The 115,343-nt window shown below is 40.3% G+C and carries 111 protein-coding genes, 1 tRNA gene and 6 pseudogenes (1 of these 118 only partly in view); 70 read left to right on the top strand and 48 right to left on the bottom strand.

The window, feature by feature from the left end; genetic code table 11:
• Positions 1-2,054, bottom strand: the 5' portion of a protein-coding gene (locus NSP_RS10380) for a GumC family protein (protein WP_017804050.1). It extends 175 nt beyond the left edge of the window; the window shows 2,054 of its 2,229 coding nt (coding positions 1-2,054); its start codon is at positions 2,052-2,054; its stop codon lies off the left edge, out of view.
• A gap of 417 nt (positions 2,055-2,471) precedes the next feature.
• On the opposite strand from NSP_RS10380, the gene NSP_RS26880 reads away from it, so the two are divergent.
• From NSP_RS26880 to NSP_RS10255, 24 genes and pseudogenes are all read left to right on the top strand, one after another.
• On the top strand, positions 2,472-2,867 hold the full coding sequence (locus tag NSP_RS26880) for a helix-turn-helix domain-containing protein (protein ID WP_006194894.1): 396 nt from the start codon (positions 2,472-2,474) through the stop codon (positions 2,865-2,867).
• Entirely contained in the window at positions 2,774-3,364 is a 591-nt protein-coding gene (locus tag NSP_RS25310; protein ID WP_173403274.1) for an HARBI1 family protein, read from the top strand. The genes NSP_RS26880 and NSP_RS25310 overlap by 94 nt, the downstream gene beginning before the upstream one ends.
• Before the next feature lie 169 nt (positions 3,365-3,533).
• Positions 3,534-4,772, top strand: a pseudogene (locus NSP_RS10365) (glycosyltransferase family 4 protein); the annotation flags it as partial.
• Positions 4,773-5,075: 303 nt separating this feature from the next.
• Complete coding sequence (locus NSP_RS10360) at positions 5,076-5,501, top strand: hypothetical protein (protein ID WP_173403278.1); 426 nt, start codon at positions 5,076-5,078, stop codon at positions 5,499-5,501.
• Positions 5,502-5,624: 123 nt separating this feature from the next.
• Positions 5,625-6,098, top strand: coding sequence for a DUF29 domain-containing protein (locus NSP_RS10355; protein ID WP_006198738.1), 474 nt, complete (start codon positions 5,625-5,627; stop codon positions 6,096-6,098).
• A 772-nt stretch (positions 6,099-6,870) separates the two neighbouring features.
• Positions 6,871-7,734, top strand: a complete 864-nt coding sequence (locus tag NSP_RS10350) for an ABC transporter permease (RefSeq protein ID WP_017804049.1) — start codon at positions 6,871-6,873, stop codon at positions 7,732-7,734.
• A 216-nt stretch (positions 7,735-7,950) separates the two neighbouring features.
• Complete coding sequence (locus tag NSP_RS10345; protein WP_006198740.1) at positions 7,951-9,240, top strand: ABC transporter ATP-binding protein; 1,290 nt, start codon at positions 7,951-7,953, stop codon at positions 9,238-9,240.
• Positions 9,241-9,670: 430 nt separating this feature from the next.
• A complete protein-coding gene (locus NSP_RS10335; protein ID WP_042202989.1) occupies positions 9,671-10,348 on the top strand; it encodes an acylneuraminate cytidylyltransferase family protein in 678 nt (225 codons plus the stop codon).
• Positions 10,349-10,494: 146 nt separating this feature from the next.
• The gene (locus NSP_RS10330) at positions 10,495-12,747 is read left to right on the top strand and encodes an N-acetylneuraminate synthase family protein (protein ID WP_006198742.1); all 2,253 of its coding nucleotides are present in this window, start codon (positions 10,495-10,497) and stop codon (positions 12,745-12,747) included.
• A gap of 88 nt (positions 12,748-12,835) precedes the next feature.
• Positions 12,836-13,696, top strand: coding sequence for a hypothetical protein (locus tag NSP_RS10325; RefSeq protein WP_231859574.1), 861 nt, complete (start codon positions 12,836-12,838; stop codon positions 13,694-13,696).
• Between the two features lie 38 nt (positions 13,697-13,734).
• Positions 13,735-14,796, top strand: coding sequence for an NAD-dependent epimerase/dehydratase family protein (locus tag NSP_RS10320; protein ID WP_006198744.1), 1,062 nt, complete (start codon positions 13,735-13,737; stop codon positions 14,794-14,796).
• Between the two features lie 83 nt (positions 14,797-14,879).
• A complete protein-coding gene (locus tag NSP_RS10315; protein ID WP_017804047.1) occupies positions 14,880-15,950 on the top strand; it encodes an NAD-dependent epimerase/dehydratase family protein in 1,071 nt (356 codons plus the stop codon).
• Complete coding sequence (locus tag NSP_RS10310) at positions 15,947-17,158, top strand: glycosyltransferase (protein ID WP_017804046.1); 1,212 nt, start codon at positions 15,947-15,949, stop codon at positions 17,156-17,158. Before NSP_RS10315 ends, NSP_RS10310 begins: the two co-directional genes overlap by 4 nt.
• On the top strand, positions 17,103-18,350 hold the full coding sequence (locus NSP_RS10305) for a glycosyltransferase (RefSeq protein ID WP_006199236.1): 1,248 nt from the start codon (positions 17,103-17,105) through the stop codon (positions 18,348-18,350). The genes NSP_RS10310 and NSP_RS10305 overlap by 56 nt, the downstream gene beginning before the upstream one ends.
• Positions 18,351-18,441: 91 nt before the next feature.
• Positions 18,442-18,801, top strand: a pseudogene (locus tag NSP_RS27210) (glycosyltransferase family 61 protein); the annotation flags it as partial.
• Between the two features lie 222 nt (positions 18,802-19,023).
• Positions 19,024-19,554 carry an FkbM family methyltransferase gene (locus tag NSP_RS10295; protein ID WP_231859573.1) on the top strand — a complete coding sequence of 177 codons (531 nt, stop codon included), beginning with the start codon at positions 19,024-19,026 and terminating at the stop codon, positions 19,552-19,554.
• An 8-nt stretch (positions 19,555-19,562) separates the two neighbouring features.
• Entirely contained in the window at positions 19,563-20,858 is a 1,296-nt protein-coding gene (locus tag NSP_RS10290; RefSeq protein ID WP_017804044.1) for a glycosyltransferase, read from the top strand.
• Entirely contained in the window at positions 20,855-21,952 is a 1,098-nt protein-coding gene (locus NSP_RS10285; RefSeq protein ID WP_006197670.1) for a glycosyltransferase family 10 domain-containing protein, read from the top strand. Before NSP_RS10290 ends, NSP_RS10285 begins: the two co-directional genes overlap by 4 nt.
• The gene (locus tag NSP_RS27205; protein WP_006197671.1) at positions 21,945-22,574 is read left to right on the top strand and encodes an acyltransferase; all 630 of its coding nucleotides are present in this window, start codon (positions 21,945-21,947) and stop codon (positions 22,572-22,574) included. The genes NSP_RS10285 and NSP_RS27205 overlap by 8 nt, the downstream gene beginning before the upstream one ends.
• Positions 22,575-22,853: 279 nt before the next feature.
• Positions 22,854-23,441: a hypothetical protein gene (locus NSP_RS10275; RefSeq protein ID WP_231859572.1), complete on the top strand. Its 588-nt coding sequence runs from the start codon at positions 22,854-22,856 to the stop codon at positions 23,439-23,441.
• Complete coding sequence (locus NSP_RS10270) at positions 23,410-24,258, top strand: glycosyltransferase family 2 protein (protein WP_006197673.1); 849 nt, start codon at positions 23,410-23,412, stop codon at positions 24,256-24,258. Before NSP_RS10275 ends, NSP_RS10270 begins: the two co-directional genes overlap by 32 nt.
• Positions 24,259-24,323: 65 nt before the next feature.
• Complete coding sequence (locus NSP_RS10265) at positions 24,324-25,556, top strand: glycosyltransferase family 4 protein (protein WP_006197674.1); 1,233 nt, start codon at positions 24,324-24,326, stop codon at positions 25,554-25,556.
• A 2-nt stretch (positions 25,557-25,558) separates the two neighbouring features.
• Positions 25,559-26,905: a hypothetical protein gene (locus NSP_RS10260; RefSeq protein ID WP_006197675.1), complete on the top strand. Its 1,347-nt coding sequence runs from the start codon at positions 25,559-25,561 to the stop codon at positions 26,903-26,905.
• Entirely contained in the window at positions 26,889-28,037 is a 1,149-nt protein-coding gene (locus tag NSP_RS10255; protein WP_006197676.1) for a glycosyltransferase, read from the top strand. Before NSP_RS10260 ends, NSP_RS10255 begins: the two co-directional genes overlap by 17 nt.
• A gap of 19 nt (positions 28,038-28,056) precedes the next feature.
• On the opposite strand, the gene NSP_RS10250 is transcribed toward NSP_RS10255, so the two are convergent.
• Entirely contained in the window at positions 28,057-28,815 is a 759-nt protein-coding gene (locus NSP_RS10250) for a class I SAM-dependent methyltransferase (protein WP_006197677.1), read from the bottom strand.
• Positions 28,816-28,879: 64 nt separating this feature from the next.
• Between NSP_RS10250 and NSP_RS10245 the strand changes: the two genes are divergently transcribed.
• From NSP_RS10245 to NSP_RS10210, 9 genes are all read left to right on the top strand, one after another.
• Positions 28,880-30,046, top strand: a complete 1,167-nt coding sequence (locus NSP_RS10245; RefSeq protein WP_006197678.1) for a glycosyltransferase — start codon at positions 28,880-28,882, stop codon at positions 30,044-30,046.
• Between the two features lie 58 nt (positions 30,047-30,104).
• Positions 30,105-30,758, top strand: coding sequence for a class I SAM-dependent methyltransferase (locus NSP_RS10240; protein ID WP_006197679.1), 654 nt, complete (start codon positions 30,105-30,107; stop codon positions 30,756-30,758).
• Positions 30,759-30,787: 29 nt separating this feature from the next.
• Complete coding sequence (locus NSP_RS10235) at positions 30,788-31,552, top strand: glycosyltransferase family 2 protein (RefSeq protein WP_006197680.1); 765 nt, start codon at positions 30,788-30,790, stop codon at positions 31,550-31,552.
• Positions 31,553-31,634: 82 nt separating this feature from the next.
• A complete protein-coding gene (locus NSP_RS10230; RefSeq protein ID WP_006197681.1) occupies positions 31,635-32,198 on the top strand; it encodes a YdcF family protein in 564 nt (187 codons plus the stop codon).
• Complete coding sequence (locus tag NSP_RS10225; protein ID WP_006197682.1) at positions 32,185-32,727, top strand: WcaF family extracellular polysaccharide biosynthesis acetyltransferase; 543 nt, start codon at positions 32,185-32,187, stop codon at positions 32,725-32,727. Before NSP_RS10230 ends, NSP_RS10225 begins: the two co-directional genes overlap by 14 nt.
• A gap of 37 nt (positions 32,728-32,764) precedes the next feature.
• Complete coding sequence (locus NSP_RS10220) at positions 32,765-33,016, top strand: TIGR03643 family protein (RefSeq protein ID WP_006197683.1); 252 nt, start codon at positions 32,765-32,767, stop codon at positions 33,014-33,016.
• A 92-nt stretch (positions 33,017-33,108) separates the two neighbouring features.
• Positions 33,109-33,600, top strand: coding sequence for a DUF1499 domain-containing protein (locus tag NSP_RS10215; RefSeq protein ID WP_006197684.1), 492 nt, complete (start codon positions 33,109-33,111; stop codon positions 33,598-33,600).
• Positions 33,601-33,737: 137 nt separating this feature from the next.
• The gene (locus NSP_RS24070) at positions 33,738-33,947 is read left to right on the top strand and encodes an MAPEG family protein (protein WP_006197685.1); all 210 of its coding nucleotides are present in this window, start codon (positions 33,738-33,740) and stop codon (positions 33,945-33,947) included.
• A gap of 407 nt (positions 33,948-34,354) precedes the next feature.
• On the top strand, positions 34,355-34,810 hold the full coding sequence (locus NSP_RS10210) for a DUF3122 domain-containing protein (protein ID WP_006197686.1): 456 nt from the start codon (positions 34,355-34,357) through the stop codon (positions 34,808-34,810).
• 87 nt (positions 34,811-34,897) lie between these two features.
• Here the strand turns inward: NSP_RS10210 and NSP_RS10205 are convergent, their stop codons facing one another.
• The 6 genes from NSP_RS10205 to NSP_RS10185 form a co-directional block, all read right to left on the bottom strand.
• Entirely contained in the window at positions 34,898-35,950 is a 1,053-nt protein-coding gene (locus NSP_RS10205) for a D-alanine--D-alanine ligase family protein (RefSeq protein WP_006197687.1), read from the bottom strand.
• Positions 35,951-36,077: 127 nt separating this feature from the next.
• Positions 36,078-37,475: an ATP-grasp domain-containing protein gene (locus tag NSP_RS10200; protein ID WP_006197688.1), complete on the bottom strand. Its 1,398-nt coding sequence runs from the start codon at positions 37,473-37,475 to the stop codon at positions 36,078-36,080.
• Between the two features lie 111 nt (positions 37,476-37,586).
• Positions 37,587-38,420 (bottom strand): O-methyltransferase, encoded by an 834-nt coding sequence (locus NSP_RS10195; protein ID WP_006197690.1) that lies wholly within the window; start codon positions 38,418-38,420, stop codon positions 37,587-37,589.
• Between the two features lie 4 nt (positions 38,421-38,424).
• Positions 38,425-39,654 carry a sedoheptulose 7-phosphate cyclase gene (locus NSP_RS10190; RefSeq protein ID WP_006197691.1) on the bottom strand — a complete coding sequence of 410 codons (1,230 nt, stop codon included), beginning with the start codon at positions 39,652-39,654 and terminating at the stop codon, positions 38,425-38,427.
• A gap of 1,232 nt (positions 39,655-40,886) precedes the next feature.
• The gene (locus NSP_RS27200) at positions 40,887-41,018 is read right to left on the bottom strand and encodes a hypothetical protein (RefSeq protein ID WP_269454124.1); all 132 of its coding nucleotides are present in this window, start codon (positions 41,016-41,018) and stop codon (positions 40,887-40,889) included.
• 348 nt (positions 41,019-41,366) lie between these two features.
• A tRNA-Pro gene (locus NSP_RS10185) sits at positions 41,367-41,440 on the bottom strand.
• A 115-nt stretch (positions 41,441-41,555) separates the two neighbouring features.
• On the opposite strand from NSP_RS10185, the gene lipA reads away from it, so the two are divergent.
• The 3 genes from lipA (at position 41,556) to sigC (ending at position 45,116) form a co-directional block, all read left to right on the top strand.
• Positions 41,556-42,458 carry a lipoyl synthase gene (gene lipA / locus NSP_RS10180; RefSeq protein ID WP_006197693.1) on the top strand — a complete coding sequence of 301 codons (903 nt, stop codon included), beginning with the start codon at positions 41,556-41,558 and terminating at the stop codon, positions 42,456-42,458.
• 25 nt (positions 42,459-42,483) lie between these two features.
• Entirely contained in the window at positions 42,484-43,407 is a 924-nt protein-coding gene (locus NSP_RS10175) for an NAD(P)H-dependent glycerol-3-phosphate dehydrogenase (protein WP_173403277.1), read from the top strand.
• A gap of 458 nt (positions 43,408-43,865) precedes the next feature.
• Entirely contained in the window at positions 43,866-45,116 is a 1,251-nt protein-coding gene (gene sigC / locus NSP_RS10170) for an RNA polymerase sigma factor SigC (protein WP_017804039.1), read from the top strand.
• Positions 45,117-45,301: 185 nt separating this feature from the next.
• Here sigC and NSP_RS10165 read toward each other — a convergent pair whose 3' ends face one another.
• On the bottom strand, positions 45,302-46,534 hold the full coding sequence (locus tag NSP_RS10165; protein ID WP_006197696.1) for an RNA-guided endonuclease InsQ/TnpB family protein: 1,233 nt from the start codon (positions 46,532-46,534) through the stop codon (positions 45,302-45,304).
• Positions 46,535-46,814: 280 nt separating this feature from the next.
• Here NSP_RS10165 and NSP_RS10160 point away from each other — a divergent pair, with 280 nt between their 5' ends.
• The gene (locus tag NSP_RS10160) at positions 46,815-47,270 is read left to right on the top strand and encodes a ferric uptake regulation protein (RefSeq protein ID WP_006197697.1); all 456 of its coding nucleotides are present in this window, start codon (positions 46,815-46,817) and stop codon (positions 47,268-47,270) included.
• A 34-nt stretch (positions 47,271-47,304) separates the two neighbouring features.
• Here NSP_RS10160 and NSP_RS10155 read toward each other — a convergent pair whose 3' ends face one another.
• Together NSP_RS10155 and cobN are read right to left on the bottom strand one after the other, a co-directional pair.
• On the bottom strand, positions 47,305-48,528 hold the full coding sequence (locus tag NSP_RS10155; protein WP_006197698.1) for a peptidoglycan-binding domain-containing protein: 1,224 nt from the start codon (positions 48,526-48,528) through the stop codon (positions 47,305-47,307).
• A gap of 18 nt (positions 48,529-48,546) precedes the next feature.
• A complete protein-coding gene (gene cobN / locus NSP_RS10150) occupies positions 48,547-52,617 on the bottom strand; it encodes a cobaltochelatase subunit CobN (protein WP_006197699.1) in 4,071 nt (1,356 codons plus the stop codon).
• Between the two features lie 74 nt (positions 52,618-52,691).
• Here cobN and NSP_RS10145 point away from each other — a divergent pair, with 74 nt between their 5' ends.
• Both NSP_RS10145 and NSP_RS10140 read left to right on the top strand, forming a co-directional pair.
• Positions 52,692-54,548: a GAF domain-containing sensor histidine kinase gene (locus tag NSP_RS10145; RefSeq protein WP_017804038.1), complete on the top strand. Its 1,857-nt coding sequence runs from the start codon at positions 52,692-52,694 to the stop codon at positions 54,546-54,548.
• Between the two features lie 78 nt (positions 54,549-54,626).
• Complete coding sequence (locus NSP_RS10140; RefSeq protein WP_017804037.1) at positions 54,627-56,138, top strand: hydroxysqualene dehydroxylase; 1,512 nt, start codon at positions 54,627-54,629, stop codon at positions 56,136-56,138.
• Between the two features lie 30 nt (positions 56,139-56,168).
• On the opposite strand, the gene NSP_RS10135 is transcribed toward NSP_RS10140, so the two are convergent.
• Positions 56,169-56,609: a hypothetical protein gene (locus NSP_RS10135; RefSeq protein ID WP_044482815.1), complete on the bottom strand. Its 441-nt coding sequence runs from the start codon at positions 56,607-56,609 to the stop codon at positions 56,169-56,171.
• Between the two features lie 126 nt (positions 56,610-56,735).
• Between NSP_RS10135 and NSP_RS10130 the strand changes: the two genes are divergently transcribed.
• The gene (locus NSP_RS10130; protein ID WP_017804035.1) at positions 56,736-57,206 is read left to right on the top strand and encodes a rhodanese-like domain-containing protein; all 471 of its coding nucleotides are present in this window, start codon (positions 56,736-56,738) and stop codon (positions 57,204-57,206) included.
• 208 nt (positions 57,207-57,414) lie between these two features.
• Complete coding sequence (locus tag NSP_RS10120; protein ID WP_017804034.1) at positions 57,415-57,726, top strand: hypothetical protein; 312 nt, start codon at positions 57,415-57,417, stop codon at positions 57,724-57,726.
• Positions 57,727-57,907: 181 nt separating this feature from the next.
• Here NSP_RS10120 and NSP_RS24730 read toward each other — a convergent pair whose 3' ends face one another.
• The 6 genes from NSP_RS24730 to NSP_RS10100 form a co-directional block, all read right to left on the bottom strand.
• Complete coding sequence (locus NSP_RS24730) at positions 57,908-59,146, bottom strand: hypothetical protein (protein WP_144360525.1); 1,239 nt, start codon at positions 59,144-59,146, stop codon at positions 57,908-57,910.
• Between the two features lie 134 nt (positions 59,147-59,280).
• Positions 59,281-59,445 (bottom strand): hypothetical protein, encoded by a 165-nt coding sequence (locus NSP_RS25965; RefSeq protein WP_158442624.1) that lies wholly within the window; start codon positions 59,443-59,445, stop codon positions 59,281-59,283.
• A gap of 9 nt (positions 59,446-59,454) precedes the next feature.
• Positions 59,455-59,658 (bottom strand): hypothetical protein, encoded by a 204-nt coding sequence (locus tag NSP_RS25305; protein ID WP_044482753.1) that lies wholly within the window; start codon positions 59,656-59,658, stop codon positions 59,455-59,457.
• The gene (locus NSP_RS24055) at positions 59,633-62,788 is read right to left on the bottom strand and encodes a DUF3854 domain-containing protein (RefSeq protein WP_144360523.1); all 3,156 of its coding nucleotides are present in this window, start codon (positions 62,786-62,788) and stop codon (positions 59,633-59,635) included. Before NSP_RS24055 ends, NSP_RS25305 begins: the two co-directional genes overlap by 26 nt.
• Entirely contained in the window at positions 62,785-62,961 is a 177-nt protein-coding gene (locus NSP_RS26280) for a hypothetical protein (protein ID WP_006198858.1), read from the bottom strand. Before NSP_RS26280 ends, NSP_RS24055 begins: the two co-directional genes overlap by 4 nt.
• A 658-nt stretch (positions 62,962-63,619) precedes the next feature.
• Positions 63,620-65,044, bottom strand: a complete 1,425-nt coding sequence (locus NSP_RS10100) for a helix-turn-helix domain-containing protein (protein ID WP_006198857.1) — start codon at positions 65,042-65,044, stop codon at positions 63,620-63,622.
• Between the two features lie 181 nt (positions 65,045-65,225).
• Between NSP_RS10100 and NSP_RS27375 the strand changes: the two are divergent.
• The 3 genes and pseudogenes from NSP_RS27375 to NSP_RS10090 form a co-directional block, all read left to right on the top strand.
• Positions 65,226-65,297: pseudogene (locus NSP_RS27375) on the top strand (4-Cys prefix domain-containing protein); the annotation flags it as partial.
• A 141-nt stretch (positions 65,298-65,438) separates the two neighbouring features.
• Positions 65,439-67,064, top strand: a complete 1,626-nt coding sequence (locus tag NSP_RS10095; RefSeq protein WP_071839372.1) for a serine/threonine-protein kinase — start codon at positions 65,439-65,441, stop codon at positions 67,062-67,064.
• Positions 67,065-67,574: 510 nt separating this feature from the next.
• Positions 67,575-68,588 (top strand): hypothetical protein, encoded by a 1,014-nt coding sequence (locus NSP_RS10090; RefSeq protein ID WP_006198855.1) that lies wholly within the window; start codon positions 67,575-67,577, stop codon positions 68,586-68,588.
• On the opposite strand, the gene NSP_RS10085 is transcribed toward NSP_RS10090, so the two are convergent.
• The 4 genes from NSP_RS10085 to NSP_RS10070 are packed head-to-tail and all read right to left on the bottom strand — an operon-like array spanning position 68,549 to position 75,953.
• Entirely contained in the window at positions 68,549-70,981 is a 2,433-nt protein-coding gene (locus tag NSP_RS10085; protein WP_017804031.1) for a CHAT domain-containing protein, read from the bottom strand. The genes NSP_RS10090 and NSP_RS10085 overlap by 40 nt on opposite strands.
• Positions 70,936-72,636 carry a ShlB/FhaC/HecB family hemolysin secretion/activation protein gene (locus NSP_RS10080; RefSeq protein WP_006198853.1) on the bottom strand — a complete coding sequence of 567 codons (1,701 nt, stop codon included), beginning with the start codon at positions 72,634-72,636 and terminating at the stop codon, positions 70,936-70,938. Before NSP_RS10080 ends, NSP_RS10085 begins: the two co-directional genes overlap by 46 nt.
• A 60-nt stretch (positions 72,637-72,696) precedes the next feature.
• Positions 72,697-75,240 carry a two-partner secretion domain-containing protein gene (locus NSP_RS10075; RefSeq protein ID WP_044482752.1) on the bottom strand — a complete coding sequence of 848 codons (2,544 nt, stop codon included), beginning with the start codon at positions 75,238-75,240 and terminating at the stop codon, positions 72,697-72,699.
• Positions 75,241-75,272: 32 nt separating this feature from the next.
• Positions 75,273-75,953 carry a ferritin family protein gene (locus NSP_RS10070; RefSeq protein ID WP_231859571.1) on the bottom strand — a complete coding sequence of 227 codons (681 nt, stop codon included), beginning with the start codon at positions 75,951-75,953 and terminating at the stop codon, positions 75,273-75,275.
• 650 nt (positions 75,954-76,603) lie between these two features.
• Between NSP_RS10070 and NSP_RS10065 the strand changes: the two genes are divergently transcribed.
• The gene (locus NSP_RS10065; RefSeq protein ID WP_006198507.1) at positions 76,604-79,276 is read left to right on the top strand and encodes a zinc-dependent metalloprotease; all 2,673 of its coding nucleotides are present in this window, start codon (positions 76,604-76,606) and stop codon (positions 79,274-79,276) included.
• 62 nt (positions 79,277-79,338) lie between these two features.
• Here the strand turns inward: NSP_RS10065 and NSP_RS10060 are convergent, their stop codons facing one another.
• Positions 79,339-79,827 carry a DEAD/DEAH box helicase family protein gene (locus NSP_RS10060; protein ID WP_006198506.1) on the bottom strand — a complete coding sequence of 163 codons (489 nt, stop codon included), beginning with the start codon at positions 79,825-79,827 and terminating at the stop codon, positions 79,339-79,341.
• Here NSP_RS10060 and NSP_RS10055 point away from each other — a divergent pair.
• Positions 79,798-80,220: pseudogene (locus NSP_RS10055) on the top strand (RNA-guided endonuclease InsQ/TnpB family protein); the annotation flags it as partial. The gene NSP_RS10060 and the pseudogene NSP_RS10055 overlap by 30 nt on opposite strands.
• Before the next feature lie 30 nt (positions 80,221-80,250).
• Here NSP_RS10055 and NSP_RS10050 read toward each other — a convergent pair.
• A complete protein-coding gene (locus NSP_RS10050) occupies positions 80,251-84,465 on the bottom strand; it encodes a DEAD/DEAH box helicase (protein WP_006198504.1) in 4,215 nt (1,404 codons plus the stop codon).
• A gap of 373 nt (positions 84,466-84,838) precedes the next feature.
• Here NSP_RS10050 and NSP_RS10045 point away from each other — a divergent pair, with 373 nt between their 5' ends.
• Positions 84,839-85,522 (top strand): SDR family oxidoreductase, encoded by a 684-nt coding sequence (locus tag NSP_RS10045; protein ID WP_006198503.1) that lies wholly within the window; start codon positions 84,839-84,841, stop codon positions 85,520-85,522.
• Between the two features lie 92 nt (positions 85,523-85,614).
• Here the strand turns inward: NSP_RS10045 and NSP_RS10040 are convergent, their stop codons facing one another.
• Positions 85,615-86,244 (bottom strand): type I restriction enzyme HsdR N-terminal domain-containing protein, encoded by a 630-nt coding sequence (locus tag NSP_RS10040; protein WP_006198501.1) that lies wholly within the window; start codon positions 86,242-86,244, stop codon positions 85,615-85,617.
• A gap of 166 nt (positions 86,245-86,410) precedes the next feature.
• Entirely contained in the window at positions 86,411-87,769 is a 1,359-nt protein-coding gene (locus NSP_RS10035) for a DNA cytosine methyltransferase (RefSeq protein ID WP_017804028.1), read from the bottom strand.
• A 424-nt stretch (positions 87,770-88,193) separates the two neighbouring features.
• Between NSP_RS10035 and NSP_RS10030 the strand changes: the two genes are divergently transcribed.
• The 4 genes from NSP_RS10030 to NSP_RS10020 all read left to right on the top strand — a co-directional run bounded on the left by NSP_RS10030 (position 88,194) and on the right by NSP_RS10020 (position 89,802).
• Positions 88,194-88,415: a hypothetical protein gene (locus tag NSP_RS10030; RefSeq protein WP_006198499.1), complete on the top strand. Its 222-nt coding sequence runs from the start codon at positions 88,194-88,196 to the stop codon at positions 88,413-88,415.
• A 47-nt stretch (positions 88,416-88,462) separates the two neighbouring features.
• On the top strand, positions 88,463-88,741 hold the full coding sequence (locus tag NSP_RS26865; protein WP_006198498.1) for a hypothetical protein: 279 nt from the start codon (positions 88,463-88,465) through the stop codon (positions 88,739-88,741).
• Positions 88,742-88,823: 82 nt separating this feature from the next.
• Entirely contained in the window at positions 88,824-89,174 is a 351-nt protein-coding gene (locus NSP_RS26860) for a hypothetical protein (RefSeq protein ID WP_006198497.1), read from the top strand.
• Positions 89,161-89,802, top strand: coding sequence for a hypothetical protein (locus tag NSP_RS10020; protein WP_006198496.1), 642 nt, complete (start codon positions 89,161-89,163; stop codon positions 89,800-89,802). The genes NSP_RS26860 and NSP_RS10020 overlap by 14 nt, the downstream gene beginning before the upstream one ends.
• 80 nt (positions 89,803-89,882) lie before the next feature.
• On the opposite strand, the gene NSP_RS10015 is transcribed toward NSP_RS10020, so the two are convergent.
• Positions 89,883-90,086, bottom strand: coding sequence for a hypothetical protein (locus NSP_RS10015; protein WP_017804027.1), 204 nt, complete (start codon positions 90,084-90,086; stop codon positions 89,883-89,885).
• Positions 90,087-90,356: 270 nt separating this feature from the next.
• Between NSP_RS10015 and NSP_RS10010 the strand changes: the two genes are divergently transcribed.
• The 7 genes and pseudogenes from NSP_RS10010 to NSP_RS09980 all read left to right on the top strand — a co-directional run.
• Positions 90,357-90,632 carry a hypothetical protein gene (locus tag NSP_RS10010; RefSeq protein WP_006198494.1) on the top strand — a complete coding sequence of 92 codons (276 nt, stop codon included), beginning with the start codon at positions 90,357-90,359 and terminating at the stop codon, positions 90,630-90,632.
• Positions 90,633-90,641: 9 nt separating this feature from the next.
• On the top strand, positions 90,642-91,010 hold the full coding sequence (locus NSP_RS10005; protein WP_006198493.1) for a hypothetical protein: 369 nt from the start codon (positions 90,642-90,644) through the stop codon (positions 91,008-91,010).
• A gap of 48 nt (positions 91,011-91,058) precedes the next feature.
• Positions 91,059-91,247 carry a hypothetical protein gene (locus tag NSP_RS10000; RefSeq protein ID WP_006198492.1) on the top strand — a complete coding sequence of 63 codons (189 nt, stop codon included), beginning with the start codon at positions 91,059-91,061 and terminating at the stop codon, positions 91,245-91,247.
• Between the two features lie 128 nt (positions 91,248-91,375).
• Entirely contained in the window at positions 91,376-92,362 is a 987-nt protein-coding gene (locus NSP_RS09995; RefSeq protein WP_231859570.1) for a hypothetical protein, read from the top strand.
• Between the two features lie 152 nt (positions 92,363-92,514).
• The gene (locus NSP_RS26525; RefSeq protein WP_006197214.1) at positions 92,515-92,949 is read left to right on the top strand and encodes a hypothetical protein; all 435 of its coding nucleotides are present in this window, start codon (positions 92,515-92,517) and stop codon (positions 92,947-92,949) included.
• 15 nt (positions 92,950-92,964) lie between these two features.
• On the top strand, positions 92,965-93,447 hold the full coding sequence (locus NSP_RS26520) for a transposase (RefSeq protein ID WP_006198490.1): 483 nt from the start codon (positions 92,965-92,967) through the stop codon (positions 93,445-93,447).
• A 220-nt stretch (positions 93,448-93,667) separates the two neighbouring features.
• Positions 93,668-94,234: pseudogene (locus tag NSP_RS09980) on the top strand (sigma-70 family RNA polymerase sigma factor); the annotation flags it as partial.
• A gap of 94 nt (positions 94,235-94,328) precedes the next feature.
• Here NSP_RS09980 and NSP_RS09975 read toward each other — a convergent pair.
• The 8 genes from NSP_RS09975 to NSP_RS09935 form a co-directional block, all read right to left on the bottom strand.
• Complete coding sequence (locus NSP_RS09975; RefSeq protein ID WP_006197211.1) at positions 94,329-94,709, bottom strand: hypothetical protein; 381 nt, start codon at positions 94,707-94,709, stop codon at positions 94,329-94,331.
• Between the two features lie 471 nt (positions 94,710-95,180).
• Complete coding sequence (locus tag NSP_RS09965) at positions 95,181-96,710, bottom strand: hypothetical protein (protein ID WP_231859569.1); 1,530 nt, start codon at positions 96,708-96,710, stop codon at positions 95,181-95,183.
• Between the two features lies 1 nt (position 96,711).
• The gene (locus NSP_RS09960) at positions 96,712-97,113 is read right to left on the bottom strand and encodes a hypothetical protein (protein ID WP_231859568.1); all 402 of its coding nucleotides are present in this window, start codon (positions 97,111-97,113) and stop codon (positions 96,712-96,714) included.
• A gap of 12 nt (positions 97,114-97,125) precedes the next feature.
• On the bottom strand, positions 97,126-97,806 hold the full coding sequence (locus tag NSP_RS09955; RefSeq protein WP_231859567.1) for a hypothetical protein: 681 nt from the start codon (positions 97,804-97,806) through the stop codon (positions 97,126-97,128).
• Between the two features lie 2 nt (positions 97,807-97,808).
• Complete coding sequence (locus NSP_RS09950) at positions 97,809-98,021, bottom strand: hypothetical protein (protein ID WP_006197206.1); 213 nt, start codon at positions 98,019-98,021, stop codon at positions 97,809-97,811.
• A complete protein-coding gene (locus NSP_RS09945) occupies positions 98,018-98,494 on the bottom strand; it encodes a hypothetical protein (protein WP_006197205.1) in 477 nt (158 codons plus the stop codon). Before NSP_RS09945 ends, NSP_RS09950 begins: the two co-directional genes overlap by 4 nt.
• Positions 98,491-99,375 (bottom strand): hypothetical protein, encoded by an 885-nt coding sequence (locus NSP_RS09940; protein WP_006197204.1) that lies wholly within the window; start codon positions 99,373-99,375, stop codon positions 98,491-98,493. Before NSP_RS09940 ends, NSP_RS09945 begins: the two co-directional genes overlap by 4 nt.
• Positions 99,350-99,577: a hypothetical protein gene (locus NSP_RS09935; protein ID WP_006197203.1), complete on the bottom strand. Its 228-nt coding sequence runs from the start codon at positions 99,575-99,577 to the stop codon at positions 99,350-99,352. Before NSP_RS09935 ends, NSP_RS09940 begins: the two co-directional genes overlap by 26 nt.
• Between NSP_RS09935 and NSP_RS09930 the strand changes: the two genes are divergently transcribed.
• The 3 genes from NSP_RS09930 to NSP_RS09920 are packed head-to-tail and all read left to right on the top strand — an operon-like array spanning position 99,564 to position 100,937.
• On the top strand, positions 99,564-100,010 hold the full coding sequence (locus NSP_RS09930; protein ID WP_231859592.1) for a hypothetical protein: 447 nt from the start codon (positions 99,564-99,566) through the stop codon (positions 100,008-100,010). The two genes, NSP_RS09935 and NSP_RS09930, sit on opposite strands and share 14 nt — an antisense overlap.
• Before the next feature lie 12 nt (positions 100,011-100,022).
• Positions 100,023-100,559 (top strand): hypothetical protein, encoded by a 537-nt coding sequence (locus NSP_RS09925; protein WP_006197201.1) that lies wholly within the window; start codon positions 100,023-100,025, stop codon positions 100,557-100,559.
• Positions 100,560-100,562: 3 nt separating this feature from the next.
• On the top strand, positions 100,563-100,937 hold the full coding sequence (locus NSP_RS09920) for a hypothetical protein (RefSeq protein WP_006197200.1): 375 nt from the start codon (positions 100,563-100,565) through the stop codon (positions 100,935-100,937).
• Positions 100,938-101,091: 154 nt separating this feature from the next.
• On the opposite strand, the gene NSP_RS09915 is transcribed toward NSP_RS09920, so the two are convergent.
• The 12 genes from NSP_RS09915 to NSP_RS27195 all read right to left on the bottom strand — a co-directional run bounded on the left by NSP_RS09915 (position 101,092) and on the right by NSP_RS27195 (position 108,498).
• Positions 101,092-101,439, bottom strand: a complete 348-nt coding sequence (locus NSP_RS09915; RefSeq protein WP_006197198.1) for a hypothetical protein — start codon at positions 101,437-101,439, stop codon at positions 101,092-101,094.
• Between the two features lie 57 nt (positions 101,440-101,496).
• The gene (locus NSP_RS09910) at positions 101,497-102,189 is read right to left on the bottom strand and encodes a 3'-5' exonuclease (protein WP_006197197.1); all 693 of its coding nucleotides are present in this window, start codon (positions 102,187-102,189) and stop codon (positions 101,497-101,499) included.
• Positions 102,190-102,486: 297 nt separating this feature from the next.
• Positions 102,487-103,950: an ISLre2-like element ISNspu1 family transposase gene (locus NSP_RS09905; RefSeq protein ID WP_006197196.1), complete on the bottom strand. Its 1,464-nt coding sequence runs from the start codon at positions 103,948-103,950 to the stop codon at positions 102,487-102,489.
• A gap of 320 nt (positions 103,951-104,270) precedes the next feature.
• Positions 104,271-105,119 (bottom strand): hypothetical protein, encoded by an 849-nt coding sequence (locus NSP_RS09900; RefSeq protein ID WP_006197195.1) that lies wholly within the window; start codon positions 105,117-105,119, stop codon positions 104,271-104,273.
• 2 nt (positions 105,120-105,121) lie between these two features.
• Positions 105,122-105,382: a hypothetical protein gene (locus NSP_RS09895; RefSeq protein WP_006197194.1), complete on the bottom strand. Its 261-nt coding sequence runs from the start codon at positions 105,380-105,382 to the stop codon at positions 105,122-105,124.
• A 45-nt stretch (positions 105,383-105,427) separates the two neighbouring features.
• The gene (locus NSP_RS26855; RefSeq protein WP_006197193.1) at positions 105,428-105,622 is read right to left on the bottom strand and encodes a hypothetical protein; all 195 of its coding nucleotides are present in this window, start codon (positions 105,620-105,622) and stop codon (positions 105,428-105,430) included.
• A 157-nt stretch (positions 105,623-105,779) separates the two neighbouring features.
• Complete coding sequence (locus tag NSP_RS09885; protein WP_006197192.1) at positions 105,780-105,968, bottom strand: hypothetical protein; 189 nt, start codon at positions 105,966-105,968, stop codon at positions 105,780-105,782.
• Positions 105,955-106,347 (bottom strand): hypothetical protein, encoded by a 393-nt coding sequence (locus NSP_RS09880; protein WP_006197191.1) that lies wholly within the window; start codon positions 106,345-106,347, stop codon positions 105,955-105,957. The genes NSP_RS09885 and NSP_RS09880 overlap by 14 nt, the downstream gene beginning before the upstream one ends.
• 68 nt (positions 106,348-106,415) lie before the next feature.
• A complete protein-coding gene (locus NSP_RS09875) occupies positions 106,416-107,309 on the bottom strand; it encodes an RpnC/YadD family protein (RefSeq protein WP_006197190.1) in 894 nt (297 codons plus the stop codon).
• 118 nt (positions 107,310-107,427) lie between these two features.
• Positions 107,428-108,108, bottom strand: coding sequence for a hypothetical protein (locus tag NSP_RS09870; protein ID WP_231859566.1), 681 nt, complete (start codon positions 108,106-108,108; stop codon positions 107,428-107,430).
• Positions 108,105-108,311 (bottom strand): hypothetical protein, encoded by a 207-nt coding sequence (locus NSP_RS25295; protein ID WP_144360520.1) that lies wholly within the window; start codon positions 108,309-108,311, stop codon positions 108,105-108,107. The genes NSP_RS09870 and NSP_RS25295 overlap by 4 nt, the downstream gene beginning before the upstream one ends.
• Before the next feature lie 61 nt (positions 108,312-108,372).
• Entirely contained in the window at positions 108,373-108,498 is a 126-nt protein-coding gene (locus NSP_RS27195) for a hypothetical protein (protein WP_267897139.1), read from the bottom strand.
• Between the two features lie 294 nt (positions 108,499-108,792).
• Here NSP_RS27195 and NSP_RS09865 point away from each other — a divergent pair, with 294 nt between their 5' ends.
• The 8 genes from NSP_RS09865 (at position 108,793) to NSP_RS09835 (ending at position 114,171) form a co-directional block, all read left to right on the top strand.
• Positions 108,793-109,134 (top strand): helix-turn-helix domain-containing protein, encoded by a 342-nt coding sequence (locus NSP_RS09865; protein WP_006197188.1) that lies wholly within the window; start codon positions 108,793-108,795, stop codon positions 109,132-109,134.
• Between the two features lie 187 nt (positions 109,135-109,321).
• Positions 109,322-109,618 carry a hypothetical protein gene (locus NSP_RS09860; RefSeq protein WP_006197187.1) on the top strand — a complete coding sequence of 99 codons (297 nt, stop codon included), beginning with the start codon at positions 109,322-109,324 and terminating at the stop codon, positions 109,616-109,618.
• 176 nt (positions 109,619-109,794) lie between these two features.
• The gene (locus NSP_RS09855; RefSeq protein ID WP_006197186.1) at positions 109,795-111,411 is read left to right on the top strand and encodes an AAA family ATPase; all 1,617 of its coding nucleotides are present in this window, start codon (positions 109,795-109,797) and stop codon (positions 111,409-111,411) included.
• Positions 111,412-111,533: 122 nt separating this feature from the next.
• Positions 111,534-112,049 (top strand): hypothetical protein, encoded by a 516-nt coding sequence (locus NSP_RS09850; protein ID WP_231859565.1) that lies wholly within the window; start codon positions 111,534-111,536, stop codon positions 112,047-112,049.
• Between the two features lie 177 nt (positions 112,050-112,226).
• Positions 112,227-113,177, top strand: coding sequence for a DUF4351 domain-containing protein (locus NSP_RS09845; RefSeq protein WP_006197184.1), 951 nt, complete (start codon positions 112,227-112,229; stop codon positions 113,175-113,177).
• The gene (locus tag NSP_RS09840) at positions 113,177-113,386 is read left to right on the top strand and encodes a hypothetical protein (RefSeq protein WP_006197183.1); all 210 of its coding nucleotides are present in this window, start codon (positions 113,177-113,179) and stop codon (positions 113,384-113,386) included. The genes NSP_RS09845 and NSP_RS09840 overlap by 1 nt, the downstream gene beginning before the upstream one ends.
• Before the next feature lie 306 nt (positions 113,387-113,692).
• Entirely contained in the window at positions 113,693-113,869 is a 177-nt protein-coding gene (locus tag NSP_RS25960) for a hypothetical protein (protein WP_157133666.1), read from the top strand.
• An 8-nt stretch (positions 113,870-113,877) separates the two neighbouring features.
• The gene (locus NSP_RS09835) at positions 113,878-114,171 is read left to right on the top strand and encodes a transposase (RefSeq protein WP_006197182.1); all 294 of its coding nucleotides are present in this window, start codon (positions 113,878-113,880) and stop codon (positions 114,169-114,171) included.
• Here NSP_RS09835 and NSP_RS26850 read toward each other — a convergent pair.
• A pseudogene (locus tag NSP_RS26850) lies at positions 114,161-114,571 on the bottom strand (sensor histidine kinase); the annotation flags it as partial. The gene NSP_RS09835 and the pseudogene NSP_RS26850 sit on opposite strands and share 11 nt — an antisense overlap.
• A 235-nt stretch (positions 114,572-114,806) precedes the next feature.
• Here NSP_RS26850 and NSP_RS09830 point away from each other — a divergent pair.
• Complete coding sequence (locus NSP_RS09830) at positions 114,807-115,295, top strand: hypothetical protein (protein WP_006197181.1); 489 nt, start codon at positions 114,807-114,809, stop codon at positions 115,293-115,295.
• Positions 115,296-115,343: the final 48 nt, after the last annotated feature.

Here is a 115,343-nt window from a genome sequence, read left to right as displayed (position 1 = left end):
ACTATCAAAAGTCCATCTGTTTGGGAGCCTATTAAAGTAGCGTCAGCTAGTCCAGATGCGGGAGGTGTATCATAAATAACTAAATCAAATTCGTTATAAAATTCTCTCATCAGTTGCTTCATTTTTTCCGATGAGAGCAACTTTGTACAATCAGGTGGCAAAGGACCAGAAGTAATGATTGATAATTTGTCCATTTCAGGTAGTTGTTTCACTACTTTTTCAAATGGCAAATTTGAAGTAATTAAACTACTCAATCCCCATAAGTTCTTTAAATTTGATAAGGTATGAATAGTGGGACGACGCATATCTCCATCTACAAGTAATACTCGTTTCCCTATAGAGGCAGCTATTTGAGCTAGATTAAAAGCAATGGTAGATTTGCCTTCACCTGCCATAACTGAACTCACAGTAATAGATCGTATTTGAGAATCAGAATTTAACAACTGAATATTTGTATAAAGCACTCGGATAGCTTCTGCAAAGTTTGTGGAATAGTTGTTATGGCCTGGTCGTGCAACACTAGTTACATCGTTAATAGTTTCAGGAAGTGAATCTGAAAATGCCATGATGGTATCTTGCGGTTTAATAGTTTGGGATTGACCCGTTTCTAATTGTTTATATAAAGGAATATTGCCTAATAAAGGAAGTTGCACCCTCTCTTTTAGTATCCAGGCATCGTGATAGGTATAATCAAGCTTTTCCATTATTAAGGCTGCACCCATAGCTAAAAATATACTCGCAGCTAATCCTGCAATTATATCGCGTATGATATTTGAGGACACCACAGGATTTGTGGGTTCATTGGGACGCTGAATCAATTGCCACCCTAATTGTGTCTGAGAATTTTGAATTTGCAAATTTTCGCGGCTAGACAAAAAACTATTCAGACTTACATTTGCAAATTCTAAGTTGCGTTTTATTTCCGCATATTGTCGGAAGAGGTTTGGTAATTGCCTAGTTTGCTGCTCCAATATTTGTTGGTTTTTTTCTAGTTCTTGCTTGTTAATCTCTAAAGACTGAAGTAAAGAGGCTGCTTCTGTACGCTTGGTTCGTATATATCGCTCCGATTCTTGCTGTATTAATGGTATCAGACTGTCTCGTGTCTCTTTTAATGTAATTATCTTGGGGTTTTCGTCTTGCAAAACAGTTGATGCAGAGGCAATTTCAATATCTAATTGACGCAATTCAGTATTTAACTCCTGATACACAGGATAGCTATCCAGCAACGCTTTCATACCTTCTTCACTTTGTAATGAAGCATAATTGGCACGAGCTTGTGCTACCTTTATTTCAAGTTCTTGCTGTTGTTGAATTACATTAACCTTCTGACCCGCAATTTGACTGGCAAAGGATGCTGGGTCAATAAAATTATACTTTGTTTGAAAAATTTGCAATTCTTTCTGCACTTTATCTACTCGTTTTTCTACAATTGGTATTTCTTTGTTAATATATTGCAAACCTTTGCCTAGCCTAGTTTGCTCTTTCTCCTTGCTGTATTCTACATAATCGTTAGAAATTTTGTCTAATACTGCTTTCGATTCCACAGGATCTAGACTACGATACCTGACTTCTATAACCTTGGTAGTACCTAAACGAGCAATTTTGAGAGATTTGATCAGATTGTTATAGTTAATGTATGGATAAGTAACTTGTAACCCCTTAATGCTATTTTCAATCAGTTCAGGACTCTTGAGAACTAGAATTTGACTTTCATAATCTAAACTAGATTGATTAAATGATTGCAATGGTCTAAATTCTTGGAGGACATCAATTACTTTATTATCATTAGCTACAGGTTCAATCAGCATCTGAAAACTGCTTTCATATTCTGCTGGTTTGGGATTTAATATGAAGTTGATGGCAACACCTGCCATCACAGTTGTTGCCACCCCAACAATGACTACAACTCGGCGCTGCAACAAACCCAAAAATTCTTGATAATTCCATCCCTCATCCTGCTGCTCATTTGCCAGAATATTTTGATGTTGAAAAAATGGAGTTATAGAGTTGCTAAAGTTTTCGCTATTTGAAGAGTTATGCGCTTGATTTTTCATATATTTATTATTGATGTGATAGTCAAGTTTGAGATTATTGGCATTAGTCTAGATCAGGACTTACGCAAAATCATGAAAAAACGAACCACATTCGCGTAGCGTCTCCCCTTGGGAGAAGAACGCGTTGGCGCTAGCCTCTCCCCTTCTCCCAAAGGGAGAGGCTACGCGGTAAGCGAAGCTATGCCGAAAGCTTTACGTGGTTCGTTTTTCCATAATTTTGCGTAAGTCCTGTCCATAACACGATGGTCAATGAAACTAAACAAATGGATTAATAAAAAGGTAATATCTCCATCCACTTCTATTGGATCAGCAGATGAATATGAGGATTATCCGAAAGTTCAGCAATCAATTAGACATCTCCGAAAAAGAATAAAATTATGGTATAAGAGTATAAAATGCTATTTTTAGTAAAGCATTATGAGCAGTATATTCGATTATATCCAAAATAATCCCCAGGAAGCACAGCGTTTAGTAGGGCTGAAATATGAACAGTTGCAGGAACTTTTAGACAAAGCCATTAAACGGCACAATCATAAACGAGAATTGCTTGAAGATAGAAAAGTGAGAATTATTCTGGGTGGAGGTGGTCGCAGACCAAAATTATCACCATCGGAGCAAATAATTCTCACCCTAACATATTTACGACATTTAACCACATTTCAACTATTGGGTATTCAATTTGGCGTGAGTGAAACAACTGCAAATGATACGTTTAACTATTGGTTGCCATTATTGGGAGAATTATTACCACCAAGTTTAGTAGAACAGGTAAAAAAAACTCCAGTGACTATGAAATTGTTAAAGAAGTTTTAACAGACTTTGAACTAATCGTAGATAGCTATGAACAGCCCATAGAAAGACCTTCAGAGTATCAACAGCAGGAAAAATATTACTCAGGTAAGAAGAAAATGCACACTAGAAAAAGTCAATTAATTGTTCTGCCTAATGGTAGAGATATTGTTGATGTAGTAGCTGGTGAGCCAGGACGAAAAAGTGACATAAATTTATTTCGGGAAAATAAAAATGGGTTTGAAGAGAAACAAAAATTTTCCGGTGACAAAGCTTACCAAGGAGAGAAATCAATTAAAACACCTGAAAAAAAGCCTAGAAAAAAAGAATTAAGTTCTGAACAAAAAATTCAAAATAAAGAACTGGCATCAGAGCGCATATTTGTAGAACATTTAATTCGTTTAGTGAAGATATTTAGAGTAGCTCAAGAAAGATTTAGATTAAATTCCTCTAAATACGAGCAGATAATTATGACTATTTGTGGACTCGTTAGATTACGCATTGGCACATTTATTTTGTAACTATAAAAACTTGAAATTATTTATAATAAAATTACCTCAAAGAGATCCTACTTTTGGCTAATTACCAACAACACGCATTTCTAACACCTATTCTACCGTAGAATCTCAGGATATTTGCAGTTAGCGATCGCTCACCAAAAATATCGTAACTGCAAGGGTTTGATAGTTTTCGGAGATGTCTATTAAGTTATCTGTAGTTACACAGTTTTTTCCTCCAGATTATGCTGCTACGGGACAATTGATTGAGGAACTGGTCCAGCAGTTAGAGCAACAAGGGGTAAGTATTGAGGTTTTTACCAGTCAGCCTGGATATGCGTTTAGCTTAAGTCAAGCTCCATGTTTAGAACGTGTTGATGGGATTAAGATCCAGCGATCGCGTAGCGCTCAACTTTTTCCAGGCAGAATCCGTGGTAAACTGGTTAATGGAGTTTTATATACCTTACGTGCTTTTGTATATCTATTGAGAGCTTGGCGACGTAACGATGTACTCTTAATAACTACTGCCCCACCATTTTTGCCAATTGTAGGTTATATAGCCAACCTCCTCTTCAAATTACCCTATGTCTGTATAATGTATGATCTCTACCCAGATATTGCGATCGCATTGGGTGTAGTGTCTAAAAATCACTGGGTAGCAAAACTTTGGCAGGCCATGAATCAGCGAGTTTGGCTCAAGGCTAAAGGGATTATAGTTCTTAGCCCTCAGATGAAACAACGGGTTTTAGAGTATTGTCCGCAAGTGGCGCATAAAGTTTCCGTAATTCATAGCTGGGCTAACCCGGAATTGATCGTACCGATTCCCAAACAAGAAAACTGGTTTGCTTGGAAGCACAACTTAGTGAATAAATTCATTGTACTTTACTCTGGCAATATGGGTCGATGCCATGATATCGATACCTTATTCAAAGCTGCTATAGAGCTGCAAAATGAGCCAGTGCAGTTTGTCTGTATTGGTGGGGGAGCCAAACGTGAAGAATTAATGGTACAAGTCAAAGACTTTGGGCTAGATAATTTTACATTTTTACCTTATCAAGATAAAGATGTTTTGCCCTATTCTCTCACAGCTAGCGATTTGTCTTTAGTGAGTATTAACCCATCCAGTGAAAGTTTAGTTTTACCTAGCAAGCTGTACTCAGCATTAGCAACCGGCAGGCCATTGGCAGTAGTTTGTTCACCCTACTCAAGCTTAAGACAACTAATTGCCGAAGCCCACTGTGGTGCGGCATTTGATCATGGTGATGGTCATGGACTAGCTGAGTTTATCCGCTTGCTTCAGCGTAACCAACAACTAGGGAAACAGATGGGTAACGCAGCTCGGCAGTATCTCCAATCGCACTTTACACCTAAAATTATCTCTGAACAATACCTGGATGTTTTGCGTCAGGCGTTGAACATTCGAGAGGTTTAAGCTCCCTGTGTTTCGCAGACGCGTTCGGCAGATTGGCTTTATACTTCAAATAAATTTATGTATTGATTTTACCCATCCGTGGTGTAAGTTAGTTATTATAATGGAGGCAAAATATACAAACCTAGATGCTTGACTAATGGATGCTACGTTTGAAAATCACTTTTACTGAAAAAATTCCTGAAAACAAATCAATACTGACTCTCAATATAGAGTGCTAGTTTTTAGGGGTCGGGCTTCGATGGTCTATTGATATCAGTCCCTCCCAACGTAACCTTTCTATCTTATTTATATTAGGAGGTCGAATTGCAGAGAAGGTGTTACCGAAATCGGAAACGTTCCAAACGTAGAGCTATATATTGTCCTATTCATGGCTGTTATCTGGATAGCGTGAGTAAAAAATATCGACTTTTTGCTGATAAACCAGGTCAGTTAGAGCAACGGGGCTTAAGTCGGCGGGCTGCGTCTTTATTAATAGCCAATCATACAGCCGTTCCCATCCAAGGGGAGTGGTTAGAGGCTTTTTGGTGTGAACAGTGTCAGCAAAAAAAGTGGTATTATGTGCGTCAGTCTGACGATGGCATATATAACATTTCTTTAGCTCCTAGAGAACTATGGCAGCAGGTAACAGGAGTGATTGATGCTCATGGGAATCCTTCTGTGGGGGAGTTTACGCGGATGAATGCCAAACAGCTTAGTTGTCATACTGTAAATTCTTTTTATTCTCTATGATTAGATTTTATGGAGTTATGTGTTACAGCATTTTTAATTTGAGTAGAAGGCGGGCAGTCCTTGCCCTCCCCCACAAGATTGATAAAATGAAGATGTGTCCTTGATTTATTTACAAAGTGCTGTATGTCTGAGTCATCTCTCTACGAAACAGATTTTTTAGCTTGGATAAATCAGCAGCAGTTAGCTTTAACTAGTCGGGATGTCACAGCTTTAGACTGGGAAAATCTGGCGGAAGAGTTAGATGCTATGGGGATTAGGGAAAAAAATGAGTTAAAAAATCGCTTGGTAGTTTTATTAGCTCATTTACTCAAGTGGCAACATCAATCTCCAAAACGTTCTATCAGTTGGTTTACAACTATTGCTAACCAAAGGGATGATGTCCAGGATTTTTTAGCAGAAAAGCCTAGTTTACAGCAATATATTCCTGATATTTTAGCTAAAGCTTATCGGAATGCTCGACGGGAAGCATCAGCAGAGACAGGATTAGGTTTAGCTACTTTTTTAGAGACTTGTCCTTATAGCATTGAAGAAATATTAAATCCTGAGTTTTTGTGTAACACTACAGACGATTTTGCCAAAGCGATGGAGAGTCAATAAATTGAGTAATTCAGCCCATGTGTCATTGCGACCGGATTGCCACGCTACTCTCGCAACAGGCTCCGTGAAGGGAAGCAAGCGCCAAGATTTTGAGAGTAGGTTGGGTTGTTCATACATAAGGGCAAGCAAGACTTGTACTGAGCTTGCCGAAGTATGCCTACCCCACAAGAGTTTCAGAGGATGTTTTAAAAGTCTTATTGTTGGTAGCAAAACATCCTAGATCCCCCTAAATCCCCCTTAAAAAGGGGGACTTTAAGAAATTTCCCCCCTTCTTAAGGGGGGCTAGGGGGGATCAAAACGTGATGAGGCAACTTGATAAGACTTGTGTGTACACGATAGCTTTTTTACGGGGGATCATTAATTGCCTAAAATCACAGCCGGACACTTTTATTATTAAAGAAATCATAAAATATAACTAAACTAGGACTTATACCAAATTAATCTGAAGTTGCACATTATTTTCACCCCTCCCAACCTCCCCTTACCAAGGGGAGGAGCCGAAGGCGGTGGGGTTCTTTCTATGCGTCTTTATATAAAATTGGTATTACGCATTGACAATACATATTAAATATCCATAAGGCTGAAAAGCACATATTTCGTAGGGGTTTAGCATTGCTAAACCCTTACCACACGGGTATATTTAATATCAACATAGTCATTGTTCAAAGCCAGAAATTGGCTATTTTGGTAACAGCATACCATGATTAATTTGTACAGTGCGTAAGTCCTATAAACTTATCAGAATCATTCAAGTAAAATCAGGTATTTTAATGTGAGGAAACCCAATACAATTTCTAACAGAGTTGTTTATACATCAGAGAGCCGAATTCGCCACCCGTTGCAATTATTTAAAGAGATGGGGCGCGATTTGCTGGCTTCAAGAGAATTAGCATGGCGATTATTGGTTAGAGATATTAGCGCTCAATATCGACAGTCTTTATTTGGGGTATTGTGGGCATTTTTACCACCAATTATTACAGCTGCGGGTTTGTTGGTAGCTAGAAATGCTGGAGCGGTAAATATAGGAGATACAGAAATTCCCTATCCGGCTTATGTGATGTTTAGCATGGCACTATGGCAAACTTTTGTGGAATCATTGAGTGGACCAATTGCAGCTGTGAATACAGCAAAACCAATGCTGGCAAAAATTAACTTCCCTAAAGAAGCGATTATATTAGCTAAGTTGGGGGAAGTATTTTTTAATTTTGGCATTAAATTAATTTTGATTTTGGGTTTGTTTATTTGGTTCCAGATTCCGGTGAATTGGAGTATATTACTTGCGCCAGTGGCTTTGATTCACTTGGTCATCTTAGGTACGGGAATTGGTTTGTTGTTGGCTCCTGTTGGGGCTTTGTATGGAGATATCGCCAAAGCTATACCGTTAATTGTGTCTCCTTGGTTATTGTTGACTCCGGTGATTTATCCGACTCCTAAAGAGGGATTGTTTGCTACCATTGTTAATTTAAATCCGGTGACACCTTTGTTGGTGACTACACGGGATTTAGCAACAAGTGGATTAGTGACTAACCCTGCTGGTTTTTGGGTTGTTAGTGGTTTGGCTTTTGGGGTGTTACTAATAGCTTGGGTATGGTATCGCTTGGCAATACCGTTTGTTGTGGAGCGGATGAGTTCGTAATTTATCCCCTGATTGTCTGGGAGCATCCCACTTTTTTGCACGTCATTGCGAACGGAACGAAGTGGAGTGAAGCAATCGCAAAATCTCCGACTAAAAATAAACCCATGCGATTGCTTCGTCGTTCCTCCTCGCAATGACAATTATTCTGTTGTTGCAAAATAAAAACTGGGATGAACCCGATTGTATTTGTAGTTAATTTTATATCCATTACTAGCTATGACTTTGCTGACATCTGATCAAGACACTTTTGAACAACCACAAAATGACGAAGTTGTTTTATCGGTGAAAAATGTATCCAAGCGGTTTTGTCGAGATTTGAAGCGATCGCTGTTTTATGGGATACAAGATATAGCTGGTGAGGTGTTTGGCGCTCGGCGAACAGATGTGGAGTTACGCAAGGGTGAGTTTTGGGCGCTGAATGATGTCAGTTTTGAACTGCGCCGGGGTGAGGCGTTGGGTTTGGTGGGGGCGAATGGTGCGGGTAAAACAACGCTGCTCAGGATTATTAGTGGTTTGATTAAGCCTGATCATGGTTCGGTAGAGATTAAGGGGCGGGTTGCGCCGTTGATTGCTTTGGGGGCTGGGTTTAACCCGATTTTGACAGGGCGGGAAAATATTTATGTGAATATGTCAATTTTAGGTTTATCCAAAGAGGAGATTGATGAGCGATTTAATCAGGTGGTAGAGTTTGCAGAAATTGGGGAAGCGATTGATGCGCCAGTGCAGAGTTATAGTTCGGGGATGGCGGCTAGGTTGGGGTTTGCAAGTGCGATTCATACTGAGCCAGATATTTTATTGATTGATGAGGTACTAGCGGTTGGTGATGTGAGATTTCAGAGTAAATGCTATCGCCGTCTTGCAGATTTAAGGAATAAATCTGTTGCATTCATTATGGTTTCACATAATCCTGAAGCTATTTTATGTGTCTGTAATCAAGCCATCTATCTATCTAAGGGCAAAAATATTAGTTCAGGTGAAGTAGCTGAGGTTATGAATAAATATGAAGAGGATATTTGTTACCAAAATTTGGAAAATTCGGCTACTAACTCCTTAATTAACCAATCCAAACAGGAAGTTATAGGAGCAGTTATCAAAAACATATTTTTTCGAGATGAGAATAATAACCAAATTAAAGAACCTATAAGTGGTCAGTCAGTTTACTTTTGTATAGAATGTGAGGCTGAGTATCCTATCGAAGAGCTTTGTGTAAGACTCTCAATACAAAAGCAAGGGCAGCCAAATGATATGTTATTTTTTAACAACCTTAACGAAAGTAGGTCTTTAAGCTTAGTTAAGGGACTTAATACAATACAACTTCACTTACCTTTTTTAGGATTAATGCCAGGTTTATACAATGCTAGATTAGGAATTCACAAAGGAAAAATATATCAGCTAGACGTTGTTCCTTCTTTTAGATTTAAAGTTCAAAGACAGAATTCACAGACAAATTTGGAACGATCCCAGTTTTATCAAAAACGAGATTGGACAGTAGAGGCTCATAACTAATGTTTAATATCCTAAACAAGATTTTACTCCGTAGGTTTTTTATTTTTGATTCACCCCATATAAAATTAGCTGAAACTCAAGTTCAATCTCTTTTTGAGTTTCAGGACAAAGTAAAACATGAAACATATACATTTGACGATAGTTCCTGCCTATGCGGTGACTCAAAAGGTATAATAATCACTGATCGTGATCGATGGAGATAACTCTGTTCAGGCACTGTATCAGAAAACTAATAAAGTTGCTTTGGATAGCCCTCCACAAGAGTGGCTTTCTATTTTGTTCTATTTCTATTTCGCAGAAATCAACCACCATTTCCCGTTTTTACGCCAGCTTATTCAACATTTACGATATTTTCTTTCTAAGATACTGCGCTTTTTGTTAGGTGATTCGGCTGTAGATGCATTCAAGAGAAGATTTTCTAAAATCTAAAATGAAAACGATTGCTCTGGTTCCGGCGAGAGGGGGTTCTAAGGGACTCCCTGGTAAAAATATTCATCTGATTGGTGGTAAACCCCTAATAGCCCATTCAATACAGGATGCACAGGAAGCGCATTTAGTAGACCAAGTTTATGTATCTACAGATGACGCAGAAATTGCATCTGTATCACACAGCTATGGAGCAGAAGTAATTCAACGTCCTATCGAACTGGCTACAGATACTGCATCATCCGAATCTGCTCTTATCCATGCTTTAACTGAAATTGAAAAAACAGGTATCAACCCTGAACTGGTTGTATTTTTACAGTGTACATCTCCCTTACGTACTGGCTCTGATATTGATCGGGCTATCGAGCAATTGCGTTCAGAAAACGCAGATTCCTTACTCTCTGTTTCCCCAACCCATCGTTTTCTTTGGCATCATGTCAACGGTGTTACTGAGTCTATTAACTATGACTACCGCCAGCGCCAGCGCCGCCAAGATATGAATCCCCAATATATGGAAAATGGTTCAATTTATGTCTTTAAACCTTGGGTATTGAAAGAATTAAATAACCGATTGGGGGGCAAAATTTCTCTGTTTGTCATGAATGAAGAGCAAAGTTATGATATAGATTCTTTAAATGATTTTGAGTATGTGGAATTTCTGCTGAGTAAACAGTCAGTCTAAGTAAGTCGGCACAAATAAACCTAACTATGTAACAGAATGTAAGAACTCCAAAACCCTTGTGATTGCTTCGTTCCACTCCGTTCCACTCGCAATGACATACATTTAAATTTTCACGCCGACTTACTTCAAGATTAATTAAAAATAAAATGATCATAGATAAAAACTTATCCAAATATATTGTCTTCGCTGAAGACGATATCATAAATGCCCTGAAAAAAATCAGCGACAACAAAAACCGCATTATCTTTTCAGTCACAGAATCGGGCGTTTTAGAAGGTGTCCTCACAGATGGGGACTTTCGCCGTTGGTTAGTGCAGCAAGACACCATTAATTTAAATCAACCCGTTTCTAAAATTTCTAATAAAAACTATAAATATATTGATTACACAGAAGACCCGGCAAAAATTCAGGCTGATTTTTCCAAGGAAATTGAATTTATCCCGCTTTTGGATAAAAACCGTCATTTAGTAGCAGTTGCTTGCCGTAAATCCGCAGAAATCCGCATTGGTAATTTTATTATTGATGCCCAATCTCCGACTTTTGTAATTGCTGAAATTGGTAATAATCATAACGGTAGTTTGGAACTAGCAAAACAGTTAATTGATGCAGCCATAGCATCTGGAGCAGACTGTGCTAAATTCCAACTACGGGATCTCAAATCTCTCTATAGCAACGCCGGCAATGCTAATGATGCGAGTGAGGATTTAGGTTCACAGTACACACTAGATTTACTAACCCGCTTTCAATTAACTCCCCAAGAAATGTTTGCAGCTTTCGACTATTGTCGTTCCCAGGGGATTTTAGCTCTATGTACTCCTTGGGATTTAGAAAGTCTGGCTTTGCTAGAGGAGTACAGGATGCAGGCGTATAAGGTTGCATCTGCTGATTTAACAAACCATGATCTTTTAACAGCCTTGGCGAAAACAGGTAAGCCGTTGCTATGTTCCACAGGGATGGCCACAGAGCAAGAAATATCCGAAGCAGTGGCGTTACTCAAGCGATTGGGAGCAATGTATGTGTTACTTCACTGTAATTCAACCTATCCAGCCCCATTTAAGGATGTTAACCTCAACTACATAGAGCGATTAAAGGAAATTGGCGACTGTCCCGTTGGTTACTCTGGTCATGAGAGAGGAATTAATATTGCGATCGCCTCTGTAGCCAAGGGTGCTAAGGTGATTGAAAAACACTTCACCCTAGACAAAACAATGGAAGGCAACGATCACAAAGTTAGCCTGTTACCAGATGAGTTTCGCCTGATGGTGGAAGGTATTCGCCAAGTTGAGCAGTCCCTGGGGGAAAGTGGCGATCGCAAACTCAGCCAGGGCGAGTTAATGAACCGGGAAACATTAGCCAAAAGCTTGGTGATTAATTGCGATTTAGCAGCAGGGGAAATGATCACCGCAGCTATGATTGAGGTAAAAAGCCCAGGTAAAGGTTTGCAGCCAAATCGCAAAGCTGAACTGATTGGTAAACGGACAAAACGCAATTTTAAAATTGGTGATTTCTTCTACCCCAGTGATTTAGAACATGAACAGGTAAAAGCACGAAATTACAACTTTCAGCGTCCTTGGGGTTTACCTGTGCGCTATCATGACTTTCAGGCTCTCCTTGGCAAATCTAATCCTGACCTGCTAGAGTTTCACCTGAGTTACAAAGATTTAGAACAAGATATTAATCAATTTTTTCAACAATCTTATGATTTAGATTTAGTAGTTCACGCACCAGAATTATTTGCTGGTGATCACTTACTGGATCTTTGTTCTCAGAATGAAGCTTATCGCCAGCGTTCAATTGCCGAACTCCAGCGAGTCATTGAGATTACCCGAAAAATCAAACCTTACTTTAAGCAGTCTGTTCGTCCCTGTATAGTAACTAATGTGGGAGGTTTTACCTTAGATGTGGCAATGGAGCGATCGCAACGAGAGCAGCTTTATGAGTTACTCAGTGATAGCCTTTCCCAACTTGATGCCACAGGCGTTGAAGTCATTCCCCAAACCATGCCGCCATTTCCTTGGCACTTTGGTGGTCAGCGATATCATAACCTTTTCGTTAATCCGCAGGATACAGCCGACTTTTGCCGCCAATATGGGTATCGAGTCTGTTTAGATATATCACATTCCAAGTTAGCTTGTAATCATCATAAATGGTCATTTAAAGAGTTTATTGAGCAAGTAGGAACTTATGTAGCACATTTACATATCGCCGATTCTGAGGGTTCGGATGGTGAAGGCTTACAGATTGGTGAAGGCGAAATTGACTTTCCTGCTTTAGCGGAAGATTTAGAGAAGACTGCACCCAATGCGTCTTTTATCCCGGAAATTTGGCAGGGACATAAAAATGAAGGTGAAGGCTTTTGGATGGCATTGGAAAGATTAGAATTTTTTTTAAGTAGATAGACAATAATCTTCAAAAGTTTGTTTCAAAATATTTTACTTGCTACAAAATTATAAAATATTAAAAATCAATCAAAATCAGTATTTGAATATGGTTAACCTCCGCATAATTGCACAAAAATGGCTAATTCCACCAAGCCTGTATAAATGGACAAATCATTATTTTTATCAGTTCAAAGCATTCTTCAAAAAAGATTTTCAGAAAGTCATTAAACAGAATATATATCTTGAAAAAGAGGCTCAAAAAAACGATAGATGCTTTATTATTGGTTCTGGACCATCATTGAAAAAGACTAATATTAAAATACTAGAGAATGAAGCCTGCTTTTTTTTAAACCATACTTATCTCCATGAAGATTTTAAGTTAATCAAGAATAAGTTTTGTGTGTTAAGTGGCTTTGCTTGTCATACCCATCTTTCCCAAGAGCAAATTCATAATGTTCTATTTCAATTAGAAACCCTGGCTGTAGATGCAAAACTGATTCTAAACATTGAGGATAGAGAAATTTTTGAATCATCAAATTTTGACCTTCCAAAATCACGATATTACTTTGATTGGAATTTAAATTGGTCATGTCTAAATCGTGCAAAATTAGCATATGACCGCCCTATTTGTCCACCTCAAAATTCAGTCATTTTTGCTATTCAAGTAGCATTGTGCATGAAATTTAAAAATATATATTTAGTTGGTATTGATCATGATTTTATAATTAGTGCTTTAACAAATGCCCCGGAACATCACTTTTATAATCAAGAAGAGAGCAAGCTCGGCAATGTATCTGTTAAAGTCTCTAATATTGCCAACTCTCTAGCAGCACATAGTTTAATATGGAATCAACATATCCAACTAAACCAATATGCTCAGAAATTAGGAATTTCAATTTTCAATGCAACTCAAGGAGGAATACTTGATGTTTATCCTCGTGTATCTCTAGAAGATTTGATTGAATAAAAAACCTCATTAGTTAATTTGGAATTTTCATTTCTATTATGAAAAAATTACTGATCACCGGCTCATCAGGGCTAATTGGCTCTGAGGTTTGTGTTTATTTTGCTAACCAAGGCTGGCAGATTCATGGCGTTGATAATAATCAAAGGTCAGTATTCTTTGGTGAACAAGGGGATACTCGTTGGAATCAACAGCGACTGCAATCCACTCTGAAAGGTTTTGTCCATCACGAGCTAGATATCCGCGATCGCCAAGGGGTACTGAATTTAATTGAAAGTCTTCAACCAGATGCAATTGTTCATACCGCAGCACAGCCCAGTCATGACCGCGCAGCAGCCATTCCCTTTGATGATTTTGATACCAATGCTGTTGGGACATTGAACCTACTGGAAGCAGCAAGGCAATTTTGCCCAGAGTCACCCTTTGTCCATATGTCCACTAATAAGGTATATGGCGATCGCCCCAATACAATTAAACTGAAAGAACTAGATACTCGTTGGGATTATGATGACCCCACATATCAAGAGGGGATTCCAGAGACATTTAGTATAGATCAATCAAAACATTCCTTGTTTGGTGCGTCTAAAGTTGCAGCCGATGTTATGGTGCAAGAGTACGGACGCTATTTTAATATGCCAACCTGTTGTTTACGAGGCGGATGTTTAACTGGTCCCAATCACTCAGGCGTAGAACTACACGGCTTTTTAAGTTATCTAGTTAAGTGTAATTTAGAAGAACGGGAGTATAAGATTTTTGGTTATAAAGGTAAGCAAGTTAGAGATAATATTCATTCACTAGATGTAGCTCGATTTATTGAGGCGTTTATTGATAATCCCCGCATCGCAGAAGTTTATAACTTAGGGGGTGGTAAATTAAATAGTTGCTCAATTTTGGAAGCCTTTCAGCTAGTACAAAAATATAGCAACCAAGAAATGAAGTATACTTATGTACCTGAAAACCGCATAGGAGACCATATTTGCTACTACTCAGATTTAAGTAAAATGCGGCAACATTACCCAAATTGGGATATTAGTATCTCTCTAGACGAGACTATTAGGCAGATTGTCACAGCTTGGGAAGAACGGTTAACACAGACTGCATGACCTCTTGTGAACAGCCAAAAGAGGAAATTCGGGAGTCTTTATGAGGTTTGTTTTCACAAGAATGTACTGCTTTTCAAAATATTATGCGGATTTTAATTACAGGAATTTGCGGCTTTGTGGGTTCCTCCCTAGCCAAAGCATTACAGGAAAATTTCCCTAAATATCATATTTTTGGCATTGATAATCTATCACGTTCCGGCAGTTGGGTAAATAAAGCCACATTACAGCAACGAGGAATTAAGGTAATTCATGGGGATATACGTCATAGCAGTGATGTAGATGCTTTACCTGTTGCTGATTGGGTAATTGATGCAGCAGCTAATCCCAGTGTGTTAGCAGGGGTAGATGGTAAAACCAGCAGTTTACAGTTAGTACAACACAATCTGCTGGGAACCGTTAACCTTTTAGAATACTGCAAACGCCATAACGCTGGCTTTACTCTACTTTCTACCAGCCGAGTATATTCTATACCTGGATTGAGTCAGTTACAAGTAGCTGAGGCTAAGGGAGCATTTTACCCCATTCCTGAGCAAGTATTTCCAGAAGGTATTTCACCAACAGGAGTTTCTGAAAGCTACTCTACGAATCCGCCAGTATCTTTATATGGTAGTACAAAAGTGGCTTCAGAGCATTTAGCCTTGGAATACGGAGCAACCTTTGAATTTCCCGTTTGGATTAATCGTTGCGGTGTCATGGCGGGAGCAGGACAATTTGGCCATCCAGGACAAGGGATTTTTGCCTTTTGGATTCATAGTTTTCGAGAACAACGACCTTTAAAATATATTGGTTTTGGCGGCAAAGGTTATCAAGTTCGAGATTGTTTACATCCACGGGATTTAATTAATTTGTTAGAAAAACAGTTTACCGAACCATTAAATACAAATAAACCCAAAGTAGTTAATGTCAGTGGTGGCGTAAATAACAGTATGTCGTTGCACCAGTTAACTCAATGGTGTACAGACAAATTTGCTAGTAATGAAGTTATAGAAACCAGCACTGAGCGACCGTTTGATATTCCTTGGATGGTATTAGATGCGAATTTAGCTGAGAAGATTTGGGGATGGCAACCGCAAATTAGTATAGAAGAAGTATTAGAAGAAATTGCTAGGTTTGCTACTGAACAACAAGATTGGTGTAGGCTATCAGCAACATGATTTATAAAATATTGTATATTTCAGCAGTTATTCCTGATACAACTTCTGGTGGGCGATTTGCTATGTATCGTCACCTCATTATCAAAAAAGATTTTGAGGTAGCTGTTGCTAGTACAAATTTTGTTAAATTACCTATTAACCAGCATCTTGAAATCAGTCAAAATAGATTGATTAAAAGGCTTAAGCGCACTCGAATATGTAGATTAATTAGTAATTTAGAGTATATCCAGAACTGGATTAACATCCCTAATTCACTGTTAAAATTTGCTAATGACTTTCAGCCAGATGTAATTGTCTCTGTAGTAGATGATTGGCATATAGGATTAGCATATCAGTTAGCACAGAAACTTAAAATTCCACTGGTCGTTAATTTCCAAGATTTATTTTGTCTATCTCAATTTGTTCCTTTATCAATACGTCCTTATCCGTGGGTAAAATCTTGGCTAATTCAACGTTACCGCCAAGTTAATCAGGTGGCAAATCAGGTATTTTATACCAGTGAAGGTATGAAAGAATGGTTTGGAGTGGATGCTCAAGGAGATGTTCTTTATCCCATTGGCAATTTTGATGTTGAGCTTTCTTTAGAACAAAGATTAAATCCTCAAGATAAAGTCACAATTATTTATGCTGGGAATTGTTACGGTGCTTACGGTAGAATGTTGTTGCGCCTAGCCGAAGCCGTAAAGCAACATCAACATATTCATCTCCAAATTTTTGCTGCGGGAAATGATTGGCAAGAGGAGAAATTACAGGAGATGACAGAAGCTGGTATTTATCAAGGCTTTAAACCGTTCGATGAATTAAAGGATAAACTCAAACAAGCAGATGCATTTCTGACAGTAATGAGTTTTGAACAGGAAGAAGAAGTTTTTATGCAAACTAGTTTTACCACCAAGTGGCTAGATTATGTCCCCTATGGTAAACCTGTTTTCGTTTGGTCTCCAGAATATTCAACAGCCTGTAGTTTTGCCAAAAAGTATCAGTCAGGGATTCCGGTTATCCAGGACGACCCAGAGGAATTGCTCAAAGTGATCAGCGAAACAGCATCAAATCCTACAGCTTGGTTTTCAGCCTGTGAAGGCTCTCGTCGGATAGCTGAGACTGTGCTGAACGCAGAGCAAATACATCATCTATTTGTTGAACGTGTTACCAATGTTTGCCAAGAATGCAATATCACAAATTCTCAAGATGGAATTTACTCAGCGTAAAGATATACAACTGCCCAAGATAATTGTAATTTCTTCTGTAGCTCCTCAACCCACCAGTGCTGGACAAATTGTTTTATATCGTCATTTCAATCAAGCAACTGGTTGGGATGTTGATATTGTCCCTAATCCATATCAGAGTAAAACTAATCGATGGCAAACAAAATTAATTAATAGGCTAGAATATACTCGTTTTCATCGTTGGGGTCATGATTTACAAGTTATAGATCAAGGCATAACTTGGGATAAGACATTACTCGATTACCAGAAACATTTATGTAATGATCAAATTGAAAAAAAAACAATAGTTCTCACTGTTGCTCATGGAGATGGTTGCTGGGCTGCTCAAAGATTTGCTCACCGTTATCAATTACCTTTAGTGACAATTTTTCATGATTGGTGGCCAGATATCCCTAGTCTGCATCAACCTTTCCGTCAGCTATTAGAGCAACGTTTTCAGCAACTTTACCAGCAATCTCATTTAGCTTTGTGTGTTTCAGAAGGTATGAAGAATGCTTTAGGTTCACATTCCAATAGTACAGTTATTTATCCCATACCTGCTTTACTCAAGGAGGAAATAACTACAAAACATCAGCCAGGAAATGGGCAAAAATCATCTCAATTACGGATTGTTTATTCGGGAAATCTATACGACTATGGAGAGCTTTTAGCTCAGTTGCTTGAAGTAACAAAAGATAATCCTCATATTCAAGTACAAGTACGGGGAGCTAACCCCAATTGGTCAGCCGATTTTTGCTCAGAAATGCGCGATCGCAATTTATGGTTAGATTTTGCCCCCAGAGACGAGTTAAATCAGTGGTTAGGTGCGGCTGATGCTTTTTTGGTAGTCATGAGTTTTGATCCGGCTTTGCGGCGACGGATGGAAACCAGTTTTCCGTCTAAATTACCTGAATACGCCCAATTTGGTAAACCCTTAGTAATTTGGGGACCCGAATATTGTTCAGCGATTAAATGGGGATTAAATGGCGATCGCGCTTTATGTATTACAGAAGCATCCCCCCAGACTTTAATCACAGCTTTAGAAAAGTTAAGTCAAGATTCGTCTCAACGAGAGTATTACACTTCCCAGTCCCGCATAGCAGCTAGACATGATTTTAATCCTGTCAACTTACAGCAACATTTTTTAACAGCAATATCAACACTGTATAAAGGTAAAAGTAGCTTACATAAATAAACAAGTTTTTCATGGAAATTTTACCTCCTTTAAAATCTTTACTTAGACGTTTTAAGTCAATTTTCAAACCTAAAATACCCGCTCTTTCAGGAGAATAGTCAATGAGTCTGAGTTCATCCCTATTCTTGAAAGTTTTGGATTTGAGATTATTCATGCAGAAAATTTATCCTTTGCATCACAGGTTAAGCTGTTTAATGAAGCTAAAGTTATTCTTAGCTCTCATGGTGCAGGTTTAACAAATATGTTATTTTCTCCCTCATCAGCCTTAATCCTAGAGCTATTTGAACCAACAGCAGCCCGTCCCCACTATTGGATGATGGCTCATGCTCTTGGTCATAATTATGATTGCTTGGTTGGAGAAACTTACCATCAAAACAGCAAAAACAAAACTGACCCAGACTTTAGTATTTGTGCTACTAAATTTTCTAGCTTTATTAAAAATAATTTGTAAGTAATTTATTGGATAACGATCATGAATTTAAAAAATTATACTCATACCCTAGCTGCTAAATTGACAAATGAAGCTGTTTCTCTTTTGAGAAATCGAACTAATTTAAAATTGAATCGTGAAGAATTCAGAAGCTCTAATATAAGTTTTTCTTAATTTGGAGAAGATTTACTTATTTTATCCTATTTCAATGACTATAAAGACCGAAAAGGGTTTTATGTTGATGTGGGAGCTTTTCATCCATTCAAACTTTCTAATACTATGCTTCTCTATAAGTTAGGTTGGCATGGCTTAAACATTGATTGCGACCAAGAAAAAATAGAGTTATTTAATCAACTACGCCCCAGAGATATAAATATTTGTGCTGCTGTTGCCAATTCTAGCAAGGAAATGACGTTATTACGTTATCCAATGTCGGCAACCAATCGATTATCAAATGAATATACAAATGAACAGTTGTCATTGTGTGGAGAAACTCCCACTAATTCATTGAGTATAAAGACTAAAGCATTAGAAACAATTTTGGCAGAAATTAATCTAGAGGATAAAGTAATTGATTATTTGAACGTGGATGTAGAAGGAATGGAGTTAGAAGTTTTAGAGGGAATAAATTTTAATAAGTATGCACCGACACTTATTAGTGTAGAAATTATGAACTCTAAAAACCGTGAATTAATCACTCAATTTTTAGAAAAAAATGGATATGCCACTTCTAGCATTGTTAGACACAATTACTTTTTCAAAAAAATCTGCTAAATAATAAGGTGGTCAATTTTTTGGAGTTTAAGAGCAAATCAAAACAAGTTTTTAATGCTTCGAGTCGTTGCGTTACTCACTTAACCACAGAATTATCAGGAGGTTCAGGAATAGCCGCTCAACGCATTCACAAAGCCTTAGTACAAAAAAACATACCCAGCCAACTTTTATCTCGCAAAGGAACAACCTTTCTACCTCACAGTAGTAGAGATAATCGTTACTCCTCTATCCTGTGGCGTAACCTTGAATCTATCAGCATTAACAGACAGTGGAAACAATCAAACTACGACCGAGGTTTATTTACCAGCCCCCAATGGATATATAAAACCCAACTGCAAGATATAGCTGCTCAAGCATCAATTATCAACCTGCATTGGATTTCCCGATGGATTGATCAACCTAGTTTTTTTACTAGTCTTCCCCCTGATCTCCTTATTGTTTGGTCACTCCATGACATGAACCCCATAACTGGCGGGTGTCATCATGCTCTAGATTGTGATAAGTTTACTACTCATTGCGCTGATTGTCCTAACCTGAAAAATTCAGGAAAATACGATCAAGCATGGAAAAACTTTGCACTCAAAGCCAAATTTTATCAGCGTCTTAATCTCCACTTTGTTGGTAACAGCAGTTGGACAACAGCACAAGCGCAAAAGTCTGCTCTCGGTAAATATGCTCGTTCTATCCGCACTATTCCCCTTGGAATTGATGCGAATGATTATCAACCCATTGAACGCTCTATAGCCAAAGCTGCTTTACGAGTGAATCCTAATGATTTTGCGATCGCCTTTGCTTGTGCTGACTTATCCGATAAAAATAAAAATTTATCCGTTTTATTAGCAGCAATTTCTGAATTAGCCAAAAAACACCCTATTACATTAATTCTATTCGGCTCAGGTCAAATTCCCGCTTTCAATCATCAAATAACTATCCTCAACTTAGGACAGTTATCTTCCTCTCATCTCCAGAGTCTTGCCTACTCCGCAGCTGATATATTTGTGATGCCCAGTAAAATTGAATCCTTCGGTTTAACCGCGCTGGAATCTATGGCCTGTGGTACACCAGTATTAGCATTTCGCACCGGCGGAATACCTGATCTGGTGATTCATGGGGAAACAGGTTGGTTAGCTGACGAAATTGGTTCGGCTGAATCCCTCTATCAAGGACTCGACTGGATGCTACAACATCCCCAAGAGCGTTTGATTTGGGGAAAAGCAGCACGTGAGCGAGTTGAGCGAGAATTCACCGCAGACCTGATGGGCGATCGCTATATTAATCTTTATCAGGAGTTACTTAACAAGTGAAACGAGTATTGATTCGCCCCACATTTCAAGATTGGGCTGAAAATAAACTATTTTCAGATGGAACATCTTTTACATCTCTTTATCAAGAAGCCTTTTCTCTGTGGAAACAACAGGCTGCAAAACTGGGATTTCAACTCGATACCTGGGATCAAGCACCTTTAGATACAGCAGACATCTTCTGGTTCTTAGACCTTCCCCCATCTCGAAGAGAGTTTGAACGCATTCGCACTCAATTAAAACCCAACACCCCTATAGTCCTGCAAATTCTCGAAACTCCTTTAGGAATTCACGCCTTTAATGATGCCAATACTCAAGACTTTAACGCAATTTTAAGTTATGAACATATAGAAGCTATTGAACAAAAACAACGTTACTTTCATTACCATCTACCCAATCAAGTCCGACAACCAGAGACTAACCTATCTTACTCAGAACGCAAAGGCTTATTGCTGATTAACAGCAACCGAGTAGTAGGATTTTTAGGAATGCGTCACCTGGGTTTGTCTGGTATCCCCGGATTTGGAAAATTTTTAGCAGGTTGGTACTGTTCATTCCCGATGTTTACGGAATCTCTATTTGGTGAACTTTACTCCCATCGCCGCCAAATAGCCCGTATTGCTGAATTAATCGCGCCTAATTTTCTCGATATTTATGGGCCAGGATGGAATGGTGAACAGGTTTCTTGGTGTCCACTTTATCTGAACCGTCCCTATAAATGTTGGCGAGGTGTACCCATGATTTCTAAATGGGATTTATGCGAACAATACCGATTTGTTTTAAGCTTTGAAAATTTTAGAGGTAATCGAGGTTACATTAGTGAAAAAATATTTGATGCCTTTTTTGCTGGCTCAGTACCTGTGTATTTAGGAGATGAGCGCATTACAGACTATGTGCCTGCTGAAACATTTGTTGATGCCAGAAATTTTGATACTTATACTGATTTACTCAAGTATTTAATTGCTTGTTCTGAACAGCAATGGCTAGATATGCGTGCAGCAGGTAAGGACTTCATTCAATCTGAGGAATTTCAAAGATTTCAGTCTGATAAATTTGCCGAAATAGCCACAGATATTCTCAAAAAAGTAAGTGTTTAAAGTGAAAATTGCGAATATAAAAGAGAACCTGCGTAAATCCAATTTTTTCAGAACTCTGTATGCTAAATTCTTAAGTCGCGGTAACTCTATTAAGTTGACAGGTAATCACAATGTATTTGATGCATCAGGTGCAATTTTAAAACAATGCTCTGTACAGATTGATGGCAATAATAATCTAATCTTAATTGATGTTGGATGCTATCTACAAGGAGTTAAAATATTTGTTCAAGGCGAAAACTTAAAATTAAACATAGCCAAGAGTGTGTTTATAGGATCAGGATCTGTTTTATGGATGGAAAATAGTAATGGAGTTCTAGAAATAGGAGAATATAGTTCTCTCGAAAAAGTAGGAATAGCTGTGGCTGAGGGTAAGAAAGTTATTCTAGGTAAAGATTGTTTAGTGTCCTATGAGGTAGATATTAGATGCAGTGACTCTCATGCTGTATTTGATCAAGATACAAAATGTAGAATCAATCCCGCAGGAAACGTGGAAATTGGTGATCATGTATGGCTAGGAGCAAAATCTATGATTCTGAAAGGAGTAACTATTGGAGGTGGTTCGGTAATTGGTGCAGGTGCGGTGGTTACTAAATCTGTATGCCTGGAGTGCCAATATGTGTGATTGTAGATGGTAATTTTTCTATTTCTGAACTTGAGAATTTGTATGGAGTAATTCCACTATACATAAATCAAACAAATAAAAAATCTTGAGTTAAGGGAAGCTTGTCAAAAATCGGGACGATCTAAATTAGCGGCATTTTGGGAAGGACCTTTTGAAAAATTTCTGTATTTAGATTCTGATGCTATTGTATGGGGAAACTTACTTAATTATCTAGATTGGAGTAATTCAGATTTTATCGTATTTACCCGATTACTTACTAATAGTTTAAGCAAAAGTGATTTGTCTAATTATTTTTTTAATGTAGACTTACTACTAAGCAAGCTTGATCCTGCATTTCAGTGGCAAAAGCATCCTTACTTCTGTTCGGGAGCATATTGCTCACGACGAAATGCAATTAATTTGCCGGATTTTCTACGAATCAATAAGTTGCGTCAAGAGTATCCCAAATTATTTTGGGGTAATGATCAAGGAATGCTAAATTACCTAGTATTTAAATCTGCTGATATTGGTATTTTAAAATATTCAGTTCAGGATTTACAATATATTCCAGTTGATCATAACGTAGCAGCAACCAAAAATCTTTTTCCTGTTTCTCTCAATAAGTTTCCTGAAAAAGTCCAAAAGGAAACAGTAATTCACTTTTGTGGCTACAAGCCATTAATTCAAAATGCAATTATAAATAAAGGTAAAGTTTATTTTTTGCCATTTACAGCTTTTCGTCTCGCTCATTATCACAGAAAATACAGGCTACTACCCTTATCATATTTTTTGGCTTGGGGGAAAATTATTCTAGAAGAATTTCAAGTTTTCTTACCCAGAATTAAACGTAAAATCAATGTATTTCTCAGCCGTAATTCCGACTTTTAATCGTCCAGAGGCTTTGAGTCAATGTCTGGAAAAACTGTTAAATTGCGACCCAGCACCCCAAGAAATATTAGTACACGTCGATGCAGGTGACTTGACTACAGAACCTACCCTAAAACCAGTATTTGGTAATCAAGTGCGTTGGCTCCATAGTAAGACTCGCCAAGGGCCAGGGGGGGGACGTAACCGCCTAATTCGTGAAGCCAAGTTTCCTCTAATTGCTAGTTTTGATGACGATTCTTGGCCTTTAGACCCTAACTACTTCCAAATTGCATCTGAGCTTTTTGATGCTTATCCACAAGCGGCCGTAATTTCCGCGCAAGAGTTCCGCCGCAACGCTGAACCAACATCAATAGACAGTGATATCCGTGAAATTTCCTGCTTTCAAAACTGCGCCTGTCTGATACGTCGGGATGCTTTTTTGCAAACTCGTGGATATTTGCCCTTACGTTATGCTTATGGCATGGAAGAAGCTGATGTAGCTCTGCAATTGTTAGATGCTGGCTGGAAAATTCTTGATGTACCATCATTAGCAGTTTATCATGATACCCAATTAGAACACCATAATACAGTCGCCATTAATAGTTCCCACATTAGTAATACTGCTCTGCTGGCTTATCTTCGGTATCCCATATCAGCCTGGCCTTTAGGGATGATGCAAGTGCTGAATCGGGTTCGCTATGCTGCTAGTGTTGGTCGTTGGCGTGGTATACCACAAGGAATATGGCAAATTCCCTATACCATTTGGCAAAATCGCCATCATCGTCAACCCGTGCGCCCTGAGACTTTAAAATTGAGTCGCCAAATTGCTCATCGATAGTCAATACTTTTGCATAGCCAGAAGTATTGACTATTAAGCATTAATAATTACTACCAAAAACATCTGTGCTTAACGAACAACGTTGGAGTGTTGCTCTCTTGGGAGCGAGAATGCACTATGCTGTCCCCCGAATTCTCCATAATGCTGGTATATTAGAACATCTGTTCACAGATATTTGTGCAGTCAAAGGTTGGCCTCGATTACTCAATTTTGTGCCTGGGAAACTGCAATCGGATGGAGTGAAGCGACTGCTAGGACGAGTTCCCGATGGTATACCTCCAGAACATATTACCGCCTTCAATCAATTGGGATGGAGCTATGCACAGCGACTGCGGCAAGCTAGTAATAGGGCGGAGATAACCGCAGCTTTTCTATGGGCTGGAAAAAAGTTCTGTGACTTGGTTTTAAAAACAGGATTAGGATCGGCAACGGGAATTTATACCTTTAACAGTGCTGGTCTAGAGATTCTACAATCAGCCGGTCAACAAGATATGCAAACAGTAATGGAACAAACCATTGCTCCCCGTTCTCTAGAATATCAATTGCTACAAGCGGAACAAGAATTTTTTCCAGACTGGGAAATCCCTTTATCGGCAGATCCCTATCTAGAAGAGTACATCTGGCGTGAAGAACAGGAGTGGATGCAGTCTGATATGATTTTGTGTGGCTCTGAGTTTGTCAGAGAAGCAATTAAGGTTTGTGGAGGTCCAAGCGATCGCTGTCGTGTAGTACCTTATGGAGTAGATATTTCTATTATTCCTGAAAAAAAGCAGATTTCCCAACCTTCCCCTTTACGCGTACTGACTGTTGGTAGTATAAGTTTACGCAAAGGCTCACCTTATGTCCTGGAAGCAGCGCGCCAGTTAAGAGGCAAAGTTGAGTTTCGGATGGTAGGCACTGTTAATATTAAAACTGAAGCTCAGAGCCAATTAAATGATTATATCCAATTAACTGGGCCTATACCCCGGATAGAAATACTGAGCCAATATGCATGGGCTGATGTATTTTTGTTACCTTCTTTGTGTGAAGGTTCCGCCACCGTCACTTATGAAGCCTTAGCCGCAGGACTACCTGTAATTTGTACTACCAATACAGGCAGTGTTGTCAGAGATGGCATAGATGGGTTTATCGTCCCGATTCGCAACTCATTAGCGATTATGGAAAAATTAGAATTATTAGCACTGAACCCAGAATTAAGAGATCAAATGGCGCAAAATGCCCGCCAACGAGCCTGGGAATTTACCTTAAAGTCTTATCATCAAAGATTGATGGATATACTTGTACCTGAAGCTGTTTAACAATGCCCACAAATCTAGAAATTCCTCTTAGTTATTACCTGGCTGCTGGACTATTACTATTATTCTCTGTGGAAGCAGCAAGTAAAATGTCTCGTAGTTGGGCTATACCTGCCTTAATGATTTATCTGACCACAGGGATGTGGTACTTTACCGAAGTATTTTATACTCCCGAACGTTTAGAAATATTCAGCAACTTCATTCTAGAGCAAGGTTACTATCAAATCTGTATTTTCCTGATTGTATTCCGTTGCTTACTGCCAAATTTTACCCGTACCATCGGAAAATATTCATCTAAAGTGACTACCTTTAATTGGTTTACCTTATATCCTCATCGCCTACTGCAAATGTTACTGGTGATATGGATACTTTTACTGATTTATGGTTTTAGTCGCTTAGACTGGAATATTTTACAAGCTTTATTCCCACAAGGTGGACGCTGGGCTCCTCAAATGTGGAGTCGGGGTGCAGTTGGAGGACAAACTGATTTTATTGTTTCTGCGGCTGGGTATACTTATGCCTTAATATGTGCCATGTTTGGGGTACTGATTTTCTTTCAACGTAAACCCCAAGATAAGATTCTCAATTTGGTGTTGATTATCATTAGCTGGCCGGCTTTCTATCTTTCTGGTACGAGAAATGCATTTCTTGCCGTAGCTATGCCAGCATATATGACATATTTATTAGTTTCTCGTCAAAAGTGGTGGTTGAAAGCAGCAATTTCAGTAGGTTTATTTACGGCGGTTAACTACTTAATGTTAATTGTAATTAACTTGCGGAATAGCGATATTAATGCTTATTTCCAAGGTACTGCAACTTTAAATCCTGATACCAAGCATCTCGGCTTGAATATGGCTGAAGAATTGTTTTACATTAATCAGTTTTACGAAGCAGGACAACTAAATTTACAGTATGGTGCAGAGTATCTAGGGGAAGCGCTGAATATTATCCCCAGATTTATTTGGTCAAATAAACCACTTTTAGGACACGAATATAATCTGCTGCGAAACCCTGCTAGTGGTATTCAAGCAACCATAGCCGCTGGGTTTATTGGGCGGGGAATTCTGAATTTTGGCCCTTGGTTGGGGCCAGTAGCACCGGCAATTTTAATGTCTGTTTGGGCTGCTTTCCTAGCTCGACTATGGAATCAACGAGCATCAGTTTTACGGTTAGGATTATTTTTAGTAGGTTTAGGCTTGACACCGAATTTAGGACGGGATATTAGCCTGCTGGTGCTTTGGCCGATGATTTTTGGCTATGTTATTGTCCGCTATTTAGAACGTATTGAGCGTCGCCGACGACCCAAAACTACTAATCAGTATTACTATTTTAACCATGACTTGCGCTTATAAAAACCTGAAAATAGCAATTTTATTTGCTAATTATGGCCCCTATCATCTTGCTAGAGTTGCATCTGCGTATCAGGCTGGTAAATCTAGAGGCTGGAATGTTTTTGGTATTGAGTTAGCGCGTTCAGGAGAAGAATACCCTTGGCAAACAAGTGTGAATAATATTCCCTTTAAACTGATTACTGTGTGCGAAACTTCTTCCTATGAAAAAGCACCGCAATTTTTGCTGATTCAAAACTTACTGAAGACACTTTCCCAAATTAAACCTGATGTTCTAGCTATAGCTGGCTATAGTGAACCGTCGATGATAGCTGCTTTTATATGGGGTAAGTTGAATAAAAAAAAATTAATTTTGCTATCTGAATCGAAAGCAGATGATGCTTCTAGAAAATTTCTGAAGGAATGGTTAAAAAAACAAATAATACATAATTATCATGCTGCTGTTGTTGGTGGTAAGCCACATACAAGATATTTGCAAAATTTGGGGATGAATTTATCCTCAATTGCTGGCGGCTATGATGTTGTTAATAATCTAGTTTTTCATCCCGATACAATTCGCGTTTTACCATCTCCTGTTAATCACCCATATTTTTTAACTATCAATCGTTTTGTAGCTAAAAAAAATATTCCGTTTATCTTGGAAGCTTATGCTGAATACCGTGGTAAATTGGGTAATTTAGCATGGGATTTAGTCTTGTGCGGTGATGGTGAATTGCGATCGCAAATAGAAGCACAAATTACTCAATTAAATTTAAATGCTCATGTGCATCTTCCAGGATTTTTGCAAGAAAACGAAATTATGCCATATTTTGCCCATGCAAAATGTTTTATCCATGCCAGTATACAAGAACAATGGGGACTGGTAGTAAATGAAGCTATGGCCGCTGGTTTACCTGTATTAGTATCTAATCGTTGTGGCTGTTATGAAGATTTAATTATTGAGGGAGTTAATGGATTTGGTTTTAATCCTGCTTGCTTATCTGAGTTGGTAGACTTGATGATTAACACCACTCAAGGAAAATATGATCTCCCTCAAATCAGTCAAGCAGCATTAAATCATATAAATCAAAATTTCCCTATTGAGAAATTTGGCGCAGGTCTTTTAGCAGCAATAGATTATAATATCCGCGCCTGAAATCTCAATAAATTACACCCTATTTACTCACTAAATAAATTGCTTCAGTTCCGATGTATTCAGATGGCTTTTCTAATAAAGATTCTAAGGTATAATTCCAGCGAGGAGGAAGTCTATTATCTAAAAATTGGCAGCCTAAAGAAAATTTTTGCATAGATTGAATTTGCAAATTAGCTGTTTGGCAAAGTTTGACTATATCATTACAAGTATAATAAGTGATTGGATAACCATTTCTTTGTAAATACTGTTTTTGCGTTAACAGTTTCACGATTTTAGTAACTGGATGGTCTAGTAATGTAGTTTGGAGGATGATTCGCCCATTCCTAGACAATAGCTTTCTTAAAGATTGTAAAAGTTCTAGGGTGTTAGGAATATGAGCTATTAACCCTGAACAAATAATTAAGTCGTATTCTTGGTTAACAGCTTGATGCTGCACAAAATCAAAGATATCTAAATTAAAGGATTGGATATTTACGTCTTTGGCAGCTTGATTTTTACAGTTATTATAAGCCAATTCTAGCATCTTAGAGGACAGGTCTACTAAAGTCACTTCAGTAAAGTTATGAGACTGAATCACATTAGCTGTAATTTTGCCATCTCCTACTGCACAATCCAATAATCGTTCTGAACATTGTGAAGATAATTGAGTGATAATCTCCATACGTTTATTAAAGTTAAAGGTTTTTCCTGATTTTTTTTCTAAATCGAAGTAATCAGAATAAATTGCTGCTGTTTTATCAAAAAAGTTTTGGATGACATATTTCTTATTTTCTATCATTGTCAGTGCCGGATTAACTCTTATATACTTATAACACTTTTACACTAATCTGCAAGCCTTGAATATGAAAATTTTAATGGTTATCCCTGCATTGGGAAATGTCTATGGCGGCCCGACCAAAATTGTTCTGGAGTTAGCAGAGTCAATCGCTAAATTAGGTATTAGTGTTGATATTATCGCTACTAATGCAAATGGTTCTACAGATTTAGATGTGCCTTTAAATCAATGGACAATAAAAAAATATTATCGGATTCAGTATTTTCCCTATTTAAATTTGTTAGATTACAAATTCACTGGCTCGATGACAAAATGGTTATTTGAAAATGTAACTAACTATAATATTGTACATACTAATGCTATCTTTTCTTATCCAGTTCTAGCTGCTCATTGGGCTTGCAAATTTCGTAAAATTCCATATATTGCCACTCCTCACGGCATGATGGAACCGTGGGCATTGGCTTATAAAGCTTGGAAGAAAAAACTATACTTTACTCTTGTGGAAAAGCCTGCACTCCAAACAGCCAATGCTATGCAAATGACAGCTTCTACTGAAGCCAGACACATAAAGACTCTTGGCTTAGAAACTTCGTTAGTTTTCGTGCCTAATGGCATTCATAGTATAGATTTTGCATCTCTTCCTAGCTCAGATATTTTTTATCAACAGTTTCCTGAAACTCGCAATAAAATATTAATTATATTTTTAGGACGTATTGATCCCAAAAAAGGATTAGATTTATTAGCCCCTGCTTTTGCTCAAGTATATGAAAAATTTCCCGAAACTCACTTGATTGTTGCTGGTCCTGATAATACAGGATTTTTGCCCACGGCGGAAAGCTACTTTATTGAAGCAGGGTGTAGGGATGGTGTCACCTTTACAGGAATGCTTAAAGGTGATATAAAATATGCAAGTTTAGCAGCAGCTAACATCTATGTTGCGCCTTCTTATTCTGAAGGTTTTAGTATGTCAGTATTAGAAGGGATGGCTACTGGTTTACCCTGTGTCATCACTACTGGCTGTAATTTTCCGGAAGCTGGGACGGCTAGTGCTGCTAGTATAGTTGATATTGATGCTGACCAAATAGCCAATGCCTTAATAAAATTTTTGCAAGAACCCATTTTAGCTAAAGAGATGGGCGATCGCGCTCGGCAGTTTATCCTAGAAAATTATACATGGGATAGTATAGCTACAAAAATGCTGTCAATTTATCAAGACATAACTAGCCAAAAATAATTTCATTGAGTAACTCTTCCGCAATCCACATTTACTAACTAATCTAGGATGAGAAATCATGTATACAAATACTAATAAAAAATACCAATACTCCTACCGAGATAGCCAAACATCACACCATCATGATTACATTATTCCTGCTCTAATGGAGATGATATCGGAAACTGCTGCTGCTGTCGTGGAAAATAAACAAAAACCACGCATTTTAGATATAGGTTGTGGTAATGGGAGTTTGAGTAACTTAATTGCACAACACGGTTATGAAGTTGTCGGAGTTGAAGAATCAGTATCAGGGGTACAGTTAGCCCAAGATACTTTTCCCAACTGCAAGTTTGTTCAAGGTAGCATTTATAATCTTCCCTATGCAGAAATAGGCAATAACTTTGATATTGTCATTTCTACTGAAGTAATTGAGCATTTGTTTTTCCCCAAAGAATTAGTGATAAGTGCTAAAAAATGCCTCAAGCCCAATGGGAGTTTAATACTGACTACTCCCTATCACGGCTATCTCAAAAATCTTATCCTTGGTATTTCTGGTAGAATGGATCAACATTTTACCGCTCTTTGGGATGGTGGACATATCAAGTTTTTCTCTGTTGCAACAATGACGAATTTACTCAAATCAGAAGGTTGTACAGATATAAAATTTAAATTTGCGGGCGGTTATCCTTATGTTTGGAAGTCAATGTTATGTTCTAGTATCCCTAAATAGTTAACTTCATTGTTGCCTACATATCCACTATGCTAGAACAAGTTACCCCGCTTATCCTGACTTACAACGAAGCACCCAATATCCAGCGTACTCTGCAAAAACTGACATGGGCAAATAGAATCGTTGTTATTGATAGTTATAGTACAGATGAAACCTTAGAGATTTTATCTTCTTACCCTAAAGTAGAAGTTTTTAAACGCAAATTTGATACTCACGCTACTCAATGGAACTATGGCTTAGAGCAAGTTAAATCAGAATGGGTTCTGTCTCTGGATGCAGATTATGTGCTGACAAAGGAACTGATTAATGAAATTAGTAATTTACCTCTAGACACTACCATTGATGGTTATTTTGCAAAGTTCAAGTATTGCGTATTTGGCAAACCTTTACGAAGTACTATACTTCCTCCCCGTGAATTTTTATTTCGTAAAAATAAAGCCATTTATATTGATGATGGTCATACCCAACTACTAAAAAATCAAGGTCAGTCTAGTCAACTTTCAGCATACATTTACCATGACGATCGCAAACCATTAAGTCGTTGGCTATGGGCGCAAGAACGTTACATGGTGATTGAAACCAAAAAGCTTCTAGAAACTCCCAACAATGAACTCAGTTTAAGCGATCGCATCCGTAAACAAAAAATCTTAGCACCATTAATTATCTTTGTTTATTGCCTCATCGTCAAAGGTGCTATTCTTGATGGTTGGCAAGGTTGGTACTATACATTTCAGCGTGTATTAGCCGAAGTTCTTCTCAGCATACATTTAATAGAAGCAGAAAAACTCCAATAATGGCTGATCCTTAGAATTATAGCATAGGCTAGAATTAAAACTCATTTCAGTTGATGCCATGTTAAAACTGAACAAAACATATATGTTTCTAATTCTAGCAGGTTTTATCCTAGCATTATTGAGTATAATCCCCATCCGACTAGCGATCGCCTCTTACCAGTCTCCCCATCCCCAAGCAATCCTGACCCTTGGCGGTAGTCCAGAACGAGAAGAATTTACTGCTGAATTTGCCAAAAAACATCCCCATTTAGATATATGGGTTTCTAGCGGTATTCCCCCAAAACAAGCCCAAGCCATCTTCCAAAATGCAAATATTTCCAACCACCGCCTGCACCTCGATTACCTCGCGGTTGACACTGTTACCAACTTTACCAGCCTTGTTGATGATTTTAAGCACAACCATATTCAGCATATCTACTTAATTACCTCTGCCTATCATCTGCCCAGAGCCAAAGCCATAGCTACTTTAGTATTAGGTAGTCAAGGAATCACATTTACCCCTGTCCCTATACCCTCCCAAAAACCTAGAGAATCCATTGTTCGCATCGTCAGAGATAGTGGACGTTCCCTATTATGGATTGTATCAGGTCTTACCGGAGCCAGCTTTCACCCTCGTTTTCGTGAGCCATTTTATGCGGCTAGATAAATACACTCTGGGCAATTATACCCCTGGCGCACCTTACTGGAAACAGCTTTTGTGGTACTTCGTTGGCTCTCCTTTAGTTGAGAGTTCTTGGCTTCCCATCACATCTGTGAAGGTGGGGATATTACGGATATTTGGAGCTAGCATTGGTGAAGGTGTTCGCATTAAGCCAGGAATGCGGGTGAAGTTTCCTTGGCGGTTAACTTTAGGTGATTATGTTTGGATTGGTGAAGATGCTTGGATAGATAACCTGGCTCCTGTGACTATAGAAAGTCATGCGTGCATATCTCAAGGTGTGTATCTCTGTACCGGGAATCATGATTGGAGTGACCTTAACTTTGAGTTAAAAATTGCCCCAATTTATATTCAAGAAAGTAGTTGGATTGGAGCCAAGTCAGTAATTGGCCCCGGCGTTACTATTGGGAAAGGCGCTGTGTTAACTATAGGGGGAGTTGCGGCTAAATCATTGGCATCCATGACTATTTATGCAGGAAATCCGGCAGAACCAATCAAGGAAAGAAAGCTACATTAAAATAGATGTAGATAAAATTGACAAATTTAGCAAAAGCATGAAGTTACCAAATCTTGATACCCAAACTATTGATCGCATCATTGAAATGGCATGGGAAGATAGAACACCTATGGAAGCTATTGAGGCTCAGTTTGGGCTACAAGAGAAACAGGTAATTGCTTTAATGCGCCAGCAAATGAAAGAATCTAGTTTCAAAATGTGGCGAGAGCGAGTTACCAAACGCAAAACAAAACATTTACATAAGCGAGAATTTATTGCAGGTCGGTTTAAGTCGCAAAATCAAAAATAATCAAGGTTTGACGGTGCAGTTGTCTTCTCGCCCCCACCCAAAATGAAAGAAAATGATAAAGTGCTATTCAAACCTTGACGAATAACTTTATCATGTCTCATCTACTAACAGCCTTGACACACCCACTCCGCCGGATGATCTCCTTTGTCATCTTCCTCACCTTGATTAGTGGTTTAATACTTCCTACACCTGCTTGGGCTGACTCTTCTGGCTTGGGAGTTGAAAATGGTCATCTGAGTGCTTGTCCAACTTCAGATAACTGTGTTGTTAGCCAAGATGCTGATGCTAAACACGCTATTGACCCCATTACCTATCATGTAGACCGCGATGCAGCCAGAGAAACTTTACTCAAAGTTCTCAGCGTTGTTCCCCGCACAGAGGTGATAGAACAAACAGATAATTACATTCATGCTCTTTCTAAAAGCCGCATCTTTAAATTTGTGGATGATGTAGAATTTTATTTACCTGCTGATGAGCCTGTGATTCATACCCGCTCTGCATCTCGCATAGGAGAATCGGATCTCGGTGTAAATCGCAGGCGTGTAGAGCAAATTCGTTTAGCTTTGCGCGATTTAAATATTTAATTGACAAATGTCGCCCGTTGTGTAATCACATGAGGTTTTATACCTGTGGATATGCGGCGGGATTAATGATAATCTTTGAGCGATGATCGCTTTATTTATCTTTTTAGGCTAGGATTTTGATATGTTGCCTTGGACTGGTGATAACTGTTCTCACACTGTTGCTGTATTTATTCATCACCATTAACGTTGGTCGAGCCAGAGCCAAATACAAAGTCTTACCTCCCCAAATGACTGGAAACCCCGACTTTGAAAGAGTGGTGCGTGTGCAACAAAATACCCTAGAGCAAATGGTTTTCTTCCTACCCGCTTTATGGTTATTCTGCTATATAAAACCTAGACAAAACTAGACTTTACTTTCTACTTCAACGGGAGCATGGGAGCAGTTATCCCTCAGTAGACTTTCACGCCTTAGCCAGACGCGATTGTGTTCCAATTAAGTTTCTGAAAAAGACTACCACCATCATTGCTTGGTTTTCGCGTCGGCAATAGTCTCAATTCAATACTTGATATCACCGTATTATATATCAAGTAGTTGATTTTTTCCTAAAATATATATTGATTTTTGTGAATATAAGTATAGTTTTGTCTATGAAATTGTCAACTTAGGACTTGCTCTAAGCGGTATAGTGCTACTCTTAGGTTCTCTGCTTGGCATCATCCGATCTTTGGTGCAATAAATATTGAGTGTATGTGTCACCTGAAGTCAAAATTTGGGCAATATTTGCGACGTTGCGCCCTCATAATCCTAATTGTCTTGACAGTTGGCTTATGGGGTGTAGAATCAGCACAAGCGTTGCTGCGCCAACATCATGATTCCCCTGGTGTTTTGCGCTATCACTCCCAAGTATCGATCAAAGATGAAAAAGGGTACGCTTGGCAGGTGCTGCTGTTCAAACAAAATTACAATAGTCCAGTCAAAGACTTAAGATTACGTGTAGTGGGTTTTCCTGGTATTGCTGAAATTGCCCACCCCCAACCATTAGAAATTGAAGCAGCATCAGGAAAATTGTTGAGTGCATCCGATGTTTACGCTTTAGCTGCACCTGCACCGAATGTAGGTGAATATAATTTGACTAATGTTTTACCCCAATTGTCAAGCACCGATGCACTCAAACTCTATGTGCCAACTAAAAGCGTCAAGCCATTGGTTCTCAAGATACCCAACAATGTAGTTACCGAGTGGCAATGGCTAGTAACTGAAATTGATTAAATTTATTTCTTCATTTTACAGCTATTTTCGGGTAAATAGACCACGCGGTAGGGGCGCAAGGCCTTGCGCCCTGACGACAGATGTGGTTCAAATACATGAAAACTGATGTAAATTACTACTGCTCAATGTTTCATGAATAACCGTCATGAATAACTCATTGAGAGGAATTCCCGCAGCGATCGCCATACAGGATATCACACTTTTAGGAGCAAAAGAACAATACAAGCCGGCTTCTAAAAACCAAGGTTGTCCCTGTGGGTCGATGCGGAAATCAAATAAACTGTAGTGGCGACAACCCAAAGCCTGATGACACATTTTAGCTACTTCCTGAACCCTTTTGGTAATGGGGTCGCTAGGGTCTACAATCCAAGACTTCATATTATCTTTCGCGCTAAAACTCAAGTTACCATCATCGGTTTTTTGGAGTTTATCAGCATAGCTGCGGATGGGTTTCTCGTCAGGGTCTAATTTATATTCTTCCAGGGGTAAACCCACTAAGTCCCCATCTTTGACAATGATACCACATCTGACTTCCCGACCAAGTTCAATGAATGTTTCGACAATCACCTCATCTGCATACTCAAATGCTGTTTGCAAAGCAGCCTCATAGTCACTAGCTTCTTTGACTAAAGCCACCCCTAAAGAGTTGTCAGAACTTACTGGTTTAATCACTACTGGAGGTGTAATTGTTGGCACATCTCCGGGGCGAAGCAGTTCTCCTCGTGGTACTTTCACCCCTGCTGCGGCGACAATTGCTTTAGTTCTGGCTTTGTGGCTGGCTATTGCCATAATATCCGCACTATTACCTACGCAAGGAATTTTGAGCAGGTCGAATAAAGCGCGGTAGTAAGTCATTCCCGGAATACAAAACATTTGTGGTAACACGAGGTCAATGTTTTGCGCTGTGATAAATTGTATTGCTTCAACCAGAGAAATCGGTTTAGCGATCGCGATATCTTCTAGATTAAGAGAGCGAGGAAATCTCCACTTGCCATCAGGTGTAATGTATGCTATTTGGAAATGATAGCGCGATCGCTCTGCTGTTGCCGTTAAGCAATCTTGAGCATAAAGCCGTGACAAATCGCAGTAAAAATCATTCTGTGCAGAACCGACTAAGTGCAGGATATTAAGTAATGGCATAGTTTATTAATATGGATTAGTGTCACGCAAAGGCGCAAAGTCGCAAAGGTAAAGAGAGTTTTTTAACAGTTAATTGAGACGAAACCCCTGATTAAATCGGCGTGTTAACTGTTAACTGTTAACTGATTTAGTCGCCGTCTAGTTCTACGAGTTTACCAATGTTGAAGTCTATTTTTACCCAGCCTTTGAGTTGTTGCAGGTTTTTTAGCAGTAGTAGGGGAATCTGCCAGTGATGTAAGGTAAGGAATGGTACGGGGTCATTAAGCTGGAAAATGGCATCTGTGCCTCGCAATAGGGTATTTACTGCTGTTTGCAGTTGTTTCCAGGAACGTATACCTGTTAGTCTCCAGATTTCGTGATATATCCAGTAGGTGGGTTTGCTATTTGTTAGGGGTTCTAAGGGTGCATCTAGGGTAGTTTTACCTAGATAAGCTTCTGCTACACCGGGATGATTGTAGAACATGGTGATGGCTGAATGGGTACGGGGATTGCATTCAATGGCGTACACTGTCCCGGATTCAGCTTGGATGAAGTCGAAGGAAATTTGCCCAGTTAGGGCTAAACTTTTAACGAAGTGTTGCACCCATTCCCGAATTTGGGTATTTTCTACGTTTTCATAGTTGATTTGAAATGCAGATGAGTCTGAACAGCAATGCAATCTTAATTCTCCGTCTCGCACTGTGCTATGTGTGCATAACTCCTTCCCAGGAATAAACTCTTGCATAATCCAAGGGTTTTCTTCGCTGATGGGTAAACTGTTGACAAAGGCTGCCGTTTCTTCTGGGGTGTCGCAGGGAAGTTTGGTTAAATTTAAGCGGCGAACGGAATCGTAAGCAATATTTTTTAATATATATTTGTGGGTTTCTTGACTAAAATCAAAATTGATCACTTGTTGGGTATCTGTGATTTTAAAGGATTTGGGTACAGATAAACCAAGCGATCGCGCCTGAGCAGTAAAAGCAAATTTATCATCCAACATCTTGGTAACATCTGCATCAAAATGGAAAACTTCGCAGTATTCCGATAATGCCGGCTTTGCTAAAGAGTCGTAGTAACTGGCAACAGGACTGCATACAGGTACATAAACGTCAACCTGCTCTTTTTCAACGATGTCTACCAACGCCTGAATATAGGCTTCTGGGTCTAATTGCGGAGCCGGAACTGTATAAAAACCACTGACTGCTTTAGAGAATCGATGTCCAGATAACCAATATTTGTGACCTTCAATCAAAATAACTCGGTGTCCGGCTGCGTGAAAACAACGAGCCAATTGTAAAGCTTTGGTCATCTTGGCTCCACTTACCAAGATAGTCTGCGGATGTTCTGCGACCACAGCTTTTTGTCTAAAAGGCGATCGCACAAAACCCCACAACAAAGATATCAATACTATTAAAGCATTAAACGGCAAAGCTATGAGTAATAATGTCAAAGTACCGAGAGTCTTAAATAAAGCCACTAACTTTACCCAAACACCCGTTGAAGAAGTGGGAGAGTTCCCCAAAGATAAAGAAATTGATTGTGCCATAAGTCCTTCAAAATAAAGAATATCCTCTTGACTCTGTGTCCTCTGCGTCTCTGTGGTTAAATAAATGACTTTTAAAACCACAGAGGCACAGAGAGCGCCGAGTCAGAAAGTTTACGCGACGCGTCTAATTAGGGTGACACCATCTCGGATGGGTAACAAAACTTGCTCCACACGAGGATCTGCGGCGACAACACGATTAAATTGGGCGATCGCCTCACCATTGGCGGTACGTTGTGCTTCTGGGAGGTATACTTGTCCTTGTAACAAAGTATTATCCACGCAGATTAACCCGTCGGGAGTCAGTAAATCATGTTCCAAAATCATCTGGAAGTATTCTACATACTCCTTTTTATCCGCATCTATGAAAATCAAATCAAAGGATTCTTTTCTAGCTGCTAACTTGTGAATTGTCTCTAAGGCTGGTGCAACCTCGACAATGATAGTTTTGCCGTGAGGAGACTCACTAAAGCAATCCTGAGCAAATTTAGCCACATAGGGGTCTACTTCACACCCTATTAGTACCCCATCGCTAGGGAGTGCTTCTGCCATTGCCAAAGCTGAATATCCTGTGAACATTCCCACTTCGAGAATGCGCTTCGCTTTGGTCATATGAACAAACATTTTTAATGTCTGTCCTTCCAGATGTCCTGAGAGCATTTCTTGCTCTAATTGACGCACTGTTTCTTGATTACTAAAGCGTTTTCCCCAGTCTTCTTGGCTGGTTTTTTGCGCCAATGCTGCTAATGCGCTCGATTCCGGGGTGGTGTAATCATCCAAGTAAGGATCTAAACCTGCGGCTAATTCCACTCCCTGGCGCAGAGATTCTAAAATTTCTGGGGAAATATTACCCTCTTGGGCTAATTTGAGAGTTTTTTGCAGCTGGGCTACCAAAATGCTATGTGGCGTAATTGGTCTAGCTGTTTCTTTTCCTAAAACACTGGTCATATCTTTATACTCCCAATAGGTTGGCTGCTTGACTTTCAATGTATGCGTCAACGCCTGCTCCACCACGAGGGTATTTAGCACAAAGATCTTTGTGTTCAGCTAAAGCCGCATCCAGTTCTTCACGGGTCAAATCATTGACAAAGAAGCACTCACCAATGGGACGAGGCATAGCGGCGCGTTGTTTGCCATCTCGTGTTAAACTAATAGACTCTGTAGCATCCCAAAGTAAATCGCCATCTAGTAGGGGATGATCGAGAGATAAGCCGATACGATTCATTAATTCTAGAATGCGATCGCGCTCTCCAGTCGGAATATAACCACGTTTAGCCGCAATGGTTGCAGACAAAGCCATATCTATATTCACCGCGTGACCATGATAGAGGGGTACACGAGGTGCTAATTCTAGGGTAGGACTCCAACTGTGTCCATAAGCAATCACTCGATCCAAGTCTAACTCATGCAAATTCGGAGTCTCTAACTCCAGCATGGTTTTGATGGCTTCGTAGTTAACTGTATGAGCAATTTCTTTGATTTCCGGTGTCGCATTCAGCTGTCCAAAATGAGTCGCAAGCAGTTGTTCGCCATATTCGTATAGCAGTTCAAACACTTGTGAGTTAGACACTACAGCAATTTTTACTAATTCTGCCATCCCATTGCGGACTTGAGATGTTGGCAAAGTCTGCAAAAATGAGAAATCCAGAATTACTTTCAAAGGTGCATGATATGCTCCCAAGCGATTTTTTAACTTGCGATGATTAACTGCTACCTTAATTGCTACACCTGCATCAATTAAACCAATTAAGGTAGTTGGAACGCGAATGTAATTGCTCTTGCGACGGTAAGCAGCGCAAGCAAACCCAGCCACATCAGTAATTAGACCACCACCGACGACTAAAACAGGTTCTTTGCGAACTAAACCAAAGTCGGAAAAAGCATCAACAATTTTTTCAAAACTGCTCAGGCTTTTATCTGTCTCAGAAATGATGATGGGAAATACTGTCAGATCAATATCATAGTGCTTAAAATATGACCTGATTTGCTTACCATAAAGTTCATAAACATTGGCATCAATCACAGTTAAACAGCGACCAAATTTCGCGTAACTATCAGCAATTTCGCGGTTTTTGACATCAAATGCCCCGTTTACATAGACAAGACTAAAATCAATTTTTTCGTAACCTTCCACGTGAAATGCAGTTTCTGTAGCTTCAAAGGATGCTTGCACTTTATTCATGATAGTCCTTATTCCAAGTAAAAAAATTGTGAGATTGCGGCAATAATTCCGATGTACGCCAGGAGAAAACCATGCTCTTTATCCGTTGAGGTTAAAGGCACGGGGGAATAAGCTTTCAATAAAAAAGCTTACTTTTATAACTGACTGGCAATGTTATTAAACGACACTATTCATTTGAGTGAATTTTATCAGTGGGTTCACCTCTAATTCGAGATTATCTCTAAACTAATCAAATATTCCTAGTAGAAATATTTTGCCAACCACTTGTACTCCCTTTTTCGGGCTTGTTGGCTATAGTTTATCAATATTCATCTAAATTTAGATGTATCCACTATGTTTAATTTTAGTGGCTTTCCGATTGTGAGATTTCGTAAAAATCCTATCCTGGAGAAATGTTCGTATCGTTGGTCTCCAAGTTTTAATTTGAGATGAGAACTCTGATTAACTCTTAATTCGCTGTTTCTGAGCATAACTATTAAACCTTATATTGCTAAACTCGCTACATTCTGTTTGGCTGAGAATGACAGTGGATTTTTAGGAATCTTTCCTAAACTTTAAGAAGCTCCACTATGTTTGACTCTAGCAACTTTCCCACCGTTGAACTTGGTAAAACTCCTATGTTTCTTAACTACTGATATTTGAGATTGTAGCCATGATTAGCTGTCAGATAGCTGTTTTATCACAGAAATCTGACACCATAAAATGGCTAAAAAAGAAGATGATTGACTACATTCTATGGAGAATGTGAGTATAATTCCTCTCTCGTTCACTCTAGTTACTTCCCAGTATTCAAAATAACTACGTGAGTAGTTTCTGAAAATTCAGGATTTGAAATCTGGATTGATTGTAACAAAATTTGAAGTTTTTTAAGAAACGGTTGTTAAAAAAATTCAAATTTTGCTTAAATCGGCTTTGTGACTTGAATTTAAGCCTTTTGAGCTTAAAACAACAAATTATTTGCTGGTTAGTAACTTAGAAGAAAATTACAAAACATAACATAACTCTAATACAAGTCATAATATTTGTAAATATTTTAACCGATCTTTTTTACAAAATAACGTAATAATAAGGATTTTAGCCATCATGATTAGTCTAAATGCATAGTGATCAGTCATGTTCTGGATGAATAATTTCCAGTTAGGCGATCATCGCTGACAGTCACAAATTTGTCTATCTTGATTAAGTTTAATTACTGTTTATCAAAAGTTAACAATACATATTGTAAAGCCGCACTAATCTTCTTCGCTGTGATTTGCGTCACTGTGAATTACTCCTACCTTCAGTGCAGTCTTCCGTGTTATGGGTAAGCGATGAAACATCAATAACACCTTGGCAGACATTTTGATAGCCTGTAAAATTTTCATTAGCAGCCCAATTTAGCCAGCGATAAGGCGTTTCAATTGTTGGTTTCGAGGATTTTCGCCCTAATTTTGCGTCTACTTCATGCAGTTTCTCGGAATCATCCCACAATTTCAAGAACAAAACGCTCTTTTATGACTCTGAAACCAGAAAATATGCGTAGGTTGGGTTGAGCTATGCGAAACCCAACAAAACCAGCGATTATTGGTGTTGGGTTTCGTTCCATTGCTCCGCAACACTGACGCTAACAACCCAACCTACCGTCAACAATTACAGCAGTTGATGGAAGAGAACAATACGCCACTAATTAAGGCTGAATGAAGTATTGCTTCAGGTAAACCGACAACAAAAAATCGGGATGACTGGATTCGAACCAGCGGCCCCTTCGTCCCGAACGAAGTGCGCTACCAAGCTGCGCCACATCCCGCCACAGTAAATACCATCTGATTATATCATAAGCAATCATAAATTCTCAAAATGTGCTGATTATTTAGAGCTTTGCTTGCTACCATGAGATTTGTATAACTTCATAAGAGCAAATTGTGACTGTTAAACCAGACTGGTTGCGAGTAAAAGCGCCTCAGTGGGAGCGCGTTGGTAACGTCAAAGAAATTTTACGGGATTTAGCACTCAACACAGTTTGCGAGGAAGCGTCCTGTCCGAATATTGGTGAGTGCTTTCAAGCCGGCACAGCCACATTTTTGATTATGGGGCCTGCTTGTACCCGTGCTTGTCCTTACTGCGATATTGATTTTGAGAAAAAACCCCAACCTTTAGACCCCACAGAACCAGCACGACTGGCTGAAGCTGTGCGCCGGATGAAACTTAATCATGTGGTGATTACTTCGGTAAACCGAGATGATTTACCTGATGGTGGTGCTTCTCAGTTTGTGCGGTGTATTACAGCCGTGCGGAGTGTCTCACCTGAAACGACAATTGAGGTGCTAATTCCTGATTTGTGCGGTAATTGGAATGCTTTAGAAATAATTTTACAAGCTGCGCCAGAGGTACTTAACCATAATACAGAAACAATTGAGCGCTTGTATCGTCGGGTGCGTCCCCAAGGAAACTATCAGCGCACTTTGGAATTACTCAAGCGATCGCGCCAAATCGCCCCTTGGGTATATACTAAATCCGGGATCATGGTCGGACTAGGTGAAACTGATGCCGAAATTCGCCAAGCTATGCAAGACTTACGCTCTGTAGATTGTGATATTTTGACCATTGGGCAGTACCTCCAACCCAGTCAAAAACACTTGCAGGTTAATGATTTTATTACCCCAGAACAATTTGCAGCTTGGCAGGTATTCGGCGAAGAAATCGGATTTTTACAAGTTGTTTCTTCACCCTTGACAAGAAGCTCATATCATGCAGAGCAAGTCAGGGAATTAATGCAACGTTACCCCCGTCAAGCAGAGACGCAATTGATCAAGTCTGATTTGTAAGTAGTGTGGAATGGTAATGATAGCGGTGCAAAAAACTACCATAGCGATTCTGGGTGCAGGTGCGTGGGGTCTAGCTTTAGCAGATTTGGCGAGTGCAAACGGCCATCAGGTGCGCGTGTGGTCGCGTAGAGGAACAGCAAATCTGGAAACAGTCATACAAGGTGCTGAAATTATTTTATCGGCGATCGCCATGAAAGGGGTGAGTGATGTCGTCTCTCAAATCCAATCTTTCCCCCTTTCTCCTCAAACAATTTTTGTCACAGCCACAAAAGGCTTAGATCCCAAAACTACCTGTACGCCTTCGCAAATTTGGCAAACAGCATTTCCACATCATCCAGTAGTGGTTTTATCTGGACCCAATTTATCGAAAGAAATTCAACAATCATTACCAGCCGCAACGGTAGTAGCCAGCCATAACACGGCTGCGGCTGAATTTGTGCAACTGGTATTTTCCTCGCCTCGTTTTCGGGTATATACCAATCCTGATCCCCTAGGGGTGGAGCTAGGGGGGACATTAAAAAATATCATAGCGATCGCAGCTGGTGTATGTGATGGTTTACATCTGGGAACCAACGCCAAAGCCGCTTTAGTTACCCGTGGACTCACAGAAATGGTTCGTATTGGCAATAGTTGGGGTGCAAAGACGGAAACATTTTATGGTTTATCCGGTCTAGGAGACTTGTTAGCCACTTGTAACAGTCCTCTAAGTCGCAATTATCAAGTTGGTTATCAGATGACTCTTGGTCAAACACTTCCAGAAATTCTGGCAAATCTACCAGGAACGGCTGAAGGTGTCAACACTTGCCAAGTGTTAGTACAACGCGCCAAACACCACAATATTGCTGTCCCCATTACTGAACAAGTGTATCGCTTGCTTCAAGGTGAAGTCACAACCCGACAAGCACTTGAGGAACTGATGCTACGAGATATCAAGCCAGAGTACAAGTAACTATTAAACATCAATGACAGCCGTTTAATCGCGCGTTCTCAGTGTATACTAGCTAATCTATGACAACCTGTCACTTCTAGTGATTCCTCAATAATCCCTAGAAAAAAAATCATAAATCGTCAGGATATTACTTTTATCCCCATGTAGATATGACTATGCCGATGATCAAGATAATTTTTACTGCTAGATGTTTATACCAGTGAATATCTATAAATGTTGAAATACTAACTAAGTAGTTTATGATCATCTAAAGCCTAGATTTTGAATAGCTATTGGTTCAATTCAGACACTCAACCGTAATATGCGGTATTAGTGTGAGAATACCTCAGTATGTTTTCTTAAAGAAAAATTACTGAAAACCTCAACCGTGTTAGTTCATCTTGAATCACGGGAACAATAGCAACAGTGAATTAGCTGACCGTAATCTATTGTTACCTGGAGCCATTGAGACGATACCTATGCCAGCAACATCTTTTTACGCAGATGCCGCTTCCAACACCAAAAAGTCCCGCCAGGCAATGGAAGAAGAACTCATTATTGATGATGGTGAGTTGTCGGCAGATGAAATCCAAGAATTGGAAGTAGCTGCTGTTGACCCGGCTAACTTTGCTGGGAATACGAACCGGCGGAGTACAGACTTAGTACGTCTATATCTTCAGGAAATTGGGCGAGTTCGGCTTCTAGGGCGCGATGAAGAAGTTTCCGAAGCACAAAAAGTCCAACGGTACTTGCGGATGCGGACCGTGCTAGCCGACGCGGCAAAGGAAGGGGATGAAATCGTTGCACCATTTCTCAACTTAGTTCAAGTTCAGGAGCGTCTGACATCGGAACTGGGACATCGCCCGTCTTTGGAAAGGTGGGCTAACACTGCTGGTATAGAATTGGTGGATCTGAAACCCACTTTAGCAAATGGCAAGCGTCGCTGGGCGGAAATTGCCCAATTAACAGTAGAAGAACTCGAACAAGTGCAATCCCAAGGACTGCAAGCAAAAGAACACATGATTAAGGCGAATCTGCGCTTAGTCGTGTCTGTTGCTAAAAAGTATCAAAATCGCGGTTTGGAATTATTAGATTTAGTTCAAGAAGGAACTTTAGGTTTAGAACGAGCCGTAGAAAAATTTGATCCCACCAAGGGATATCGCTTTAGTACTTACGCTTATTGGTGGATTCGTCAGGGAATTACCAGAGCGATCGCGACTTCAAGTCGGACAATTCGCTTACCTGTTCATATTACCGAAAAGCTGAACAAAATTAAAAAAGCTCAACGCAAAATTGCTCAAGAAAAAGGTCGCACTCCCACCTTAGAAGACCTAGCCATTGAACTAGAAATGACACCAACCCAAGTCCGGGAAGTCTTGCTCAAAGTACCGCGTTCTGTGTCCCTGGAAACCAAAGTCGGTAAAGATAAAGATACGGAATTAGGGGAATTACTGGAAACCGACTGTGTAACCCCAGAAGAAATGTTAATGCGAGAATCTTTACAAAAAGACTTGCATAGTTTGTTAGCAGATTTAACCAGCCGCGAGCGTGATGTAATTCTCATGCGCTTTGGTTTGTCCGATGGTCATCCTTACTCATTAGCCGAAATTGGTCGCGCTCTTGATTTGTCTAGAGAAAGAGTCCGTCAAATCGAATCCAAAGCCTTGCAAAAACTCCGCCAACCCAAACGACGCAACCTGATCCGCGATTATTTGGAATCTTTAAGTTAAATAGGTCAGCACAGGACTACCCTGACAGTTCACTTTATTGACACCCACCGGCTGAGTCCTTGGTGTCAATTTCAGTCAATACACCGTAAAAATCCCATTTTTAGGTTCTACCTGGAAATGCGCTCACCTAATTTATGGTCAAGATTTGATACATTATTCTTGATCATTTATTGACACTCCCCTGGCTAAAGCCGAGGGGATTCTACATTCACAGACTCGCCATTAGACAGCAGGCTTGCGCCAACCGCCCAAGAGGGCAAATCTCCTGTAGCGTAAATTCCGGTATGCCCTACCGTACTCAGCCCTAGTTTTAGAATATTGATGCTAGCATTCAAATCTCTATCCGCCACGTAGCCACAATGCGGACATACATGAGTTCTTGTAGACAGAGATTTTTTCACTTTCTCGCCACAATTAGCACAATTTTGGCTTGTATTATGGGGAGGAACAGCAACAGTCACTTTCCCATATTTATGCCCAAAATACTCCAACCACAATCGGAAAGTGTACCAGCCAGCATCACTAATTGATTTAGCTAAATGTCGGTTACGTACCAGCCCTTTCACATTTAAATCTTCATAGGCTACCAAATCGTTAGATTGGATGACGGAGTATGCTAACTTCTTGCAATACTCTTTTCGTTGCCTACTTACTTTCAAATGCTTACGGGCATACCTATTTCTAGCTTGGTGGTAATTATTAGATTGTCGAACCTTGGCTTTTTTTATTGCCGTACTGAACTTCTTGGACTTTTTACGATTGGCACGGTTTAACTGTTTTTTTGACTTTCGGTAAAACTGGGGTGAAGGTTCCACATTGCCTTTATTGTCAGCAATGAAATACTTCAAGCCCAAGTCAATACCAACTACTTGCCCTGTCGGTTGTGTCTCAACTTTAACTTGAACATCAATCGCAAACTGAGCGTAATATCCATCAGCACGACTCACTAATCGGACACGCTTAATTTGCTTGATGTTGTAGTAATTAAGGTCGTAGGTTCCTTTTAGCTTCAAAGTTCCTATACCTTTCTTGTCAGAGAAAGTAATCGCTTTCCGATTAGTGGAAAGCTTGAATCCAGTAGTCTTATATTCAACTGAGCGACAATGTTTTTTAAACTTTGGGAATCCCTTTTTTCCCTTGATTTTCTTTTTACAGTTATCGTAAAACCGTGATATCGCAGACCATGCGCGTTCAGCAGCAGATTGTCTAGCCATTGAATTAAGTTCATTAGCAAAGGGAAATTCAGCAGCAAGGACAGCACAGTATTTATTTAATGCGTACTTATCAACTTTTTTATCTTTGTTGTCCATCCAATGACGTAAACACTTGTTTTGGATAAACTGACTAGTACGAATAGCATCGTCTATCGCCCTATACTGCTTGTCTTTTCCTTTGACTTTGAACTCGTAAATTATCACTGGTTCGACCTAACCAACTACATAGTTATGCTATTATGCTTGGCATAAACAAACAACCAACCAAGGTAAAACAAAACTTTACGGAGTCCTTTAGGACTCAACTAGCTTTCATCCCCTTTTTGTTCGCGCAGCGTCTCCCTTTGGGAGAAGTACGAAAAACGCAACTGCGTTACTGTTTCTCAGGGGTTTTCAGCATTTTCCTTATAAGATATGATTGTTGCAAATCTCCAGCAAAATTTGTTATATTCTCAACTAATAGGCTTTGTTGAGAAAAATTAGTATGACTGTTTACACATCTACTTCACTTAAAGCAGAACTGAATGATCGAGGCTGGCGTTTAACACCCCAGCGTGAAACAATTCTACACATTTTTCAAGAACTTCCGCAAGGTGAACATCTGAGTGCCGAGGATCTTTATCATCGACTAGAAAGTGACGGGGAAGGCATCAGTCTTTCAACTATCTATCGGACGTTGAAATTGATGGCACGGATGGGAATTTTGCGGGAATTAGAATTGGGAGAAGGACATAAGCATTATGAAATCAACCAGCCCTACCCCCATCATCATCACCATCTAATTTGTGTGAAATGTAACTCAACTATCGAGTTTAAAAACGACTCGATTTTAAAAATCGGCGCAAAAACTGCTCAAAAAGAAGGATTTCACCTGCTGGACTGCCAAATGACAATTCACGCAGTATGTCCTAAATGTCAACGGGCGCTCATGCCTTTGTAGTCAGCACATGATATCAAAGTGGATAGCGGATGGTCTAAAAACGTCCGCTTCTGATATCACTCAGACTGATGCCATAATGTTCTTGAGCTTGCTTAATGGCGTTTTTCGTATCAGCCGCCATCACACCGTTGAGATTACCTTTATAGAAACCCTTTTCTTGTAGTCGCCTTTGGATTTCCAAGATACTAAATTCACTCTGGGGCGCAGTCTGAACTAAGCTATATAGTTTAGCTCTAGTGGTGGGGCCAGCGATACCACTGACAGCTAAATAATTAGCTGCTTGAAACTGACTGACAGCAGCCGCAGTAGAGGAATCAAAGTATCCACTTGGTGTTCCCTTGAAATACCCCGCTTGAATCAAATGTTGTTGCAGAAGCTTGACTGCTTCACCCTGATGACCTCTAGTGAGATTATCTGTACTAACTGCTTGTATAGGAGGAGTTTGTTCTCCACCCACACCAAGAGTCGGCAATTTTCTCAGTGTTGCAGGACCCGCAATACCATCAACATCTAATTCATAAGCTTGTTGGAACGCCTTTAGAGCGTCTTCAGTAACGGGGCCAAATACCCCTGTGGCTTGACCAGAAAAGAAACCTGCAACTCGCAGCCGTTCTTGTAAAATCCTGACTGCTTCGCTTTCATCACCTTTTTGCAGCAAGTTAGGATTAGGGGTGGTATTTTGAGTCACCACAGCACTGATGATTGTAGTTGACACGCTCCCAGTTATGGGTGTTGGAGGTGCGATATTGCTATGACTAATTGTAGCAAATGGTGTACTAGCAGTACTGAGTTTTGGCACTTGTAAATTGCTAGGACTGATTGAGGAAATTGATGTGCTGGTAGCACTCTGTTTGATTTGTGGTGTCGGCGAGGTTTCTAATTTTTGCCGTGTGCTTACTCCCACAATGCCATCAACGGCTAAACCATGAGCTTGTTGAAAACGCCGCACAGCATCTTCTGTAGAGAAGTCATAGACTTCTGTGATGGGAGCTTGATAAAAGCCGGCTTGTTGTAATTGTTCTTGGAGATTCTTGACCGAAGGGCCTTGATCTCCTCGTTCTAGTGCCAAAACGCTGCTGACAGAACTGAGAATAGATAAGGCCAGAGCTAGGGGTAACATATGTTTCCAAGCTCTACTAGAAAGGCGTTTCCAGTCTGGTGCAACTGCTTGATTTAATAAAGCACTCAGGGATACTAATTCACTCGATGCGCTGTTTTCATAGGCATCAGCTAAATAAAAATACGCGAGGTTGTCCATATCTTTTTCCTACACCAATTATTTTTCTTCAATAGTGGCTTCAGCTTGATGTACGAGATTTCGCAAATTTTCCAATGTCTGGATATTTACATCCTGCCATAAATTACGCTGGTGTGCTTCTAATAATTTTTCAGCAATATCACGCATTGCCCAAGGATTTTTATCTTGGATAAATTCACAGACTACCGGATCTTGTAAATATGCCTGTGTTATACCCTCATACATATGGTCTTCTACACATTGGGCTGTAGCATCGTAGGCGAATAAATAATCTACAGTTGCAGCCATTTCAAATGCACCTTTGTAACCGTGGCGCATCATCCCTTCAATCCACTTGGGGTTCACTACACGAGAACGATACACCCGTGCAATTTCGGCTTTGAGTTCGCGAACTCGTGGTTGATCCGGATTAGAATTATCACCGAAATAGGTTTGAGGGTTTTTTCCTTGAAGAGAACGCACAGCTGCTGTTAAACCACCCTGAAACTGATAATAATCATCAGAATCGAGGATGTCGTGTTCTCGGTTATCTTGGTTGTGTAGCACAACTTGCATTTGTGCTAAACGTTGCTCAAAGGCTTCTGGTGCAGAGATTCCCACTAATTCCCCTTTTGCGTCGGGTGAACTAGCACTGGTGTAAGCGTAGCAACTCCAGTTAATATAAGCACGAGCTAAATCCTGATCATCTGTCCAATTTTGCGAAGCCATAAGTCCTTGAAGTCCCGCACCATAAGCACCCGGTTGAGAACCAAAAATCCGGTATTGCGATCGCACTTTGGCTATTTCTGGAGTCAAACCTTGTTGTATCCAAAAATCAGTATCTTGGCTAACTTGCGCCGCCAGGGGATTATACTCTGAAGATTCATCCAGTGCGGCTACTGCTGCTACAGCTTGCTCAAATAAATCAATTAAATTGGGAAAAGCGTCCCGAAAAAATCCCGAAATTCGCAAGGTGACATCGACACGAGGACGAGCCAAAATACTCAGGGGTAAGATTTCAAAGTCTACTACACGCCGGGCTGCACCATCCCACACAGGACGCACACCCAGTAACGCCAAAGCCTCGGCGATGTCATCACCACCAGTTCGCATAGTTGCAGTTCCCCACAACGATAAACCCAAAGTTTTAGGATACTCACCGTTTTCTTGGGTGTAACATTCAATGAGATTTTCCGCCGCTTTTCTCCCCACATCCCAAGCCGTTTCTGTAGGAATAGCCCGAATATCAACTGAATAAAAGTTTCTCCCAGTGGGTAAGACTTCGGGACGACCCCGTGTCGGTGCGCCAGAAGGAGCGCTGGGGATGTATTTACCGTCAAGTCCGTGGAGTAAGTTGGTAATTTCCTCGTGGGTTTGTTGTAAAGCGGGGAGGAGTTTGTTGCTAATCCAATTGAGAGTGGGGAGAAGAGGAACGGTTGTTAAGTAACCGGAAGTTTTAGAGTAATTTCTCACTCCCCCTTGCTCCCTGCTCCCGTGCGCCCCTGCTTCTTCTGGGGTGTGGGGAGTTAGGAGGTGTTCTACTAATTGGGCTGCGTGTGCTTCTAAAATTTCTACAGCATCGCCGACTGTGCGACAGGAGTCTTGAGTTTTGGTTGCTAAAACCTGCTGATCATCTGCTGATAATTGCGTGTTGAAATCTGTTGTCAGGGGGTCGAAGTCTAAACCCCAATCTGCGGCTATAGTGCGGGTAATACCTTCAGAATAGCGGTTGGGGATGCGTGCGATCGCCACAATTAAATCTCGTAGTTGTCGCCCTTGGGGACATTGACCAAAAATGTGTAACCCATCCCGTATTTGCGCTTCTTTCAATTCACAAAGATAGCCACCGATGAAATTTAAAATTACCGATTCAAACTTTAAAATATCAGTTTCATTGGCAATCCCTAAATCTTTGTGAAGATTTTCTTGGATGACTAATTCCCGGATGCGATCGCGAATCGCTGGTAAACGGCTAGGATCTAAACTTTCCGCCTCATAATACTCATCAACCAAATTTTCTAACTGCTGCAAAGCCCCATAAAGTTCAGCCCGCGTCATCGGAGGGGTCAGATGATCTAAAATCACCGCTTGGGCGCGTCGCTTGGCTTGTGAACCCTCACCAGGGTCATTCACAATAAACGGATAAAGGTGGGGAAGTGCGCCAAAAGCCACCTCCGGATAACAACTACTAGACAAAGCCACACTTTTACCAGGTAGCCATTCTAGATTGCCATGTTTCCCCACATGAACCACCGCATCAGCATTAAAACATTCTCGCACCCAATAATAAAAAGCCAAATAATCATGAGTCGGCACTAAATCCGGTGCATGATAATTCAAACTAGGGTCAATATCATAACCCCGTGACGGCTGAATCCCCACAAATATGTTACCCAGTTGCATACCAGAAACAGGGAAGGAAGAGGCAGGGGGGCAGGGGGCAGGGGGCAGGGGAGAAGAGGCAGGGGGGCAGGGGGCAGGGGGCAGGGGAGAAGAGGCAGGGGGGCAGGGGGCAGGGGGCAGGGGAGAAGAGGCAGGGGGGCAGGGGGCAGGGGGCAGGGGAGAAGAGGCAGGGGGGCAGGGGGCAGGGGGCAGGGGAGAGGAAGAGGGTGAGGAGTTTTCGGTTGCAGCTCCCCATCTTTGGGTGATTTCTTGCTGTACAGTTATCGGTAAAGTGGCAAAGTACGCTTGATAATCTGCACCAGAAACGCTTTGCAGCACAGGACGCAATTCTCTACCTTCAGGATCATTAGTTACCCCAGTGGTGAGACGTTGAATTAATTCATCTCCGTTAGTGGGTGAATCCTCTACCACATACCCAGCCCCCTGTAAAGCTTTAATTATTTCCACACAACTGGCTGGCGTGTCCAATCCTACGCCATTGGCTAACCTGCCATTGCGATTGGGGTAATTTGCCAAAATCAGGGCAATGCGGCGCTCCTGGGGTGGCTTAGAGCGGAGATTTACCCAATTGGCTGCTAGTTGTGCCACAAACTCAATGCGATCGCTCACCGGTTCATAAACCATCACATCTGTTTCTAAGTCAGGATTTCGCGAGAGTACCGTTTTAAAAGACACAGCGCGAGTAATAATCCGTCCATCTACCTCTGGTAACGCCACATTCATCGCCATATCACGAGGAGAAAGCCCTTGTAATTGTGATTCCCACTGTTCCACACCACCGCCACTGAGGATAACTTGGAACACCGGCACATCTAACTTTTGCCACAAGTCGAGCTGGGGCGCTTCTGTTTCCAAACGCGCCAGAGAAAAACTTGTAGTATTTAGCAACACCCCAATTTGATCAAAGTCTTTCGGCTGGAAAAACTCACTCAACTCTGCTTGAACATCAGGATCACGCAATGACGAAACAAACACGGGTACAGGTTGTAAATTACGCTTTGCTAAAGCTGCACACAAAGCATCAATTACCTTCGTATTCCCAGATAAATAATGAGCGCGGTAAAAAAGAATCCCCACTTTAGGCGTTGGAGAGGATGAGCCAGAAACATTGTCGCACAAGCTCAAATTCTTCTCCCCTGCACCCTGCACCCTGCCCCCCTGCCTCTTATACAAGCCGACACGGGGAACCCCTTGCGGTGGTAGGGGTTGAAAGGAAGTATCCAGGGAAATATCACAGATAAATTGTAAAGCGTTAACAATGTTTTCCACTCCGCCTTCCCGGAAATACTGTAAAACTTGATTAACAGCACTCAAAGGTAAAGTAGATTGGGAAATTAATTCAGGATCAAGACCATCGTCTCCAGGCATTACTATCAGAGTTGTACCCTGACGTTGTACAATTTCTTGCACTACTTCTAAACCATAAGCCCAATAGGAACGTCCTCCTAACAGGCGTAAAATAATTACTTGGGCAGATTCTAAAACTTCCTCGCCATAGGAATCTATACTTATTTGTTGTTGGAGTTGCAATAAACTAGCAACTCTGATATCTGGGAATGTTTCAGGTAATTTAGGGACGGCTGCTGCTAAAGTTTGAATGTCAGTGTCAGCAGCAGTAATAAAGACAAAAGGAGCTGGAGATTGTTCTAAAAAAACTAACCCTTCTGATTGATTCCATCCACCCGGTGTAGCACTGATACGATGCATAATTCTGTATTACTGTCTTAAACTGTTGGTTAGAAAACATTAGCATTGAGCAACTTATTACCAGACCATTAAAAATGCTTAGTTCTCCTGATTTGAGTTTTTCTCGAAACTTGCCTTTAGTTGTATTTAATCAGCTTCGGGAATTGTTACAGCAGATGGCTCAAGTAGTAGGAACTACTGCACTGGTACTTACAGAAGCTGTGTTGGCAAGGATTGATACATCACTTGAGTGGCAAACTCAAAGGTTTACGCTGGTGATTTCTGAGCAGTTTAGCGCACTTTTACTAGGGACGCAGGAGCAGGGGGAGGAAGGAAATAATACAGGATTCCATGCTAGTTTGACATTTAATTCCCAGGCGATCGCTTTATTTGTCTCACAGGTGAGAGACTTGTTTAAGGGTGATTCCTACACTCATCAAAATTTGGAACGCTATCGTCAAGCTCTCAGACCGAATGATGCCCAGATCCAAACTAAATTTACGCTGTTGTTATTAGAGTATCTCTTACCACAGCCCACTGAGGATGTTACAGAACCTTTAGTTTACTCCTGTCAGCCTGTGGAAGATGCCTTGAAAAAACAGATTGTGCAAGAGCAACTGTTAAATCAGGTAACTACCCAGATTCGCAAAAGCTTAGACTTGCCAGTAATTATGGGGACAACAATTGCTCTGGTACGGGAGTTTTTGGAATTAGACAGGTTAGTAGTATATAAATTTGCTCCTTCGGGAGTCAATACGGTAAACGGTGAAAACCCACTCCCTGGGGGTGGTGTCGTCCACGAAGCCCGTGCGACAAATGCCATTCCATCGGTATTGTATTCTCAGGAAGAAGTTTGCTTTAATCCCAATTCTCCCTGTTGGGAAAAGTATCGGCAAGGATTTACTTTAGTTGTCGATGATGTCGAAAAAACTTATAATCTGGAAGCGTGTTTGTTGAGTTTTTTAAGAGAAAGCCAAGTTCGGGCGAAATTGGTAGCACCAATTATGTTTGAACAAAAGCTGTGGGGGCTGTTGATCGCTCATCAATGTTATACTCCACGAGCATGGACGAAGAATGAGAAAAATTTACTAACTTCCATAGCTGAACAATTAGCGATCGCAATTCATCAAGCTGACTTAATGCAATCTCTGCAAGAAGCTACCCGCACCCTGATACAAGAAAAACAAACTCTGGAACAACGCGTAATTGAGCGCACAATGGCTTTGCGTGAGGCTTTACTGGCTGCTGAAGCTGCAAGCCGCCTCAGAAATGAATTTCTCGCTACCATCAGCCATGAATTACTTACGCCTTTAACTTACGTCATCGGGATGTCTTCCACCTTGTTACGTTGGCCTTTGGGAGAATTGAGTCAACGCCAACGAGATTACCTGCAAACAATCCACGATAGTGGAGAACATTTATTAGAACTGATTAATGACATCCTCGATTTATCACAAATTGAGGCGGGGAAAACAGTATTAAATATTACAGAATTTTCTTTAACGGATACAGCCAAAAGTTGCCTAGACTCACTATTCAAAAAAGCTCAGAGCAAACAAATCAATCTTAAACTGGATTTACAAATAGATCCCCAACGCGATCGCTTTACAGCCGATGCGGGGCGAGTAGAACAAATTCTTTGGAATCTGTTAACCAATGCCATTAAGTTTACCCCAGAAGGTGGCAGTGTCACCTTGCGGATCTGGGTAGAAGATGACAGCGCCATCTTTCAAATCGAAGACACCGGAATTGGCATTCCCGAAGCACAATTACCACTGATGTTTGAGAAATTTCAGCAACTCGATACACCCTATCGCCGTCGCTACGAAGGTACAGGACTCGGTTTAGCCTTAACTAAACAACTTGTAGAACTCCATCGGGGTCGAATTGAAGTAGAATCTACAGTAGCTATTGGTTCCATTTTCACCATCTGGATACCAGCCCAACACTGAATGGGGAGTGGGGAGTGGGGAGTGGGGAGTGGGGAATGGTTGAAAATCTAAAATCTAAAATCTAAAATCTAAAATTGTATGACAGTCGGGTTACAAACAAAACGCGTGGTAGTTGTCGGTGCTGGTTGGGCTGGTTTAGGTGCAACCTACCATTTGGCAAAACAAGGGTATGATGTCACACTTTTAGAAGCAGGTTCATATCCTGGTGGATTAGTCGCAGGGTGGAAAACCACAGCCGGAAAATCTGTAGAAGCCGGAATTCACGGCTTTTGGTATCCTTACAGAAATATTTTTTCCCTAATTAATGAATTAAAACTTAATCCCTTTACCACCTGGACTCGTTCCGCCCAATATTCCCCTGCGGGGTTGGAAGTTGAATCACCAATTTTTCAAGATTTACCACGACTTCCCGCCCCTTTAGGTACTTTTCTCTACACACAATTTCAGCGATTACCCTTAATTGATCGTCTCAGCGCCTTACCTTTACTTTATTCTGTTATAGATTTTGACAATTCCCATGAAGCTTGGCGGCGTTATGATTTTGTCACAGCCCGTGAATTATTCAAAGATTTTGGCGTTTCTGCCCGACTTTACAAAGAAGCCTTTGAACCTATGCTGTTAGTGGGCTTATTTGCTCCAGGCGAACAATGTTCAGCCGCAGCGACATTAGGAATGCTTTACTTTTTTATTCTGGCTCATCAAGCTGATTTTGATGTGGTTTGGTGTCGTGGAACAGTGGGGGAAAAAATATTTCGTCCTTGGGTGGAAAAAATTGCACAAGCTGGTGCGAAAGTGTTACCCCAACGCCGAGTGACTGATTTAATTGTTGATAGTCAAAATCGCGCCAAGGGTGTGGTTTGCGGTGATGAAGTCTTTGATGCGGATGCGGTAATTTTTGCCGTTGGTGTCACTGGGATGAAGAAAATTGTCGCTAATAGCCCCAGTTTACAAAGCCGGGAAGAATTCCGAAATTTAAGTAATTTAGGCGCAATTGACGTTTTAGCCACCCGTTTATGGTTTGACCGCAAAATTGATATTCCTCGTCCTTCTAATGCTTGCTTTGGCTTTGATGCGACCACAGGATGGACATTTTTTGATTTAAATGCCCTGCATGATGAATATAAAAATGAGCCGGGAACAGTGATTGAAGCTGATTTCTATCACGCCAATCAATTTCTGAATATGAGTGATGCAGATATCATCACAAAAGTCAAGAATTATTTAACAACTTGTGTCCCAGCCTTTGGCGGTGCGAAAGTAATAGATAGCAGCGTGATTCGCTTACCCAATGCAGTGACTCACTTTGCGCCTGGTAGCTATCGCCATATGTTACCAGCTAAGACCAGTTTTGAGAATGTCTTTATGAGTGGTGATTGGATTGTGAATCGTCACGGTTCTTGGTCTCAGGAGAAGGCTTATGTTACAGGTTTAGAAGCGGCAAATTTAGCAGTATCCTATTTAGGTGTGGGTCAGCCTTCTGAGATTATACCTGTAGAAGAGGACGAAGCGCACATTCAAATGGGGCGATCGCTCAATCAAAGTCTGAGCGACTTGGGTAAATCTGTCTTACCTGATTTTTGGTTGCCTTAGCCGCCTCTACGACAAACAACTCAAAAAAAGTCAACTTGCTCTTTGCCGCATATATTGCCCACTGAGTCCTTGCTGAATCCAATTCAAGCACTCATATTCAGATTTGAATAATTTGGGGGCGGCAATATTATTCAACAGTTCTGGGGGATAATGGTCGTAGAAATATTTATCCCCCTCTTGAAAGACGATAATCAAGTTATTGCCGTATACATAGCGAGATTTAAAACTATCTTCCTGATGGACAAACTCTGAATTTTGGTCAATATGTTCTTTGGCAATCTCAACGATATTATTGATGCTACTGCCATAGATTCCGGCTGGATTCTCGGCTTTATGAAATTTGCTTCCACGTCCAATTTCTGACAAGAGTTTATACGAATAAATTTCGTAGTTATCCGCTTTGCCAAAAACAAATGGAATGATGAGGTATCCTTTATATGAAACTGATTTTTCATAAATAAGACGACTCATCTTAACCTCCTTTAATATAACTGCTTGTTTTACTTTATATGAAACTGATTTTTCATAAATAAGACGACTCATCTTAACCTCCTTTAATATAACTGCTTGTTTTACCACAATCGCCTCAATAATTTTATGCCATCATCGTTTGCTCTGAATTTATGCAAATTCCTAATCAGGCTAAAGTTTCCCCACATTCACCAAATTAGCACCAAAGAATTCGCTCAGTGGTTATTAAATTCTACAAAAATACAGCCTTTGGTAATTGATGCACGCAGTCAAGCAGAATATGAAGTAAGTCATCTTAAAGCCGCAGTACATATTGATCCGATTGCGCCTGACTTGCAAATATTATCGCAAGTAGCAAAAGAAACGCCTATAGTTGTGTACTGTTCAATTGGCTATCGTAGCGCCACAATTTCCCAACAGCTTCAGCAAGCAGGATTTACCCGTGTGTTTAACTTGAGTGGTGGTCTTTTTCAGTGGGCAAATGAAGGACGACTTATGTTTAAAAATGAGGAAGTTACACAGTGTATTCATCCATATAATGCGATGTGGGGAAAACTGTTGAAAGATGGAAAGTTGAGGGGGCGACAAAGAAGTTAAAGAGGCTGCTGTATAAGCATCATAGCCATCACCCCCTGCTGATAAAATGCCTGCTTATTGCGAACGGCAGCCATCATTTCCAAGACCAAATCCTGACACCCATTCAGCGAAATTATCCAATTGTATCCGTATAAGCCTATCCAGAAAGCACTATGTCTTTTTCTGTTTCTGTTCAAATCACTTGGACGACAGACATAAGATTGTAGCTATGGTTAAGATTCACGCACCTATACACATTCAAATTTATGAACGCGAGGGAACACAATGGTTTTTCCACGGCGGTAATATATTTCATAATCCTCATGGCATTTCTACCGATTTAGAATCGACACTTGAAAGGAACGGATTGACCAAAATCAAAGTTTTGGTTGAATTATTTCGTGTAAATGGCGGGAAGGCTGGCTTGTACCTAGCTGATATTCGGGATAAAAAATATTACTACTGCGGTCAAAAGTGGGAAGATGTTAAAGGCCTACTCAGAGAATTAGGTATTGGTAGAGATGAGCCAAGTTCTTCTTGATTAAAAATTTTGGCTGTAAGCGATCGCTATCGCACGTCTTTCAGCCCTTCCCATAATCAGAATTAGCCAATCCTGCTCATCAGGGTGTAGTTGCAAGAATTTTTGCAAGTATGGAGTTAACCTTGTTCAGCGCTCCACTGTGTTTGTATCCATGTTCCCTAATAGGGGATAATTTACTTATTCATAATACATTCTCTTGTTTCTTATTCTTACATTGGAGAATAAACTCTTTTATCTGTTCAACTGGATAATTCCGATCAATCATTTGCCTTACCAATGGCGCAATCTTAGCAGGCACTGGTATTGACCTATTCCTCCATTCACCATCAATCTTCACTTCGTGGTAATAGCCCCATCGCCAATGGGAATAGTTTAATTTATCTCTTGCACCTTCTACCCTGGGGTAAGTGACTATCTGCCCACTTTTAAGCTTTTTGTTCTCCAAAAATGGGGCAAGACTGCCATTAGCAATTTTCTTAGGTGATGTTGCGTTTTCCCTTACGAATTTGGTGGGAATAGAGGATGCGATAGCTACGCTCTCTTCAAGACGCTCCGCTAACGCGGAACTTTCGTTTTGGCGATACGCCGAAGGCATCGCTTCTATTGTATTTTCCCTTACGAATTTGCTGGGAGTGTTACCTGAATTCGCATCTGTTCTTAACCCTAGATCAATTAACTTGCGATCCCCTTCTTGAAAATCACTATTCTCATTCTTAAGGGAAATTTCCGAGTTAATGGTGAGATCATCCCCCTCCTGACAATCACTATTCTCATTCTTAAGGGAAATTTTTATATCTTTAGCGCGATCCCCTTCGGGACAATCACTGTTCTCATTCTTGAGGGAAATTTCCGAGTTAATGGTGAGAGCATCCCCCTCCCGACAATCACTATTCTCATTCTTAAGGGAAAGTCCAGGACTTTCCCTTAAGAAAATATCTGAGTCAGTTTTTGAGTTAATGCGATCTGCTTGCAGCAGCGCTGAGTGCAAAGCACACGCAGCGCGTTCGCTATCGCCAAAGGCGGGGCTGAGTCCTGCGGACACGCTACGCGAACGCCCATCGCTCTTTTTAGAAACATTTTCGCTATTCGTAAGGGAAATATCAGGGAATGCGGAACCATCGTCCCAAGCCGAATCACCAATAATTTTAATTTTAGGCTGAGTGAAATCATCTAAATTAAAAAGCTGAGGCTGTTCTGCTGGATTTGGCTGCTGGATAAAACTTAAATCTGATAAATTTACTTTTTGTTTCTCGAAACAGCCTTTAAAAAAAACCTCAGCCTTGGGAACTGACTTGAATAGCTTAACTATTGTCGCCTGTTTTCCACTTGAGTGCAGATAGACACCATTGATTTTAAATTCTGGAGTTTCCCCTAAGAAAATATCGGCGATGTCTACTGCAATATGAAAGCGATCGCCCATCTTGACATCGATTTTCCCCTGACTGGGGGATTGCTGAATGATTCCCCAGTCATAATCCGAGTGATACTTGGCTTTGTGATTCCTGATTAGTACCTTTGTACCCAATTCAAATTGGACAACATCTGTAGAACTTTTCATGATTCCCCCCATATTTCTCGTAAGGAAGTGGCAAAAGCTGCATATTTGCACCGCACATTTTTGGCATCTTTTACCCAGACTAAGTAACTGGCGATCGCTAAAAAATTAATTGATAACGCCTGTGAACACGCGATGGCTCTAAATACGAGTGCGTCCGACACTGCTTTGAACTAGCCATTGGACTCCATAGGCAACACCGCTTCAGATAACCACTGGTAAAATTCTGGAACTGCGGCCTCGACAAGGCGCAATACATTAGGCGCGATCGCTTCCAATTCCAGCACCGTCTGCCACCGCCAATCCTCATTCCAGTGCTTAAGGATGTTTTTAATCACGTCTATACCCTGCTTAATACCAGAGCGAAGTATTTCCACGCAATGGAGCAGCGCAATCGTTGGCGATCGCTCTCATCCTGAGTAAGTTTGGATCTGTGGCCTTAACTTCTTCCCCAGCAATTAAACGCTTGAGAATGTGATGCAAACCCAAATTAAATCTCGCTAACCACTTTGCCGAGTAGTTACCCCAGTCGATACACAAAGGTAAATTGTCCCGTTCGGTACGGTCTTTGCTGGTAACAATTGTGGGTGGGGTAGGGTATTGCCTCCCAGTTTTGGGGTCAACAATTGTGTCGTCTGGTTCTAATAAAATTGCTTCAAGAGAGGCGAGCGCTCTGATTAATCTACCGCCTTCATCTTTTTCCACTAATTCAGGGGTGACATCCATACCGTAGGAATCCTGAATGCGGAATTTTTCACATTCAAAAATTTCTTCGGGTTTGAGGTAATCTTTACTTTGACGGGCGCGGTACTCACTAGCTGAAATATTACGAGCCTTGGAAATAGCCGAGTGATAGGCAGTGTCCAAAGCTGCGGCTGCTTTTTTCAACTGCTCGGTGGCTTTAGGATCATCGTCACTGCCGACAGATATAAAGGTATTACCCATGAAGGTGAGGAGCGATCGCAAATCATCACGCAGGTTATTGATCGATTGGCTACGGTTGGCTTGAATTTGACAGTAAGCTTCCAGCGCCCAATCTTTCTCCGCGCCCCGCTTTCCAGTTTCACGGTCAATTCGCAAGAGAAAAGCAGTCATTTCATTGGTTTGCAGCAGTCGTTCTTTAATCTTGGTGGCGTTAGTATCTTTGTAGCCAAAGGGAGGGCGAGGGGCTACCCAAACGTGAAACGGGACTTTGGGACGATAGCGGTACAGCTGTTGGGCGCATTCGGTAGCAGTTTGGCTAACACCATGAAATACACCAAACACTAAATCGAAATGATACTGGGAGATATCTACACCAGTTCCCAAGCTGGGGGAAGTGAACAAGGCATCGAGGGATTTAACGGCGTTGGTGATATCTTTAATGAAAGCGATATTTTCTTCACTGCCAGAGTTATCCGAGTGGATAGACCAGATTTTGAAGGGTGTAGAAGACTCGTCATGAATAGGGTGTAGGGGGTAGGGGGTAGGGTGTAGGGAAGACGGTATTGGTCGAGGCTTGGAACCCCCACCAATACAATCGTCTTGAGAAGACGATGCTTGTGATCCACTGGTTGTTCGATGCTCTTTCTCCCCTACACCCCACACCCCACACCCCACACCCTGCCCAAACGGGGCTTGGTCAGAGTTAGAAGATTCTTCAACCTTAACTAACAATGATTTTTCCAGTTTCTTAATGAAACGTTTCGAGTCGCTGACCACCATGATTTTCTGTCCGGCCATCAGCGCCGCCGAGATTTGGGCGACTAGGGCGCTGGAACTATTACCTTCATACCAGTAAATAGTGCGATCGCCATTTCTCCACTCATTTTTGACGATGTAAGGAATTTCTCCCTCTGGTCGCATGGCGCGGAAGAAATCCACTGTCAGGTCATCCATGTGAGCGTCAGCGATGACCACCAGTGGGGCATTGTATACTATATATTCCAGTACCTCCAGTATGGCCGCGCGATGTTCTTTGCAAGTTTTACTGTGCAGTAGATGAACTAAGTATTGGCAAGCCTCATCAATAAATACGCAGCCGTAGGTTAAAGCTTGCGTATTCAGTTTATGTAAGCTATCAATGGTGATACTAAGGGCTGTAGCTTTAGTTAACCCCACATAGCCAAGTTCTGAATACATTGCCGTCTGCAAGCGTTCGGCTAGATTTTTCAGGAGGTTGACACGATGCCCGTTGTTGAGGAATCGCGTATTTGGGTTTTGGTCACGCCACCAGCGCATGAGTTCAGTTTTTCCCGTACCCATGTCACTCCACAACGCCACCAGCCCTGATTTGGGAAAGCGGAAAGAGGCAGGGGGGCAGGGGGCAGGGAGCGGGGGGGAGTTGGAAATTACTTTATACAGAGGGTTGTTTAACGACCCTTCCTGTTCTCCCCAGTCCCCAGTCCCCAGTCCCCTTTCTTCTTCTCCTCTGCCCCCTGCCCCCTGCACCTTGTCCTCTTCTTCCCTTGGTAGTTCGGGAAGATAAAGAGCTTGAGACAAATATTTAACGTTGACTGTCACATCTGGCTTGTACTTGCTCAAACCCCACTTTCTCTTGTGGTATGAACGCTGGTAATCTTGAAGTGATTTGGCATCATCAACGATCGCACTCAGTAATGTATTGGCATCTTTGCCTCGACCAACCACGAAATCATCAACACCTTTCTCCGGCCCTGGTAGTGACGCAACTTCACAAGTACAACCTGCCGCCTCAATCACTTTGCCAGTTCGTATCGTTGCTTGGTACACTGACCAACGTGTTTTATCACTGGTTTCGTGGTCGAATAAAATAATGAACTTGCGTCCCGCTTGAGCTAGTGGCACTAAGTCAGGGTGCAAACGTTCATCGAAATCCTGTTTACCGACACGCCCGTTCCAAATTCCAGGGAGTGCGATCGCGACAAACCCCAAACTCAGCAAACAGGCTGCTTTCTTCTCACCCTCGCATAAGATGATGGGAATTTCTGAGTGCCGCTTCATCCATTCCCAGAACAGGAGTGGATTGACTTGATCTAGTAAGCGCAGTGTTAAAAGTGAATGATATCGCTTAATGTTGTAACGCTTTGCAATTTTGTCCCAAATACAGTTAGCAACATCGAAGTAGGTAACTCTGTTTGCTGTTTTGGGGGGTGATTCGTACTTAACTGGCTTACCTTTTTGCCAATCAATGCGGGGGAAGTTCGGCTTAATCCGCCCCCATTCCATTGGTTGCCAATTTTTGAACGGGTCAAGGGACTTAATCCATATCCCACCCAACAGCAAATGCTGATACCGCTTAATGTATCCTTCTGTAACTCGTCCGGCATTTTTGCGGGGGATTTTATCGGAGATAAACAAGTAATCGTAAATTGATTCTCCCTCAATGTGAAAGAAGTTGCCCTCAATCAATGCCGGGTGAATGGCGCTACCTACTGCCAACTGATGGTACTCAGCCGCAATTAAGTCATTGGGATATTGGGGTTCACCTGGGTCACGGGTAAGTTTAGGACTTGGTAGATTTTTCTGAGAAGCATTGAGGTAAGTCATGATTCGCTACCTCCACTCCTCAGCCCCCTTTCTTCTTCTGTGACTGGCTGCCTGATAAAAATCGCTATTTCAAAGCTTTTGAGCCATTCTGCTAAGGTTTGAGGTATTGGATTTATCCCCAATGCCTGTTGATCCACACCTAGCTCTAATATTGAATATTCGTGACTTAACACGGTAAATTCCCCTGATTTCTTGGTTTACAAGCCTCAGAGGGGGTTGATTGCGCTACTACGGCTTTTGTCTATGAAATTTGAAATTTTTCTTAATTAAACTTAATGTTTTTTAATTTTTCGTAATTTCAATAGCCAAATTGCCACAAGAAATTGGTACATTCGTGTGGCTTCTCATATAATATGAGAAGTAGCGCGGATTCAATCTCGTTTAACCAGTCAGTGGAAAAGTCGCCAAACTTTTTAATCACCACTGTATTTGGTTTGTTGGAGATCACCCCGCTTTGAGGTTATTCAATTTCAGTTTGAGGACGAAGCGACACTTCTTAGTGCGTTTTGTCCTTTAAATTTTTGATGTTGTTTGTTCCCTCCTTTTTGCTTTAGCTTGATCTTACAAAACTTCTGTACATCTGGTATCTTTTTTCTTTTACTTGAAACCTCCACGTTTGTTAAGAATTCTTAAGAAGGTAATCTGAAGCGTGTGATTACCCTGTACTCGTGCAGAACCTACTTCGGAGGCTGAGAGCAAAACTTGAATATGGTGTGAAGCGGAACCGAGTATCAATTGCTGCTGCCCATTTTGGATAATGACTAGTGGGAGTTTTAAATATATCTTTGGAGTTAAATTTCACTTTAAATTTATCTTTATTCATAATTACCTCTAGGATGCCATTTTCAAGTTTGAAGGATTAGAGTCATTTATTAGGTTTCGCGTATCTGTCATAACATACTTTTTGATGACTGGTTGAAGAGTAAAACTAATTTCCTGAGTAACTGGGTTTTTCACAGTTTCGATTAATGACATTTTTTCAAGAATTTCTAATGCTTTGACTACATCTAAAGTTGATATAGTATTTTGGCGTTTAAAGTTATTCAAAATTGTCGTGATACTAATTAATTCTGAACCACCCACTACTTTTTCTGCTAAATAAATCAGAATTTGTTTGTGAATGTTTTGTAATACCTGTCCAACTATTTCATTAAGTATATTTTCAAGCTTTTTGCTTACAAGAGTAGTTGGATTCTCAAAAAATATGTCTGTACTACCAAACAGATGATAAATTCGGTCAATTACGGCTGTTAATTCCGAAGGATTACCACGATAAGTTTGAATTAATTGATGACATTTTTTTGGGTCAGTCAATCCTCTGTCAAACAGAAATTGCATGGATGCGTTTGTATCTAGACCTTCAAGTTTTATGAATTGAAAAGGTCTTTTCGCATTGAGTAAATCATCAAACTCATCGAGTAAAACTCGACTAGTTAATATCAAACAGCTTTGATGAGTTTCTTCTACTACACGGCGAATAAAAAATAAATAATCTAATTTCTGCTCAAAATTTTGCCCTAACAGTTCTAAGTCATCTAAGACAATCAAGCAACGTTTTTTTTGTAGATATTTGAGCAAGTGTGTAATACTTGCTTGTGTATGATGTGGCTGAACAAACTCAGGATCTAAAATTTCTAATAATTCTGTTACCAAATCTTCAATTGGTGGTGTGTGAGCTACCGATTTCCAGATTAAATAATCAAATCCTAAAATTTTATTGGTACTAATATCTGTAATTAATTTTGCTGCTAATGAGCTTTTACCAATACCTGCAACTCCTACAAGTGATACACAGTGCTGTTTTTTAATTAATTCTTTGAGCAGAATTAGTTCTGCTTCTCGTCCATAAAAGCTAGAAACATCAGGTATTTGACTCCCATAAATTGCATCTTGACTCATGAAAGCTTCTAAACAAGTTCGCAAATTTCGTTTGCACACTTGTTCACCATTCCCTATAATTTCTGTGAGTGTATCAAATAATATTGTTGCTACTCTACGCTGCAAGTAATTTTGGCTGTAAGATGAGTTTTCAGACATTTTTTCATAGTTCTGCCCATTCCAAGCACCTCTGACAACCGTGATTTCTGGCTCAGATAAGGGTTTGCCCCGTGCTTTGGAGACTAGTTCATTCAAAACACTTAAAGCTTCCTCCAAAGTTAATGTTTGTAAATCATCATCCTCTGTATATTGATAAGATGATTGTATATTACATGACTGTATCAGTAAATTTTCTTGTGAAGAAGCACTATAACCCATAAAATCCCAGCTGTTACTGTGAGAGTGTGTCTTAGATGTAATGATACTGTATATGTGACTTTTTATCCACTACATTCGGATGATAACTCACAAATGCCGTTATTTCTAGCTTAAGTTAGATTAATCATCAAATAATGCAGTTAATATCTAGCTATACTGAAGAATATCATTAGGATGAGATGTGACATACTGTATCAACCCACTTTGCGAAGCTAGAGAGAATCCAGATAATGCCGAAAAATGTCTCGCTTGTGGGACTTCTCTAGTGATTCATGGACGGATTCGCCTAATTAAGCCGTTGAGAGAACTTACAGAAGATCCGTATGTACGCATTGAAGTATTTGAAGTAGATGATTCGGGGACTAAGTGGGATACAGTTCGTAGACTGAGAATCATGAAGGTTCTGAAATGGGGTAATTCTAAGTTAGTGGAGTTATTCGAGCGAGAATCCCGAACTTTGAGGCGTTTAAATCACCCGTGTATCCCAGGAAGTACCATAGATGACTTTTTTACATTTGTTCCTAATAATAGCCCTCTAACATTGCGATGCCTAGTAATGGATAAAATTGAGGGACAAAATTTGCAAAAATGGATACAGTCTAATGGGCGCATTTCGGAATCTTTAGCTGTAAAGTGGCTGAAACATCTTGTGGAGATTTTAGATGTGGTGCATCATACAGAGTTTTTCCATAGAGATATTAAACCAGCAAATATTATTCTTCAACCAGATGGTCGGCTGGCATTGGTTGATTTTGGGGCTGCACGACGAATTACCGATACTTATTTAGCAAAAGTAAGTGCCAGTGGTGGAACCAGCACTCGGATGGGAAATTATGAAATTACGGCTATCGTCTCACCGGGTTATACACCATTAGAACAAATCAATGGAAAAGCAGTACCCCAATCAGATTTTTATGCTTTAGGAAGAACACTTGTATATTTAATTACAGCTATACCTTTAGTTAAATTACCTACAGATGAAAATACGGGGCAGTTAATTTGGAGAAACAAAGCTCCACAGATAGGTAAGCGATTTGCTGATTTAATTGATGAAATGATGGCTCCTTTTCCAGGACAACGCCCACAAACCAACGAAATAATTTTACATAGATTAAAAAAGCTTCCTTCACAAACTAATTTCGATAAGTTCGTTAAATCTAAAACATTTATATTGATTGTGATTGGATTAGTTAGCTTCACAGGACTTGGGATGTTTAATATGTTATTACCTGTAATAGCTAATTATTTTGTATCTCAAGGACAAAACTTAGAAACTAAAAAACAATCTGAAACTGCCCAGAAGTTTTTTAATTGGGCTATTAAAATTAACCCTCGAATGAATCAAAGGATTTCTAGTTTTTATTTTGAAAAAGCTGGGCGCAATTTTAGAAATTTGCAATTGGCTAAAACTTATTATGAAAAGGCAATCCAATATAATCCTCAAGATATAGATATATATAGAAACTTAGCGCTAGTCTGTCAGTATTTAAATCAGGTTGAATGTGTAATTAATAATTATAAAAAAGCCCTACAGATTAGAGGTAACGACTGGGAATTACATTATGAATTAGGTAATTTTTATGACCAGGCTAATAAGTATGAATTAGCAGAGAAACAATATAAGATAGCGGTTAAACTAAACAAAGAGGCAGCAGCCCCTATCAATAATTTATCCCGATTAAAAAATCGAGAAGGAAATTATTATGAATCTGAGGCATTGGCAAGGCAAGGATTAAATCTTACTGAAAAGCCCGAAATAAAAACTACGTTATATAAAAATTTAGGTTGGGCTAAATTAGGGCAGCAACAATATATTGAGGCGGATAAATATTTACAGAAGTCAATGGAAATCGATGCGACTAAAACAGATACTTATTGTTTGTTAGCGCAAGTACAAGATGCTGTAGATGAAACTACTAACGCTAGAATTTTATGGGAAGTATGTATGATAGCTGAATCAAGCCTACCAGAAGTACTTATTTGGCGGCAGCAATTACTAGATCGTCTAAGCAAAAACTAACTGAAGAAAGTAGAAGCAGTGGGAGCATCCTACTTTGGCAAATATATCTTTTCTGTCTAACTGTGGAATCAGGTTCTTACGGCTTAATGGAATATATAACGGCTTATGTGAGTTGGAGTCTGGAAAGGCGTAAATACGTCAATGCGACTAAATATCTTGGCTAAACCACAGCCTAAAACCCTTGCTATTGCTTGGGGATTTTTAATTCACATAAGGCGTATATATTTTCTAAGTTGGGATGCTCCCGTAGGTTAAGAGGCAACTTAAACAACTGGTTAAATACATTATATCTGTGTAAATAGCTATAACAATCTATCCTATGATAGAGGTGTTATCTTGTTAATCAGCTTAAGTGTAAATATTAATACTATTAAAGTCATAATCACATATTTAAACAAGAAAAAATAATAATCTCTCTTAAGAGAGATTTGCATAATACATTTCACTTGCTAAGATTTAGTACGTGTATAAATTATAAGACTGACTGGATTTACCTATTTGAAATGTTTTATGACCACTGCTAGAGCAATAGATAAAATTATAATTGCTTTACTCTTAGTTCTTTCAAGTTCCAGCAGTGTGTGTGGGCAACAGCAAAGATTTGCAAAGCGTGTATGTGATGATCCTGTGGGACGAGTGATTAATGGGGGTGATCTGCATTTATCGGTAGGAAATTTAATTTGTCCTGAAGATCAAATTCAACCAGCGAATGGTTTTAAGGTAAAAATTATATGCTATGCCAGTCGAAGAATTTTAGAAATTCAGCAGAGTAAGAATGCTGTAGATGAATGTAAAACAGAAGTACCCCAATCGCGGGATATATGTATTCCAATTACTCCTGGTTATTGTTCCAACACCAGAGGGACAGGAGAAACTGAAAATAAGCCTCAGCTAATTACTCCCTACGTAGGTCGAATTCTCAATACCCGTCCTAGATTATCCTGGGTAAATGTACCAGAAGCCACAAGTTACACAATTCAGGTAAACGGGATGGGAGTCAACTGGTCTAAGAATGTTCAAAATACCTCACTACCGTACCCCTCATCTTTGCCAGCAATGCAGTTTGGGCGTATTTACCAGATAACTATCATTGCTAATCAAGGAGATAAACCAGTTAGTGCTAATTCCTTTGTCACCATCGTATTACCAGAGTTAGAAGCACAAGGGATAAAAAGTGTTATTGAGCAAATTGAAAGCCTCAGTTTGGATGAAGATGCTCTGGCTATTGATTTAGATGCAGTGTATATGTCGAAAAACTTGCTCACAGAGGCCATTGGAGTCTTGGCAGCACGAACTAAAAATGGGACTCAAAATCCTGCTATTTATCGAATGTTAGGCGATCGCTATCTGGAGACAGGTTTGCTAGAAACTAATTCACTAGCATCTGCCAAAAGAGCATACGCAGAAGCAGTAAAGTTGGCTAGGCAAAAAAATGATGCGGAAGAATTGGCTAAGGCACAAGCCGGGGTAAAACTTTTGGAAAGTCAGTCCCAAGCACCAACCAGAACAAATGCTGCCCAGTAATAAGGATGACTGTACTTAGGACTAGAAAGTAAACTTAATTGAGCTTGTCTAAGTGCTTCGGCTTTCGGAAGCCCATTTTTCAAACCTTCATAAAATTTGCTAATTAGTTGTACAGTAGAGTCAGAATTTACTAGCCACAAAGTTGCAATTGTGCTGCGTGCGCCTGACTGGGCTGCTAATCCAGCAATACCCAATGCCGAACGCCTATCTCCCTTAGCTGTTTGGCAAGCGCTGAGAACCAGTAAATCAATCGATGATTGACTATTTTGCCGTTTAAGCAAAACATTCAAATCCCAGAGATTCATGGGACGATCCCACGCTAAAATGAAAGTCTGCTCAGGGTCAGAACTAAATTGCGCGTGAGTACTGACGTGAATTACTGGTAGAGGGGAATTAGCAATTTTTTGGCGAAAGCGATCGCTCGTAAATTGATGATTAAGTAGTTCGGAGGTAGAAACAGTATTTTTCCTAATACTTTTGATTTCTGCCTTAACCTCTGGTAAGGGATTCAAATTAGGAGGAACTAAAGAATCTCTAAAACTCGGGCTTTTTTCAGAAATTGCTGCGACTAAAGCCCTTAACTGTCCTGGTTTGAAAGCCTGATTTTGGTAAAATTGAGAACTTGAAGCTACGGAAATATTATAAGAATCAATTAAATATTTTTCACCATCATGTAGCATAGAGATGGGCAAGTTTTGGAAATAAGTATCCAAAACAAAGATTAAATTACCTGTTTCTGGTAAATACTTGCTGATCGGTGCAAGTAATAATTTATATAGAGATTGAGGATAAAGCAGAAAATCAGTTTCGGCAAAAGAATTGAACCGTTGATTTTGCAGAAATTTAATTAGTGTATTAATAGAATCTTCAGCTAAATTTAATTCTAGATTATGATGATAAAAATCACCTTCTGGATTACGAAGAATTACCTCTATTTGATTTTTCAGTTTAATTAAATAAATAGTATGTGGGATCTTGCTAGAAGAATCTTGAACATCCAGTAAAGAAAATTTAGGAATCAAATTACCACATTGTAAGAAATTTTCTAATTCAGCTAATTTTAGCTGTTCTTGAGTTTGGATAATTTGTCTAAAATTGATGTTATCTTGAGACAACAGTAACTCCATATACTCTTGATATACGGGTTCAACTTTGTCTTTAAAAGCAAATTGAATTTCTGGGTTAATTGATAAAATACTGTTGCGAACGAGTTCTAGACTGTGAACAGCAGCCGTATATGCTTGGATTGCCTCCTGGATACGATTACTTTTTTTGTACAATTGACCTAATTGCCACTGCCATTCATAAGCAATATCCCAAGCTTCGACTGATTGAGCAATTCCCATAGCTTGGCTGAGATATTTGATTGATTTCGACTCTTGACCCAAATGAATGTAAACATTGGCAAGAGTTCCCAAAGCAAAGGATTTTGCTCTCTGGTTTTCCAATTTATCAGCTAATGATAAAGCTTTTTGACTTAGTGCCAGTGCTGTTGATAATTTATCATTGATTGTGAGCAAGCATTGAGCTAGTTTAATTCGAGCATAGATAGCTTCTATGGTGGGTAATTCTGAAAATTGATCTTGGTTAGTTAATAAAATTTGAACTAAAGATTGAATTAATTGTGGGTTGGGATCACTAGATTCTAATAACAAGTTTAGTTGATTTAACTGTGCGGGAATGGTATTTATTTGTTGATAAAGTTCTAGAGCCGCCATAAGTTTAACTTGGGCTGTATTCAGTGCTTCTTGTTTAGATAGGGGTTCATCTATGAACTCATATCTGCTTTTAGCTTGTGCAAAAAGTGAGCGTTCTGTATGAGCTAAACTCAGTAATAAATTAGGTGCTTCCAATCCAATATCTTGCGCTATTGTACTAGCCTTGTTTAGCACCAGAGAAGAGGACTCTGGGTTTCCCAGTTGCCGCAGTACATCCCCAAGATTCCGAAGTCCCACAACTTGGACTTTTTGTAAGGGTTGGTTTTGTAACGCCTGATTTAAACGTTCTTGATATTCAGTCTGGGAAAAACGTTGTAAATGAATTGGGTGACAAACCCAATTTTCCATCTTCAAAGCCTGAATTAAAGTTTGGCAAGCACGAGAATATGAAGCATTAGCTTGTAATGCCAAACTTTGATTAATCAGGCTACCCGTCATTCCTTCGGTGTCATTCAGTTTTTTGTAAGCACGGTAAGCTGATTCCCAAGTCTGTAATGCTGCTGATGTAAGTCCTTGATGTAGTTGAGTAAATCCCTTTTGGTTCAATTGTCCTGGCGTGGGAGCCGCAATCGTTTGATTTGGAGAAAAAATTATCAGCAATGATAGAAATATGCCTAAAAATAAATACTTTAAAGTTGATAGCCGAGAGAAAAATAGATACCATTTTCTTGCCATGTTTTTGCGTCGGAATTTGTATTAACAGAAAATAAGGGAATTCCCAAATCAAGACGGGCATTGAAGCGATTGCCCAACTGGTACTGCAAGCCAAGTCCAAAAGACCCCAGAGTACCTGTTGTGACTGATGTATTATTTGTGCCATTACTATGATTCCAGGCAGTACCTAGATCAAGAAAAGGAATGAGTTGTAAAATCCCGGTTTCTTCTTGCCACACAGGAATGTAGAATTCGGCTGATAGTAGAAGTCTGTTGTCAGTCAAAAACGTATCCTGGCGATAACCACGCACAGAATTTGCGCCTCCTAGCCCGATTTGTTCTAAAGGAAGAAGCGGTCTGTCAGCCAATTGCATATCTGCCCTGATTTGCAGAGTGTTCGCTGATAACCGCCGCACCCAAGTAGCTTGTCCCCTCCAAGCAAAAAAACGACTATCAGGGTCAGAATCATTAATAGTTGCATTAAAAGCATCAATACCCAAGCTAAATTGTGAACGAACATATAACACTTGTTGACGGCTACGGTCTATCCATTCTTGGGAAAACCTCACGGCAGAAATTCTTGTTCGTCCGGTAGCATCAGCCCCAATACTCAACGGGAAAGGAGTGTTGAGCAACGAAGATTCACTTTCTAGTCTCGAAGCAGTTAAAGCCAGTGCAAATTCTTGGTTGGAATTAGCCGTAGCTCGTTGTAGCAATGGCTGCCGGAAAGTCACTTCGTAAGCACGAGCATCAGAAAGAATATCCAAGTTAGTGAAGGGGCGTTCAATAATAGTGGATGAGGTGTTGGCGTAAAAGAATTGCAGAGTGCCGTTTTGTGGATTGATCGGCACAGTGTAGCTGGTGGTTATCGTGTTGCTACCCTCTGTATTTCTGTAGCCAACAATAAAGCGATCGCCTAAGCCCAGCAAATTAGCATGGGTTAACTCAACTCGGCGTTGAAAACTGCCCACGGCTGGAGAGCGAGAATTATCCAAAATAGCTTCTACCTTAAATGGTTCGCGTTCTTTAACCGTTACTGTCAAAACAGGTCGTTGTAAGCGAGTGCCTTCGATCAGTTCGGCTGTAATTGACGAAATCAAGGGATCTTGTTGTAATAGTTGCAAATCTTCCAGTAAGCGATCGCTATTCAGTACCGTTGAAGTGTTGGGTAAGCGAGAACGAATATAATGTTCTAAGCTTGAAGTGCCTACAACGTTAATTTTATCCAATTTTCCCTCAACAACGCCAATAGTGATGACGGCTTGATTCGGGTCAATTGCTTGGTTTTCTGTGATGGGCAGATATGCTCCAGAACTAATGTATCCATTGTCTACGTACAGTTTAGTAATCTCTGCACGAGCTAGCAGCAAATTTGAAAAAGTAATTTCTTTGCCAATAAAAGGTGCAAGTAATTCTTCAAGCCTTTGATTGGAGAATACTGTGTTGCCTTCAAAAACAAAGCGTTTTACCTTAATGGCTTGTATATTCTCACCAGTAATTTCAGGTGGCGAAGGTGGGGGAGATAGAGGAACTAGTTTGATTTCCTCTTCTGGCGTTAAGGGAGAAACAGAAGGTGGTTGTTGAGGAAATGTGGGGATTCGTTCTTGTGCTAGTAGTGGTTGAGATGCAAAGATAAAAGTAGTTGCAAAAATGTACTGGATTTTGATTTTGAGCATAGAAAATATTAAGAAGGGGTTAGGGTGTGGAGAAGCCCATAACCGCTTTCATGAGATGAATTAATCGTTTGTTTGAGAGTGAGAAGAATTCACACAAGGAGGGGTAGTTGAAGAACCGTAAGGCACCACATCATTAGGCGTACTTGTAAAACTGATTGTGCCATCGGGGTTACTTTTCCAGCCTTGGGCTTCAACCAATTTTTGAGATGTTTTATCTGACAATTCTTCAGTTTTTTCCTGGTAATCTTCTTTATCTTCCCAGCCAGAAAGACTGTTCAAATTGCCAGGATTTTGAGGAACGGTTGCTGGCTTGATGACCAATTCTCCGGATTCTCCCTGTGAATAAGCCGCACAAACATTGGTAACTTGGGGAACTTCAACTACTGATGGTATTAAAGCAGCCTTGGTGAAATCAATGGAAGAAGTATTAATCTCAATAGTTCCGTCAACTCCTCGTTCTGAGCTGGCCGTTACTCGGCTATCAGGGGACAGAAAAAATCCTTGAGTGTTGATCTGAATATTTCCTCCTCTTCCTTCAAAAGCATTAGCTGTAATACTGCTGTTTTCTAAGGCCAGTAATGTATCGGTATTAATATTAATATTACCACCATCACCAGTTGTACCTGTCTGACCAGCAGTAGCAGAAATAATACTATTGTTTAAGCGGACATCTTTTGATTGCAACAAAATATCACCTCCTTGTCCGACAGCAGTTGTTGCGGTAATACCTCCTTGTTTACTGATATTTATAGAGTCAGCATCAATTTGAAGTATTCCTGCATTTCCAGAACCATCATTTCTGACACTAATTTGAGCAAAATCTTGAATATATAAATCTCCGGTGGTAATTATTAATTCTCCAGCATCCCCAGTAGGAATTAGTGGTACTCTGCTAAACCTGATTCTTAAACTATCATCTAGAATATTTGCGGATGAACTTATAGAACTAGCTAAATTTGAATCTAGATTTTTTCCAGAGATTTCTAGACTCTCAGAGGTATTAATAGTAAGTTGACCAGCATTTCCAAAAGAAACGGTATTTGTAGATATAGCAGCACCATCTCTAATAAAGAGGTTTGAGGTATTGATTTCTAATTTACCAGCATCACCACTACCGAAAGTAGCAACGTTAATTGTACTAGGGCCGACAGAAGTAGACCTACCAATAATTTCTATAAAATTGCTGGCATTTACCAGTACATCACCACCTTTTCCCATATTGAAAGTTGTGGAACCTAAACTGCTGCCATCTTTTAGACTAATATTTTTTGCTGTTAAATTGACCTGTCCAGCATTGCCAAAAGAACTAGAAATTGTACTAATATTTCCTCGTTTTTCTAAGGTTATTTTTTTTGTATTTCCTCTAATATTTCCCCCATCTCCAAAATTAATATAACTGAAAGTATTAATTCCACCATAACCATTAGAATTACCTGGAGATGGATTACTACCAGCAACTCTTAATAATTCAGTAGGGTTGATAACTATGTTGCCACTTGAAAAATTACTAAAAGTATTGGCTGCGATTTGCGCTCCTTCAATATCAACTTGTTTTGAATTAATTTCAATATTTTCTCCTGGTGTCTTCCCGAAATTGCTAGTGTAAATACCACTAATACCAAATGGTGATGCACCTTTAACTGTCAGAATTTCAGTAGCATTTATAGAAATTTTTCCATCTTGTTTGGAACCATGATTTTGGCTAAATACCAGTGAACCATCTGAAATCTGGATTTTCTTACCCTGAATATTAATAGTGTTTCCTTCACCTTCCAGGCTACTAACATAAGCTAAACTGTTTTGTAAAAATTTTATATTTTGGAAATTTACAACATTATCATATTGAAATATAAAATTATTTTTTTCTAAATTTATATTAACTTCCCCTGTATCAACACTTCCTAGTTCAATTTTTCCAGTGTTTGTACTAATAATTCCTCCATCTAATACAATTTCTCCTCCAATAAAAGCTAAATTTTTACTCAAATTGACTTGCAAGCCATTAGAAAATCTATTGGAATTAAGAGGAAATCTAAAATCCTCATTTTTCAGGTTATGCCCTGTATTTTTAATATTTATGGCTCCATTATTTCCACTAAAACTTAGTCCAATAGGTATGTTAACAGTTAGTATTTGTTTAGAGGTTGGATTAATTGTACTAAATTGAGATCCGTCTGCAAAATTGATATTAGTCGCCGTAGTAGCAACAAATGAACCACCGATATTCAGTCTGGCATTTTCACCAAAAATAATTCCATTAGGATTCATTAAAAATAAATTACTTATACCATTTGTACGAATTAAACCATCAATATTAGAAATTGAATTTCCAGTTATCCTAGTGATAATATTTTGAATATCCAAAGGATTATTAAAGTAGGCTGTAATTCCACTGGGAACTGAAAAATGCTGCATACTGTGAAATAAATTTCCACCTGCTCTAGTCCCACCTTCAATAATTTTTATATTTTCTTCTAACCTAATTCTAGTATTTTTTTGTAAAGTGCTATCTGGTTTTATTTGAGCTTGAGAAATATTTGACCAAATCACAAAGCTTGAGACTATAGTAGTAGTAATTAAAGTCTGAAGATATCTACTTTTCATGGCTTATTTAAATCAAAATGAATGAATTTGTATTATTTAATGCCTTGAAAAATTTCACCAGCTAATTTAAATATCGCATCCACTTTACGGGTACGCCATTCATCCACAAGGTTTTGTACTTTGATAGGAGGCATTTGACGCATCATAGCTTCATAAAGATAAGCAGCATGACCAGTTTCGTCTTGAGCAATATTTAACAATCCTTGTTTGAGGTTACGAGAGCTTTGTTCATTATCTGGTAATACGTTAGCCATGCGTTTAAAGTCTTTACCAGCATCAATTTCTAAAATATAGGTGCTGGCTGCAAATACATTCCAATCAATGACCGCAGGTTGCAAATCTTCCTGAGAATAACCATGAAAGTATAATGCAAAGAAAGGAGTTCCTTGATGCTGTGTACTTTCAGTGGGCTGCTTTTCAGTTGAAGTTATATCTTTAGTTTTGTTGTTGATTTGTTTGAGAGCATGGGCAAAAATTTGGCTGTGCCGAACTTCATCTGATGCGTGTTTCTTTAATTTTTCTGCTAACCAATTATCCCCTTCATTAAATGCACGTTCACTAAGTGCGGAAAGAAATTTAACGGAACTGGCTTCTGATTTTTGTAATCCGGCAAGGACATTGGGGCGAGTTTTAGGGTCACGTATTTGAGAGGAAGTGTAATATGCAGTAGCTCCAGAGCTGGCCAAATACATCATGTAAGTTATAAGATTCATGGGTCGTTTCTTTAAAATTTTTAGACATCTTGGCAACTTTATACACAATAAAATATTTAAAATAAAAAATCAAATTTTTGTTTAATTAGGTGATTGAATTAATGTTATTATCAAGTTACTATTGCCAAAAATGTTAAATCCAAGCTAGAAAAAACAATGCCATCAAAGTGTACAAAATAGGGATATCTTTGTACATTTAGCCTTAGTGAATGTCATGTACTAAGCAACTCTCTTGTTGTATACCGTGAACCTAGTAAACTAAGCTTTCCTCAAGCTTATACCTTCCCAAACGGAGATTTAAGTAGTTGATTGAAATAGGGTAGCAACTTTTGCTTTAGTTGGGAGCATCCCAACAGGGAAGATACATATTTCATTAAGCCGTAAGAGCCTGATTCCACCGTTAGACTGAAAAGATATATTTGCCAAAGTGGGATGCTCCCTGTTAGTTAAATGTAGTATGAAACACATTTAATATTTAAAATACATATATAATCAAAAAACATCTATCTGAAGACATAAATATTGCTATGTGATGAATTTTATCTTATAACTAAAAAATTACGTGAAGCTGTAAATCACGGGACTGTTCCCGACCATAGATACAGAGATGGTTCTCGATATCAGCACTGCTGGAGAGAAAAAACTAAAGGATGAAAAACTGGATCACGAAATTAGTAATCTGCATAATCTTAGTGTACAACTTGCTACACAATTTTAATTACGCAGCAGCTAGCCAACTTTCCTCTACTGATGTGCAGCAATTAACCTTACTCCCAGAAGTTGAGAACTTTGGGAAGAATAGGAAGGAAGATTGGCCCCGATTTCGGGAAATAATCAAAGCCACTGATAAATTAGCCGGACTGTTCACACTTTATTCCAGTCAGGAATCAGGTCAAATTTATTGGGAAATTACACCAGAGCAACTGAATAAAAATTACCTGGCGACAGTGACATTAGAATCGGGTATTGGGGAAAGTGGGCTTTATAGTGGTTTACCACTTTCTGACTTCCTCTTCTACTGGCGGCGAGTTAATAATAATTTACACTTTGTGGTGCGGAATGTGAAATTTCGTGCAGAAGCAAATCAACCAGAACAGCGATCGCTGGCTCGTTCATTTAGCGACTCGGTTCTGTATTCACTGCCAATTGAAAGTATTGATTCATACAGTAAAAATATTTTAATTAATCTAGATAATCTGTTAATGCAGGATTTTCCCGGATTAACCCCCCTATTAAAATACTCTTTGCAGGCTGATTATCGCCTAGAACAAAGCAAGTCATATTTTGGTGCTGTCAACAGTTTTCCAGAGAATATAGAAATAGATGCAATTTACGGGTTTTCCTCACCAGACGGAGCCAATTTAATTACTTTACCTGATAGCAGAGGGCTGACGCTGCAAGTACATTACAGCTTTTCCCAACTCCCAGAAAATAACGGTTATATTCCCCGACTGGCTGACGACAGAGTGGGATATTTTATTACGGCTTTCCAAAATTTTGCTGACCATAAAGACTACGAACCATTTGTACGTTACATCAATCGTTGGCATTTAGAACCATCCGACCCTGATGCAGCGATATCTCCACCGAAAAAGCCGATTGTGTTTTGGATTGAAAATGCTGTCCCTTCATCATACCGTGACGCAATTCGTGAAGGTATCTTAATGTGGAATAAAGCATTTGCCAAAGCTGGATTCCAAAATGCCATTGAAGTCCGACAAATGCCAGATGATGCTGATTGGCAACCCGCAGATATCCGCTACAACACTATTCGCTGGTTCAATTCTCTGGATGCAGGTTTTGCCAGAGGTCCAGTGCGTGTCAACCCATTTACTGGGGAAATATTGGATGCAGATATTATCGTAGATGCCAATATGTTGCGCTCAATTCAGCACGAATATCGCGCATTGATGGCAACAAATTCATCACTGGGTAAAAACCAATGTCCCGGTAATTTACCTACAATGGGCAGCTTAGACAGAACAGGATTATCCGATGATGTCTGCTATGGGATGGAATCTTCAGAGCAAGCAGCGATGGGGGCGCTAGCGTTGTCAATTTTGCAAAAAACTACACCGAGTAGTGAAGCCATGCAGGATTATGTACATCAATATTTACGTTCTTTAATCGCTCATGAAGTTGGGCATACTCTTGGTTTACGCCATAACTTTCACGGTAGCACAATGTTAGCGCCTGAAGATTTAAATAATCCTGAAATCACTCATAGTAAAGGTTTAGTCGGTTCAGTGATGGATTATCTCCCCGTGAATATAGCGCCACCAGGAATCGTGCAAGGTGACTATTTTCCAGGGATGGTTGGCCCTTACGATGAATGGGCGATTGTCTATGGTTATAAAACTAATGTTCACCCAGAAGCCGAAAAAAGTTTTTTAGAAGAGATTGCTTTAGCATCGCCTCAAGCTGAATTATCTTACGCCACTGATGAAGATATTTGGGATATTAATCCTTTGGCAAATCTGTGGGATATGAGTAGCGATGTCCTATTGTATTCCCAGGGGCAAATGGATAATGCCCGTGTAATGTGGCAGCGTCTTGACAAGGGTTATTTATCGCCAGGAGAAAGCTATAGTCACCTCCGTGTCTTATTTAACCAAATACTTAAATATTATTTTCGGAACGCCAACTTATTGCCTCGATATATTGGTGGACAATCATTTCAGCGTCTTCATGTGAATGATTATCCTAATTGGGCATTTGTACCAGTTTCGCTGCTCAAACAACGTCAAGTATTAACAAAATTACAGGAGTATGTTTTTGCTGAGGATGTTTTCAATTTTTCACCGCAATTACTGAATCAGTTAGCACCTTCGCGTTGGCAACACTGGGGTAATTCTGTACCCTATAATCGCCTTGATTATCCTATTCACGAAACAATTATCCGGTTCCAAAGCGAAATATTGCGATCGCTCTTAGATGGCGATCGCTTAAATCGGTTACGAGATATAGAATTAAAATCTCCGCCGGGAGAAGCACTTTCTATCCCCGAATTGTTTGACACCCTGCAACAAGGTATCTGGACAGAAGTATTAGCCCCAGAAGAACCACAGACAATTTCCAGCGTCCGCCGTTCATTGCAACAAGAACACTTAAATATTTTGCTAGAAATCATATTGCATCCTACAGACACACCCGAAGATGGTCGCACAATAGCTTGGTATAAATTGTGCCAACTGCGAAAAGATATTGATATTAGCCTGAAAGAATTTGGTGAAAAACTGGATATCTATACCATAGCTCACTTGCAATTTGCGAGCGATCGCATCACCAAAACACTAAACGCCGAGTTATTCTCCCATCAGTAAGTGGGAGGGAAAATTTATTAACCAGTAAAAAATGGGATTTTCAGCTTGAATGTCATGATGAACTACCCATAGTTGGCTCCGCCTGAACTATGGGTTTCTACATCCCTTAGTTCGTTGCTAGCAGAAACTTCTACAGATTTTTGACGCGTCTTCGTCCCTAGTTGCTTCATACTTCGTGCTTGTAGCATGGACTTGACCATTCCCCTGGCTAAGTATTCGGCGATAATCAGCCCCGCTTCGATGGTTTTGCCCAATCCCACCTCATCTGCTAACAATGCCCGTCCACCGAGTTGTCTGAGGACTTTCCTGGCTGTTTCAATTTGATACCAATATTTGTCTATGGCTGTAAGGGTTGGCAGGCAAACAAGTTGGTCATAGTCTGCCATGACCGAGAGATTGAACAGGTCAAGACGTGCCTCGTAAAAGTTGATGGGGTCAGATTTCCCGGTTTTTAGAGCTTCTAAAGCCGGGGAATGGTTAAATTTAAATGTTACGCCGTAAGTCCCCCACTGAATTTGGTACTCCGAATCAAAGGTATGGTTTGTAATCACAATTTGGCGAAGGCAATATCTGATGTTGGTTGGGGAACATTCACCAATTTTCTAGCCTATAAGCTAGAGCGTAAAGGTGGAAAGTTGGTTGAGATTGATAGATGGTTTCCCAGTTCCAAGCTCTGTTCTAATTGTTTCCATCAAGTGAGTGAGATGCCATTGGATGTGAGGCAATGGACTTGTCCTCATTGTGGTACTCATCATGACCGTGATGGAAACGCAGCGATAAATATTAGAGCCGAGGGGATCAGAATCATAAAGGCGGAAGGTTCAGCCGTCTCTGCTGTAGGAGGGGATGTCAGACCAAGGCTTGGGCGAAAGTCTAAGTTGCGGCATTCCCCTGTGAGTACAGAAGCCGACACTGTTCTTGGTACTTCAAGTCAGTGTGGGTAGTTCATATGTATACATCTAGATGCCTTTGTATCAACTGTCGTGAATCAATTGCAGCAACGCCTCTGTGGAAATCTTGCCACTCATATCAGTACCCTCCAGCAAGGTATCAGCTAAATCGCGCTTGTGGTGATGCAATGCTACAATCTTGTCTTCAATAGTATCCTTTGCCACTAAGCGATAGATAGTTACCGGGCGTTGCTGCCCAATACGGTGGGCGCGGTCGGAAGCTTGGTCTTCTACTGCTGGATTCCACCAAGGGTCAGTATGGATGACATAATCGGCGGCGGTCAGATTCAACCCAGTACCACCCGCCTTGAGACTAATTAAAAATACATCTCCTGTTCCTGCTTGGAAAGCATCCACCCGTTTTTTCCGCTCTGCCACTGGCGTACTACCATCTAAATATTGATAATTAATACCTTGCTGTTCCAGATAATCTCTAATAATGTGCAAATGATCAACAAACTGACTAAACACCAACGCCTTATGGCGATTTTCCAGAAGTTCACCCAGCACCTCACCAAAAAGTTGTAACTTGGAACTAGGTAATTCAGTGTCAGGCATCACCAAACTAGGATTACAGCAAGCGCGACGTAGTTTCATAATTTCCGCCAAAACTTGCAGATGTTTCTTTCCTGCCTCGGCATCGCTTTCAGTGAGTTTAGATATTGCCTGACGGCGCAAGGCTTCATAGAATGCCATTTCCTCCCGACTCAATTCCACATGAAGTAAAATCTCAGTCCGGTCAGGCAACTCTTCTAACACCTGATTTTTTGTCCGCCGCAACAGAAATGGTTGAATCAGTTTTTTAAGTTTATTACGTGCTTGTTTATCCTGAAATTTCTCAATGGGGATAGCAAAGCGTTGATTGAAACTTTCAAAAGAACCCAATAACCCAGGGTTAATAAAACGGAACAAATTCCACAACTCACCGAGGTGGTTTTCAATGGGAGTCCCAGTTGTAATCAGTTTAAAGCCAGATTTCAAATTCATGGCTGCCTGAGAACGTTTAGTAGTCATATTTTTAATCGCCTGGGCTTCATCCAGCACAATCGTTTGCCACTGCACCTCAGAAAGCATTTGAGCTACTTCTTCCTGCTGCAATAAACCATAGCTACATACCAACATATCTAACGGTTGCAGTTCATCCAGTAATTTTTGGCGATTAGCACCAGCAAACTGCACAATATTCAGGGTAGGGGCGAACCTCTGCGCTTCACTCACCCAATTCATGCACACGGAAGTTGGGGCAATAATTAGGGTTTGTCCCTCATGGGCGTGGTTGAGGATGACAGCCAATGCTTGCACGGTTTTACCCAGTCCCATTTGGTCTGCCAAACAAGCGCCCACACCCCAATGTGCCAGACGCGCCAACCAACAGAAGCCATCCATTTGATAGTCGCGTAGTTCGGCTTGAAACGTAGAAGGCAGTTCTGGTTGGAGGTTCTGCACCTCTTTGAGCCGTTGGATATGTGTCTTCCAGTGTTTATCGGTTTTTACCTTGCCCACCTCATCGACAAAATCCTCTAACCCTAATGTTGCCAATGGGTGGAAACGGATACCTTTGTTGTGTTTTTCCGAAAACATTCGTAATTCATCGAGGCGTTTCCGAAAAGTTTGAGTTAAAGCCAGAAATTCACCATCCCCAAGGGGGATAAAACGACTGGGGTTTTTCTCTAAAAGTTCTAGTAGTTGCTGCATATCCAGCACCAAATCGTTACTTAATTTCAACTCCCCAGTGGCTGCAAACCAGTCTTGTTGTCGTTGAATTGATAAATTAAAGTCTTTCAAGTCTGCATGGTGGCGAACACGCAGTTTTTCTCCTTCTGGCCAGGCCATGACGACGCTGTTTCCCAGTGTTTGCAGTTCTAGCAGCAGTTCTAAACATTCTTCTGGGTCTTCTATTACCCATTCACCATCTTGTTCTTCAATTCGAGTTAATGTGGGGCAAGCGGCTATAGCGGCCTGGGCAAGTTGCTTTTCTTCTGGCAAATTACGTCTGGTTTGGAGACGTTTGCCGTCAATCTCGGCAATTACAGTTTCACCTCCTGCACCAGGACGGTAGTAGGGGCCACCCTGGGCAAAGGGGCGCGACAACAGGGTGACTTTCAATCCGGTATTAGCGGGTAACAGGTGAATATGGGGTAAAGTTTGGGCGGGTACTTCTTCTGCTCCTTCTAACCCACCACCAATATCAGAATGCACGGTGACGATACCAGAAACGGCATTGATGGCTGCCAAGACTTGCTTCTCGGCAATGGCGGGTACGTTTAATTTATTATCTTTGCCAATAATTTCACCAATGCGTCGGTGTTCGGCGGTAATTTCAATCACTTTGATCCGGGTTGGTGTTTCTTTAATATTGAGAACATTTTGTGATTCTGTTAACTTGGGCGAAAATTCCAAGGTGAGACGACCTTGTTTGCCTTTTTTGACTAGTAGTTCTGGTTCTCCCTTAACAATTTCTACACGAATATTGGGCGCATCTTCCCAAAAAACTAACGGGTGTCCAATTAAGGCAGAGATGGCTTTTTCACTGAAGGTATACTCGACTTTGCCGTAATAAGAACCATCATTATATGCCTCTATACAACTACATACCCGCATATCCTGGGATGTAATATAATTGAACTCACTCAAGCTATTACTTAAACGTTTGATAGCTATGGGGCGACCTTTACTCCATTCTCCTTTGGCATTAACTTTTTGTTCTCGTGGTTGCAAGATACATTTGCTAGGATAGAAGGTAATGAACCATGCTAAACGTAGTTCTGACTCAGCTTTTCCAGGTGTTTGTGGTACTTTCTGGAGATTTGCTAGGGCATTGAGGCACATTTCCCAAGCTTCCTGGGGTTGTATCAGGTCTACGATGGTTTGGATGCTGCTATCTTCGCGCAGTGTTGCGGCTTGTTGACTATAGTTACTACTGGGTTTGAGTCGAGATAAGAGTTCTGCGCTTTCCATTGCCAGCCAGTGATGACCGGATGCAAGCGATCGCCTATAGAATGGTTCTAGTAAATCAGGTAAGCGTTTTTTGGCACTCTCAGCATCCATCCAGTAAAGGCACAGAGAACAAAACAATGTTTGTAAGCTATTTTCTTCTTCTACCGCAGAAATGTAGGCGCTGACTATAAATTGTTTTTGGTTAATATCACCTTGCTGAACTTGGAGGATAATTTTTAGTCTGGCATAACTAAATTTGAGCCAATGATCTGATTGACGAGAAATGAGACTGGCATACTCTTCTGCTTCTTTGAGGCGTTGCATTGAGCCATCTTTTAACAGTGCTAGGATAAAAAATAAGCCGCCGATTGTATTGAAATATATTTGGCGTTTCCCCTTGGCTTTTTTCAAAGCTTTGAGAGCATCTGTATAATATTTGATAGCTTGGTCGTTCTCACCCCGCAGAAAACTCAGCCAGCCCCAAAAGACAAGGGTATGATCTCGATATTTATCAGATATACGCTCTAAACTTTGTTGTGCTTCTTGGATACAGCCCCGTAGCAGTAATTGTTCTGTGAAAATCAGTTGCAGATAATCTGAGCTATGTTTCCCCCGTGTAGAGCATTCTTCTTCTAGCAGTGTAAACACTTCTTCGGATGTAGACAATTTTAAGGCTGAATTGAGGAGGATACTAGATATACCGAGTTCATATAATTCTTGTGGTAAGGTGTTAAACCAATCTGCATCAAAGGGATTATTGCATATCTGCTCGAAGATATTTTCTATGGAGATTTTTTCTTCACTATCACCGTATTTCTGATAATCTTCAATTTGCTTGTTAATAAAACTAGGGTCTTGACGATAAATACCAATGCGGATTTCTCTGATACATTCGCGGAGACTGTAGAAAATTCTACAATCATTTTGCCAGTGAGTGCGTATGGGTAGCTTTAACTCCACTGCTATGACTAATGTTTCTAACTGTCCAGTTTGTAAAGCATGACGAGTCGCAATTTCTGTGAGTAGCGGATGGCATTCAGGACCTGTCTTGCATTCCTGTACTAACAAACCTGCTTTTAACAATTTATCGAGTTGGTAACTCAGGGTTTTTATCTCAAAAGGTTTGTTTTTTTCATCTAAGATGTCAGCTTGACTAAGACAGCTTATGAATGATTTTTTATCTATTGGCGCATAAATTACTGAAAATAACTGGATAATTTTTTGGGCAGAAGGGGATAACTCGAAGTATTTTTGCACGAGTTGTTTTTGTAGTTTTGTGGTACTAGGTTCAAAATTTGTCATACTACTAATTTAGTTATTTAAATAATTTTATTAATTTACGTTTACGACTATGATGCTTTTAGTTTTGAGCGATAAGCCTTCACGCTATATGTTGGCAAGGGCTGCTTCTGCTGTATCCAGAAGAATTTTAGCCGCAGACATCGCCTCATCAAGATGCCCCAAAGCTGTCAGGGTGAACTCATCTAAAATATTGACGAGTCTGAATCAGCTTGGACAAGTGTGAGTTAAGTTATTTGATAATTCTGTGGAAGTTCATATAAAATTAGTATAAAGTAAATTTCCTTTAACAAACAATAGTCAACAACCCGCCACTGATTCGGAGTACCGAATACAGTGGGGGTCTCCTGGAGGTATAGATGAATTACAGAGAACTATGACCAAACTCATCTTAATTACAGGCATAAGCAAAGGTCTAGGTTATGCTATGACCGAGAGGTTTATTCAAGAGGGGCATACTTTTATTGGTTGCGCTCGTTCATCAGCAGCTATCGAGAAACTAAGTCAGAAGTTTACTGCACCAAATGATTTTACAGTTGTAGACGTAAAAAAGGAACCGCAAGTAGAAAAATGGGCAAAAGACGTACTGAGTAAATATGAATCACCAGATATAGTCATCAACAATGCGGCAATTACGAATTACCCAGCACCTTTGTGGCAAGTACCTGCTGATGAATTCTCCGAGTTGATTGATATCAATATTAAAGGAGTATTTAATATAATCCACCATTTTGTTCCAGCAATGGTAAAAAACAAGCGTGGTATTATTGTCAACTTCAGTTCTGGTTGGGGACGTTCTACTTCTCCCGAAGTGGCACCTTACTGCGCTTCCAAGTGGGCAATTGAAGGATTAACTCGTTCTTTGGCACAAGAACTTCCTGCTGGCATGGCAGCTGTTCCTCTCAACCCAGGTATTATTCATACTGATATGCTCTCTATTAGCTTTGGAGAAGAAGCTGTTAATTATACACCAGTCTCCGATTGGGTATTGAAAGCTGTGCCATATATTCTCAACTTGAAACCTACAGATAACGGTATGCCCTTAACTGTCTCAATGTAAAAATTATTTCAATACAGGAGCGTAGTAAGTATGTGTATAAAAATGCGTTTGATGTTTCTGCGTTTGCGTAAAAATACGTTCATAACTTATAGTTAAGTAATTATACTACCGAGATGCTTAAGGATTTTTAAAACTCCAGATAAATTGTTGAGATGTTGCGATCGCGTGGCAAATAGATCGGAAGTACCATACTGTTTACCCAAAGTTTTGACAAACAAAAAGCTGCTACCGTTGGTGATCATGCCGTACAAAGGTTGCATTGGTTTGGGATGAACAGCCATGTAAGCTAATGTTTGGGGAATTGCTAACTCTACATCAAAGGTGGTCTTTTTTGACTCAATGAGAACAATCCACAATCTAGCTTGCAAAACTAAAACATCAATTCTTCCTCGTAAAATCTCTTCATTATCTCCCTGTGCTTCAATTTCAACGGATACCTCGGTTTGAAATCTGTAAGGTGCTTGATAAAAACCTGCAAGTTCCAGTAATGGTGAAAGAACGACCATTTTGATAGTTTCTTCTAAAAGACTGCCATAAGATATTTGATAGAGATAATTTTGTCGAACTTGTGCCAATCTTGTTTGCTCTGCTTCACTTAATGCAGGCAAATCAGCCATCCATTCGGTAAAAAATTGACTATTCTCACTTAGCGTTAACCCCAGTTTTTCCTCGACTTGGCGAAGGGTAGTAATTTTTTCTGCTATGGCTATGCTTGTGGTCATGGTTGAAATTATCTACTAGTTTAATATCACGATAATTCAATTGAGTAAGAAACGATCAATTATTGAAAAATAGCCATTTATCAGAATTGACCAGATGTCTACTGGTTCACCTTTTATTTTTGCAAGCCGCACATTCGTGACTTCTAGTCATGCGAGGTTCAAGAGGTTAGTCATGTGATTGCTCCAGTTGTTGTATGTGGATAAATAACTGTGTTGCAAAACTGGGAGGAACAGAATAGCCGATGATTGACCCAGCAGTGGCAGCTTGGGGTGGGAACTCGTACCAAGATGGAAAACCTTGTAAAATGGCTGCTGCTTGGATAGATAAGGACTTTACAGTGCCATTGGGTAGCCAAATATCAGCGAATTTGTTGCGGTTGCAGCCCTTGTGGTCGGTGAAATGCAATCGCAGTATGGTGTTTGCTGGTAGATGTCCTGGTTTGTATTTAGCTAATTTGCGTCCTCCAACCCGTTCTATAAGAAGTGGTGCGGGTTCGTTGGTTGCGAGAAATTGGCTCAAAGCTTGCTGTTGTCTAGACAGTAGTTGGGAATCGGGCATCGTAGGGATGAGGTGAGCGATCGCGCTATACCAACCGATTTGTTTAGATGTGGGTGGTAGCGTAATAGTTATATCCTGGCTGGCCACCAAGACTAAACGCCTCCGCGCCTGGGGTAGTTTGTAATCAGCCATGTTGACGACGCTGTAATTGACCCTATAAGCAAGGGATTCCAGGACATGGAGGATAATGGCGAAACTTTGACTATTGAGATAGCGTGGAACATTTTCTAAAGTAAAAATCCGTGGTTGTAGGTTTAGGATAGCAGCAGCTACTGCTTGCGCTGCCGATAGATCATCTGGAGTTTCTAGTGCCGCCCCCGCTTTGGCTGTGTGGGCTTGGCTGAAGTTGGCGCACACCGGGGAAGCGTGAAGATAGTCGGGTTGGGGAAAGCCCTGAAATCCTGATGCTGCTACTTCTTGTACTGTTTGCTGGATGACTTTGCAGCGGTACTCAGAGAAGTTGCAGTGGTGGGTTTGAGAGATCGCACGACTGAGTTTTGGTTTAGTCGGGTCATATTCCACCGCGATCGCCGGACGAATACCCGCTTGCAACATCCCAGCTTCTACGCCACCGCCCCCGGAGAATAGTACAACAGCGATTGGTGCATTGCCTGGAAGCTTTGGTTTACTTGGACTTTTGGTTTTGGCTCTTTTAATGAAGACGATGATTTCTTCTCTGGTCGCCCCCTGAAGTTGCATTGCCCGGATCATGGGGACTGCGCCACAGGAGATAGAGCCAATACTGCGTCCCTTCCAGACCCCGTTAACTTTCTCTTTCCAGTTGTATCCCCATCGCCAGTGTTTTGGGTTATTCGGGTCACGTTCACCAATGACGCGGGGGTAGAAAGCAGTTGAGCCATCTTGTAGCTTTTTGGTTTCCAAGTACGGATAGAGACATCCAACTGATTCCCTTGGTGAGGTTTTCACCTTTTTCTCTAAGAATTTTTCTGGTGTCGCGAATAGCATATTTCGGCAGTTTACTTAGTAATTCAACCGTTTTCTCCCAATGGCTTTTTAATCAATTTTTAGGAGCATTTTTAGGACGAAATCAGCATTAATTAAGCTCTAAAATCCTGATTTAATTATCAAACTTCCCCGCTTCATCTCCCCAAGATTATTAGGGGTTTGATTTTGGTATTTCGTGTAGAGTTTTTTAGATATCTGACCATGATTTTTCGAGTAGTATCCGAGAAACCGGTGATTTGACATAACACTCAGACATTCACCCGTACTAATTCTCTGGTGTTTGGACTAAAACAGGCGATCGCTAAGTTTGCGAGACTGAGGCGGTCGTCTTTTGTTTTTGCTGCATTTAATCTATCACACATATACACACATCTATAAGTATGTATATAATTAAATCTGCTTGAATATATGTGTAGGTGTTGATATGGTTAAAACGCTAGTGGCAAAAGATTATCGAGTTAAGCCAGGAACATGGGGCGAAAGCAAGCAACGGGTTCAAATCATGTTGACCCCGACAGCGATTGAGCTTGTTGATGCTGTAGCTGAAAAAATGGAACTAACTAGAGCAGAAGTAATCGAGAGGTTGATTCGTTCTCAATGTCTTCACGTCGAAACTTTAAAAGAGATTGTAGGAGATGACAACTAAAAATCCTTTTAATACTCGTCAACGACTGTTCAGCTAGAGGTCGAAATATGAACAAACCACCCTCGAAGCGTAAAAAAGTCACCTCCCGAACTCCAAAGAATCCAGATGTACTGTCCCAGGATCATCAGGATTTAGTGACTATTGAGGTGACGGCTGTAGAAGTGGAGGAATTGACCCAGGAAGAACAGCGCGATCTCCTGCACTTGGAACGCAAAGTGGAAAGAGCGGTTTTTGAAGCTGGTAAGGCGCTGATGGAGTTGCGCGATTGCCTCCGGCACTGGCGAAGCCAATCGCAGACTTTACCGTTCAACGCATTCAACCTTTGAGGAGTATTGCAAGAACAGGTTTGGGTTTGAGCGTCGTCATCCTTATAGATTAATCGAAGCTTCGGTTGTATTTGATAACTTGATGAAAATGTGTCCAATTTGGACACAAAACGAAATTGAAGATGATCCTGCTACAGTTAACTCTGATCAGCAACAAATCTTGCCTACCAGCGAAGGACAAGTCCGTCCCCTCACGAAGCTTGAACCCCAACAACAGCAATTCGTATGGCAGACCGCAGTAGAGGAAGCTGGCGGTAAAGTGCCTAGTGGCAGAATCGTGAAAGATGTAGTGCAGCGAATTATGGAACGTACCAAAGTCCCCAATACTTACCAAGTTGGCGAAGTCTGTCAAATTCTAGCTAAAGACAATCCTGATCTACGTGGTAAAGGCGGTTGCTGGTGCATAGTCACGGCAATCAATGCAACTGTTTGATAAAATCCCCGGTACATCAAAGCTAGGGGCTAACGAACGAACTATCCGTGAATTCTTGAGCGATAAACATGGTAGTCATATCATTCCACGCTCCCAAGGTGGGTCAAATGGTGCTGACAACATTGTATGGGAAGTGGGTGTTGATAATTTTCGTCGCGGTGCTGAAGTAATGACTGTGGGGGAACAGTTGTATATTCGGGTTTACAATGCAGTAGATTCTATCATCAGTAATTCTGGTACTATTGCTAGGCTGGGGATCACTGCCACAGGAGCAGCTATTCTCACCCAAGTTGTAGTGACAGCAATTTGCTACTCCTTGGATCTTTACCGAGGTGATATTACTGTTGAAGAATATAAAAATTTAATTGTAGAAACCGCAAAGACAGCAGGTATCGCTACACCAATTGTTTTTCTGGTCTTAGTGGCTGTATTAGCGTTATTCCCAGAATTTACGGTTGTGTTGTCAGCACCAGTGGTTGTTGCAGGTTTTAATGCCCTATTTGGGATGAGTATTGCGATGCCAATTGTCCAATCTCTACTTCGTCATGTCCAAGCTGGTGGTTTTGGTGAGGAAGCATCTGAGGCTTACAGGAATACGTTAGGCGGCTCTGCTTCTGCATCTGTTTGAGTAGTGATCACTTATTGAAAAATACTCATTCATCAGAATTTACCAGCTAGAAATTTAAAGCAAAATATTAGTCACAAAGGTCACTTAGCTGAGGAATTTGCCAACGGTATCCGCTGACAAGTGTTGTGCAGGACAGCATCTAGGTATTGATTATAGCCAGGCTTACCCAGTTCAGTAAATTCGGGATGATCCGCAAAATGATCCATATAAAATAACCAGATACGGGATAAATCGGCTTCAATAGTCAGTTTTTGCTTGAGTTCCTGCAATCGGTCGATGTTCATGTTCGGATATTGATTAAGTGGGACGTGGGACGAACAGACAGCATTGTTAAAATCTAACATGAGCATATCTTTACTCGGAATTATAGGTCATTAGTTTAGCTTTTACCCTACTCCTGAGTAGGAAATCGCCTGTTCATTCAAAACCAATGAACTAGAACATGTTTTAGCTCAGTTTGAGCAAGTAATACATAAAAAAGCGCTTTGTTAAGAGCAAGGCGCTTTTTTATTAGAATGCTACGCAAAAACTAACGAAAATAAAGATTCAAAATCATGACTAACAACGTGGTAATTGTTCCTCCCTCTCCTCAAAGTCTAGCCGAGTTTGCTGATTTATTGGAAATTGAAGAAATCCTGAAAATTGATAGTGTTTTGCCTTGGCTATTAGCAAACGGGTTCGACTACGACGATGCGTATGTTTATGCAGAAGTCATTGATGAATGTACAAGTATCGACCAAGTGTACGATTCAGAATTGGTAAATTTTCATGATTTACCAGATGTAGAAAAATCCAAAATGGAGCGAATTTTGAAAGTATTCTTCTTGTAGGTAATATCAATGAAACTGAGCTACGACCAAAAAACAGGTAAATTTGTTGTGTCAGAATTAGGACGCATTATAGATTCGGATCATGATTTTGACAAAATTGGTGTCAGACATGGATTTATTGCTCCAACGAAATTAAAGTCAGCACTATTAGGGAAAAAGGCTGCATTATTCGTTCCGATACAATGGAATGATGGAGATAACCCTTCCGTGAACAAGTTAAAAGTTCAGCGAAATTTTATCCCGATTCAAGAATGCAATCTTGACCCTTACGAAGTTCATCCTTCCATAAAAGCCACCGACATAGATAATTGTCCTACAGAAGCCATCATTGCGATGAACGAGGATAACGGAGTGTTAGTCGCTGTTTTGAGTAAGTAATCATCAATAACGCTACGCGAAAATCAACGAGATTTCAGTGATTAGTTAATGCCCAAACACAAACCAAAGCTTGTGAAACGTCCCATTAAGCTACAAAAAAATGGCACAAACAAGATAATTTATCGTGCTATTAGAGATATCCACCAACTAAAAAATAATCATCAGCTTGGGACAGCAACAATCAATCATCAATCCCAAATAGTTCGTAACCAAGGGACTTATTGGGTAATTGTTTAGCTGCATTCGGATTCTGGCGTTTAAGTGAACGCTGGTTTTAGTCTGTGCAGATACAAATTTTGCGTAGTTGTTTAAATATAAACGCTACGCGAAATTTGAGTGAAAAAATTAATTACCAACTAACTAAAATGGTACAAGCAATTGCAAATGAAGCATTTCTGAATGATGCTGTAATTGAACGTTACAACTTTTCTAAACTCAATAAAACTCGGATTCGGCTGACGATAAAGCTGAAGAAAACCACGAAAAGCAATTCGCCTCGTTGGACTGATGTTTTAAAGGCTGAAGGCGAAGAATCAGACTTAATCAAAGTTAAATCTTCCGAAGTAGGTTTGCGAGGTATAAAAGTATTCAAAGCTTTGGACGAAGCAGCATCTCAATTGCGACAGGAAATTGCTTCTGTTCAGGAGTGGATGACTGCTGATAATGGCGACTGGATTTGTCCGATTGACCTCGCACCTCTGGTATGGAGTCAGTTGCTCAATATTCGGGATGTCATTGCACCAACACTCCGCGATGGACTCAAAGAGTCATACACAGAGGGATTGGCTGATTACCAAGAACGCATCGAAAACTTCATATCGCTGAATGTCTGGGAACTGCCTCAAGACAAACAAGAGGAAGTCAAAGCAAACTTACTCAAGGCATTCCCCATTTTGCCTGAGTTAGAGGATTATTTGCAAGTTGTGATTGGTCGTCCGGTGATTATCCCAGCTTTGTCCGAACAACTGAACCAACAACAAGCTGAGTGCTTGCAACAAATTACTCAGTTTATCCAACAGTATGACCAAAACCTGGAGGAACGGTTGCGGGAGTCTGCGATCGCCGGTGGAGAACAACTAGCCGCACAATTGCTCGAAGAGTTAGCTGATTGGGAACCGGGACGTAAGCCCGTGCAATTCAAACGCAAGATGGAGAAGCATCTTCAGAAAGTGCGGGTGCTGCTGGCGAATGCTAGTCCCGAAGCTGGCGGTAGTTTGCAAGAGATGATGCAGCACCTAGACTCCATTGTGAGTGATGAAGCGATTACCCAAAAGAATCTAGGTTCAGAAGGGCGATCGCAACTCCAGCAGAAGATGGATGCAATCTACTTGAGGGGGCGACAAAAATGGTAAAAGTATTACTCCCAGAGGGATTGAAGTAACAGACCCTCTCAAAAAAAACGGTTCTTATTGACAATACTATGTGGTTATTAGACAGCTAATTAAGAGGGACAGTTTGATGGTAAAAAAGAATGGTCTCGTCAAATTAACAAGACCCGAAATAAATGTTACCCTCATTCTATCAACCAATCCTATCCAAGTACCTCAGCCGTACACAATTAATTACTCTAAAAATGCTGGTATGGTTGCTACAAAGTCAGAAACAAGTAAAAATAGAAAGATTGGCTGCTACTATACCTTTACCAATACAACAAAATAGCCGTCGTCGTCACTTACAAAGATTTCTCAAATCGAATGCGTTGAGTGTAGTGCTACTATGGTTTCCCATTATTGAAGAAATATTATCACGTCTAATCAAACCCAAATCACAATTGATTATTGCCCTGGATAGAACCCAATGGAAAGACAATAATATTTTGATGGTGAGCGTGATTTATCAAAAAAGGGCATTGCCAATATATTGGTGTTTACTTAACAAAGATGGTTGCAGTAACCTGCAAGAACAACAAAAGGTATTACGCCCGGTAATCCGGCTCTAGAAACATTATCAATTAGTGGTGATTGGGGATAGAGAATTTCATGGGATTGAATTAGCCAGTTGGTTGCACCGTCAAGGTTTAAAGTATGTTTTTCGACAAAAAAAGGACACTACTTTTCGGAAAAAAAGGCAAGATTTTCAACCGCTACATACGATTCCACTTTCTCCCGGTGACCGCCGATTTTATCCCGATGTCAATCTCACACAAAATAAAGGGTTTGGTCGTTGTAATTTAGCAGTTTATTGGAAACGAAAATATCGTGGCAAACAAGAGAAAGAGCCTTGGTATTTATCAACTAATCTGACAGATGTATCAACGACTGTCAAAATATATGGTCAACGTTTTGGGATTGAGGCTATGTTTAAAGACTGTAAAACTGGTGGCTATAATCTAGAAGGTTCTCAAGCTTCTCCTGATAGGCTTGTCCGTCTGATTTTATTAATTGCTATAGCAATGACTTCTGCATGGTTACAAGGTCAAAAAAACTCAATTTTCTAGACAACAATCTTATGTCTGTCGTCCAAGTGATTTGAACAGAAACAGAAAAAGACATAGTGCTTTCTGGATAGGCTTATACGGATACAATTGGATAATTTCGCTGAATGGGTGTCAGGATTTGGTCTTGGAAATGATGGCTGCCGTTCGCAATAAGCAGGCATTTTATCAGCAGGGGGTGATGGCTATGATGCTTATACAGCAGCCTCTTTAACTTCTTTGTCGCCCCCTCAAGTTATCAACTTATGTCTATTGGTGGATTACGCAGTCAATCACACGGGCGATCGCGGAAAAGTCCCGTACTGTTCGCTTGCCAATTCATATCACCGAACAACTCAACAAAATTAAAAAAGTACAGCGAGAACTGTTTCAGAAACTTGGTCGTCCGGCCAGTATTACAGAAATTGCTGAAACTTTAAACTTACAACCAAGCCAGATTAGAGATTTTCTCAGCACCTCTCGTCAGCCAATTTCTTTAGATGTCAAGGTCGGAGATAATCAAGACACAGAACTTAATGCACTTTTGCCAGATGGAGGCATATCTCCCAACGAGCATATCACCCAAGAACTTCTGCGCCAAGATTTGAATAGTTTATTAGCATCCCTCAAACCAACACAGCGTGAAGTATTAATTTTGCGCTTTGGATTAGAGAACGATCAAGAACTGACTTTGGCTCAAATTGGCGAGAAAATGAATGTCAGTCGAGAACGAGTTCGTCAAATCCAGCAGCAAGCAATCACTGTTCTACGCCGTCAACAACCTGAAATTGAACAATATTTATTTTCTTGAACAAGAGGGATAATTCAGATGGGGATTCGTCCCCACCTGAACAAGAACTGGTTTATTACTATTCGGTTCTGCTTTTTATAGCGTATAATATCTTTTAAAAACTATCATCGGCAAAGGTATCTATAGATGGGCTAAAGATTTGAAGTGATGGGTGGAAATTTAATCTTGCTGGGTAATTATCTGTTTGTGATACTTCAATTTTAATTATCTGCTGTTCTTTTTCATCAAAAAGCAACTGGGTTTGATAATTTGTCCAGAACTGTTCACCTAGTTCATCTTCTAAATCAAAAAGCTGTTCTTCATCACCCCAGATATTCGACCAAAAAGTTATCTTATTAGCCCGAAAATGATTTTGACCTTTTGTATCTCCAACTACAAAACATACGTCAATATTTAAATCAAACCCCAACTCATCTACTTCAGTTCCTGCTATCTGACAACTAACCACGATTAAGGTATCTGGATTGACATTCACTACCTGTTCTTGGCGTTTTAATAATTATTGTAATACAAAGTCAGGTAGCAATTTGGAACTTTCTTCAATAGCATTTTTTTGAGTTTCGGGCGAATAATGGTTTTTTAATGCTTGCGTTATTGAATTCAACAGATATTCAGTTCCTAAATTGAAAATTATCTTTTTATTTATAGTGTTAATGGAACATCCTTGATTAAGATTAATATGTTTTTTAATTGCCATAATTCTCTAAAATTGTGTTAATGTAAGTAGCTTATCAACGAATTAATTTAATTGCGATCAACTTGGACTTTAAAATCGCTATAAGTTATAGATATGTGGAGAAAATTTTGTTTGAAACATCTAGACAAATGGATTTATTTCCAGCTAGAATTTTCCTTTCAGAGGTTAATTTTTACTCTAAATACAAAATATAATACCCCAGCGAATAATCAATATTACTACAAATCGGTGGAAAAGCCAAGCTTATACTTAGACCATCACTTGAAATTTATTGAGTAAATCTGTGCGTCTAGCTTTATGTAACATTTCAATAATTGCTGTTTTAAGTTGATTTTTATTCCTGCCATAAGGAGCCTTTAAATCATTTTCAATAAACTCTTCTAATGTTAATTGGCTGGATATTTCCAGCCTGTAAATCATCAAATTTACTTGCGTTTTATGCTGGGTTTGAGTAGTTTTAACTTGTGGTTCTTGTTCAGAAATAAAAGTACGAGAATCACGGTCATAACCCGAATAATTTGTCAATTCAGGCATAGGAAACCATTGATTATAAGTTCCGTGAAAAATTGCTCTTTTTACAGGTGATTGGCGACATATTGCCTTGATTTCGTCAGAAGTTAAGCGTTTGTCGTTGGGAATAATGTGCGCTCTCAAGACTTGCTCTGATGCCGATATTTCGTTTTCAGCAACAATGACAATAGGCGTAAAAATTGACTTTTCTCCACCATCAAAGCCAATGCCTGAATTGTGAGCGTTTTGAGAAATTCCCCAAATTTTGATTCCACGAGAATCACCAGAACTGCTATAACCAACCATCTTAGATTTGACCCAATTCAAGGCTCCTTTGACATTAGTAAGGGTTTTATTCGTAGCTGCTATCTCATTAAATATTAGCAGCTTTAAGCCTGTACCCGCATCAAATTTGTCATAAGCTTGAAAGCACCTTTGAACCCATTCGTAAACCTGTACTGGATCGTGGGTGCAAATATTTAAACGAAATAGATAATCAACCCGTCCTTGAAAATATCCAGTTTCTTTGGGATCATCTTTGGGATCAATGAAAAATATTGTGCAGTTAGAATGAAGTTTTTTTACCCATTCCAGGGCATTGCTGACAAAATAATCCTTCCCTACTCCTGGCACACCAATGATTAAAGAATTTTTCAATACCTCTGCCATCTTTTTGGCTAGGTCTGGTATATCTTGTTGAAACGTGACTACATGAGTTTGGTTTGGGGGCATTGGGTTTTTCTCATTCGATTGAGCGCTCATGCCGAAGCCAGAACGAGATTGGAGAAGACCATTCGGGTTATTGGGGATGGGATTATCCTTTAAAGATAAGGAAGAATGTGGATTAAAAAGTAATCCTTTGGGGCTAAACTTTTGCTGCATTTCCAAAAAGTTTAAGGCATCCGTGCTAGGACTATAGCTATTGTTTACTGCCCACTGCACTTGTTTGAGAACTTCTTCATCCCCTACTTGTTTGCGGAAGTCCCGAAAATCTTGTCCTTTGAGAACATGAGCAACGCAGCCGTATTCATTAATAGCAATCTCATTCCGATTAGTTTTTTGGGTGCGTTGCCACGCCGAATAAAAACTATAAGCAGCGACTAAAACCCCACTAGGAAGAAAACCAGTACCGGAAGCAACAAACAACCCCGCAATTATTCCTCCAATGATGATGAATTGGGAGTTATTGCTGTCCACTGATTGCGTGGCTATATTCTGCCATTCTTGGGGTGTGAGTTGGCGAGAATTAGGGTTGAATGCAGACATCATTTCAATTACCAAAAATGTAAAACACAACTAATCCGATCAAGGCACACACTACTATTTGCTTATTTTTTAGTCGTAATCCGCACCAAAAATGTAAAATTTTTTGACCTAAGTTTGGCTGCCAAGGGGCTTTGACTTTCATCCTACCTCCGTGAATTAACCAATGGGCAAAGGGACAAAGCGGCAGAACATCACTTCCTAATTTCTCGTTCCCCAAATTTGTGTAACCAATCCCGGTATGATGAATGGAATATCGGTTGTATTTTGATTTGTAGCGGCCAATCCGCATCCAGGGAAACATTGAGCATCGGTTGTGGCAAGCACGTAGCCAATCTTTGTGTTTTGCTCTCCACTCCTGAGAATTGATGTAGGAATGATATTGAGATGGAGTTAAAGATTCTCTCATAATTTTCATGTTTTAACGTGAATGAGCCGCCTTCATGTAGTAAGCTATTTCACCCAACCAGAACAAAAACCTGATAATTAACTCAACTCCGAATAAAGTTGCTAAAAGCAAGAACACGTTTGCCCAAATAATTTGGTTCCACTGCCCAGAGACTAAGATAAACATTAATCTGCCGAAACCACCATTTACAGGAGGATAAACAACGGTACAAATTAAGAAATCTACTGCGTAAACAAACAGTGAAAGAGTTCTGGCTTTGGTAATCGTTAGTGTAGGGAAGTTATTGTACCAACGCTTCAATGCTATCAAAGTCGGGTCATCACCATCACGTTCCGCAAACTTTTCTGAAGATTGCAACTCCTTGATAATGGTTTTCATGAAAACGCGATCGCGCTTGAGAATGACTGGAAATACTTCAATGGTTTGGATAGTCACCCAGACAATTAATCCTACAAACCAATGGAAGGCCAAACCTATAGTTCTCGCCAAACCGTTGATTATGGGTATGGTGTTCACCAGTTGCAGTAAAGCATTGTCTTTAACTATGCCAATTTCGGTAGCAATTTTCACAACTTCCGCATAGGGCTGAATGTTGAGAAACGCAAACCAAAGTCCCACTGCGACGGCAAACCAATAGAGAATTTTCATGAATGTCCTGGCATTATTCCGGTCGCCCTTTTTTGTTTGAGTCATAATTATTGGGTTGAAATAGTGTCTAGAATTTCGTTGAGGTTGTAGATGGAATTTTCTGGTTCATCGCTGACATCAACTTCTGGCATGGCTTCAAAGCCAGCACTAATAGCATCTCTACATTCAGCTTCACTGGTAGCCAAGCCCAATCCAAAATCCAGTTCTAATGCAGCTTGTTTTGCTTGCTGCTGATAGCAATTGTTAGGGTTGTTACTCATTTCAGGTTAGGTAGAGCGTAATTTTTATTGAATTCTTGTCGCACGTTAGCAATTAATTCTTGATTGCCAGTGAAAGCGATCTCTCCTGTAACTGGCTGGTTTTCTCCTTTAATAATCACAGCCGTATTCCCATTAGCATCACAGACAACTGTGCCAATCGGTAAAGGCACATTCCGCACATGATCAATGACCGGCTCTCCCTCTGATAAAGAAGTGAACGAATCAGGATTATTCATGGCCACAACCATCACGCAACCATCCCGATAACGTTGTTCAGCAATTTCTGCTTGGGCTTGGGCTGCTTGTTGTGAAGCTCTCAGTTTCCATTCTTGGGTGGAATTTTTTCTAACTGCTTGTTGGATTTCCCCCATCGTCGAAATATTGGATTTGATATTGGGGGCTGATATAGACAAGAAAATACATCCTAAGAAAAAGAACACAGCCGTCATAGGGTGGCGATTGAGATAGTTCATGAATTGGTTGTTTTCAAACCGCTTGAGTTGAGCCGATATTTGCTCAGTAAATTCTGAGCTACCCGCCTCGTATCTTGGATGGTCTTGGGCTTTTTTTCCTTTGCTCCCACCTCCTGCAAGAAAGCATCAGGGTCAAAATCCAAACTACAAGCTGTTGTAGTTTCCATAATCTGGGGTTGTGCGGCTTGGTTATTAATACCGTAGGTCGCCAAAATTTCTTTGACTGTCTCTGGATTATTTAACAGCGACATCAAAGCTATTCTCTCTGCGGCTTGTTGGTTGGCTTGGTCTAAAGTTTTAGCATCTAAATCCCGCAGAGTCTGCTGATAAATATCCTGGGTCAACTCATGAGTAATTACCGCTTTAGCCACAGCTTCAGCAGATTTAATTTCTAATACTCCCCGGAATACTTCAGGATGAATATCTATAGCTTGCTCATTAGCCATAGATGTAGCTAATTCCTCGACTTTAGCAACATCCAATGCACCCCCATAAGCATTAATCGCAGCTTGGAGTATAGCGAAAGTATTTTCCAGCTTCTCCAAAATCCCCTCACCAAATTCATTGGCATTGTGGTCAATTTGCTTGTCGCTTTCACTCAGCTTTTTCAGGGCAGTAGTAATTTGTTCTGGGGAATAACCGGCACTGTTGAAATGTCCAAAAATTTCTTCTTTGGTAAATGTGGCCTGTGCAGCTAACTGGTTTTTTGATTGGTTTCCCAATTCAAATACTTGTTCTAATTGCTCAATTACAGTATCGGAAAATTTATCTGCATCAGGTTTAATCTTAGTGTCGTATTTACTCAACTTTTGTAAGGCATCCAAGATTTGTTCTTGAGTGTATTGTGTGAAATGCTTAAATAGTTGGTCTTTGGTGATCATATTTAGCTATCCAATTATCAAACTGTTGGCGAGTGAGTTGAGTTTGTTGTTTTTTCAGATACTCCTTAACCTTTTCGTTATTGGCTTTATACCCCAATACAAAGCCTTGCTTCAGTGCATAGATAGTTGTCAGAATAAATCTCTGATAATTATCGAGATGAGTGCGGTCACATTGGTAATCTTGAAGGATCAGCCATACCATTTTGATTATTTCCGATTCCCATCGCCAATGGGAATTTAAGCTTGAGTTTGTTATCAATAGGCAACCAAACCGAGAGGGCTATGCAATTGAGTACGAAGACGAAACCCAGGGTTTGATGATCATCGAAACTCAACTGCATGGTTCACGCTTGGCAGAAGGTCAACGGTTGATTTATGTTGATGGCATTGCCTCTGCACCTTGGAATCGTGAGATGATCCAACGTCCACCAAATTATAAAGGTGTTGGTACTGCTCTATTAAGCTTTGCTAGAACCGGTAGTCTAGAACTGGGTTATAACGGTAGAGTAGGTTTACACTCATTACCAGGGTCCGAAAAATTTTATGATCTCCAAGGCATGATTGATGTGGGAGAAGATGAAGATTACGATGACTTGATTTATTTTGAGTACGGAATTTGGCGTTCTTCTACATGAGGGGTTAAGTAAATGAATCAGCACGAATTTAATGAAAATCAAAATAACCCTGGTCAACATAACCAAGTAAACCCAATGGATTTGTTACTTGATGAGGAATGTTTAGGGCAAGCTGTGGAAGCTGAGGAGCTTGTCGGCGGTAATATTGGTGCTGGATTAAATTGGGGAAGTGCATTTGACGACCTCATGCTTAACTTTGAACTAATGGGGCGTTTCACAACCTTACGGATTTCCCTGAATAAAGAAGTCCGTTTGCTACTTAATGACTGGAATTTAGGTACAGCGACAAAAATAGCCGTTAAAACAGCAAGAGCAAGAATACTTGAAAAATTGAGATTGCCCACAGCAAAAGTAAGACAATCTCTAATTTTGGCGCTAAGAAATGATGAACTTTATGGTGAGGAGTTCATATCTAATAAGAAAATATTACGCGAGTTGTTAGAGTTATTATTGACACCGCAAGATTGGGAAACTATTGCCGCAGTAGCAGCAGATTCGCTCAAGCAGCAAATCATTCATCAAGCGGTTGGCGAAAAAATATCAGCATAAAACATGATCGCACCGACACCAGAACAACAAATTTTTATGCAAGATGATGTTTCTACTCGCCTGCATCATTTGGCTGAACACCTGGAGCAAGTTCAGTTTTTGTGGACTGAGACATCATCCCAGGATTTGATGATGCCTCTGGTAAAAGAAAGTCGTTACTTTCTTGAGTGGACTGTTCCCGACATGGTGAAAGCTGACAATATTGACCGAGCCGCAGAGTTGGTTGATTTAGGTCGGGTTTTGACTCATTGGCTATTTCATTGGGACAACATTTGGTCAGATGCTGAACAAAAGCGAGTTGCACAAGGACAAACTCAAGATTGGTTGCATCGGGTTTCGGAAATAGCTGATACAGAGCCAGAAGCACTGAGCGCTTAATTTCCACGATTTTACTTTTTAAACCATTGCTCCATTCGCCAAATTTGACAGTACCCAAACCTAACTGTTTCGTTACTCGCAATCGCACTAAAGGAGTACGCCGAACCACCCAGCCCAATTACCATACCTGCCATCAATCCAAAAGCAAATCTTTTCACTCTTCACTTCCCAAACAAGCACCCAATAAAGCGCTCCCTAGAAATCCAGAGAATGCTACCGCCATGCCGCCCAGACAAACATTTTTCTGAGCTTGCCAATCATGCCCCCGGAGTATTGTGGGTCTGGAGTTATTGTCAATAATTTCAAAACCCCAACAACCCAAAGCTGCTACACCTAAGAATCCGGTGATCACAATTGAATAAAGTGCAATTGTTGCCAGAGATTGGTTAACAAAATTGTGCGTTTTTCGCTTCATTGTGCGTCGTCTCCTGGTGATTACTTCTACTTTTGCAATGCGTTCTAAATGCTCTACTTGGGTTAGTTGGTGGGTGATTTTGTTCATAGTTTTCAAGTGTTAGAAAAAATAAAGACAGTATGAAACTGCCTTTGGGAATCGTTGTTATACAACGCTCACATCAAAATCAAGGGACTGAACAAAATTATCTAAAAGGCACTTACGAATTGATTTGTGCCAAATTCTGCGTTCGCCATCCCAAGCAAACTTAGCTTTACTCGCTTTATGACGGTCTTCGTAGCTCACCAGTGCTTTGATTTCCACTATCGGTGATTGAGCTAGGGCGATCGCATCATTTACCAACTTTGATACATTTTTGTGACGATTAAAACACTCGACCAACAACCGAACATCATCTGCTGCGCGGTGGACAGTGCTAATTCCAATCCCCAGCCAAAGGGCGAGGTCAGTCAGCTTGTAACCGCCATGTGAATTTATGCTGTGGTAGCCCCAATCAAAATCACGCATTGCACATAGCCAGGGCTGATTGATTAAATCCGGGAAGAATTGATTAACCACGCCAGAATCAAATTCGGCATTAAAAGCAACTCCATAATCAGCGATCGCGGACATTTCTCGCAGAAGTGCAAGCGAGGGCTGATAAATGGGATGTGCTGCCTGGGTTAATTCTGGGCAAATCCCATTGATCGCCTGGGCGCTATTTGCTTCAACTGGAATCAAACTTGAAACACTGGCGATCGCTCCCGAATACTCCTCAACTTGGTAGAGCGTGGCAGAAATTTCGCAGGGTGTGTTTTCGTTGTCTGCGGTTTCGGTGTCTATTATGAGTAGCTTCATCAGATTTTCCCACTTGTAAATATTGGGCTATTGGAAAAAGAAAGACAGCTTAAAACGGGAGCAACGCGATTTTGTGAGGTTGGTGCGATCGCTAATAAATAAATTTAAGCACTTAGTATTTTTAATACCTGAAAGGCAAGTGGTAGGCAGGACAAAAAATCTTTTGAATGAATGTCAAAAGGTTATTGGTAAAGAGATAGAGTGATTGGTTTAAAAAATATTGGCGCTCAATCGCTTACATTTAGTATTTATTATGACAATTATTCCGGTTAACTTGAGATTACTGTATAAAATATATCAAGCAGTTCTGGGTTTAATAAAGGAATTAAATATAGAATCACAAAAATTATCCCAAGTTTTAGCTATCCATTGACATCGAAGATGTAACATGATTTCGGCATGATTTTTCAGCCAAAACTTACTGTTACCTTTCATGCGTAAATTAACAACTTGACGAATTAAACTTTCAACCGCGCCACTGCCAAGAGGGAGCTTTTGAGATGCAACTTCGTTATATTTTAAAAGTCTCCGTCGGTAAGCTTTTAAAATATAATTTCTCTCTCGGACTAAAATTTTTAGACGTTCCCCGGTCGCTCCATGAATAAATTCATTCATGTTTCTGATTAAACCTAATGCCTGACCTTTCTTTAAAGTTTTTCGCGCCTTCTTAAACCATTGTTGGCGTTCATCTTTTGTGCTAAATGCAGCATCAGCGAAGTCTTGTAAATGTGATGCCGCGTGATAAAAATCTAATAACTGATAAGTTTGATTTGGGCAGTTTAATTTTTTTAATAACGGAGGGATATGTATCCATATCCATTCTGCACCATCCGCAATTAATAAAACCTGTTTTGCCTGACTAATGCCTAAATTAACCAAGTACATCTCTAACATTTGTAAAAATCCTTCAAATCCTGAGTAAGTCCCATCGTTAGTAATAGGAATCTCGCCATTCTTAATTTTTTCACCTTGCTCATTTACCACATAAATAGTTAATAATTTAGGCTCAACCCATTCTCCTGTATAGCCTACACGGTTAGTCTTAAGCTTAGGCCTACCTTTATTATTGATCCGAATTCGGGTACGACCACCGTCTACAGCGATGACAACACGCTGGTCTTTAAGAATATTAGTTGTCGGTAAATTGCCAACCTCTAAACTGTTTATTTTCGATTGACGTAAATTTATGCCAATTTTACCAAAGTAATATGTTAGCCATTCTATGCGTTTTAGGCTGATATTTATGCCCCAATCTATTAGTGTTGTACGCGCTGCTTCAAAAGAGCCAGCAATTGCACCATATTGGGCAATCTTCGAGAAAACACCAGGGGTTAAACCCTCGGACATTCCTAAATATCTTAAGAATGGGCAAAATCCTTCATTTAAGATTTTTTGATTTTTCTTTGGTTGAGTTGAACGTTCAACTACATAAGGTAATTTTAAACTTACTTCTACGTTACCAATTGTTAATATTTGGCGCTTTTTGCAACCATGTTTTTGCGTGTTAGTCTGCCACCATCCTTGTGTCTCCTGCATTGCTTTATCCAAAAACTCTTCAGATTTTGACAGCTTATGCAGTAACAAAGCTGTACATTCTCCTGCTAAAACTAATGCAGATTCTCTAATTTTTTCCTCTCGTTCCTTGAAAACGCGTCCATCCCATTCTGATATATTCGTTAATTCTAAAAGTTTCGTAACTTTTTCTTGAAACTGTCCTAAAGATTTGTTTAAATCGAAGCTAGAATATATACTATTTTTCATTCTGTGTAGGCACTCCCTGTTTTGATGTCAGATATCAAAACCTTTACTATTTGGGAATCCTACCTTTTTTTGCCCAAAAAACGAGTCCTATTTATCTCCTCGAATGGAAACAGGAATTTACTCCAGTGTTATTACTGCTTTAATTGTATAAATATGTTAAATATACTAAAATATAGTTTTTAGCGATCGCTTGTTTTCCCCCCGACCTCACAAAATCGCGTTGCTCCCGCTTAAAACTGCCTTTCTAAAATAGGTTGATAAGTTCAGTTAATTAGTCGCAATCTTTTAATACTTCTGTCGTGATTACGTAATTTTTACGACTATTTAACTGTAGTTGCGGTTACAGCCGTTTTCTGCCTCAGCACATAATTCGCCCAAGCCCTAATCGCTGCCACTTCATCAAGTCCTTCCGACATCGCACGAATGACCTGCTGCTGATATGAACTAGCAGCATGATTGGGGTCAACTTTATCAGCAGCCCAAGCCATGCAGATGATGTTCACCAGTTTATCAATTTCACTCAAAGGAAGCTGGCTAGGACGTTGAACATTGTTGGATTGCAGCCATTCTTTGACCAAATCAACCGGATAATTGAACAAAGTGCGAACTTGCTTCACTCGCAAGTCTTGTGGATGTGGTGCTACATTTTGAGGTTTGGTCTTGGGAATATTTTCTTCTTCAAGCTCAAAAACTTGATTGCCAGATAATTTAGATTGAATGCTTTGCATGATTTCTGCCCAATCCGCATGAGGATTCCAATCACTACGAATTGCCGATTTGTTCACTGCATTATACAAACGACAGAATACACAGTTTTCTTTTCCAGGTACGGCGGTAATCATCAGAGGTTGAGAGAAATCATCGACCAGAGATGCAGATAACAAGAATGTCTTAGTGAAATTGGTTTCAATTCCACTTCTAATCACATAAATTTCATCGGCACAGACGACGATATCTAGTTTAGGCTTATCCTCACCCTTGTACTCTTTCGTTGTCAACTTTAACTGAACAATATATCCTGTTAAAGCTCGTTGAAAAACTGGAATTTTCTTGTCTTGGTCAATAATATAGTTATACCAAACGTATGGCTCCCCTTGGAGTTCCCCCTGTCCGACATATATATAGATAGGCAGTGGTGGGTTGCATAATCCCAATTTTACTTCAGCCATTTTTAGAAATCCTCCAAGTCATCTTGAGTATTCTGCTTTGCAGTTCGCTTGTATTTATTCATCTGATATGCAGAATTTTTAATTAAAGGCATTGCAGCTTCTTTGACTGAAGCTTTAGCCTGCATATATAAGAATTGAGTCGCACCTTCTGCATCTTCTTCTGCGTCTATTTGCGCCCAAAGTGAACAGCCTAATTCCAGGGATTCGTAGTCACCCAAGTTGAATTTTCTATGATACGTTACAGAGATAGTTTTAATTTCCATTAAAGCACTTTCCAATTTCTCAAAAGTCTTAAGCGTAGCTTTCTTTCAATTACGTTCAACAATTTCTAATGAAAAACCACACCCAGTATTTATGACTTTTACTAACCCACGATCTACCAGTGATTGAATGACTGTATTAGAATATTTGAGGCTATGCAAAGGTGCGTAACCACCACGAACTCGAAGCCAGTCTAGTAGATTACTTGCTGTTAAGTCAGAGCAATTCTGTTTTCTAGGCATTGGTTTCAAACTTCAATATTTGCTATTAATTTGTGTGGAAATACTGTGTTCTACCGTTAATCCACCCTAGCTGTGGATTTCATCTCATTACATGGTAAAATTCGATTGATAAAAATAGATGCGTAAAGCAATTCCTAATACTGAAGTTGCCTTTATATTAGCGTTCCTGGGATTCATCGCCTAGTTCCCATTCCAAGTATTCCAGTGCTGAAATAGCGTCTCCAAGGGTCAAATCTGGCGAATAATTGATTTTCTTGAACTGGGGGGAATCATCAATTGCAGCTAGGGCAAGGTAAGCAGTTTTGATTAGCTGGCGGAGTTGTTTTGAGTCTTCAGGGTTGATCATGATCCTGTTTAAATAACTGTAATTGTTCGTAAGGATTAAAAGGCTTGTAGCTTCTGAGGGTTGCCCTAATCAGCTTTTTGACTTGGTTGTATCTAAGCTCTGAATCACTTTCGTCATCATGTGATGACGAAAATACAGCGCCGTCAAATATCGCAACTATTGAGTTTTCGCAACATTTACAGCCAACTAACCAACCTTGTATGACTGCTTCTGTAGTATCAATGTCGTCACCTTCTAATTCGCCTTCATAAAGAAATCCAAATTTAATCAGCGCAACTGCTACGGCTGTATTTTGGGCATTTAACCAACAAGGGAGGGGAGAAGATTTAATGAGCATAGGTGGCTTTAAAATCGTGATAATTACTTGGGTTCCATTCATTAAAAAAGCGCTCTGCTATTAACAAAACGCTTTTTAACTGATAATTTCTTCAGAATTTGTTAGGATCTTTACTGCCCCGTCCTTCCGAACCTATTTAACAACTCTTCACGAGTTAATTGCAAACAAAAAGGTGTAAACTCTTCTGGAGGTAGCCGTAATAAACTATCAACAACTCTCGACAATTCCTCATCTACAGAACCAAACCTGTATTTCAACAAATTTTCTATAACTTGGCGTTGTCCCTGCTCTACTCCTTCTTGTACAGCAGCAGCCCTGGCTTCTTGATAAGCTTCTGTTAAGTTCATGATTAACTCCTGATCATCTTCAGTTAACTTTTGCTGTGTCATTATACTGACGCGCCATCTGTAAATTATTTCTAAAACATTACGGCGCAGAAGGTTTTCTGGTGATAGCGCAACTAATTCACTGACTGCTTGTTGTTGAACCTTTCCTCTCCCTAGAAGCCTAAACCATAATGTTTCTTCTGTTACAGGCAACTCGTTAATTGCCAGTATCGCTGTTCTAAAAGCATCAGGTAGAAAATACACCCCAGGCAACCAAGTTTCTAGCTCTAGTTTAGCCCCAAAACTTTCTAACAATCCTGGGGACGCTGAGGGCGCTAAAATCCACAATCGAGCTAAATCATCCTCTGATATAGTTGTGTCTTCCCTTTTGGCTTTGCGTTGTGAATCTGCAATTACAGTGAACAGCTTTGTCAGGCAGTTCCGTATTTCTGTCCTGCTAGGCTGATTGCGAAAAGGTTCCAGCAAAGCCGTATTCAGCAGTGCAATTCTTCCCAGTAGTCCTAGATTTGGTGCTTGGGCCGTTGGTGCTGGTGAAAACAAAACATCTACCTGCCGAGCTTCATCAATTACTTCCTTGTTGGGTTCTACTTTGCCCAAGGGTGACAATAGCTCCTCTAAAAATTGCTTGGCAAATTGGTCGTGAGGTTTGCGGGTCATGTTTTCAGTAATGACCGTGTTTTATTATACGGTTGTGTCTACCTATGCGTTTTTGTGGCATTATTCTTAACGATTACAGTTTGGAGGCGATTGCACAACCGACAATCGCCTTTGTACTTTACGCCGCCACCAACTCCCGACTCTTTGGCACTGGCTCGTACTCCAACAGCATTCGCCATTCTTTATCCGTCAATTGGTCAAACGGTCTATTTAATAACTCCTCGCAAGATACAGTTTCAACCATTGACAACCACCAAACCCCGTCCAAAGCTGAATCACACGGTATTCTCCCTTGATCTTCCTCTGATGCTCGGACAAACCACCATTGATTGTTGGTGTAGCCTACTTCACCAAGTTTCACCTCGTGCTTATAAATACCGTCGTCCAGGATTTCAAAGCCGAACTTTTCACACTCGTTGAAAATCTGACACATTATTTCGTTATCAGTAGTGTTTGGGGCTTCTTGTTGTTGATGTACAGGTAAGCTTCCGTCTTTGTGATGGGTGCAGATATATCTCCACGCTCTCGCCCAGGTGTTTGCTCGATATATTTCCTCTCCATTGACCATCACGAGCCAGGGCTGGGTGACATCTTCATAGTCATAGGTGATTGCAGCTACGAGCTTTTGACCACAGTAAATTTCATGATCGTAAAAGCTGATTTCAATGGGGATCAATTCTTCTGGTGCTACAGTCTGCGCCTGAGCTTCAATGTAAGTGTCGAGTTCGGCTTGAGCTACAATCTGTTCGTCAACGAAAGAACCAAACAGTGCTTGCTGTGAATGTGTTACATAAGTCATAATAGGAATCTCCATTTATGGATAAAAGGCGATCGCAGATTTCTCAGGTCAGGCGATCGCCTTTGTTTGTGGTACGAATACGTTGTGGTGTAACGAATACGTTGTGGTGTAACGAATACGTTGTGGTGTAACGAATACGTTGTGGTGTAACGAATACGTTGTGGTGTACCCACAACGCTTTCACAACGATTTGGCGTAGCCATATATTAATTACTCCTAGCCAGTGACCAAGAGCATTACCAAGCAAGCAGGATACAGATAATGTCAGGCGACGGATACGGCTTGAAAAGTCCGTCGTCCTGCTGGTAATTCTTTATTTATGCCAATCCATTTCCCGGCTGTGTACCCCTCGCCTTCTCTGGTTGCGCCAGTGCCTCGGTTACTCCTCAAGCGGTCACTTTGGATTATGCTGTCAAGGTTCTGAAGGGTTTATCAGGAAACAGTGGTTAAAAGGTGATTGCACGAAGTTTTATCGGAACTTGGCAATTACCTTTTGCCTATGTCTTTATACTATTTATAGTATCACAACTATTAGTAATGCAAGATATCCAATTCGATATTTTTCTATTAGTCTTAGTAATACAACCTTTCGTTATCTATTAGATTTTTCTATCACTAGTAGATACACAAAATTAAGCAACACAACTACTAGTAGTGATACCATTAGGAGCATGAGTTAGGAATATGGCAGTGTTAATTACGCTTAAGAAAATTAGGGAAGCACAAGGGATATCTCAAAATGACTTGGCTAGAATAACTGGTTACAGCGTCCAAAACATACAAAAAATTGAACAAGGTAGGGTATCTTCTCTTACCTTGGATGCTTTTGACCGTTTTTGTAAAGCGTTAGGCTGCCTTCCCGGTGATTTACTGGTGTACACGCCTGATGATGATGGGTCAAAAGAAACAATATCTCAAGAACAAACCAAGGCTAACATCACAGTGAATGCAAAACAAACTACCAATTTTTCTGGGAGAAAAAAGTCCGTTGGACTGGTATTAAAATTTGAACAAAAAACGGCATAAGCCGAGCTGGTGAACAGAATAAGGACGAAATACCTAACAAAAAAATAGAACCAGCCATCAACCCTATTAATTATGGCTGGCGTGATCCCTCAAACCTTCGTAACCCTGAAGACGATGTAATTATAGATGGCTGGCGACGGCGCGCCGATGGCACTGTTGAGAAAGTTGAAAACACAGAGGAAAAACAATGACATCTTTTATATGTGACCAAATTATAGATTTTGAAGCCACTGAGGGTTATGAAGCCCAAGGTATTGAAAGGCTAATTAAGCGTATACAAACATTGCTTACACAGGTGGATGCTTCTAAGGTTGTAGTTTTGTTGAGAAATGCTCATTATCTGACTACAGCAGCATTTGCTATTCTTTACAACTACATTCGGGAACCAATTTCTAGCAATGTAGTATTTGTACTGGTTTCTGCTGACAAATCAAGGATATTCCCTCCTCTGCTAGATTTTGTTCAACATCAAATTGCAGCGTAACAACTAAAAGCGATCGCCATATGTAACGGGCGGATCAATCAGCGAACCACAGATAAAAATTGGAAACACAAACACAAAAGCAAATAAGTCAGCAGCAGATATAAATCTAGAATCCCCACTGCAAGTTTCTCAGGCTACCAGTGGGGACGGCACATAACCCGATAGATAAGGCTATTATGACTACACAAACAATACCAAATCATTCTACATCATGCACAGAATGGAATACCGGAAACTCCAAACCGATTCCAGCCCTTGATTACGTTGACCTCAACACCAGTATCAAAGAAACCTTCGCTGCCATTGACCGATTTGAGTGGCAAGCAGTGGATAAAATTCTCCAAATGCGGGAACAACAGATTTACCTTGAGGGTGGCTACAAAAACTTTGAAGAATACTGCCAGCGTGAATTGTCTGCCTGGGGTGGCTACCGACGGATAAACCAGCTGCTAGGGGCTAAGAAGGTCATTGAAGCCGCCGGTGAATTTGGCGGACATATCAAAAACGAGCGTCAATCCCGTCCTTTACTGCGTTTGGTCAAAGAACCAGAGAAACTCAAACAAGCTTTAGCGATCGCGCTGGAACAAAACCCTTCTCCTAGTGAATCAGACTTTGCTGCTGCGGCCAAGAAAGTGGTTCCTCCGACTGTGAGAAAAAAACATCCTGTTCAGGAACCAATGGTTCCGGAAATAACTAAAGTCACAGTTTCATCACAATCGCATTTTAAATATGGGGAATCGGGAATAATTGAGGCAGATCCACCCAACAATTATCAGCAGATTGTGACATTCCCTGATGGCGAGAGATTACTAATCAACAATGCTGATTTAGATACTTTCAGCGTATCCTTCCCTAGAGAGCGCAGATACCCCGCAGAATACACCGAAGTCATTGCCGCACTTGAACAACAGCACAGACAGGAGTTAGAGCGACTAGAACAAGAATTGAGGGTAGGTTTGCAAGCCGAAGCATCAGCCAGACCAGAAGCACAAATTCAAGAACAACTGGAGGCATACCAGAAATTATTACAACAACAGAAAGAGCAGAACATTCAGTTGCAGCAACGGTTGGACGAGATGGAAAACCTGCGCCACCTGGAGTTTGAAAACCAGCAACTTCAGCAACGCATTCAGGAATTGGAACACGCGGTACAGGAACATCCGAGTCAGCAGTGGGGGAACACTTTCAACAAACAAGCTACTAAAGCGTTAAATAAGCAGGTAAAACAGGCACTGGAGAGGACAATTGATCTGCGATCGCTAGCCACCGAACCACCCAAAGAAAATGCCCAAGAATGCTTAAGGCTCATGGGTTTGGCTTTGGGGCATTTAGCCAGTGCCATGAACAACACCCAAGCACTGGAAGCTGCGGCTCTGATTTTGGGCAGTGAACCGACACCTCAAGCGATCGCATATCGAGCCGAGCAATTGCAACTATTGCCCCAAGCAGTTAGTGATATTCGGCAGGTACTGGTGAAGCCGGGGTGTAGTTGGCAAGACTTTTGGGATGTTGCTCAAGAATATCAGGCTATTGAACAGGACTATTTAGCAGAGTTGACTACCCAGGAAACAGATTTAATTGCCGCACTCCAGAAAGCATCTGCTGAACCTCCCGTGATTGGACTTGGTTCTATCGTTGCTCACGCTGACCCCTACGATAGGTTTTATGTAGCTAGAGGGAAAGTAATTGAGGACTTGGGCGAGGAAGTTGTCGTCGCTTGGGAACACTCGAAAGAAAAATTTCAGAAAACCGACAAATATTCCAGAGATAAATTGCGACTCTGGCAAGGCTAACTAGTTTTACCCTTGCCAGTAATTTTTTAGACAAATAAATATGAATATCCAACCTCGCAATCATAGTGGAGGAGACGGCGATTGCACCCTTGGGGGGTGCATCGCCTCAGATTGTTGAGGGCGTGGAAGAAAAACAAGAAGAGTTACCTACGGTAACGGACTGCACATCGCTGGCGCTTGTGGATGCTGTACAGGGCGAATCTGCTTTTTTGGAGGGAGAAAACCAAAATTGTGATGTTGAGCCGAAAGATTGTCATGTTCGCGCAGCGTCTCGTAGAGAAGGCACTTATTCCGCCGCGCCCGTTGCCCAAAATGAACAAACTACGTTGATAGGTGAAAACAAGGTTCCGGGCGATGAGAACACAACTCATCATCAGCACACTCTTTCCGCCGCACCTGACCACAATAATGAAAAATGGTCGAGTGAAGGCATCGTAACCCGATTAAAAGCACGACCAAAACGGATGGACAAATTAAAGATGGCAGAGATACTTGGGGAAAAACCTGATTTTGAGTTTCTTTACGAGTGCTGGAATGATGATCCTGCTTTGCAAATCGTGATCAAGAAGCTTTTGGCGAAGTTTTTACAGTGGGGAATTGCGTGTGTGGATGGGGTGCTGGTTAATCGGGAGGAGTAGCTTGATCAGCCTGACTGCTGGCATATTCTAACACTCGTTCCCATTCCCAACGCCATGCAATATCTACCGTGATTTCTTTCCCGTTGGTAAATTAGATAAATAGCGTAGGCTAATAGAAAAACGGGATAAAGCTGAGGTGAAGATGTTAGGATTTTTGCAAGAGTTGGGATATGAGCCATGATTGATCATGACCGTTTATTTAAAGAACTCATTTCAACTTTTTTTATGGAGTTTATTGAGTTATTTGTACCGGATGTAATCTCTTATATAGAACCAAATACTTTAGTGTTTTTGGATAAGGAAGTATTTACAGACGTAACAGCCGGAGAACATTATGAAGCGGATTTACTTGTCCAAGTACAGTTCCGTGGTCAACCATCTTATTTTTTGATTCATGTAGAGAACCAAGCCACAGCACAAGCAAATTTTGGTAAACGAATGTTTCGCTATTTTGCGCGTTTATATGAAAAGTACGATTTGCCAATTTATCCGATTGTGGTGTTTTCTTATGACCAACCAAAGCAAGCTGCTGCAACTCAATTTAAAGTAGAATTTCCCCAATTTGAGGTGTTAAAATTTAATTATCGGGTTATTCAACTAAATCAATTCAATTGGCGCGACTATCTGGGACAAGCAAACCCAGTCGCTAGTGCGCTGATGGCAAAAATGCAGATTGCACCAGCAGACCGTCCCAAAGTTAAGTCCGAGTGTCTGCGGTTATTGGTGACACTGCGGTTAGACCCTGCGAAAATGCAGTTAATTTCGGGTTTTGTGGATACCTATTTAAATCTTACAGCATCGGAGGAGCAATCTTTTCAAGAAGAACTTGGTAGGATTGAACCAGAAGCACGGGAGGAAGTTATGCAGATTGTCACCAGTTGGATGCAAAAAGGGATTGAACAAGGAATTGAGCAGGGGATTGAGCAAGGGATTGAGCAGGGAATTGAGCGGGGGAAACGAGAGGGAGAAGTTTCTATTGTGATTCGTTTGCTTAAGCGGAAGTTGGGAAAAGTTGAACCGGGAATTGAGGCGCAAGTGCGGGAATTAAAGCTGGCGCAGTTAGAAGATTTGAGTGAGGCGTTGTTAGATTTCTCGAATGTGGAAGATTTAAGGTTTTGGTTAAGGTGATGTATCGAGTCCGCCGCTTAATGTTGCAGGTAGAGTCAGCCGATGTAAAACAGGTAATGATTACTTGCAAAAGCCGCTTTTACATCCAATTACCACAGTATTTGACTAAAGATAAACAACAGGATGCAATTGAGCAGGCTTTGATGTCCTGTAAAACGCGATCGCGTTTTACAGGACATCAAGCATTTCGCCAGAGTCTAGGCAAATAAGTTAGATGTCAAAGCAGTAGATATTAACCCACATTCCGCACCCTCAACTGTCACACATCAAGAAAAGAGCGCTAAAGTAGTACATAAGAACTAAACTAAATTAAGAAGAAAGAGGCTTAATAAGAATTAGTTGAGGGGGCGACAAAAATGGTAAAAGTATTACTCCCAGAGGGATTGAAGTAACAGACCCTCTCAAAAAAAACGGTTCTTATTGACAATACTATGTGGTTATTAGACAGCTAATTAAGAGGGACAGTTTGATGGTAAAAAAGAATGGTCTCGTCAAATTAACAAGACCCGAAATAAATGTTACCCTCATTCTATCAACCAATCCTATCCAAGTACCTCAGCCGTACACAATTAATTACTCTAAAAATGCTGGTATGGTTGCTACAAAGTCAGAAACAAGTAAAAATAGAAAGATTGGCTGCTACTATACCTTTACCAATACAACAAAATAGCCGTCGTCGTCACTTACGGTAATCCGGCTCTTGAAACATTATCAATTAGTGGTGATTGGGGATAGAGAATTTCATGGGATTGAATTAGCCAGTTGGTTGCACCGTCAAGGTTTAAAGTATGTTTTTCGACAAAAAAAGGACACTACTTTTCGGAAAAAAAGGCAAGATTTTCAACCGCTACATACGATTCCACTTTCTCCCGGTGACCGCCGATTTTATCCTGATGTCAATCTCACACAAAATAAAGGGTTTGGTCGTTGTAATTTAGCAGTTTATTGGAAACGAAAATATCGTGGCAAACAAGAGAAAGAGCCGGCGATTTAAATAAACGATATCTGAGTGTGAGCAAAAATAAACTAAATGATATACTGGTAACTAACAACCGTCCAGGCAATTTGAAAATTAGGCAACTACGAGTTACTAAAATTATATAGAGAAAGGGGAATAACCTAGCAATTCTTCCCCCAAAAAATCCTGTTGTGACAATCAATAAAATTTGGCAGGCTGTATAGGTTAATTTATTTAAATAGTTACTGGTGGGTAATCTTAAACCCATGATCCCAAAAATAATCAGACTAAAAATAGTCAGTTCTGGGAACCTGGCATTAAAGCGTGGGGAAGGAGATGATAGGGCAGCTGTAAAAACCGCGATCGCTAATAATACCCACTCCAAATACAGCAAAAATCGAAAAGGATGATTGTTAAATTGAATAGGACGACTCATGGAATTTGAGATGTTTATTTTTGGGGATACTAGAGATTTTGGTTGATATTCAATTTCATCAACCCAAATTTATTTTCTATCTATAGAGTAATTTATATGTAATTACCAATGACAATTTTCGGTAATGAATCGTGACTAAAGTCATGGGTGTAATCGTGACTTTATGCTCATGTCAGTGTGATTGGGGATTTCTTATGATGGTGACATCCAACCAGGAAACTACACGAAATCAACTATGAAACTCAAACCATTATCACTGCTCGCTGGAGCGATCGCCTTAACTGTAACTGCAATACCTGTTGCTGTTCAAGCACAAATGAGATCCTCTTCACCTCTACAACTGGCACAAATGCCCAAAAACGAAAGAGGTCAAAAAGGTGCTTGGCAAGGCTTAAATTTAACAGATACCCAAAAAGCTGAAATGCAGACCATTAAAAGCAATACTCGCGCCCAAATCGAGGCAATTCTCACCCCAGAACAAAAAGCAACATTGCAAGCTGCAAAAGAAGCACGTCAAGGTCAACCACAAGCAGGACAAGGACAAAGAGGAAAAAAGGGTTGGGCTAACTTAAATCTGAGTGAAGAACAGAAAACCCAAATGCGTCAAATTCGGGAAGCCTCTAAAGAACAGATGTTAGCAGTTTTGACTCCCGAACAGCGTCAACAAATGCAGGAAATGCGACAAAATATGCGCTCGCGCCGTCAGCAACGTAATTCCCAATAAACTTTTTATCCGCAACTATTTTTAACAGGCTGCTTGCAGAATCAGGAA

This window comes from Nodularia spumigena CCY9414, assembly GCF_000340565.2.
Classification (GTDB): Bacteria; Cyanobacteriota; Cyanobacteriia; order Cyanobacteriales; family Nostocaceae; genus Nodularia; species Nodularia spumigena.
This window is presented reverse-complemented; position numbering and strand designations above follow the sequence as displayed.

Bases quoted from the DNA above. Each gene is read 5' to 3' on its own strand.
- NSP_RS26860 (WP_006198497.1), top strand. From the start codon at position 88,824: ATGAAAATGTGTCCAATTTGGACACAAAACGAAATTGAAGATGATCCT.
- NSP_RS26865 (WP_006198498.1), top strand. From the start codon at position 88,463: ATGAACAAACCACCCTCGAAGCGTAAAAAAGTCACCTCCCGAACTCCA.
- NSP_RS10335 (WP_042202989.1), top strand. From the start codon at position 9,671: ATGAAAACGATTGCTCTGGTTCCGGCGAGAGGGGGTTCTAAGGGACTC.
- NSP_RS10140 (WP_017804037.1), top strand. From the start codon at position 54,627: ATGACAGTCGGGTTACAAACAAAACGCGTGGTAGTTGTCGGTGCTGGT.
- NSP_RS10195 (WP_006197690.1), bottom strand. From the start codon at position 38,420: ATGACCAGTGTTTTAGGAAAAGAAACAGCTAGACCAATTACGCCACAT.
- NSP_RS09860 (WP_006197187.1), top strand. From the start codon at position 109,322: ATGACATCTTTTATATGTGACCAAATTATAGATTTTGAAGCCACTGAG.
- NSP_RS25295 (WP_144360520.1), bottom strand. From the start codon at position 108,311: ATGGCTACGCCAAATCGTTGTGAAAGCGTTGTGGGTACACCACAACGT.
- NSP_RS09995 (WP_231859570.1), top strand. From the start codon at position 91,376: ATGGTACAAGCAATTGCAAATGAAGCATTTCTGAATGATGCTGTAATT.
- sigC (WP_017804039.1), top strand. From the start codon at position 43,866: ATGCCAGCAACATCTTTTTACGCAGATGCCGCTTCCAACACCAAAAAG.
- NSP_RS10080 (WP_006198853.1), bottom strand. From the start codon at position 72,636: ATGCTCAAAATCAAAATCCAGTACATTTTTGCAACTACTTTTATCTTT.
- NSP_RS26880 (WP_006194894.1), top strand. From the start codon at position 2,472: ATGAGCAGTATATTCGATTATATCCAAAATAATCCCCAGGAAGCACAG.
- NSP_RS09915 (WP_006197198.1), bottom strand. From the start codon at position 101,439: ATGAACAAAATCACCCACCAACTAACCCAAGTAGAGCATTTAGAACGC.
- NSP_RS10045 (WP_006198503.1), top strand. From the start codon at position 84,839: ATGACCAAACTCATCTTAATTACAGGCATAAGCAAAGGTCTAGGTTAT.
- NSP_RS10065 (WP_006198507.1), top strand. From the start codon at position 76,604: ATGAAAAACTGGATCACGAAATTAGTAATCTGCATAATCTTAGTGTAC.
- NSP_RS10245 (WP_006197678.1), top strand. From the start codon at position 28,880: ATGAAAATTTTAATGGTTATCCCTGCATTGGGAAATGTCTATGGCGGC.
- NSP_RS10325 (WP_231859574.1), top strand. From the start codon at position 12,836: ATGGTTAACCTCCGCATAATTGCACAAAAATGGCTAATTCCACCAAGC.
- NSP_RS09830 (WP_006197181.1), top strand. From the start codon at position 114,807: ATGAAACTCAAACCATTATCACTGCTCGCTGGAGCGATCGCCTTAACT.
- NSP_RS10250 (WP_006197677.1), bottom strand. From the start codon at position 28,815: ATGATAGAAAATAAGAAATATGTCATCCAAAACTTTTTTGATAAAACA.
- NSP_RS26855 (WP_006197193.1), bottom strand. From the start codon at position 105,622: ATGCCTAGAAAACAGAATTGCTCTGACTTAACAGCAAGTAATCTACTA.
- NSP_RS10015 (WP_017804027.1), bottom strand. From the start codon at position 90,086: ATGAACATCGACCGATTGCAGGAACTCAAGCAAAAACTGACTATTGAA.
- NSP_RS26525 (WP_006197214.1), top strand. From the start codon at position 92,515: ATGTTACCCTCATTCTATCAACCAATCCTATCCAAGTACCTCAGCCGT.
- NSP_RS10050 (WP_006198504.1), bottom strand. From the start codon at position 84,465: ATGACAAATTTTGAACCTAGTACCACAAAACTACAAAAACAACTCGTG.
- NSP_RS10135 (WP_044482815.1), bottom strand. From the start codon at position 56,609: ATGAGTCGTCTTATTTATGAAAAATCAGTTTCATATAAAGGATACCTC.
- NSP_RS10145 (WP_017804038.1), top strand. From the start codon at position 52,692: ATGCTTAGTTCTCCTGATTTGAGTTTTTCTCGAAACTTGCCTTTAGTT.
- NSP_RS09895 (WP_006197194.1), bottom strand. From the start codon at position 105,382: ATGGAAATTAAAACTATCTCTGTAACGTATCATAGAAAATTCAACTTG.
- NSP_RS09845 (WP_006197184.1), top strand. From the start codon at position 112,227: ATGATTGATCATGACCGTTTATTTAAAGAACTCATTTCAACTTTTTTT.
- NSP_RS09910 (WP_006197197.1), bottom strand. From the start codon at position 102,189: ATGAAGCTACTCATAATAGACACCGAAACCGCAGACAACGAAAACACA.
- NSP_RS27200 (WP_269454124.1), bottom strand. From the start codon at position 41,018: ATGAAAATTTTACAGGCTATCAAAATGTCTGCCAAGGTGTTATTGATG.
- NSP_RS10000 (WP_006198492.1), top strand. From the start codon at position 91,059: ATGCCCAAACACAAACCAAAGCTTGTGAAACGTCCCATTAAGCTACAA.
- NSP_RS10230 (WP_006197681.1), top strand. From the start codon at position 31,635: ATGTTTCTAATTCTAGCAGGTTTTATCCTAGCATTATTGAGTATAATC.
- NSP_RS10255 (WP_006197676.1), top strand. From the start codon at position 26,889: ATGACTTGCGCTTATAAAAACCTGAAAATAGCAATTTTATTTGCTAAT.
- NSP_RS09865 (WP_006197188.1), top strand. From the start codon at position 108,793: ATGGCAGTGTTAATTACGCTTAAGAAAATTAGGGAAGCACAAGGGATA.
- NSP_RS09925 (WP_006197201.1), top strand. From the start codon at position 100,023: ATGAATCAGCACGAATTTAATGAAAATCAAAATAACCCTGGTCAACAT.
- NSP_RS10240 (WP_006197679.1), top strand. From the start codon at position 30,105: ATGTATACAAATACTAATAAAAAATACCAATACTCCTACCGAGATAGC.
- NSP_RS10030 (WP_006198499.1), top strand. From the start codon at position 88,194: ATGGTTAAAACGCTAGTGGCAAAAGATTATCGAGTTAAGCCAGGAACA.
- NSP_RS10355 (WP_006198738.1), top strand. From the start codon at position 5,625: ATGTCTGAGTCATCTCTCTACGAAACAGATTTTTTAGCTTGGATAAAT.
- NSP_RS09940 (WP_006197204.1), bottom strand. From the start codon at position 99,375: ATGATCACCAAAGACCAACTATTTAAGCATTTCACACAATACACTCAA.
- NSP_RS09870 (WP_231859566.1), bottom strand. From the start codon at position 108,108: ATGACTTATGTAACACATTCACAGCAAGCACTGTTTGGTTCTTTCGTT.
- NSP_RS10160 (WP_006197697.1), top strand. From the start codon at position 46,815: ATGACTGTTTACACATCTACTTCACTTAAAGCAGAACTGAATGATCGA.
- NSP_RS09875 (WP_006197190.1), bottom strand. From the start codon at position 107,309: ATGACCCGCAAACCTCACGACCAATTTGCCAAGCAATTTTTAGAGGAG.
- NSP_RS09920 (WP_006197200.1), top strand. From the start codon at position 100,563: ATGATCGCACCGACACCAGAACAACAAATTTTTATGCAAGATGATGTT.
- NSP_RS10310 (WP_017804046.1), top strand. From the start codon at position 15,947: ATGATTTATAAAATATTGTATATTTCAGCAGTTATTCCTGATACAACT.
- NSP_RS10130 (WP_017804035.1), top strand. From the start codon at position 56,736: ATGCCATCATCGTTTGCTCTGAATTTATGCAAATTCCTAATCAGGCTA.
- NSP_RS10220 (WP_006197683.1), top strand. From the start codon at position 32,765: ATGAAGTTACCAAATCTTGATACCCAAACTATTGATCGCATCATTGAA.
- NSP_RS24055 (WP_144360523.1), bottom strand. From the start codon at position 62,788: ATGACTTACCTCAATGCTTCTCAGAAAAATCTACCAAGTCCTAAACTT.
- NSP_RS09885 (WP_006197192.1), bottom strand. From the start codon at position 105,968: ATGATCAACCCTGAAGACTCAAAACAACTCCGCCAGCTAATCAAAACT.
- NSP_RS09880 (WP_006197191.1), bottom strand. From the start codon at position 106,347: ATGAATGGAACCCAAGTAATTATCACGATTTTAAAGCCACCTATGCTC.
- NSP_RS10085 (WP_017804031.1), bottom strand. From the start codon at position 70,981: ATGGCAAGAAAATGGTATCTATTTTTCTCTCGGCTATCAACTTTAAAG.
- NSP_RS09960 (WP_231859568.1), bottom strand. From the start codon at position 97,113: ATGAGAGAATCTTTAACTCCATCTCAATATCATTCCTACATCAATTCT.
- NSP_RS09840 (WP_006197183.1), top strand. From the start codon at position 113,177: ATGTATCGAGTCCGCCGCTTAATGTTGCAGGTAGAGTCAGCCGATGTA.
- NSP_RS10345 (WP_006198740.1), top strand. From the start codon at position 7,951: ATGACTTTGCTGACATCTGATCAAGACACTTTTGAACAACCACAAAAT.
- NSP_RS09950 (WP_006197206.1), bottom strand. From the start codon at position 98,021: ATGAGTAACAACCCTAACAATTGCTATCAGCAGCAAGCAAAACAAGCT.
- NSP_RS09955 (WP_231859567.1), bottom strand. From the start codon at position 97,806: ATGACTCAAACAAAAAAGGGCGACCGGAATAATGCCAGGACATTCATG.
- NSP_RS09855 (WP_006197186.1), top strand. From the start codon at position 109,795: ATGACTACACAAACAATACCAAATCATTCTACATCATGCACAGAATGG.
- NSP_RS10215 (WP_006197684.1), top strand. From the start codon at position 33,109: ATGTCTCATCTACTAACAGCCTTGACACACCCACTCCGCCGGATGATC.
- NSP_RS10205 (WP_006197687.1), bottom strand. From the start codon at position 35,950: ATGCCATTACTTAATATCCTGCACTTAGTCGGTTCTGCACAGAATGAT.
- NSP_RS10235 (WP_006197680.1), top strand. From the start codon at position 30,788: ATGCTAGAACAAGTTACCCCGCTTATCCTGACTTACAACGAAGCACCC.
- NSP_RS10330 (WP_006198742.1), top strand. From the start codon at position 10,495: ATGATCATAGATAAAAACTTATCCAAATATATTGTCTTCGCTGAAGAC.
- NSP_RS10095 (WP_071839372.1), top strand. From the start codon at position 65,439: ATGAAGGTTCTGAAATGGGGTAATTCTAAGTTAGTGGAGTTATTCGAG.
- NSP_RS10190 (WP_006197691.1), bottom strand. From the start codon at position 39,654: ATGAATAAAGTGCAAGCATCCTTTGAAGCTACAGAAACTGCATTTCAC.
- NSP_RS10075 (WP_044482752.1), bottom strand. From the start codon at position 75,240: ATGAAAAGTAGATATCTTCAGACTTTAATTACTACTACTATAGTCTCA.
- NSP_RS10100 (WP_006198857.1), bottom strand. From the start codon at position 65,044: ATGGGTTATAGTGCTTCTTCACAAGAAAATTTACTGATACAGTCATGT.
- NSP_RS10040 (WP_006198501.1), bottom strand. From the start codon at position 86,244: ATGACCACAAGCATAGCCATAGCAGAAAAAATTACTACCCTTCGCCAA.
- NSP_RS24730 (WP_144360525.1), bottom strand. From the start codon at position 59,146: ATGGGCGATCGCTTTCATATTGCAGTAGACATCGCCGATATTTTCTTA.
- NSP_RS10200 (WP_006197688.1), bottom strand. From the start codon at position 37,475: ATGGCACAATCAATTTCTTTATCTTTGGGGAACTCTCCCACTTCTTCA.
- NSP_RS09965 (WP_231859569.1), bottom strand. From the start codon at position 96,710: ATGATGTCTGCATTCAACCCTAATTCTCGCCAACTCACACCCCAAGAA.
- NSP_RS10315 (WP_017804047.1), top strand. From the start codon at position 14,880: ATGCGGATTTTAATTACAGGAATTTGCGGCTTTGTGGGTTCCTCCCTA.
- NSP_RS10270 (WP_006197673.1), top strand. From the start codon at position 23,410: ATGTATTTCTCAGCCGTAATTCCGACTTTTAATCGTCCAGAGGCTTTG.
- NSP_RS09900 (WP_006197195.1), bottom strand. From the start codon at position 105,119: ATGGCTGAAGTAAAATTGGGATTATGCAACCCACCACTGCCTATCTAT.
- NSP_RS10090 (WP_006198855.1), top strand. From the start codon at position 67,575: ATGACCACTGCTAGAGCAATAGATAAAATTATAATTGCTTTACTCTTA.
- NSP_RS25960 (WP_157133666.1), top strand. From the start codon at position 113,693: ATGTTACCCTCATTCTATCAACCAATCCTATCCAAGTACCTCAGCCGT.
- NSP_RS10020 (WP_006198496.1), top strand. From the start codon at position 89,161: ATGCAACTGTTTGATAAAATCCCCGGTACATCAAAGCTAGGGGCTAAC.
- NSP_RS10260 (WP_006197675.1), top strand. From the start codon at position 25,559: ATGCCCACAAATCTAGAAATTCCTCTTAGTTATTACCTGGCTGCTGGA.
- NSP_RS10070 (WP_231859571.1), bottom strand. From the start codon at position 75,953: ATGAATCTTATAACTTACATGATGTATTTGGCCAGCTCTGGAGCTACT.
- NSP_RS10155 (WP_006197698.1), bottom strand. From the start codon at position 48,528: ATGGACAACCTCGCGTATTTTTATTTAGCTGATGCCTATGAAAACAGC.
- NSP_RS10225 (WP_006197682.1), top strand. From the start codon at position 32,185: ATGCGGCTAGATAAATACACTCTGGGCAATTATACCCCTGGCGCACCT.
- NSP_RS09935 (WP_006197203.1), bottom strand. From the start codon at position 99,577: ATGGTATGGCTGATCCTTCAAGATTACCAATGTGACCGCACTCATCTC.
- NSP_RS10305 (WP_006199236.1), top strand. From the start codon at position 17,103: ATGTTTGCCAAGAATGCAATATCACAAATTCTCAAGATGGAATTTACT.
- NSP_RS10010 (WP_006198494.1), top strand. From the start codon at position 90,357: ATGACTAACAACGTGGTAATTGTTCCTCCCTCTCCTCAAAGTCTAGCC.
- NSP_RS10035 (WP_017804028.1), bottom strand. From the start codon at position 87,769: ATGCTATTCGCGACACCAGAAAAATTCTTAGAGAAAAAGGTGAAAACC.
- NSP_RS09905 (WP_006197196.1), bottom strand. From the start codon at position 103,950: ATGAAAAATAGTATATATTCTAGCTTCGATTTAAACAAATCTTTAGGA.
- cobN (WP_006197699.1), bottom strand. From the start codon at position 52,617: ATGCATCGTATCAGTGCTACACCGGGTGGATGGAATCAATCAGAAGGG.
- NSP_RS10005 (WP_006198493.1), top strand. From the start codon at position 90,642: ATGAAACTGAGCTACGACCAAAAAACAGGTAAATTTGTTGTGTCAGAA.
- NSP_RS10320 (WP_006198744.1), top strand. From the start codon at position 13,735: ATGAAAAAATTACTGATCACCGGCTCATCAGGGCTAATTGGCTCTGAG.
- NSP_RS10120 (WP_017804034.1), top strand. From the start codon at position 57,415: ATGGTTAAGATTCACGCACCTATACACATTCAAATTTATGAACGCGAG.
- NSP_RS09945 (WP_006197205.1), bottom strand. From the start codon at position 98,494: ATGAACTATCTCAATCGCCACCCTATGACGGCTGTGTTCTTTTTCTTA.